The following is a 112,797-nucleotide window of genomic DNA, read 5'->3' as shown; positions in this document are numbered from 1 at the left end:
GGCTAGCGGTAGTTGGGACAACACTATCAAACTGTGGGAAGTTGCAACAGGAAGAAAAATTCGCACCCTGAGTGGTCATTCTAGTTACGTTAATTCCGTCGCCATCAGTAGTGATGGGCAAATCTTGGCTAGCGGTAGTTGGGACAACACTATCAAACTGTGGGAAGTTGCAACAGGAAGAGAAATTCGCACCCTGAGTGGTCATTCCAGTTATGTTAATTCCGTCGCCATCAGTAGTGATGGGCAAATCCTGGCTAGTGGTAGTCGTGACAACACTATCAAACTGTGGTCGGTGACAACAGGAAGCGAAATTCGCACCCTGAGTGGTCATTCCGGTTATGTTAAATCCGTTGCCATCAGTAGTGATGGGCAAATCCTGGCTAGTGGTAGTGGTGACAACACTATCAAACTGTGGGAAGTTGCAACAGGCAGAGAAATTTGCACGTTGAGTCTTTTTGACTCAGTTATTTCCGTCGCCTTTACCCCCGATGGAGATTGGCTGGCTGCTGCCGATTGTAGCGGAAATATCAAAATATGGCGACGCAGCTAGTTGTGCAATAACAGCGTCAAAATAGTAAATAGAATTTGCAAACAATCTGATGTTAAAAAAATGCTAGAAATAACTAAAAATTACGTTATGGCTGAAAATCAGCAACTTATTGCTGTACAAATTACTATAGCTGACTGTATGCAAGATAATTAATGATTTTGAATAAAGATGATGCTATCTATCAACAAATTATTCAGATTGCCAGAAATTACGGAATTTTTGATTGTATTCCTTGTGCCAGAGCCATGAAAGAATTTTTAGTATCACAAAGAGTTCATGGTAAGCACATTAAATTGGATACAGGCTCACAAGATCCAATCTACGGCAGAATCTATGATGATAGTATTGGAGAATTGATTGCTACCACTGGTCATCATGAAGGTATTCTCATTGAAATAGATGGTATTGAACTTGTCTTTGATAACATCCACTATCAAGGAATTACTAGATTGCGTTGGATGCAAAATCTCTATTCACCCATTTTAGATGTAGGGAAAGAATTTCAAATAACCGAAATTTACTTTTGAATCAAGCCATTCAGGGAGTTGAGTATGGATAATCTATACGATTTACTACAAAAGATCAAAAAAAGACCTGCAATGTATCTGGGCAAACATTCCATCTTCAATCTTCAGGCATTTTTGGATGGATACTATTTTGCTCGGCGCGAACTTGGTATACCTTTAACCGAACAAGAGAGCGAGTTTCAAAAGTTTTTACAATGGATAAGAGAAAAATTTCAGGTTGAAACTGGACAATTATGGGCAAGTATCATTCTCTTTAATTCTGCGGATGAACGAAGTGCAGTAGACAGATTTTTTAGCTTATTTGAAGAATTCATTAATCAGCAGCCAAATATTATAGATAATAAACAAGTGGAAAAGCTGCGTAAGCTAGGCAGCTAATACGTTGCTTCCTTCGCCTCTAGCCCCTATGGTTCGTTCTTGGCTTGCTGCTGGAGATAATAGCGGAAATATCAAAATTTGGCGTTAGCAGAGCGGTGCGCTAGCACTTCGCCGTTAATTGTAGAATAACAGCGTCAAAATATCATCTTGAAAGAAATGGTAGTTATAACCGTTTACACTTATTACTTTTAAACAGAAATATTCCTATGAAAATTAGCTATGATGCCGAAGTTGATACTCTCAGTATCACTTTCCGCGAAACCACTGTAACAACGCAACATTTAGCTGAAGGAATCGCCGCCGATTATGATGCAGAAGGACAATTAGCTGGTATCGAGATATTAGATGCTGTCAAACGATTTGGTGGACAAGAAACTCTCCGCCAAGTAATTATTGAAGGAATAGGTTTTTCAGTTACTAGTGAAAACATGACAAATGTTGAAAAAACAACAGCCTGACAATGAAAATTACTTACGATCCAAGGTACAACATAGCTAAGAGTCGCACATCGTAAAGATATTTATAGAATTTTTCCTTGATACAATATCTTTAGAGAAACACATATCATAAATTGTATCGCGCTGACTATGACAACTATAATTGCTAGACCTTCATCCTTGATTGGCAGTATCAGAATAGAAAAGCTGGATAAATTTCACCTGTTCAAATTTAATGATGAACTACAAGCACGGATGGAAGAACTGTTAGAACGTAAAAAAGCTGATTTACTAACTCCAGAAGAAGCGATTGAACTTGAAGAAATTGGAGAACTAGATAGAATTTTTACCCATATCAACGCGATGCTAGTAGCTCAACACAATGATTGATGATGCTACTAAAGAAATTGTCCGAAAACGCGCCAATTATTTGTGCGAGTATTGCCATTCTCCCGAACGCATTTCCACAACAAGATTTACAGTAGACCATTTGATACCAAAATCTATTGGTGGTTCTGATGAACTTAATAATTTAGCCTTGGCTTGTCGTCGTTGTAATGAACGTCGCTACAACTTTGTCGCAGGATATGATTCAGAGACTAAAGCAGTAGTACCTCTATTTAATCCTCGTCAACAAATTTGGTCAGAGCATTTTCTGTGGTCAGCAAATGGTAGGACAATTATTGGAGTTACTCCCACTGGTAGAGCAACCTGCAACCGACTTGATATTAACGATGAACGCTATCCAGAAGATGACTCCATTCAGAGTGCGCGGGGTTTTTGGTTTCAAGCCGGCTTACATCCTCCTCATGAAGATCCCCGAAAAAGGTAGTCGCTATGATTCTCTTTAACTGAAGCGTATTACTCTTGAACCTACTACCGTTTAATTCTAAACGCAAAAATTTTAACTTTAAACGAAAACATTCTCACTTCAAACCGAAATGTTCTCGTTTCAAACCAAAACGTTTTCACTGCAAACCGGAATGTTCTCGTTTCAACCCAAAACGTTCCCACTTCAAACCAAAACATTCTCACTTCAAACCGGAATGTTCTCGTTTGCAACGAAAAGGTTCTCACTTGAAACTAAAATATTAATGCTCTAAACTCGGAGTGTCTCACTTTAAACAAAAACACCCAAGCTCAGAGCAAAAAGTTTTATGTTTTTAGGTAGAAGCGTTGAGCTAACTTCTCGACTTATGAAGTTTGTGGTTGCACTTTTTTAGCTTTTCGGGCAAATCTGCGTCCTAAATCATCAACCATTGACTCTAAACCCGCGCCTTTACCACTGGCTTTAGCATAGTTATATATCATCAAACCCGCCGCATAAGCTTCGCTACCAACAGCCACAGAAGTATCATCCAGCAGTTCTTGCAGTTGCGTCAACGACAGCAAAATGGGATACAGGGCTTCAAATAATTCGATATCTTGGCGCATTTCATTCAAGTCAAAAGAACGAGGTAAGAAGTCAGGGTTTTGTGTGCCGATTTCCAACGCCTTACTCACAAACGCCCGACTCTTATCCCCCAGCTTGGGTAAAGCTTTACGCTCGTCGGTTGTCAAATCAATCAAGAACGGTAACTTTTCGCGGATAGTAGTAATAGCTTGCATCACGGCTTCTCTGTCTGCGGAGGAAAGTTTTGCACTGACTTTATTATCTGCCATTTTTCATACGCCCTTAATGGTACTAAATTTCAGTATTCCCCAAGTTATTTAGAAAGTAATAGTTATTTATAAGCAATTAAGAAAGTTTTTTATACCTTTAAATAAGTGATATCTCGCTAATTACCAACCTTGAGCAAGTTTCACCATTAGAGTCCAGTGGCATTTGACCAAGGAAGCCGAACATTTAGAGATAATAGTAGCAGAGGTAATCTCAAAATTTGGCGTTAGCGCTTCGCAGCTAATTGTGGAATAACATAATTACTTCTATAGGAATCCTATTTGATTGCGTGAAAAAACTCAGTACACATCTATTCGCTTCTGTTCCCTATTCCCTCTTAGAAGCTGTGAATTTAGCATAATAAGTACGGTAGAGCCATAAAAGTAATAGCCGAAAAATATCAAACCCAATTTTTCTTATGACTTCTTCTCCCCATTACATCCCTCAATCTGACCCGCCGCTTCCTCCTTGGGAAACTCTACCAACGATGTATGATTTACCAAGTGATAACCCAGAGGAACCAGGTTTGCCAGACGATTTTCACTTTTTACAGCCCTTACTTTTATACTTAACTTTTCAGCCCATTAACTGGAATCCCGAACTAGTTTACAGTGCGGCTGACCTTAATCTCTACTATGATTTACAGCATCCTTTGTGGTACAAGCGTCCAGATTGGTTTGGTGTAGTAGGTGTAGAAAAGTTATACAAAGGGCAAGACTTACGGTTAAGTTATGTAACTTGGCAAGAGCCAGCAAATCCCTTTGTGGTTGTTGAGTTATTATCTCCAGGTACGGAAGACGAAGATTTAGGCACAAGAAGAGAAAGTGCAGCAGATAAACCTCCTAGCAAATGGGAAGTTTATGAACGAATTTTGCGGATTCCCTACTATATTGTTTTTAGTCGCTACACTAATGAATTTCGGGCTTTTCAGTTAGTCGGTGGTCACTATGAACCGATGAGCTTGACTGAAGGGCGCTTACTAATGCCAGAGATAGATTTAAGTTTAGGCTTATGGCAAGGTTCATTTCGAGATATTGAAAGGTTGTGGTTAAGGTGGTTCACCTTGGCGGGAGAATTAATTCCCGCACCCACAGAGGAAGCTGCTGCTGCAACTCAACGAGCTATCATTGCAGAACAAGAAGCTACAGAAGCTAAACAAGAAGCTGCTCAAGCCAAACGAAAAGCGGAACAATTAGCAGAACGTTTGCGTCAGTTAGGCGTGAATCCTGATGAACTAGATGAATTATTGTAGCTTCAAGAGTCTTTTTTGATACGGAGGATAATTTTCTGCTTTTGAGGAATCACCTATACTGGAAACTTTGATAGTCGATGCCAAAGTAGCTATCAAATAACAAGACTGACTCTCATAAAGATTAATTTTTGAGAGCGATCGCATATTCAGCACTTGAAATACATATAATATTTACCTTGGAGAAGTCTATAGCAACTTCAGTTTTTTCTCAAAAACCATGATGTCACGCTATATCCTTACTGTTCCAAAACTCAGTCCTAATTGAGTTGCTAGGGATGAGATGTGGTTCAGCTACAACTCCAAAACGTGATAACCTGAACATTCGCAGATATTACCGCAGACACTGGTTATATCCCATCTGCTAAAATACGTAAGTACAAGTAGTATAATCAAGCTACCCATGTAAAAATCGTCTATTTGGTTACACAAGACCGTTAAAAGATTGTAGAAAAGTGTATTTCCTTGTGTTGATAGTGGTGCTAACCTCAATTTTAAGGATGTTATCAGCCCTTATCTGCTAGAGTTTCTGACTTTCAGCAAACTAGATAATTTATCAACAATAAAATCGCTAGGAGTGCGATGAGATGTCACAGTCCCCTATGACAAGACCAGAAATAGCTGCTGGAACTCTAATCGATAACCGCTATATTATCCAAAAACTTCTGGGACAGGGAGGATTGGGGCGAACTTACTTGGCGTATGACACTCGGCGGTTTAATGAAGCTTGTGTTCTCAAGGAGTTTGCACCCATTGGCACAGGGGAAAGTGGACTGGAACAATATCGCAACTTATTTAAAAGAGAAGCAAAAATCCTTCACCAATTGCAACATCCTCAAATTCCCAAGTTTTTAGCTTGCTTTGAAGGAGATGGTCGGTTATTCCTAGTACAAGAGTATGTTGACGGCAAAACATATTCTAGGCTGCTGGGAGAACTTCAACGTCAAGGAAGAAACTTTTCTGAAGACGAAGTTATCCAGTGGCTAAAAAATCTACTGCCTGTTTTGGAATATGTCCACCAGCACAACATTATCCATCGAGATATTTCTCCTGATAACATCATGTTACCTGATGGCAAGGATCTGCCAGTGCTGATTGATTTCGGTGTAGGGAAGCAAATTGCTGACATGAACGAGGGGAGAAATTCTAACCACCAAGTAACATTTGTTGGCAAAATGTCCCTTGTCGGCAAAGTGGGGTATGCACCCCGCGAACAGATTAGCTTAGGTTTATGCTCCGCTTCTAGTGACCTTTACGCCTTGGGGGTAACAGCTATTGTACTACTCACAGGTAGAGATCCATCTTTACTAATGGATCAGTACTCACTTGAATGGAACTGGCGTTATTATAGTTATGTTAGTGATGAGTTCGCTCAAGTACTTGATTGTATGTTGGCAGATAGACCCAACAAGCGATACCAAACAGCCAGAGAAGTTATTAAAGATTTAGAGCGGATTGGAGAACCAGAAGTGGCAATGTCTCCTCCAATCATGCTTGATGATTTGCCTGCTACGGTATTTAATCCTGAATTTCAGGCTATGTCGGCAATATCGCAGTCATACAACCAACCTGGAGAAACAATTTTTAGTTCACCTAGTTTACCTGCTAATGCCCAAAATGGGCGAATTGAACAACAACAACCTTCACTACAACCAGCATTTATTAAACATTGTCAGCAAGGGTTAGCTTACCACATTGGGCCAATGGCAAATCTGATTATAGAAGAAATATTAGATGAAAATCCTTATATTTCACCTGACCAATTTGTTGAACTCATAGCCAGTCAAATTCCTAACCTTAAAGCCGCTTTTGAATTCAAAAACAGCTTATCTTCATAGATATTTAGACTAATATTAATTTAGAAATAAGTTGGAATTGTTTAACTATTTCTAATAAGTTAATATTTGTGAAGAAATGTAAATTTAATTACAAAACTTAATTACGTTAGCATAGATACCTGGAGGGATCTTGCTACGCACAGTGTCTCCTGAAGAGCGTCATTACGAATTAAATTACTTTAATCCCCTGCGCCTCCCTGAGTGCGTTTGATTCTCTTCATTGCCATTTCTAAACTTAACTGCATCCGTTTAAAGGCTTTAGCTAAATTACCGATTTCATCATTAGACATCTGCTCGAATTCAACTTCCATGTGTCCCGTACTAACTTCTTCAGCTATGCGAGTCATGCGTTTGAGAGGCACAACAACCTGTCGATTCAAGAACAGGTTAACTAACAGGATAGTCACTATAAATATAGTTGATACAATTAAGATAATTAGTAAGGAAGACTGATTTGCTTTGCTAATTACATTCTTCGCCGGTACTGATATAATTTGAGCGCCAACAATTTCATTCAGTTTCCACCCAAATCCATTAGCTGCACCATAAAGAGTAATCATACTTTGGGGTGCAACTTCAGGTGTGCTATGACACTTCAGACAGCTTTCTTCAGAAACTCTTAAGGGACGAGCAATATAAAAGATATCTCCACTAGGAATTGAGCGAAATCCACTCACTTCTTTAAGGTCTGATTTATTTCTGAACCTTTCTACGATTTCCGTCTCAAAACCGTCAGCCTTATCTCGCAGATTTGTGGGATTGAGAGTTGCTTCTTTATAAAAGAAATCACGATATTCTGTTGTTTTCCGTAAAATCTCAAATACCTCCCGTGCTGAGTATCCAGGCACGGTTTGCGGCAAAAATTCAGTAGCCAATTTATCAACTAGCTCTGGATTCACTTGAGTACTGGTGTATTTCCGAACAGAACTCATTGTTTGAATGAGGATAAGACCAGTAGAGCTAATATCTTGTTTAGCATTCTCCCTGAGCAAAGAAGAAAGAGCAAATCCACTCAAGCTCAAACCGAATGTCAGAATTACCAGTAGCAGAATTGTAAACTTTTGTTTCAGATTGAGATTCTTTAGCATAATTACAAATTACCTACAAGTCAAATTATTATGAACAAATATGGCGAAAGTCATCGTTTAGTCTAGCATGAGCAATTAACTCTCATACTTTAATGTAAAGGCACAATTTCGCTAAAGCTATTAGGGTATACACAACTTTATACTATTAGTAATTATTGAGGTTAATGAAAATGTTCTCTAAATAAGTAAGTTCCAAAAAGCTATAACAGCGATTCAAATGGAATTCCCAAAAATTCGTGTTGGCTGTTTTGATACCGTGCCAAAATAAATATCAGCAATTGTCAAATATTACTAATGGTGTGGAATGCAGGAAAGTCTTTATTCGGTGGACGTTACATTATCGAAAGCCAATTAGGTGAAGGCGGAATTGGCATTACTTATCTTGCCAGAAATCAACGGAATCAACTGCGAGTGATTAAAACCCTTAAAGAAGAAATCCTGAACCACCCCGCCTGGATACTCCACCGAAACAAGTTACGGCAAGACTTCCGTGATGAAGCAGTTAGGCTGGCTGTGTGTCACCATCCCCATATAGTAGAAATAGAAACCATCTTCGATGAAGGTAATTTTCCCTGCATGGTGATGGAATACATCGAAGGCGAAGACTTAGGACAGTACCTAAGACGGGTTGGAGTGCTATCAGAAGCAGAAGCGCTGCTGTATATCAGACAAATTGGCGACGCTTTGACACTAATCCATTCTAAAGGATTGCTGCATCGGGATCTCAAACCACGCAACATTATGATCCGCATTGATAAATCAGAAGCAGTGCTGATAGACTTTGGCATCGCTAGAGAATTTATTCCTAATGTAATCCAAAGACATACAGTGTATCGCACCCCTGGTTTTGCTCCACCTGAGCAGTATGAATCAGAAGCGCCACGAGGAGAATACATTGATATCTACGCTTTAGCCGCTACCCTGTATAATTTGCTTACCGCAGTGATACCGACGAGTGCAGATGATAGACGACACAATATTAATTTAGAACCACCACAATATTTTAATCCCAACATTAGCAATAGGGTAAATCAAGCTATTATGTGCGGCATGGATTTGGAGTCAACCTATCGTCCCCAGTCTGTGCAGGAGTGGTTGGATTTATTGGGCCCTGAAAACGAGAAAAACATAGCACCAGCAACATCTACCTTAGTGATAACGCCTAGAGTAAAATTACCTCCACCTGTTGTATTAGATCAGCAAAACTGGCAATGTATACAGACCCTCAGAGGTCATTCTAATATGGTTCATGCGATCGCTATTAGTCCAGATGGGCAATTGATTGCTAGTGGCAGTAATGACCATACTATTAAACTTTGGCAACTAGGTACTGGCAAGCTAGTGCGTCAAATGGGTCGTTGGTCTTCTGGTCATTCTAATATGGTTAATTCCGTCGCCTTTAGCCCAATCTCAGCAAAGCTTTCTTATCAAGGAGAGTCAGGCAAATCTGCCGGAATCACAGATTTGAACGCGGGAATCTTGGCTAGCGGTAGTTGGGATAATACGATCAAATTATGGGATGTAAACACAGGAAAAGAAATTCGCACTCTCACTGGTCATACTAACTGGGTGAATTCTGTTGCCTTTAGTCCAGATGGCAAGTTTCTTGCTAGTGGCAGTGCTGACTGCACAATTAAACTATGGCAAGTAAGCACTGGTATAGAAATCCAAACTCTCACAGGTCATTCCGACTCAGTTTCGTCAATTGCTTATTCGCCGAGAACGGCTACAACGACAAACAGCCAGGATAGACAGCTTATAGCTAGTGGCAGTAATGACTACACCATCAAACTGTGGCAAATATACACGGGCAGAAACATCTACACACTTACAGGTCATACCTTCTTCATCAACTGCATCGCCTTCAGCCACGATGCAGAAATAATTGCTAGTGGCAGTGGTGACAACACAATTAAATTGTGGCATGTAAACACAGGCAGAGAAATTCGCACACTTACAGGGCATTCTGATTCAGTTTGGTCAGTTGCCTTTAGCCAGGATAGGCAATTTCTCGCTAGTGGCAGTTGGGACAATACTATCAAACTGTGGCATTTACACAGTGGTAGAGAAATCAGCACACTTACAGGGCATTCCAGCTATGTTCGATGTGTCGCCTTCAGTCCTGATGGACAAACCCTAGTGAGTGGTAGTGATGACGATACTATCAAGATTTGGCGACGGGGTAGTAAATAATTCGTAATTCGTAATTTTGAATTGACATCTCTGTGTGCTTGATGGGCTTAGTGACTTTTAAACCTACAGATAGAACTGCGATCGCCCCAAATTTGTGACAATAATGACGGCAACCGTGATTTTTGAGCAAATATTTATTTTTTATGGGCTTTGGAATTGGTGATATATTCTGGATTTTCCTGCTTCTGACTTCTTTACAACCCCTTTGGCAAAAACGTCAAATAGAATATCGCCGCTTGCGTGCTTTACAAGAATTCCAACAGGAACGCAAAAGTCGGGTAATTTTGTTGATTCACCGCCAAGAGTCTATTAGCTTTCTGGGAATTCCCATATCTCGCTACATTACTATCGAAGACTCAGAACAAATATTACGAGCTATTCGCCTCACACCCCCAGATGTGCCAATTGACTTAATTTTGCACACTCCTGGTGGTTTAGTTTTGGCAACAGAACAAATCGCCAGAGCATTAATTCGCCACCAGGCAAAAGTTACAGTTTTTGTCCCCCATTACGCTATGAGTGGCGGTACAATGCTTGCCCTAGCCTCTGATGAAATTATTATGGATGCTAACGCTGTCTTGGGGCCAGTTGATCCCCAATTGGGTAATTACCCCGCAGCAAGTATCCTAAAAGTAATTGAAGATAAACCTATCAGTGAGATTGATGACCAAACTTTAATTATGGCCGACCTCTCACGCAAAGCAATTCAGCAGGTACAAAGGTTTGTACGAACTTTACTTAAAGACAGTATACCCAAACAAAAAGTTCTGCCAGAAAATATCGAATCGATTATCGAAGCCTTGACAACCGGGCGCGTCACCCACGATTATCCCATAACTATTGAAGAAGCAACAGAAATGGGGCTGCCCGTAACTGTCGGACTGCCCCATTCTATTTATGGTCTCATGGATTTGTACCCACAGGCACAAGGAGGGCGACCCAGCGTACAGTACATTCCTATGCCTTATAATAACGGCCGTTCAATTCTACCTACACCCAAAGGCAGACCCTTAGAAGAACCAAATCAGATGATTTGAGGGGCTTTGGGGTAGGAGTTTTTGTGGCGACTAGGGTGTAGATGTTGGTGTAGCTGTCGGTGTTGCCGTTGGTGTTGCCGTTGGTGTTGCCGTTGGTGTTGCCGTTGGCGTTGGCGTAGCCATTGGCGTTGCCGTTGGAGTAGCTGTCGGTGTAGCTGTTGGTTTAGCCGTTGGTTTCGTTGTTGGTTTAGCTGTTGGTTTAGCCGTTGGTTTCGTTGTTGGCTGACTCAAGACTGTCTTTGCTTCTTCATTCAGCTTTTGGCGGAGTGCTAAATTAGCAATTCCAGTTTCTTGCAACTGATATTTCTTTTGATACTCCTTCACCACTTCTTCCGTGCGGGAACCGTAAAAATGATCGCGCGGTAGGGGAGGATTAGGCTTGACTACTGCATTCAAATTTGTGTGCAAAATTTGAACAATGTTAGCAGCAAAATTTTGGGTTTTTGGCCCAGCTATCCCATCAACTGGTTTTAGCTTATAACCTGTCTGAAATTCACGAATTGCCTTTTTGGTTTCCTCATCCGTCAAAGCACCATTTGTTACCTTGACGTTATAGCCTAGACCTCGCAATACAGCACGGAATTGCTGGGGCGTATAGCTTCGTTGAGAGGCTGCGAAACCTGTGTCTGCAATTACCACACTAGCACTTATCAGGCAAGTAACAGCAAAAGTCGCGCTTGATTTTCCAAAACCACACCACATATTTAAAACTCCTTTGGATTAAATCAGCAGGATTATAAATGTTAACAGTTGCATTTTAAGTTTGTTTAATAACTTTTTTCGCGATTTTTTAATGATTTTTGAATAACTTATGAATAATTTTTGCCAAAGTTAGCTCTATTCATAAAAACTAATTTACGTCATCCATCAAAAGACGTATCTTGTGTTAGCAGAGATGCAGAGGTTATCATTTGAAGCGAATACACGCTTTGAACACTAAATTTCGATATAGATAAATTTATGTGGATCGGTGTCAACCTAAGCCCCAGTGAAGGTCATAAAGACTCCGGCACGCTGACGCGCTAAACGAAGCTATGCCGTACCACTTCGTGGAAGCAAGCTAGCAAGAGCGTCTCTAAGAGTTGGCTTTACGCGGCTACACAAGCCAAGTCGCGAGGATCTGGCTTAAGAGAAAATTAACAAAGTGCTTAAGCCCTTTGTCTCTAAGCATTTTTTTAACCTTAAGTTGACATAAATACATATACATGAACTTATACTGAGGTCTACTGAACTGCAAATTGCTGTACTTGGTTGGAAAGAAACGAAAATTAATAGATGGAATATCTAATATTCCAAATATCCAAAAAATGTATAATATGCAACAAAAAAAGAAAGATATAAAATCTTCTAAGCAGAAGAATCTTTGGTTTGAAAGATTTATGGCAATTACTGCCACTGTAAATTTAGGTTTAGTTTTGTTTAATTTAAGTTACGTACCTTGGCGAGATTTCTACTTGCGGAAACTTCCCCAAGTTATTCAGATTTATGACCCAATAAAAGGTATTGAACCCCACCGAGACACAAAAAGTTATCTAGAAACAGTAGACGCATTAGAAGAACAAGTCAGCCAAACAGGATTAGAGTCTTCTGAGGTAAAAAGCAGACTAGAGCAAATAAAGCGTCTTAGCGACGAGATGATTGACAGTAACCCCTTTGCTGGAGTTAATAAGAGTGGGACTTTGGAAAAAATCAAAAAGCGGATGCGATCGCACATCGGTAACGAATCTGCAAAACAGTCCTTTGCCATTTTTTGGAGTCAGCCTTATTTATCACAAAATGGCTGGGTTAAAGAAATTAATTTTTTTAACGATCGCATTCGCCCTTTGATTGCCACTAATTACTACCGCCAAATCGGTGAAAATGGCGAATTTGTGGATAATTTTTGGATTATTGACTTACCCTTCGTGATTTTATTTGGCATAGAATTGCTGGGGCGTACCTTCTCAATCAAACGCCGACATCTTGGTTTAAGCTGGTTTGAAGCACTATTGTGGCGTTGGTACGACGTATTTTTACTCTTACCATTTTGGCGCTGGTTGCGAATCTTACCTGTATTAGTCCGCCTCGATCAAGCGCATTTATTGGCTCTCCACCCAGTCCGAAAGCAAATTCATCAAGGGATTGTCGCCAATTTTGCCGAAGAACTCACAGAAGTAGTAGTGGTAAGGGTAATTAACCAGGTTCAAGGTTCAATTCAGCGGGGTGAGTTAACGCGCTGGCTCTCACAACATGAAAATTTACGTCCCTACATAGATATTAATAATGTAAATGAAGTGGAAGCGATCGCAAGTCTTTTAGTAAAAACAATTGTTTACCAAGTTTTACCAGAAATTCAACCTGCGATCGTTGCCATTTTGCGCCACAACATCGAAACCGTCTTCCATCAAGTTCCCATTTACCGCAACCTCCAGAATCTCCCTGGCGTGGGACAAGCTCAAACCCAGTTAAGCGAACAACTGGCGACGCAAATCACAACTAATCTTTACAAAACTTTAGTTAGCGCCGTTGAAGACCCTGTTGGCGCAAAACTTACCAGTCAACTCGTAGAAAAGTTTAGCGAAGCCTTGGGATCTGAAATCAAAGAAAAACACGTACTTTCCGAAATTCAGAGTTTACTTTTTGACTTCTTAGAGGAAATCAAAATCAACTACGTCCAGCGTTTGTCCCAAGAAGACATAGACCAAATTATCGAGCAAACCAGGCAGCTACGCACACAAACATCAGTTCCAGCAGTCGTTGAGAAAAGCACCGTTCTCCCAGAAATACGGGAAGGGTAGAGAGAGTAGAAGAAGCCGGGGAGCAGGGGGCAGGGGGCAAGGGGGAGAATAAAAATTACCTATTTCCCCTCTGCTCCCAGCTAAGAGCCCCTCTGCCTCTTGTGTCCCATACCCAATGCCCTATACTCGACTATCCATTAAATGCGCTAAACTCGAATGAGGGCGAACCATCATTGATTCGTCACAAGGCTTCTTGGAAGATATACCTATCGCAGGAAGTGGGTCAGTGCCCACTTTTTTTATTGAATTCTCTCATGGCTCATCCTTTAGTTCCACAAATTATTGATTTGGCGACACCAGTAGCAGAAGAACTGGGATTGGAAGTGGTTGGCGTGATTTTTCACACTCACCAAAGTCCACCAGTGTTGCGGGTAGACATTCGCAATCCTCAGCAAGACACCGGATTGAATGATTGCGAGAGGATGAGCCGTGCTTTAGAAGCCTCCTTAGATGCTGCGGAAATCGTTCCAGATAAATACGTCTTGGAAGTGTCTAGTCCTGGTATTTCGCGGCAACTGGTAACAGACAGAGAGTTTATTTCCTTTAAAGGATTTCCTCTCATTATTTCCACAACGCCCCCTTACGACGGACAACAAGAGTGGATAGGTCAGTTGATTCGCCGGGATGAGACAACACTTTACTTAAACCAAAAAGGTCGTGTAGTCGAAATTCCCCGCTCCCTAATTACAAAGGTGCAGCTAGACGAGCGCCGATAAACGAGTGATTAAAGGCTAGGGACTAGGGACTAGGGACTAGGGACTAGGGATTGGAGGAGCAGAGGAGCAGGGAGCAGGGAGCAGGGAGCAAGGGAGAAGAGTTTTCCCCCTGCTCCCCGCCCCTCTGCCTCTTTTCCATGCCCCATGCCCCATGCCCCATGCCCAATGCCCAGTCCCTAGTTCCTAATTTTTAAAGGAGATTGCTTATGTCAATGGTTACTTTACCTGGATTAAAAGAATTAATTGAAAGTATAAGTCGTGAGCGGAATTTACCCCGTCTTGCAGTTCAATCAGCTATTAGAGAAGCACTACTCAAAGGCTACGAACGTTATCGTCGCGCCCAAAATTTAGAGCGCAAACAGTTTGATGAAGATTATTTTGAAAATTTTGAAGTAGAACTCGATATTGACGGAGAAGGATTTCGCGTTCTTTCCACCAAAACCATTGTCGAAGAAGTTAATAACACAGACCATCAGATATCCCTAGACGAAGTTCAACAAGTAGCTCCCGAAGCGCAGTTAGGGGACTCTGTTGTACTAGATGTGACTCCCGACCAAGGAGAATTTGGTCGGATGGCGGCAATGCAAACCAAGCAAGTATTGGCGCAAAAATTACGGGATCAACAGCGCCAGATGGTGCAAGAAGAGTTCCAAGATTTAGAAGGAACTGTTTTGCAAGCAAGAGTCCTGCGGTTTGAGCGGCAATCTGTGGTTTTGGCTGTTAGCAGTGGCTTTGGTCAGCCAGAAGTAGAAGCTGAATTACCGAAGCGGGAACAATTGCCCAACGATAATTATCGGGCAAATGCCACCTTCAAGGTATATCTGAAAAAAGTCTCTCAAGGTCAGCAACGAGGGCCACAGTTGCTTGTGTCTCGTGCCGATGCTGGTTTGGTGGTTTATCTGTTTGCCAACGAAGTCCCAGAAATCGAAGATGAAGTGGTACGGATTGTTGCCGTAGCAAGGGAGGCAAACCCCCCTTCCCGTTATGTCGGCCCCCGGACTAAAATAGCAGTAGACACCCTCGATCGCGATGTAGACCCAGTTGGTGCTTGTATCGGAGCCAGGGGATCGCGAATTCAAGTGGTAGTCAACGAATTACGCGGTGAAAAAATAGATGTAATTCGCTGGTCGCCAGACCCAGCAACATACATCGCTAATGCCTTAAGTCCAGCACGGGTGGATGAAGTGCGCCTCATGGACCCAGAATCTCGGCAAACTCACGTACTTGTGGCTGAAGATCAGCTTAGTTTGGCCATTGGCAAAGAAGGGCAAAACGTCCGTTTAGCAGCCCGCCTGACTGGTTGGAAAATAGACATCAAAGACAAAGCTAAATACGACTATGCCGGAGAGGATGAGAAATTTACCGCTGTCAGAGCAAAATATCAGTCAGAGGAAGACGATCTGGAATTCGAGGAAGAATTAGAAGATGAAAATCAGGACGAATTAGAAGAGGAAGATACTTTTGACAATAACGATGACGAGTAATTGATTAACCTTGTAAAGTTTTGATAATGTTGATTGTAGTCCGAGTCTCAAGGATTATTTCCTGAAAGACACCTTGGTATAAGTAAAAAATAGTAATAAACAACTTATTTTTACACCCAGAATGCTGGACTGAGATCGCAGAAAACTGATGAAACCAAATTATCGGCGCTGTATTAGTTGCCGGAAAGTAGGCTCAAAAGATGAGTTTTGGCGGATTGTCCGCGTCTTTCCATCGGGAAAGGTACAATTAGATCGGGGCATGGGGCGTTCTGCCTATATTTGTCCGCAAACGAGTTGCTTACAAGCGGCTCAAAAAAAAAATCGACTAGGCCGATCGCTACATGCATCAGTGCCAGAAACACTGTACCAAAGCTTGTTGCAACGTCTAGCCAGCAGCAATACCCAAAACCAAATTTAATTGGAACAACTTTGTGACATCATCACCAGAAGAATTGTGCCAAAGCCGAAATCGTGCTTTTATCACACCCTCTGTTGATCGTTAAGGTTAGTGCCAAAATAGTAAATGGGTGTAAAAGGCATTCGACTCTCCAATAATTAAGAGGGGCGAGGCAAGATTCCCAGAACAAGATGTAATCGATTGTGTTGTGGAAGATTCAGAATCAACAAAACAAGAAACTACAAAATGGCAACCTGGTAGCGCTCAGGCGCAGTTCGGCGTCAAGGATTCCTATAAAAATCTTTTATTTAAAAAATTTTTATGGGTGTCCCTCAACCATCATTCCTGGTGGGGATGCCATTGTTAAACCGAAACATCTCTCTTTCCTGATTGGAGGCACCGGCAAAAACTAAACGGCGGTCTAAAAACAGTAATCCAAGGATGGAGATGTCGCAAACCAGGCAACCATCCGCTAAAACTGTAAATTAAAGGGGAAGAGTGGATGACCAACGGCAAAGTTAGAATCTATGAATTATCAAAGGAATTGAATTTGGATAACAAAGAGCTACTAGCAATTTGCGACGAGCTCAGTATCGCGGTCAAAAGTCATAGCAGCACGATTTCAGAATCCGAGGCAGAAAACATCCGCACGGCTGCGGAAAAACTCGCAGCTACGAATGTGTCAGCCAAAAAGGAACTAGGTACAACCAGCCATAAGCCAAATTCACCACCAAACGGCGGACGTAACCGACCTGCTGCACCCCACAAACAGCAAATTTTGGAAATACGCAAACCCACAATATTGAGAAATACTACCTCCAACGCCCCAGAGGCGTCAGTTGCCAACAATACCCAAGCTGCCTTGTCTGAAGCTAATCCTCCCTCACCTCCACGGCCTTTTGCTACGCCAGTTTCACCCATGAAGCCGACGGTATCAACTCGACCTGTACCCCGGACTCAATCTGAGACTCAAGAGCAACCTCCTGTCACCGATTTGGAACAAACACCTAATCCAAATCAGCCATCGGAAAAAGTAGCATCGCAAAAACCGGAAAAAATAGTTCCACCCAGACCAAAATCGGAAAAACCGATCAAACCGCAATTAGTTGCTCCTCCAGCAAGACCGGCGGCAGAAGTTGCCCAAGCAGAAGTTGCCCAAGTACCAGAAGAGCCGGGATCTCAAGCAGATAAACCGATTCTCAAACGCGACCAACGGCTACGACCCGTTGAAGGTGATCGCGAGCAAATTAAGCCCAGAGTTGCTAAACTCCCAACTGACCAGTCTCCACAATCTGCGCCACAAAGACAGGCTCGACCCACCCCTGCACCCACTAGACCAGAGCAGAGAGGCAATAGACCATCTGCACCATCACAACTAGGAGAAGGGCAAAGACCCAGACCGGCGCGTCCTGGTGAATCTGTAGCAGCCGCAATGCCGATCGCTACTCCACCCAGACAAATGTCAGGATTAGCGGGCAAATCTCAAGGATTAGGTGATGAACCAGTCACGCCCGATCTTCTCGATTTGAAACGCCCAAGTCCACCTCGCCCGACCAAAGGCGGCAAGAAGTGGGTAGAAGAGGAAATCATCGACGAAGTTAAAGAGAAGGCTAAAGCTGGCGTTAAAGGCAAGCGGATCAAGCCGATACTGGATGATGAATTTGAAGAAGATTTGTTGGATGATGACGATATCGACTCACCAGCAACCGTCCAAGTCAGCCTTTCCATCGCTCGTCCTCCCAAACCAAAAGCAACTCGACCTGTACAGATGCCGGGTGTCAGCCTTGCTAGTGCCCCAACTGCTAGAGGAAGTAGAAAACCTGGTTCTAAGTCTGGTTCTAGCCGCGACCATCACAATAACCGTCGCCAACAAGAAGCCGATACAAAGCGCGATCGCCCTGAAAAGGTGGTAATCACGGGCCCGTTGACTGTGCAAGAACTGTCTGACGTTTTAGCCGTTGCCGATACAGAGATTGTAAAAATCCTGTTCCTCAAAGGCATGGCGGTGAGTATCACCCAAAATCTAGATATTCCCACAATTACCTTGGTAGGAAAAGAACTAGAAATAGAAGTTGAAACCGCCGAACGAGAAGCAGAAGCTCGGAAAATTACGGAAATGGTCGGTGCAGAAGACCAAGAATATCTCCACCGCCGTCCGCCTGTCGTGACAATTATGGGTCACGTAGACCACGGTAAAACAACCCTGCTCGACTCAATCCGCAAAACCAAAGTGGCTGCTGGCGAAGCTGGCGGTATCACTCAGCACATTGGTGCATACCATGTGGATATAGAACATGAGGGCAAACCACAGCAGATAGTCTTCCTGGATACTCCTGGTCACGAAGCCTTTACAGCGATGCGGGCCAGAGGAGCTAGGGTAACAGACATTGCCGTGTTAGTAGTGGCTGCTGATGATGGTGTCCGTCCTCAAACTATTGAAGCCATTAGCCACGCCCAAGCCGCCGGAGTGCCAATAGTCGTTGCCATCAACAAAATTGACAAAGAAGGGGCACAGCCAGAGCGGGTGAAACAAGAGTTAACCCAGTATGGTCTGACCGCAGAAGACTGGGGTGGTGAGACAATCATGGTTCCCGTGAGCGCCATCAGAGGTGAAAATCTAGATACGCTCTTAGAGATGATTCTCTTGGTAGCAGAAGTTGGAGAACTATCTGCCAACCCAGATCGGGCCGCCAAAGGAACTGTCATTGAAGCCCATCTGGATAAAGCTAAGGGAGCAGTTGCTACCCTGCTAATTCAGAATGGCACCCTGCATGTGGGAGATATCTTAGTAGCTGGCTCGGCCTTCGGTAAAGTCCGGGCGATGGTGGATGACAGAAGTAAGAGAGTAGACATTGCTTCTCCTTCCTTTGCTGTCGAGGTATTAGGTTTAAGTGATGTCCCCGCAGCAGGCGACGAATTCGAGGTCTTCCAGAACGAAAAAGAAGCCAGATCCCTCGCTAGCGATCGCGCCGACAGACAACGCCTATCCCGCCTGTTACAGGGACGTGTTACCCTGACAACCCTATCGGCTCAAGCACAAGAAGGCGAGTTGAAAGAACTCAACTTGATCTTGAAAGGAGACGTACAAGGTTCCGTAGAAGCCATTGTGGGAGCGCTCAAGCAAATTCCGCAAAACGAAGTCCAAATTCGGATGCTCTTGGCGACTGCTGGGGAAATCACCGAGACAGATATCGACTTAGCCGCTGCCAGTAACGCTGTAATCATTGGCTTCAACACTACCTTTGCCAGTGGCGCTAGACAAGCCGCCGATGAAGCGGGTGTAGATGTCCGGGAATACAACGTTATTTACAAACTCCTAGAAGATATTCAAGATGCCTTGGAAGGTCTTTTGGAACCAGAGTTGGTGGAAGAACCCTTGGGTCAAACCGAAGTCCGTGCCGTCTTCCCAGTCGGTCGCGGTGCTGTTGCCGGTTGCTACGTTCAATCTGGCAAGCTAATTCGCAACTGTAAAGTCAGAGTACGACGCGGCGGTAAGGTGATCTTTGAAGGCGTTCTTGATTCCCTAAAACGGATGAAAGAAGATGCCCGTGAAGTCAACGCCGGTTACGAATGTGGTGTCGGCATGGATAAATTCAATGATTGGGTTGAAGGTGACATCATCGAATCCTATCAGATGGTTACGAAACGCCGCACTCTCACCTTAACAAGATAGTGTTGAGGGTAAAATGGTTAGAAGTTAGGAGTAATAAATTAGGAGTTAGAAGTTAAAAGCTGCTAATTCCTAACTCCTAACTCTTAACTCATAACTTTTTATTATGAATTCATTTCGCTCTGAACCTATTTTGTGGATTCACGTCGCTGGATTAGCGACGTTACCTATTTTTTTAGTCCTCTGCTTGTTGTTTTTGTCTGTAGGCGAGCCTTTTTTGCCAGTCTGGATGGAGCTATTTTTAGTTGCTGCCATTGGCATTCTCCCCCTGCTATGGATGCAATTACGTCGCCCTTTTTATGTATTTGCTCTTTTAGGAATAGCCCTAAAGCCAGAAAATCTGACTGAACGGCAGCGAAAAATTCTCTGTTTAATTAATACAAAGTTAAATCGTATCCTGGCATTAGTGGCAGCAGTATTGTCGGTTTGGGTGCTGTGGCATCTTTACCAATTTGCCCCATTAGTAGCAAATTCAGCTAAATTTCTTCCACAATGGCGCAGCCTTGCACTAGTGCTGGCGGGGTTGGCCTTTTTAGGCAGTAATCTATTTTTACAAATACCTGTGAGTGTAATGCGAGTTTTAGTGACTAATGACACAGAATTCGCTGGCATAGAACCATTATCTTTAGAAAAGATTAAGCAAGATTTCACCATTTTAGGGGTGCGGGTTAATCAAATCGTGCCCCGATTATTGCAATCCTTGTTTAGGATTAATACAGATTCGTAGTAGCCCGTAAAGTATATTATTTCACTTTCAAGGGCTAGAGAGGAGATGAGGGAGATGTGGTTCGACTTCGCTCACCAACCGGGAGATGAGGAAGATGGGGAGCAGGGAGCAAGGGAAAAGAGTTTTCCCCCTGCCCTCTGCCCCTCTGCCTCTTTTTAATGCCCAATGCCCAGTTACCGTTGAAGTTAAAATAAAGGAATGAGAAACTATGGCTCAAATTCCAGCTTCTAGCGATCGCCAATTTTCTGCTCATACTGAAATTTGGTATAGCCTCAAATGTGCGATCTCCACTAGTTCCGGTTTTCAACGCTGGCAACTAGAACGTGATGCTCAATTACACGGAATTCGCCTGGAACAGCAGGTACAACGGTATTTAAGAGAAACTTTAGAAACCTTAGCTTACTAAACACTAAATAAACAATTCAAAATTCAGAATCAGTACAGCATCAACGTTTTATTGCCTTGTAATGATAGCTTACTTACGTCATGCTGTACTAACATCTCAATTAACCAGACAAGTTGTTCAAGCAACTTGTCTGGAATCTTTTTAAAGGCAATACAGTTTAGTTAAGGTTAAAACTCTTTGTTACAGCTATTTTCAGGGAATTTTACTCCCCAACGCTAGTAGGGAAGGGGCTGGGGGTTAGGTCTGTATTGTACTCAACTGAGAAGCGCTATAGTAGATTTTTCTAAATAACACAATATAACTAATGTATAAGTTCTGTGATGTATCTAGGGAATATAGCTGAATTGGTGCTAATCATCCAGTATAGTTTTGCATGGGTTTTGTAGCAGCTACAAGGCTGCTTCAACCTTGTTTGACATACCGTAATTCAGCACATCACAGACTCAAAAAATGAAATATCGGGGTTTTCACATTTCTATAGCGAAAAATTTTCGCCTTCTTTCTAGCAGTCATCTCAGATATACTTTACGCGCGGGAGCAGGAATAACAGCAATGCTAGCTGTTTACTGCGGTTCAATATTACTACCAGGTGCGGTTAATGCTGGTGCGACTCACCCAGAAGGTATCGCCCCAACTCTCACAGCGCAAGTTCCGACAACCGCCGCAGCAATTTACGTTAATCCCGCAACTGGTGCAGATAGTGCGGGTGCTGGTACAACCTCAACTGCACCGTATAAAAGCATCAGTTTCGCTCTCAGTCAAGCCCAAGCAGGTGCAGTTATTCAATTAGCACCTGGAAACTATAACCAGGAAAGTGGCGAAACCTTCCCCCTGTTGCTTAAACCAGGTGTGACACTACGGGGTGATGAGACTACTAAAGGTCAGGCGATATTGATTACAGGTGGAGGTTTCTACACTAGCCGTACCTTTGCCAGACAGGATATTACCATCCTGGCCGACCAAGATACCACGATCGCTGGTGTTACCGTCACTAACCCAAATAGCCGGGGTACAGGTGTGTGGGTGGAGTCAACTAATCCCAATATCAAAAACAGTACTTTTAGTAACAGTGTCAGAGAGGGTGTTTTTGTCACGGGTACAGGCAATCCTAAAATTGAAAGTAACATCTTTGTGCAAAACAAAGGTAATGGGATTTCAATTGCTAAAGCTGCTCAAGGAGAAATTCGGGGTAACTTATTTCAGGATACTGGTTTTGGTCTAGCGATCGGTGGTACTTCCACACCCCTAATTGTGGAAAACCAAATCATCGAAAACCAAGACGGCCTTTTTATCTCAGAGTCAGCGAAGCCCGTATTGCGTAAGAATGTCATTCAGAACAATAAGCGGGATGGTGTAGTAGCAACTGTCAACGCTCTACCCGACCTTGGCACCAACGAAAATGCTGGTGGTAATCTTATCCGCAATAACACTCGTTATGATGTGAACAACGCCACTAAAACCAGTAAAATTATCGCTGTTGGCAACGATATCGATCAGAAAAAGATTTTTGGCTCAGTAGATTTTGTTGCCGCAGCTGTTGATGTACCGACTGGAGGGCCTGTTGCCTTTAAAGATGTGCCAGCAAATTACTGGGCAAAAACCTACATCGAAGCTTTAGCTTCTCAAAATATTATTGCTGGCTTTCCTGATGGCAGCTTTAAACCCAATGAACCTGTAACCCGCGCTCAATTTGCCACTATTGTCACTAAAGCCCTAACCCCACCAAGCAAACGCGCAGCCATTAAGTTTAAAGATGTAGCAACAAATTTCTGGGCTTACGCTGCCATTCAATCTGCTTACCAGAGTCAATTTGTTTCTGGTTATCCCGATGGCACTTTTAAGCCACAGCAGCAAATTCCCAGAGTCCAAGCGTTAGTTGCTTTAGCTAATGGTTTGGGCTTAACTGCGAGTAATCAGAACGTCCTTTCTTTTTACACCGATGCTGCCCAGATTCCTAATTATGCGATCGCTCCTGTTGCGGCTGCAACTGCACGGCAACTAGTAATTAACTATCCCACAGCGAAGCAACTCAATCCTAATCGTGAAGCGACTAGAGCCGAAGTTGCTGCCTTTGTTTACCAGGCACTCGTCAATGCTGGACGTGCCCAACCAATTCCTTCATCCTATTTGGTAACAGCCCAGTAAATGCCTAGTACCCTATGCGTAATTCGTAATTCGTAATTCGTAATTCGTAATTCGTAATTACGTTTTTGCAAGGGTTTCAGACATTTCAAAGATGTGGTTTATTTCCGCTGTGCTTTACTAGTACAACACGGCGAAAATAAACATAACCTTCGGGTGACGCTCGCAGGCTCGCTAACGCTACGCTAACACCAGTCGCCTGCGGAGGAGCCACTGCGGTCTTGGGGAGCCACTGCGGTCTTGGGGGTTTCCCCCATGAGCAAGTGGCGTGGTTTCCCCCATGAGCGACTGGCGTTGGAAACCCTCCCGCAGCGCTGGTTCACCATTTCAAATGGCGCAAAAGCCTGGAATACAATTCTTTTGACTTTTGACTTCCACCATGCTTTACTAGTTAGCAAATTGGAAGCGCCAAGACTAACAAATTATTAGTCTGGCGCTTCCAATATTACGAGTTTTATTAATTTTTGGGTTTTTTAAACATAAAATTTGGGGTCTTTAAATATAGCCGACCGCATTTTAATGTTATTGGGTTTATGGTCACGGTCTTTATATTGGCTGACCCCGTTTCAATGATTTTTATTTTCTCAGAAATTTTTGCTTTTTGGGATTTCCTAATAATTTTTTTATTTTTTCTCTGTTGATATTTTAATTTTCATCAAAGCATTAATCAATTTGAAGAATATACAGCGCTTCCGGCTATTATGCAATATAGTTTTCTCCTTGCCCCTCTCCTATCATTGCTTTCAGCTTTTAGGATGTACCTCATAGCTGCCGGAAGTGCTGTAAAGATATGTAAAAGGAAAGAGCCAAATTTCTCACTTCAGGAATTAGGATTTTTACCCGATTGGGGGCGTTGTTGCCGACGCTGTTCCCAGCGCCAGAGGAAGACCATTAGGGCAACGATTCCCACTTGAAGAGCTAAACTAGGCAAAGCACTCTCAACATCTCGTCCGGCAAGCACTTGGAAAAAAAACACGAATGCGCCAATGGAGCCAGAAGCACCAAAAGCGATGTAAATAAATTGTCGTAAGCCGCGATAAGGAGCGGCTATTTCTGCTTTGAGGCTGGCATACTGTTCAGGGTTCAGGCGATTTTTGGGATTTTGATCTACCATGATTAAATTATGTTATACTCTTAGATTGTGTACGCCGATGTGGCTCAGTGGTAGAGCAGCTGATTCGTAATCAGCAGGCCGTGGGTTCAAATCCCATCATCGGCTTTGATAAAAGTATTCCTCAATACTAAAGTTTGACATAAATTAAGCGTTTTGCTGAACACTTGTAAAAACCATTAAAAACGCGCCTATATTGGTAGCGCATTATTTTTCATGGTTTTTACAGCTTATGAATGTCGAAATAAACTATCCGCCAAAGCTAAAAGCTATCAGTATCCATGCGCCCCATGCATACGCTATCTGCTTAGGCGTTAAGGAAGCCGAATATCGATCACAACCGACAACTCGTAGAGGATGGGTGCTAATACACGCTTCTCAGTCAAAACAAAGTGATGATTATTTTGCTGATTATGGCATCGACCCGACAACAGTCAAGCGCGGAGCAATAATTGGGGCGGTAAAAATCACCAGTTGTGTTGGTTCTCCAGAAAATTACGTTTACCGTCTGGCTAATCCTATAAAGTTTAGCCGTCCTATAGAAGGGGTGAAAGGAAAGCAAGCAATATTCTGGGGAGCCAAAACCGATGCAGAAAAAATAGCTTTTACTTTGGCATCTGAACAAATACGAGGGTATTTGCTTAATGACCAGGGTTAAGGCACTTTATGGCATATACGGAGGCTTTACCCAATATTTACTCAGTAATAAATATTTGCTAAAGGTAGTTATTTAGACATTTGAGGAGTGAAAAATAAGCTAGATCACAAAACGAGATTTTTTATGTTAAAAACTGTTGCCGTTGCATTGGCTTTGTTGATTCCTGTGTCCGCGTTAGCTGCCGAGCCTTACTCAGTCAATCTCACTGAAAATCAATATATACAGTACGAAATTGAGCTAAAGCAATTTTTCAGTACTCCAATATTGGCGAAAAATGCAGGAAAGTACTTGAGAGCTAGTAATGCTGAACGCAGGGCGGAAGGTCAAATGACGTGCAGCTTGCTTACTGCCTTCACGACAGAGAAATACCTAGTTACGCAATTTGAAATACATCGCACACAGTATGGCGATGACCCTCAAAAACTTGATGACGAAATTGCCTACACTCTTGGTGTTACAGCAGCTGCAATAGACACAATGTGTACGGAACACAGAGCAGAATTAATGGACTTTTTTGCAAATTTCAAACAAATCACCACTGCCGGGACAAGTAGCCAGAATCGTAAACCCTAGAGGGAGCTTTGGAAGGATGCACAAGCGTTGTAGGTAGAATTAGAAAAATAAATATGAATCCAACCACGCTTACAGCATTAAGAATTGCACATAGACGGATGCAATCCTTGATTGAAGAGTTGTACACGGCCGCTCAAATTGCATTGGACAACGATGACTTGCCAGATGCTAGCTTACTTCAAAGCATAGCCGATAAACTTTATCTAGAAGCGGAAAACCTGGATATTCTGATTTCTGAGCTGGAGGGTTAATGAAGACAAACGTTGAGTTAAAAGCTCGAATTAAAGAGCTTGGGAAGCAAGCAGCAGATTACAGTCGCCAAGCCGTTCAAGTCTTTGACACAGACCGAGAACAAAACAGAACCTTAATGCGACAAGCTTACGAGTCCAGCAAGCGCTGCCAAGTTTTGATTGGTGAGTTACTAAGGCGGCAAAGTCAAAGCTAAGAACAACCTTTCTTTACGTTTTCAAAAGCGTTGTGTTTGCAGGACAACGCTTTTATTTTGCCACAAAAAGTTAATTCACTACCCAAAGTAAGTAATCAACATCATTTTACTTGAGTCAAAGCCTCGAATTATCAATCAAACTCAGTTTCGCAAAAAGCTTTTAACAAATCAATACAATTAGCGATCGCTCCTAAATGAGCAATTTCATAACCGTGGGTATTTTGGGTAGGAAATGCCAAACAAGCAGCACGTCCAACATGGCCAAATTTCATCGCAATCGAAGCATCGCTACCAAACTGGCTCAGTATCGTTAGCTGCACTGGTATATCAAGTTGCTTGGCAGATTGGCGCAGTTGTCCATTTAACCCCTCATCATATATCCCATAAGCATCTTGAGATAAAAGTACAGGACTTTCCCCATCTTTCACAGGATATTCGTCAGCTAATGGACAAATTTCTAAAGCAATCAATGCATCTAAACGCTGATTTTGGGTGAAAAATAGCGCCCCAATTGCTCCCACTTCTTCTTTAGCTGATGCTACCAAATAAACATCAACTACTGGCTGTTTCAGGTTTTCAGCCAAAGCTAGCAAAATGGCAACAGAAGCTTTGTTATCTAAGGTGTAACCGGCAATATGATCCTTTAATCGAATTGGCCGCTTGCGATGTTTGCCGATTACCATTCTAGTTCCAGGTCGAATGCCAGCTGCTTCTAGTTCAGCAGATGTGAGCTTCGTTTCAATCCAGGCATTTTCCCACTTAACAGTAGTGTCTTCCTGCTGCACTTTTTGGGGCGATTCGTGGGAAACGTGGCGGGAACCAAAGCTGAGAATACCGCTAATGGTTTCGTTATCTCCGAGTAAATCTACAACGCCTTCGCCGTAAACCCACGGGAAAGAACCGCCGAGTTTACTAACTTTGACACGACCTTCATCACCAAGACTCTTGACAATTGCGCCAATTTCATCTTTGTGTGCAGTGATTGCGTAGACGCGAAGCGGCTTGTCGTTAGACATCGCACGGTCTGGACTTTTCCCTGGAATCTTGGCAATAATATTATCGGCGCGATCGCACCACACTTCTACACCCAGCGCTGCAAATCGTTGCATTAACAACTGGTTAATCTCAGTTTCTGCACCACTCGGAGAATGGTGCATAACTAATTCTTCAATAATTTCAAATAAGCGATCGTAATCCCACATCAATTAGTTTAGTTTTCAACTGTTGTATGAGACAATTGTGCATCAACAACGCGACCTGTTGATCCAAGCGCTAATCTTTTTTGTTGACGCTTTAGCACTCCTACCGCACCAAAAGCACCGAGCGCTAAAATCCCCAAATTTATCGCAGGTTCAGGAACAGACTTAGCCTCAATCGCCGCCAGTGCAGTGTCTGCTATCACCTTCTGAGCAGCTGTCGTTGGGTGGAAATCGTCCCAGACGAGAAACTTGTTATTCCCTGGGTTACATATATCTAGCCTAGAGAGACAAGACTCGGTTACATTCGTAAAACCCAATGCACTTGCCTGATTAAATAAAGAATAAGTATCAATAGGGATGATGTTGAGATTTGGGTTTTGGCTCAAAGCGCTTACAGTTGTTGCTAAACCTAAGTTAAACTCATTAGTAGATTTGCTAAGGGTTGCAGAGTCACGACCATCGATTTTAGCTGCCGGTAGTTTTCCCAAATCTGGCAAGTTAAACACCAAAATATTTTTTGCGCCGATTCCTACCAGAGTATTCAACGCCAAGGATATATTATTGATTGGCGTGGCCGAGTCTTTAGGGTCAAGAAAAAAGAAATCATTCGCGCCTCCCCACAATGTATAAAGTGCATTTGGGTCAGCAGTTTGATTATTTGCTTGCAGAGTTCCAGCAAAACCAAGAACTTGTTTGAGTACTCCCGGTAAATTTTGATTGGGAAGGACAGCGTTATCTAAACCAGAACTAGCACCACCGAAAGCAAAGTTTATTCCTTGGGTAGGAGGTGTGGAAGGAATAGTAGTTAATAAAGTGGGCTTTAATCCTAGCTGATCTCCAAGATAATCTACCCATATCGGCCCATCGGAAAAACGTCCATCAAAGTAAGGTGGGCTTTGAGGGAATGTTTTCCCGCTAGCATTGTATATATTACCTGTATCGGAAAGGCTATCGCCGAATACATAAAGCTGATCAAAACTTGCAGCCGAGGCTTGAGTCGGCAACATGAAAGAAAAGAGAACAAATCCTGCGGCTACAGCTTGTTTTTTCATATTTGTTTTACCTGTGGTATCTTTTAGTTTGTTTAAGGGACTTCCAAGTAATAAAATATCCCAATATTTCTTGTAGGATGGGCATCTTACCCGTCCTGTAAACTGGGCGCTCATGTTGCCCACCCCACAAGTAGTAATAATTTATTTGTTGGAAGTCCCTTACTTCAAAATTAAGTACGTGTATTGAGCTAATTTACGTTATTTTACTTAACTATGCCTCAAAAATTCATCAAACCCAGGTAAAAACGCTGAAAACACTTATATTTACATTTTCTTGATAAAAAATCAATGTATTACAAAGAAATCGCAAATTTTCCATACTAAAGCGTAGAAATCGCCCACTTCTATGCTCTCGAATTACGAATTACGAATTACGAATTACGAATTATATTAACTTCGCTTTAGCTTCAAAGCCTCAGTCGCTGACACACCTTCACTCTGACTGCCGAAATACCACAAAGTCATAGCAGCCTCAGCACGAGTTACTGGTTTTTTGGGTTGAAACAGAGTCGTATAGCCAAACACCCGCCGAATATTCGATTGCTCACCATTTTGGTAATCAGCCAGCACTGCTCTTAAAGCCTTGGGGTCAATTCGCGCTGCGTCTTGGAAACCCCAGGTTTGTTTAACCGCATCTAAGTTAGCAGACGGTAAAGCTTGACGAGTATCTAGAGGTAATTTCCACAGCAATAATTGTTCCCGCGTTAGGGGTGCATCAGGACGAAACAAAACGACTGTAGAATCTCCAGACAAAGAACTGGGAATTAACCCAGCTTCAGCTAATCCCTGAACTGCTGGAAAATCAGGGTCTTTTGCGGTAACATCACTAAAAACTGGTTGAGTGCTTTCTGATGCCAAGCGAATTTGTTTAGCTGGATTGCTGGCATACATAGCATTGTTAGCAGCAATTAGCCAACGAGCGTATTCCCGATGTGTAACAATTTTACTGGGTTCAAACTGGTTATTCGTGGTAGTAGAATTACTCTTAGTTGCCTTTGGTTCTATGGATAAAACACCTAATGTGGCTAAGTCTTGGATGTGTTGCCGCCATTCTTGCGGTACTTTATTCAGATCGTTGAATTCTTGAGATTCGGCTGTGGCTGTAGGAGTTGTTTGGTTATTAGCCGTACTTGGTGGCTGTGCTGCCAAGTTTGCAGGTGGTACTGGGCCAATGAACTGTGGATTGTTTGGTTGAGGAACGGCGTTAGTAGTTTCGTTAGAATTTGTAGTTGGGGTAGCTTGTGCCGTAGCAATACTATTCGGGATGTAATCAATTAGTAATTCAGTGGCGGCTTGGAGTTGATTGGGTGTAGTGTTAGTTACTGATTTAGGTTGAATGGAAACCTTCAACAGTAAATCGTTACGACGTGCCTCAAAAGTACCTCCCGCATCATCTGTTGGCTGTTGCAAAATCTGCCAGTTATTTGTTTTAAACTGGTTGCCATAAAAGCTAGCGATAAAGTTGCTAGGGTCAGAACTCAACCAACGAGTTGAGGTTTTATTTTCTGAACCGCTAGCAGGTGTAACTTCCTGTAGTTTGGCATTGGCATATAGTGGGATATCTTTGGGAAAATCAGCTGGTAACTGAACTGTTAAATCGTTTGGCTGTGCTTGTGGTTGCTTACTCTGAGATTCTCCAAAGACAACTGGATTGCTTTGCAGTTTCGGATCTGCCGCCAAAGATTCTTCAAGATTTTTGGCGACTGGACTGTTAGCACAGGCTGTTAAGGAAGTCAGTAGAACAGCCCAAATTAGAAATACAGCTGGACGTTTACAGGGAAGCACAGGAAATCACAAATGAGTTTCAATTCCTACCCTAGCGCAGACTGTTCATTAATTGGGCATTGGGGATTGGGCATTGGGAATTGGGCATGGAGAAGAGGCAGAGGGGCAGGGAGCAAGGGGAAAACTCTTCTCCCTTGCTCCCTGCCCCCTGCTCTATCATCTCCCGGTTGGTGAGCGAAGTCGAACCACATCTCCCTCATCCTCCCCTGCTCCCCCGCTTCTTCTGCTCCCTGCTTCTCAGTATCACCAAAAGACACTACCGACTCAGCGCGTGGTCTTGGTAAATGTCTCTATTGGTGAAGATGATAATATCTCTAAAAATGAGTAAACGGTAGCAAAAGCTACCGTATTGTCTTCGTTTTACAGCCATTAGGTTTTTATAATTCCCATGCTTATTTATAGAGTTCCCTAAAATTCTGGCAAACTAACATTTTTGGGAAAAAAACAGAAATAAACCTAAAATACTTGCTATACAAGAGTTTTATAATTTTGATGCTCTAAGCTCACAGTGATTAAGGACAGGTTAAGGGAGTTCGTAATGCACGAACTTAATGCGATCGCTAAACACTTCAAGTGATAAACTAGGAATAAAGCCCCCCTTAGCCTCACCCAAAGAGGGGAATTAATAAAGTTCGCTAACACTTGGCTTACAATCGATTCTAGAAATTATTCATCTGACGATGGTAAGCTGAATAAGGCAATCGCTGGAAAATGCCAGTGTTCAGCAATTCCAGGAACTTAGCGTAAATTCGTTATTCTTGGCGACTGGGGTCATAAGCAAAGCAGTCAAGTCTAACAGCAGTTTCCCTAATCTCTATAAATAGATTTTCTGGGGAAAGTGGTACTTGTGTTGTAGTCAAGAGTTTGTTGGCAGCCTCGAAAGCAGTAAGTGCTGACTCTAAAAGTGCGTAGTTTACCGCCGTAGGCATCGCCCCAATGTTATCCAAAAGGTTGTCTTAGGGCAACGTATCCCCTATTCTTTTGAGATAGGCAGGTCTTCTTTTAGGAAGGCTGGACACAGAAGTACGCTTCGTAAACTATAGGCAGTACATAGTTGTTAGCTATGGCTGTTTTCCTAATCCTAATAATGATTGGATTAGGTTGAGGCAAACAAGACACTTCATTGGATGCACTGGCGTTGAGAAAACCCTCTCTCTACAAACTTGGTCTGAACAGTTAACAGCTTCCTGATAGATTAGATACAATTAGCATCTGCGTTTAGTTGGGCGATCACTTGTTCAAAGCGAGTAGTCAAATTGACATGCTGCTCCACTAGCCGATTTGACATAGTATAAAACCTTTCACCTGCTAACTCTAGCGACAATTTTTGATTCAGGGCAAATTAAGGCTTATATTCAAGGGGCTTGGGTGTTTCTTGGAGATGAAGTTAGTCAAAAAGGGGTAAAAGGCTGAAAAAGATATATTTAGTGTCAAAAACGCAGAACTAAGAGCAGTATGAAAATCTAAAATAGATATTAAATTGAAGACAAAAACAACGACCATTGACAACCGTCAGTCCATTTTACTTTCTGTAAAGCGTCACCGGGTTGTTACCAGTGCTGAAACACGATTACATGCAAGTTTCCCAGGATCAGCCTATTTATTCTGAGGCTCCACTCCAGCTGTTACTTTTTGTCGATGGACGACCTAAGTCCCGCCAACAGGTGCAGCGAATACGTGCTTACTTAAAAGAATTGCAGGCTGAGTATACTTTTGAAGTTCAAACTATCGATGTTGGACAACAACCTTACTTAGCAGAACACTTTAAGTTGGTAGCAACGCCAGCTTTAATCAAAATCCATCCTGAACCACGACAGGTTCTAGCTGGGAGTAATATCATAGCGCAATTGAAAAACTGGTGGCCTCGCTGGCAAGTCGCTGTAGACGCTTACTTAAAATTACAGGAAGACTTGCAAGAACGCATGGACGACAATGGCCGGGCCACATTACCCAAATCCACTATCCATTCAGTTGCTGTTTCTGCTGAACTAATCAGACTCTCAGACGAAATTTTTCGCTTGAAACAGGAAAAAGATAACCTCCAAGAGCAGCTACAGTTTAAAGATCGGGTGATTGCTATGCTGGCGCACGATCTTCGCAATCCCCTAACTGCTGCCGCGATCGCAATGGAAACTCTCCAATCTAACTACAATCTAGAAACAGGGCAATTCCAGCGCCTCAAACCATCGATGACGGCACATTTATTAAAACAAGCCCGCAATCAAACTAAGATCATTGACCGAATGATTGCTGACCTTTTGCAGGTAGGTCGTGGAAAAGATACAGAGCTTCCTATCTTACCACAAAAAGTACAACTAGGTAAAGTCTTTTTAGATGTACTCGAAGAATTGTGCGATCGCTACACCGCCAAATCCCAAGAGGTAGAAACAGATATTCCTAGTGACTTACCTTATGTATATGCTGACCCAGAACGCATCCGGCAAGTACTAGTGAATCTGTTAGATAATGCCATCAAATATACCCCAGAAGGTGGCAAGATTAGCGTTGCCGGATTGCACCGCACTACCCAAAAAGTTCAGTTTAGTATTGGCGATACTGGACCTGGTATTCCTGTAGAGAATCGCGATCGCATCTTTGAAAACCACTTCCGCCTACAACGAGATGAAGGTAAAGAAGGTTACGGCATTGGTCTTTGTTTATGCCAACGGATTATCCTGGCACACTATGGCCAAATTTGGGTAGACCCCGCCCCCAATAACGGAGCATGGTTCCACTTCACGCTGCCAGTTTATCCTTCTTAGGCAATGACAAATCACAAATGACCAATGACAAATGACAAATGACAATTAAAAACTTGAGACAAAGCGATCGCGCCCCCCAGCCTTTGCTTGGTAGAGTGCTTTATCTGCCTGCACAATCAAATCTGAAGGTGAGGATTCCCAAGTAGGGACAACAGTTGCTATGCCCATACTTAGCGTCACATGCTGACTCACCGCAGACCCAGCGTGAACAATTTGCAAATCTTTGATTCCCGCTTGTATCGTTGCCGCCACGTGAACTGCACCAGATGCATGGGTGTATGGCATAATCACAGCAAATTCTTCGCCACCATAACGCGCTACTAAATCTTGATGTTTTTGCGCCTTCAGGTTTAAGACACCACCCACCTTTTGCAAACAGACATCTCCAGCAGGATGGCCATATTTATCGTTATAAAATTTAAAATAGTCGATATCACACAAAATCATTGACAAAGGAGATTCCTCTTGGGCGAGATTAATCCACTGAGTATTGAGATAATCATCAAAGCGACGACGATTAGCCAACTCAGTTAAGCCATCTACATTAGCAAGGTGCTGCAAAGCTTGGTTTGCTGCCTCTAATTGTTTGTATACTTGTCCTTGCTGTAGCAGTCGGCGCAACCGTTGGCGCAATACAGGCCAGTGAATTGGCTTAGTAACATAATCAGTCGCCCCGGCATCAAAAGCACGGTTTACGGATTCCTCATCGTCCAAGCATGTGATCATCAATATGGGAGTGCGCTCCCATATTTTGGAGATGACAGTATTGTTAAGAGTCGAGTCAGTATCAAAGGTTGCAAGGGCTGAGATTAAATTATTCCTGGCAATTTGCAGCAATTGCTTACAGCAGGCAAAGCCATCCATCACAGGCATTACAGCATCTAGCAAAACTATATCCGGTTTGATAGTCTCGTAAGCATCTAAACATTGCTTACCATCATTGACCTCAACCACTCGATAACCCTCTTGTTCCATAGCCTTACGCAACAACACTCGGATAGTCTTGTCATCATCAGCCACTAGAATCAGTGGTGGTTGTTTAGAAACAGAAAATGAGCTTATGCCTGACATGAGTTGCCTTCCACTTGCAGGATTATTCTGAAAAAGGCTGTGCAACTCAATCGCATAGGAGCGATCGCTCTTTTCATCAATGCCAGAATTTGCGGCAAAGGTGCATCTGGCTTCACAATCAACTGTTTTTTGACAATAGACTGCTCAATGTTCTTGAGCCAAGCAAGCGGTAGATAACTAAGTTGCATAGACAATCTATAATTGGAACGCTAAGGCAATTTTTACCTTTTTGTTCGGCTATGGTTATGGGAGGAAGTGTTGCTTTTATATTTCCCCATTGTTAAAGTCAAATTGCCATTTTTTTGAAAATTGCAAATACGCACCTTAATTAGTTAGTTTATAAACTTAGCGAAACAGGGCAAAGCAATTTTCAAAGTACGTTCACAAAATATAGCAACCTTAAATCATTCGTGAGAGATAAAATCGCTGAAAGGCTTTAAAACACGTATTTTTAATCTCCATATTTTCTCACGTTTAAATTTGGATTGCTATAGCTAATATTAAATACTAATATCACTTGACTTAAATGTCTTTAGTCTATTGAGCAGGGGGGATAAAAATTCAGTATAATTACATAAGATTAAGATTCAACTCGGTGCAAATTTTTATTATCGAATCACTCTGAGTTAACAAAGAAATTAAGTAAAAATTCTTATTTAACCCGATTAACTATATTTAGTTAAGTTAAAAATCTATTTTTTTATTCTAACAAAAAGTAATTTAGTAGTTAAGTTTATATGAATATAGATATACTAAATTAAGATTGATATCTTAAAAAACAACTAAATCCTCTGAGTACTGCACAGGTAGCAAACAAGATGGATAAAATCCAACTACGCTTGGGTTAGCGCCAAAAACCTTAAACTGAGTAGGTTGGGGAGCCACTGCGGTGGGCGGGTTTCCCGACTTGTTCGCGCAGCGTCTCCCCTTGGAAGATGCAAGTGGCGTTTGAGGAACGATCAAGCGTATTGAGATAAAACCGCCTTTTTTTGACTACAAAAAACCAAACCTATTTGCATTCACTAAATCTTTAAAATGCCAGACTCATTAATGTATCAGCAAGATAACTTTGTTGTTTTAGAAACAAATAAATCAGAGCAATTTCTGACACAATCAGAATTATTAGAAAAGCTCAAAATAACTCTCCAGCAAGTTATAATTACAGATTTACCGCCTGACTTGCAAAAGTTTGATACTGTGGAAGCTCAAGCACAATATTTACTCGACACTGGCTGCGAATTAGATATTGGCCCTGGGCAATATTTACAATGGTATGCAGTTCGTTTAAAAAAGTAACTTTTTGGTTGGTGGTTAAGAAAAAACGAGTTAATGATGTATGTAGCAATACAATTAACTTAAAGATCATCCGTGGGAATTTTAGGCGTGTAGAGACGCAAAGTTTCGCGTCTCTACTTGGTTGATACTATCCTCAGTGAAAGTGAAAATTTCAGTTAACTTGAGTACAAAGAGAGCTTCTTTGTCCAGAACTTAAGTTCTGGGAGAGATGTCGATTAGCGCGGCACATTGACTGTTACACAAATGTGGGTAACAATAACTTTTGTTTCTAACTATTGACTACTAACTAGTGCCTCTTTTGGAGTATTAATCAGCGCTAACTCAATTGTATTTTCAGATGGCTGTGTTATTTGAACATCCAATCCAGGCCCAAAATAATTAGTCATTTTTTCCTGCTTTTTTTGCCATACATCAATTGGTATTAGCGGTGAATCAAATTCTAAAATTAGGGCATAGTTCCCATTAACTTCTATTTCTCGTAACCCTGTAACTGTTGGCCGTTCTTGGTCTGTGGGACTCAAACCCAGAAAAGAAAGTGTTGTATCTAAATGAGCATCTTGACCGTAACAATATCGGGTGATATCTTTGCGAATTTTATTTTGAGTATCAGTTGCTTGCTGTTCCCGCAGTATCAATGCTGACGGTGATGTAGTTTGAGTAAAGGGTACTGGCTTAAGTTCATTAGCTTTCAGCGCCAGTCCTCCCAACAATAGAGGAATACCGTAAAAAAATCCGACAAGATTGAGTGTGGCATTATTACCAGCATAGGCGACGAAGCCCATAATGGTTAATATGCCGCCGATAGTTAAACCGAGTGTTCCCAAAGAGATTTGGCGTAGCATGAGCTTAAATTAGTATAAATTCTTAATACCTCAGTTTTATTATCATCGGCTATGAGTAACAAATTAGGGAAGAACATCATCCCTAGACAGTAGTAATTCAACCAACTCAAAATTGCCAGATTAAGACTCACACAAAGAGAAGTCAAGAGCTATCTAGCTTACTTAGTTTAAAAATTTCATATCAGAGACGCTACACGTAGCCTGCTTTTGAGTACGGGTACGGGAGACATGAGGAGTTTCTAGAAAGAAAAGTTAGTGTAGTGGACTACTAAGAGCATAGTGCCCCAAAATGTTGGATTTTGAGTTAACTTAAAATTTAAAGGTAGTTAAAAAATGGAAAAAAATAATGGATATACAGACTATAAAAGAACGAATTGTTGCAGTTAAAAGTAAACGCGAGTACCTATTAAGCCTGCTAGAGCAACCAAACCTGGGAACATTGAGAGTTGACGTAAATCAGGCTTTGGAAGAACTAGATGAATTAATTGATGAATTTAGACGCACCATTCCGGTAGAATAGAAAATACCAAAATTGCGTCGGTTAAATTGTCAACTTCAGGCAATACCGACGCTCCGCATTACTATAATTTCCTCAAATCCCAAGAATTGAACTAAGCCTGAGTTCGCAAAGTAAGATAGTTGTATCTATTTATCCTGCAACTGAACCATCTCCTGCACGCTGACCTAACCGCCTAACTAAAGCAATCAGTTCGCTTGTCGGTACATCTTTCTTGCAAACGTCATCAAAGCTAGACATTGCCTTAGCTCCTTGAAAATTTACATCTTCTACTGAGGAATAAGCAAGGATCTGGGTGTTCGGAGATATAGCTTTAATTTGGCTAGACGCACTCCAGCCATCCATGACTGGCATTTGTAAATCTAGAACAATTACATCAGGATGACAACGTTTAACCATTTCTATAGCTTCTTCACCATTACTGGCTAAACCTACTACTTGAATATTCTCCTGACAGGAAAAAACCAATTGCAAGGTTAGACGAGTCAGTTCATGGTCATCAACTACTAGAACACGCAAGGTAGAAAGCTCACAAGATAACATTAACATTGAGGGGAAAGACAAATTTATTCAGAATAACCTCTCCAGTCTATGGGAACAAGTGCCAGCACTGACTCTATCCAATGGTTGATTGAAGAGGGAGCATCCCAATTTGGAAAAAATAAAGAATCTGGAGAATTGAACCATCTTTCCAGAAACAGCTCATTTGTGCTGTTTGAAGATCCAGTCCCGGATGCCTTCGATCGCGTAGGCGATCCGCCAGGTGTTGATGTGGTTGCTCCCGCCATCATCCTTCTGTCCGGTGAGCACCACCGTTCCTTTCTTTAGTGCCACGTAATTGATGGAGTTGCCCTCGGTTTCCATCTTCTTGACGGCTGTGGCGAATTCCGCGGCAGTGGATCGGCCATTCCAGACGGCGCGGCTAACCTTGGCCCCTTCCTTCTCCAGGGCAGTGGCGATCGCGTTCTGTCCGGGGTATGCCTTTAAGTCACCCTGCGAGACAACGATCCACAGCTTGTCCTTGGCCAGTGGCTTCACCTTCGTCGGCTCCCACTGTCCGGCTACGATGAACGACGCTGCGAACAGGTCGGGGTACTTGATGTCCATAGCGATCGACATCATGGCACCACCCGACTGACCGGTCGTGTACAACCTGTTCTTGTCAATGCTGTACTGGCTGACAAGCCAGTTGACCAGGTTTACAGTGGTGTCCAGGTAGTCGGACGCTTCGGAGTTATCGTTGACGACCTGTGTGGAGTATTGGGGTGCCAGCACAAAGGATTCGTGCTTGGCCTGATCCGACGGACTCGCCCAAACTACCGCTCCCAGTCCCTGAACCAGAGTTGTGGTCGTTACTGTGCTGGTCGCACCTGCATCATGCATGAACAAGACCAGGGGGTAAGACTTGCTCTTGTCATAGTTCTTGGGAATGAACAGGTTGTACTTTAGGATCTCCCCAGTCTTTGGGTCTTTGTACTCGAACTGCTTGAAGTCATCGACGATCAGATTCGCCACCTTGCTGGTAGCGATCGCCTTGGTGCTTGCGGCGTAAGTGTCGCCGTCTGTCGTTGCGACAGTTCCCGTCTGGGTAACAGAAGTCTTCGCTTCCCTCCTAGTGACTGTCCGCCCACTTGCTGCATACAGTGCAGCACCCTGGTCATCGGGTGAGAGTTCGACGATGGCGTACTTCCCGTTCGTGCCCTTGTCTGCCGTTATCGCCGCAGTATTGGCGTAGACCTTGGTGATAGTTAGTCCGTCAACTTTGAAGGTTGACATCGAGAGCTTGGAATTGTCAATGTCTTGGTCGAATTCCACAGCTACGGCAGTGAGCCTCTGTCCGTCCCCAAACACCTGAGCGATCGCAGTGGCGCTCTTAACGTGGCCTTCTTTTTGGGTTGTTTCGCCGCCTCCGCAGGCCGCCATCGACGTAAACAGCACCGTTGCTCCCAGGGTCATTGTCAAGAATACTCGCCGGGAATGCATTCCTCTTTCTCCTTTGCCTATTTTGCACAACGTGACCGCCGATGAAGCTGAATTTTGTTTGATCGCTTGTGTGAACCTATGACAACCAACTTAGGGACTTCCAAGAAATAAATTATTCAATCTTGTGGGGTGGGCATCCTGCCCGCCCTGAATATGGGACGGGTGTTAGCGTAGCGGCACGTAGTGCGGACACCCATCCCACAAGAAAATTTGGGATGTTTTTTTATTTGGAAGTCCCTTATTTGGAAGTCCCTTAGATAACTTTTAAAAGTTATCTAAGTTTAGCTAGTTGTCAAAGTCAAAGTAACTTATTTATTTAATCAATCAAGTTTGAGGTTACGCCAGTTGAGCGTAATGCCATATTCATCAGAATTTTTTGTGAATTAGCTTCTGGAGAATCATCATAAGGACGGCGTTGAATGTAAGTGCCATCGGCTTGTAATTCCCAAGCTTGGCGATTATCCGCGAGCATAATTCCCATAATTTCTTGTAAATCCTTGGCAATATCAGGGTCTTTTACTGGGGTAATTACTTCGACTCGGCGATCTAGGTTGCGGCGCATCCAGTCGGCACTGCCGATAAAGATTTCCTCCTGTGTATTGTTATGAAAATAATAAATGCGAGAGTGTTCTAAAAAGCGACCGACGATGCTGATGATGCGAATATTTTCACTAATATCTTTGAGTCCTGGACGCAAACAGCAAACGCCCCTGATAATTAAGTCGATTTGCACTCCGGCGCGGGAAGCTTCATATAAAGCGGCGATAATTTCTGGATCGACTAGGGAATTCATTTTGGCAACAATGCGTCCAGAAAATCCATTTTGAACATTTTCAATTTCGCGGTGAATTAGTGCCAAAAAGCGATCGCGCATATTCACAGGTGCAACCAGCAATTCTCGATAAGATTTTTGCAGGGAGTATCCTGTCAAGAAATTAAATAAATCTGTGATGTCAGCACCTAATTCTTCACGGCAACTAAACAATCCCAAATCTGTATACAGCCGTGCTGTTTTGGGGTTATAATTACCAGTGCCAATATGTACGTAGCGGCGGATTCGATCTTTTTCGCGCCGTACCACCATAACGGTTTTACTGTGGGTTTTCAGCCCTACTAAACCATAGACTACATGAACTCCAACTCTTTCTAGTCGTTTTGCCCAGTAAATATTATTTTCCTCATCAAATCGCGCCTTTAATTCCACCAGTACAGATACCTGCTTATCATTTTCGGCCGCAGCAATTAGGGCATTGACGATAGGCGAGTCACCAGAAGTCCGGTAAAGTGTCATTTTGATGGCTAACACATTCGGATCGTAGGCGGCATGGGTAATAAAGCGCACTACTGTTTCCGAAAAAGATTGATAGGGATGGTGTACTAGTAAATCCTTTTCCCGAATCACAGCAAAAAAATCTTTTCCTTCGTCCGTCTCCACTGCATCTGGATCTAAACTCGGTTCCCTCAGCCTTTGCAGACGTAATGGTACAACAGACTGACGTGGTGGATCTTTGAGTTCTGGTAGTGGCAAGGCCATAAAAGACATCAAATCCCGCAGTCCCAAAAGACCGTCTACTTCGTAGAGATCGCTCTCTGTTAATTCCAAATCGTGCAATAATCGCGATCGCACTATTTCAGGAGTCTGGGATTGAATTTCTAGCCGGACTGGACTTCCACCTAGCCGCCGTTTTCGCAATTCCTGTTCGATTGCTAACAACAAATCATCTGCTTCATCTTCTTCTAATACCAAATCGGCATCACGGGTAATGCGGAACGGATGATATTCTTGAATATTCATCCCTGGAAATAGAGATTCTAAGTTATGAGCGATCGCTTGTTCTAAAGGTACACCAGTCCAGTGGGCAGGTTTTTCGCTATTTTGATCTCCCAACTCCGGCGGAATCGGTAAAAATCGTGGCAGAACACTAGGGACTTTAACTCTGGCAAAGAATTCTTCTTCGGTGTCTGGGTTTTTGACCACAACAGCCAGATTCAGACTGAGATTAGAAATAAAAGGAAAAGGATGACTCGGATCGACAGCCAAAGGAGTCAAAACTGGAAATACTTGTTCCTCAAAATAGCTATTTAAATGAGTCCGTTGTTTTTGATTCAAATCTATGTAATCCAGAATATGGATGCCATGATTTACTAATAATGGACGAAGTATTTCCTCAAAATGTTGATGCTCTTTCTTGACATGAGGAATCAGGGTAGACCTAATATCATCTAGCTGTTGTTGTGGTGTCCGACCATCGGGAGTTAATAGGCTGACTTTCGCCTCTACTTGTTGCTTTAAACCAGCAACCCGCACCATGAAAAACTCATCCAAATTAGAGTTGAAGATTGCTAAAAACTTGAGGCGTTCAAGAAGAGGCGTGCGATCGTCACAGGCTTCATGTAACACCCTGCCATTAAATTCTAACCAGCTTAACTCTCGGTTAAGATAATATTGTGGATCGTTTAAATTGATGGGAGTAGCGCTTTTTTTAGATTTTGCCATAATGACCTAAAGGCAGGCAGATATAGCCCATTTAACTGGGGGACAATAAACATAGTAAGTTAAATGGTGCTTGAGCAGAACGCTGAGGCAATTTTTGGATATGCTGATTCTCTACCTCGCTACTGGTAAAGGACAGACATCATACTTAAATTAAAAATCTATTTGTTATTTAAATAACTTTAGTCAAAGACTCAAAAATCAACTTGTGTGGGCATGAAAGCCAACATTACTAAGAAGTTTTTGGGTGTTTTGCAGCATATCTTCCAGAGAATCACCTTATCCACCCAACCTATAACTAGATTTTATAGCCTTTCCAGCTTTGTGGAATATGGTATTGGCGTACAGTTATGCCCCATAAGAAAAGATTGCATCCATACAATAACTGCGGTAAGCCTGGGGATTCAAATCTTTGCCCACAGCATATTACCCATAAATATGCACTTAAGATTTAGCAAAGATATGATATAGGCATTTATGAAAATTTCTGACGAATTATGAAGCGGTGCTTACAGAGAATTATGGTATGAAAGCAGTCTAAAGCCTTACCTCTAGTGCTTTCTGAATTTTGTTTTCCAAAATCAAAAATTTGGTAATCATTGTCACAACTTTAATACAAGTATTAAGTAGACATAAGCCTTGCTATAACTCATGTTTAATAGGCTTTGGCTCCTGTTATTGAGATCCACGCTAACCATTTCATCTATTAGTTTTTTTAATTTATGACCTCTGGAATTTTGAAAAAATTCAGTATTATTGCTGAGAGATTTCTGGTAGGCAATGGTTATATTGAAAACGCAAAGATAAACAACACGAGGAGTTTGTTAATTATGAAAATTTCTGCAATTCTCAAAGGAAGCATCTGCTTGTTAGGTTTGGTTGGCGTTGGTAATATCCTGGCTGCGCCAGCAAGTGCAGGTCAAGCAACAGCCCGTGGTGCTGTAACTCTTGTTAGAGCTTCAGGCGCTTCTGTCAGTGTCAGTGGTGAATTAGCTTTGCCTCAAAATGGTTACTACGACCAGGATCTAGTCATTACACCTACCTATGGCGGCACATCAACGGCAGACAATGAAACTATCGTCGATTTAACTGTAAGTGCAGGCACACCCAACATTACTTTACTCACTGCTAGCAGCAATCCTTTCGTTACTTCAGCAGCAGCAGCCTTAGACGCAGCTGTAACAGCTGCTGACATTGGCGCACAAGCAGCGATCATCCGGGCTGGTGCTGGTGCTAATGGCTTAGGCGGTTTAGAGTAGATTAAATTTTTGCCTCGTAAGTACTTACAAAATTTTTAGCAACTGACAGAACAGTTGAATAAATCAATAGCTCATAGGGAGGAGAAATAGCAATGCTATATCTGTTCCCTATATTTATATTTGTATATTATGATATGGCGCTTCTTTGTAGCTCAGATTCCCGACTTCTTAGAGAAGTCGGGAATCTTGTTGTACGGGTATTTGAACCTCACAGTTCCTCACTACCTTATGTTACAGACTCCGATACAAAGATTAAATTTTTCCTTTATGCCTTGTTCCCAGCCTCTGACTAGGAATATGGAATGAAAACGTTAATGAATTATCATACAACTCCTCATCATCCCTTTACATAGGTTTAGTGATATCAATATAAACCCTGAGACTCCCAGAAAATAATGAATCGAGCGCTTGCGTAACAATACCAGCCCTCAAAATGTTCATTGTTAACAAAACGCTCATATCAGGGATTCTATATTTTTATCTGACCAGAGTAATAAAAAAGATCAAGAATGATTCCGCCTCTACTTTTGCTAGTTGAGGTTCATTTTGCATTTCCAAGCAAAATCTGGAAACAAGCTAAGGCGAAGAACATGAGGAGTTTATAAAACATGAATAGCTTATCCCAAAAATTACCTATAAGTCTTCGGGGAAGTATCTGTCTATTAGGTTTAATAAGTGTAGGAAACTTTTTAGCCGCACCAGCAAATGCACAACAAGCTACTGCTCGTGGTGCTGTTACTGTTATTAGACCTTCTGGTACTTTTCTCAGTGTCAGTGGTGAGGTAACTTTACCTTCTGGCTCTTACTTTAATGGAGGTGTAACAATTTCTCCTACCTATGGAGGTATAGCAGGCGGAAATGACGAAACCATAACTAGTCTGACAATAACCCCAGGAGTAGTTCAAACTACTACACTGTCTAACCCAAACCCATTTATTGATACAACAGCGAATTTATTAAATAATAGTACTTCTGTTGAAGATTTAACAACTATAATCCAAGCAGGTGCTGGTAACAATGGCTTAGGTGCTTTAGATTAGACAGAATTGGCAAATTAAAAATCTTAGATCCCCGACTTCTCAAAGAAGTCGGGGATCTTTAGCAATGCTATCAAAATCGATAACCACCTTGAAGCTTTAGGTCAAATCCATTCTCACCTGTACCAATTTGAGTTTCTATAAACACACTATTGTCGGGGAAATTGTGCCTCATAATGACTCCATAATTAAAGCCAGAAACTCGGCTGCTAAGACCTAAATTATTAATACTATAATTTTTTAGATAAACACCAGCAGAAATATTTTTACTAACTCTGTGTAAACCCTGAAATTCAAAGAAAACCTCTTTGCCCATCTCTAAATTTGTCTTGATATTCAAACCATGACTAGTACTAAATTCTCCATTTAAAAGACCTAAAAATTCTCCATTGCTATTATTTTCAATAAAAGCGATGCCAGGAGCTAAAGAAAAACCGAAATTTCTTTCTTGATGCTGATATAAATAACTTAAATAAGTAGAAAAAGGATTATTTCTATTAGAGGCACTATTCCAATCAACTCTCAAGTATGGTACATGAGTGTTAATAGCTACAGGTTTTTTGGCTGAATTTAACCGTATATCAGTTTTAATATAGTTGAGAAGTATATTAGTATAGAAACCTAATGTTGGTTCTTCCGTCCCTAAATTATTATTAGAAACGCCTGGTGCTGAATTAGCATCTATATTAAACCACGTTCCTACATTAGCACTATAGTTAAAATTTCCAGAAGAACCGGCTGATAGCAATTCAACTGTCGGCAAGGAGAGATAACCGTTAAAATTATTAAAACTAACACCTATTTTATCAACTCTAGTGAGTTCCATATAATCGAATGCTAAATCGGCTGCTCTTACCTGGAGCGGTACTAGCGTTGAATCTGCTGAATTAAATTTTTGTACAAATCTTTGCCCTTGGGGGTTTGTCAAAATGACTTCTACAGCAGAGGATTCGTTGATAGGATCAATGGAAGTACCATTTAAAGGAATTGGAATACCAATGTAGGTTAGAGGGCCAAATTTTTCATTAGAGAGTCTGAGATCAGAAAAAAATGTATCCCCTTCATCTAAAATAGAAATATTTCTTTCAAGAAACTGAACTGCTCGTTTGTGGTTTCCTATTCTTATTTGCAAGATACTAGAGTTCTTAGGAGTGACTTGACTGGGAAATGTGTAAGTTCCAGATACCTGCTCTAAGCCACTAGATGCATTTGCATAAGATAAAGTGCGATTCAGCCTGTTATTAATTTGTCTTCTTTGTTCAGCCGTAGCAGGTGTATTTAAAGGAACAAAACCTTCCCCATTCTTTAACTTTTGCCTAGCTTCTTCTAGACTTTGTTGAATATTATCGATTTTAATGGCTTCAAAAACTCCACCTAATAGCAAACCTAATGTAGAATTTACTGATTGAATAGCATCAATACTAGTATCGCTAAATTTAGCTGTTAGGGATAATCCTGGAGCAGAAAAAATATTAGAATAAGTAGCTTTAATTGCAACTGGATCATATTGAATCAAACTCCGATTATGAGGATGGCTAACATATAGTCTGTGCCAATCGGAACTTTCTTGACTTTGAGATAGTGTCTCAAATACAGGATCTCTTCTTCCTAAAGATAGCCACTGTAAAGAGTTAAGATAATGAAAGTCTTTTTCGGATTGAGAAAGAAAAGGATTGACTGCTACATTTAACAAATCAAAGTTATCAAATTTTCCAAGTTGAGCAACTTTAATACCTGGAAAGGAAGAGACAGGAGCAGTAAAACCAAAACCTTCTCCCGTCAAGATATTTCCCCAAGAAATGCCAGCAGCTTCTAGGGCACTATTAGGAATGATTTCGCCTATCTGGAGTCTGACATTTCCATCATCTAGTAAAGGTTGTATATTTGTCGTGGGAAAGCCTTGTAGAATTTTGGGAGCATTGGTAGCATCTAAAGCTTGAAATAAAGCTTGCCCACCATCAATACTCAAAGTAGAACCACTACCAAGAACTGGAATAGGATTTTTTAGGACTGTGACATTAGGATTGTTTGAGTCAATTCCACTATTAATAATAACTCTGCCAGCAGGTATCCCTTCAGGATTTACCAATTGTCCGGCTATTGAGGTTACAGAAAAATTACTAGTATCAACTTCTCCAGATAACTCCCGAAAATCTGTCGGTATAGCGAACAGAGTTTGCAATCCCCAAAATGCCTGTTGTGAGGTAACATTTTGAGTAATATAAGTATTAGTTTGTCTTCCTTGAGAGAGGATGCCAACTTGGGAGCCTTTAGTTTCAACGACTATTCTATTGTTATCTAGAACCCAGTAAAACTGGTCAGCTTTAGGAAATTTAGCATAAGTAAACTTATTAATAATCTGATTTTCTCCAGAAAATCTTACACTTATATCCGTATCTATATAATTTTCATTTTCATTTGGCTTAAATAATTCTGTGGAAAAAGTAAGGTTATCTGTAGGGTTAACAATCCAAGGATATTTATTGGCACTAAATGTCAGGGCATCAAGAATTATTTCTTTTTGCTTGGCTTGCTGTTGCTTTTTTGAACGACGTAGCTTTTCTATTAGTATTTGTTGTGTTGGTATATTCGTATTCGGTTTAGTTGTATTAGGTTTAGTTTGTTCTTCACCTTCATCCTGGGGCTTGGGAGGTTCTACTTTATACTCTTCAATTGGGATAACATCAGCTATAGTGAATTCGGATAACTGTTTGGTTTTCTGTAAGTCAGAGTTAGTTTCTTTTAAAAGGGCTTTGCTTTGAAGATTATCTACTTTATCTGAGTTTAGCAAACTCTTAGGACTAAGATTTACATTATTTTCCGCGATTAACTCAATTGGTTTTAATTTTGATAATTGTTCGTTTTTACGTAAGTTAGAGTTAGCATTTTTTAAAGTTTGTATTAATAGGGCTTCATTTTGTGAACTCTTATTAGTAATATCTTTCTTGTTTTCTGCATTCAAAGTAATATTGTTACGACCGTCAAGCTCTAATGCGATCGCAGAAAATTGAACTAGGATAACTTTGAACAGAATTGTTGAAGATAAAAAGCACGTTACAATTAATTGTAGATTCTTTTTGAATCTCATTAGTGAGATTTTTACTATTTCGTGATTCGAGATTTTACAGGTTTCCACAATAGAAGTATGCCATTTAATAGATTCAAAAATCAATACCACAATCAATTCAAACTATTGAATATATGGCTATTTGTTTGAACTGCCAAAATAAATTTTTAAGGATCAAATATTAGCCATGATTTTTCTTTCAAAGTTTGATTTTTCTACTTGATTTAATTAGACACATTCAACAATCCATTCGGTTAATTGGACATGGATAAATACGCTTGCGTTAAGTATTTTTGTTCTTGATTTTAAGTAGGTAGAGACTTTGCATTGCAGCCTCTCTACAAAGGATTTCGAGCTTAACTCAAGAGTATTGCGATATAGATAACCAAAGAAAACCGATTTTTTATCCAGGCTGTAAAGAATAAAACAGGATTAAGCAGATTTACTGCAACAAGAGTGTAATTCTTGAGTCAAAATTAAACCTCAGCAAAACCACTAGAGCTAAAAAAGTGAGCTAATGTTTAGCCGTATAAATACGTAATTTGTAAATATTAAATCAAATAAGTGGGTAAAATATGTTTCAGGCTACTCGCCGCCGTCTTGCAATTTGGTACACTGCTGTGACTGCTGTATTACTACTAATGTTTGCTAGTGGTGTTTATTTATATGTCCGCAGTACGCTGATTGAGAGGATTGATGATACCCTTAACCATGTGGTGGAAATAGTCGAGCGTTGTCTCACAACAAGTCCCTGTGCATCTACGCTCATATTTGAGCCAATTAATACCGATGCAGATAAATTTCGCATTAATTTAGAAGCCAGTTTTCGTGAAAATACTGACAGTGTAGAAGATGACCACATCGACCTAGAATGGTTTAGCCCGAATGGTAAATTACTTTGGTCAACGCTATCCGAACCCCTAAATATTCCCATTCATGCCAACCGCACTGGCGAAACTGTGCGCGTAGTCAAGAGAGAGAATGAAAATTCAAAATTAAAGACGCGATTAATCGCGTCTCTACCGTCACCACTATTATTGCGACAAGTGACACAACGGGTAGAAGTGGGGCGGCAAGTAGTAGGATATCTGCGTGTTAGTCATCCCTGGTTTGAAGTCACTAAACCCAGTCGTGAGTTAATTCTTGATTTGGCGCTAGGTATTGGTTTGATGGTGGTTTCTGTAGGTGCAAGTGGCTGGTTTCTTTCGGGTAAAGCGATGGAACCTGTAGGGGAGTCTTATCAACGCCTCAAACAATTTACTGCTGATGCTTCCCACGAACTTAGAAGTCCGATTACTTTGATTCAAACAAATGTGCAAGTTGCCCTTGCTGACTTGGATTTAGCAGATACAGAAGCAACTACTTCTATGCAGTATCGGCAACAGTTAAAGGTGGTGGAACGCTTAACGCAGCGTTTGGGTAAATTAGTCAATGACTTACTGTTCTTAGCACGACAGGATAGTGGGATTAGCAAAGATATCTTTTCACCTTGTCCGCTAGATGCCTTGCTGATGGAAGTGGTTGAAGAACAACAATTGTTAGTTCCTAAAAAAGAAGTTACTCTTTCTCTAGACTTAGTTGACCCTCCTACTTCTGAAACTAACCCTGAATTACTGGAAAATTGGTTTACCCTTGTGGGTAATTGGGATCAACTGGTGCGGCTGTTCACAAATTTAATTGCTAATGCCTTGCATTACACTCCAGCTGGTGGACGGGTAAAAGTGGAATTGGCGCGGATAGAGGGAATAAATCGAGTTTCTGGACTACGTTACACCAGTGCCCAGTTGCAAGTTAAGGTGAGTGATACCGGAGTTGGAATTCCAGCAGAGGCACTACCACGCTTGTTTGACCGCTTTTATCGGGTAGATCCGGCACGGACTCATACAACTGGGAATACAGCTACAGCCAGCGCTACTGGTTCAGGATTGGGATTAGCGATCGCTCAAGCTATTGTCGAACATCACCAGGGTCATATTCAAGTTGAAAGTACTCAAGGCATTGGCACTACGTTTACTATCACTTTACCAATAACCCTTGAGTCTTAATTTAATAAGAAGCTTTATCAGTAATAATTTAGCTTTTTCAGCCTTGGGAATGAAATAGTTATGTCTAATTTGAGATTATTATCCAGTCTCTAGTTAGATACAAAAAATGGATGCCATTGGTAATATCTGTTTTATGCACTGACAAGTTAAACCTAATTAAATCTGCTGTTTTAAGTTCTTAAAAGAAGATAATTTGATGTTTTCTCAGGAGTCAAAAATGAATATTAAGTCTCAAAATTTTCGCAAGTCTGCTGAGTTATTTGGCGCTATCTGTGGGGGATTACTAATTAGTCTGCCAGTAATCCCTCACGCATTAGCACAAGAATCTACTCCCAAGCTTAATCCAAGTCCCAGTATTTTTAGCGAACCACCCTATAACCGCTCCCAAACTACCGTACCGCCAGGGCCAGGTGCTAGACCACTACGCCCAGTTCCCCCAGATGAAGGGCAAGTTTCTCCAGTTCCGCCAAAGCCAGGTGCTAGACCACCACGCCCAGTTCCCCCAGTTGAGGGACAAGTTTCTCCAGTTCCGCCAGGGCCAGGAGCTAGACCACCACGCCCAGTTTCCCCATCTAATAGTCAATCTCCCACACCACCAGAGCCAGGTGCTACACCACCACGCCCAGTCCCTAAAGATCAAAGTCAACAGCCCTCACCAGGAGCGGCTTCCACCGATCAACCACAACTACTACCACCACGGCAAACCCCCAGCGCAACGATCGCACTGACTAATGGTACTGTTAATATCAAATTGATAAATGACACTGCGGCTAATGTAACTTTCCAAGTGATTGGCGATACGGCACCGCGATCGCTACAAGGAAAGTCAAATGTAATATTGCAAGGTCTAAAAGCACCAGTAACGGTGACATTTGAACGAATTGATGGTGGACAGTTGATAGTGACTCCACAAGCTTCTTCAGAGCCAGGAAATTTGGAAGTTAGATTTAACGAAGCCACCAATGCAGCACAGGGCAGAAGTGCTATGAGAATTGAACGTAACGGTTCAGTATTCTTGAATTAATTAACTTAGAGCCAGGGCGAAAGTCATTGGCGGCTACACAAACAAGAGCTACACCAACCTGAGCTAAGAGAAAATCAAGCTTTTATAACCCACGCAGGTGGGTTTTGCCTGTGTAGACGCGGTTTCTAATCGCCCTTTTAACTCCTACTTTCGCTGAAGCATTTTAGTTAGCTGATCCAGCAATTGCACTTCTTGCTTGCTATCTTCCAATGTCCGCGCCAGTATAATCGCCCTTTCGTAAAAATTACGGGCAGTTAAGTAATTACCTTGTTGCTTGTATAACTGAGCGTAAGACTCAAAAGATTTTAATTCTTCTCGCAAATTTTGCAATTCTTTAGCGAGTGCTAAACGTTGCTCTAGTAAATCAAAGGCTCTCTCGTAGCGTCCGACAGCTGTGTGAGCTTTCACTAAACCGTCAATTGCCCGTAATTCATTGGTGCGATCGCGGTTAGTTTTAGCTGTCCGCATCGCTTCACCATAAGTAGCAATGGTATCTTGATAATTTCCCGATGCTAAGTAGGCATCACCCAAATTATTCAGGGTATTTGCTTCACCGATGGCATCGCCAGTCTGACGGCGGAAAATTAAAGCATTTTCATACAATTTAATCGCCTTGTTGTAATCTCCCAACCTAGCAGTTACCAAACCCAAATTGCTCAAAGATAGTCCTTCCCCTTCAATATTTTTGACACCATGAGCAATTGCGAGTGCATCTTCAACTGTTTTACCAGCAGCAGCAGATTCTCCTTGTTGCAGGAAAAATGTACCGATATTATTTAGCACAAAAATCTCAGCTTGGAAGTCTTTTGTATCACGAGCGATCGCTAATCCGCGTCGTAAAGCATCTTCCGCCTCTTTTGCACTATCAAGCTGGATGTAAGCCTTTGCAAGCAAATTGTAAGTCAGACCTTGTGCTTTTAGGTCGCCAATTGAGTGATATAGTTCTAGTGCCTGCAAGCAAGATGCAATTGTTTTATCGGCATATCCTGAAGCGTATTGTTGTTCGCCGATCCGTAGTAAGCTGTCTGCTTCATCTCTTGATTGTCGCCCAACAGAACTATTTAAAGGACGGTGGAGTTGTTGCGTAATATCAACCGCACCCGCAGCTACGGGACTCAGCAAAAAAGTAAACAGTAAAAAGCTGTGTAAAAGGGGACGAGAAATCACACCTACGCAAACTAATTGCCTTGGAAATACAAGCCGTTGTTTCATAAAAATTACCCGTAAAGTTGCGGGTTTAAGTAGAAGGTCTAAGAAAAAGTTTTAAGTTTATAAATTGAAGACAAACAATATACGCATTTACACTTAAGTTAGGATTGAGCTAAATCTTCTCCAAAGTAGATGGTGCGGATATCTGTGGGTAATTTGTCCTCTAGCATACGATAGCCTTCCTGGAGAAAATTGGCTACAACGTTTGGAGCGATCGCTTCTCCTTCGGCTTGCAGATAGGCAGCAATTCTTGTTTCGCTCCAGTGGAAAGTTTGAGCCATTAACACGATTAATCGTAAAACAGGTGGTAGTTGGTCTAATGCTTGTTGTACATAACACCATAGCGGTGGCGAAGTCGCTTGCAGAGAATAATGAATTGCTTCTGTGGGTGGTAGTTTAATTTCGTTAATACAGAAAGCTGTCATATTAATTAACCAATTTTGCATCGTTAAAGCTGGCTCACCTGATTCAGAGGTAGTTAAATTTAGTCCACCGAGTTCGTAATAGATATGCCGCCAGGTGAGGGCAAACAGATAATCTGCCTGCACAGGCGATCGCGCCGAATGCCGAATTAAGGTATACACTATGGGGCTATAGCGACAAAAAATCACCGTAAAATACTTTCCAGCATCTGGATAGCGCTGAAACAAAGTCAGTAGTTCATGGTCACTGTGATGAAACAGCGACTTTACCAGAGGATGATTAGCTTCAGGAAAATGAGGAATTTGCACAAGTCTTTGAGTTGATAGTTGTTAAAATAATTTTGGGAATTGCACTCCCGTAGTTAATCGCATAATATCTTGGTGTTGCCCAGTTTGTAGCCGAGACTCAGACAACTTGAGTTATTGATAAACTAGAAACAAGGACTTAATTTTAGTCTTAATCGACAATTATAAAATCGACTCCCCCATAGAATCCTTATTTGTTCATGGTTATAGCAGTTAGTGTGATGTCGTTCCTCCTCAGTCCCCTTACTTTAGGCTCCTTTCTCCCTTCCTTGCCCTTGGATAGCCTGTTTTCCACCCAAGGCATTATGGTAATGCTGCTAGCAGCTTACGCTGGTGCGATGTGGATGTTCCTCACCAGTGCCCCAAAAGTACACACTGTAATGGTGTCAGATTTGGAGATTGCCCGACAGTTGTATGAAGGGCTGCTAGATTTGCCAGCAGCTGAGGTGCCCTTGCACTATTACTACAACTACGAACAAACTATAGGCGCAACTGGGATTGATCCGCTATACATGTCTACAGGGCCGAGTTTGTCAAGCAAAATGATGAATAATGCTACTGAAGGGCTGTGGTATCAATTGAAGAAAAACACCCAGCTACACGTTATTACTGGTGCGAGTTTAGGTAGCAAAAATCAACAACGCCACGTTTGTTTTGACCACGACTGCTTGGAAATGATTTTAATGCGAGTCGAAACACGCGGTTTGAAATTCAAGATTCGTAACCAGAAGCCACTTAACTTTTTGGTGAAAGACTATGAAGGGCGAGTGATTGAGGTGGCTGAGGTAGCGAATTAGTTATTAGATTTTAGATGATTTTAGATTGTGTGGTGCGTAGCTTGCCGCCGTAGGCATCGGCACCACACAATCTTTTTTTAATTGGCTAGGCATAAATAAATTAAAGTTTGTAGTAAGGACTTTAGTCCTGATAAACCTTGCTATGAGCGATGAATCGCTCACTTATAGGGCAATACGGTTCAGTTAAGCATTTCTTTCTTCTCTCGGTGTCCTCTGCGCCTCTGTGGTTCGTTAAAAAAATTGACTTTGACAAAGGATTTTAGCCTTAACTGAACCGTATTAACTTATAGGGTTTTGCTAAATAGAAACTTATGACCCTTGAAAAGATGTACGCATCTCACCTGTATGAAACAGATTTCTATACTTGGACTCAAGAGCAGGTTAGCTTGCTCAAAACTCAACAGTGGAATCAATTAGATACAGTCAACCTAATTGAAGAAATTGAAACTTTGGGCAGAAGAGAACGACAAGAATTGAGAAATCGTCTAGGAGTGTTGCTAGGACACTTACTAAAATGGCAATTTCAACCTGAAAAACGTAGTAATAGCTGGTTGAGTACAATTCGAGAGCAACGTGTTCAAATTAAGCTGCTCCTGCAAGATAGCCCTAGTTTGAAACCCTATCTTGATGAAGTTTTCCTGACTATTTATGAATTAGGTTTAGCTTTAGCAATTCGAGAAACTGAGTTAGGTGAGCAAGTTTTTCCAGAAATCTGTCCTTATACTTTAGGCGAAACTCTAAATCCTGAATTCTTACCAAATCTGAATCAGGTTGATTGAGTAGGGTCAGTCATTTACCCTACTCATAATCTCAAAACTGCGCTCCCACTATTTCAGATCAACTGTTCAAATTTAAATTTCCCTTTAATAAACTTGTTAAAGTATTGACCTTTAGACGGTGCATTATCTAAGTCTTCCTTGACACTAGGAGGTACTTTGAAATACTCGTAAACACTTCCACTATCAAATTCAATAGTCAGTGTTTGAGTTGTTGGCTCATAGCTAAATTGCTTAATAACGCTGCCTTCGGGTTTGAGTAGCGGGAAGGCGATCGCATCCCGAATACTGGCACAATCAGTTAATAACATTACTAAGCGATCAATCCCAATGCCTAAACCACCTGTAGGCGGCATACCGTATTCCAGGGCTGTCAAAAAGTCTTCATCTACACCTTGGGCTTCTAAGTCACCAGCAGCTTTCCTTTCAGCTTGGGCTTCTAGGCGTTCTCTTTGATCGATGGGATCTGTTAATTCTGAGAAGCTATTTCCAGTTTCTCGCCCGACGATAAATAATTCAAATCTTTCCACCAAACCAGGCACAGAGCGATGAGGTTTTGCTAAAGGCGAAATTTCTACAGGGTAATCAATTACAAAGGTAGGTTGAATTAAATTAGCTTCTACCTTTTCTTCAAAGGCTAAAGTTAGTAACTTACCAATTGATTGGGCTTCATCTACACCAGGAATACCAGCATTTTTACTTGCTGTTTTTGCTTCTTCCAATGTTTGGAAAGAATTGAAATCCAAGCCCGTAAATTCTTTAACTAAATCGTGCATTGTCACTCGCCGCCAAGGTGGTGTTAAATCTATAGGTTCCCCTTGGTAGGTGATTTGCAGCGTGCCGAGTACATCTTGGGCGACAGTGGTAATAATCCCCTCAGTCAGCGCCATCATATCGTTGTAGTCGGCGTAGGCTTGGTAAAGTTCAATTGTCGTAAATTCGGGATTGTGTCGAGTTGAAATTCCTTCATTGCGGAAAACCCGCCCCAATTCAAACACCTTTTCAAAACCACCGACAATCAACCGTTTGAGATGGAGTTCTGTAGCAATTCGCAGATACAACTCCATTTCTAAAGTGTTGTGGTAAGTGATAAATGGACGCGCATCTGCACCCCCAGTCTCACTTTGCAAAACTGGCGTTTCAATTTCGAGAAAATCCCGTTCTTCTAAATAACGGCGAATACCGGCAGTAATTTGAGCGCGACGGCGGAAAGTTTGCCGCACTTCTGGGTTAACAATCAAGTCAACGTAGCGCTGACGGTAGCGCTTGGCAACATCCGTTAATCCATGCCACTTGTCGGGTAGGGGCAATAGGGATTTAGTGAGGATAGTATATTGTTTAACGTAGACAGATAACTCGCCCTTTTCAGTCCGTTTAATAGTACCTTTAACTCCCAGGATGTCGCCTGCATCTGTGAGTTGTTTTAAGTGATTGAAGGCATCAGCATCAATATCTGCCATGCTTTCTTGGATGCGATTTTTATCCAAATAAAGCTGAATTGTGCCAGTTTCATCTTGCAAAGTGAAGAAAGCTAGTTTCCCGAAAACGCGACGCGCCATAATGCGTCCAGCGATCGCAACTTCTAAATCAACTTCTTCACCACTGGCTAAATCGGCAAACTGTTCTTGCAACTGCGCTGCATGATGGGTAGATTCCCAACGATAGGCGTAGGGATTAGTCCCTAGCTGCTTGAGTTGTTCTACTTTCTCCAGCCTGGCGGCCCGGATATCTTCTTCCGACATGGTAACGAACTAAATAGGGCAAGATTAATTATAGATGCTGCAAAAGTTGAGAGGAAGAGATATTTGTCCTAAAGAGCGCGTGCGACTTATCTGGGGAAGCTTTTGAGTCTTTGCGTAACGTCAAGTGACAACTTCACTAGTTTTGTGTTAATCAAAGAAAGTGAAGAACGGCTACAACTTTCACTCGAAGGCTCTGGCGATGGTTTGTGGGACTGGAAAATTCTTACTGACGAGGTTTATTTGAGCGATCGCCGAGTCCCCAGATTTTAACTCAGCATTAGCGCAAGTTTTTTTACAACAGCGTGGGGAGATGCAGTGGGTTTCACGGATTACCAAAGCCCTAGCAGAAAATCGTTTTTGCTTGTATTCCCAAACTATAGTAGCGATCGCTCCTATGGCAAGAGAGGAGACTCATTATGAAATCTTGCTACGCCTGACAGACGAAGAGGGAAATTTAGTTGCACCGATGGCATTTATTCCGGCAGCTGAACGCTACAACCTCATGCCGACAATTGATCGCTGGGTGATCGAGACGCTGTTTAAGTCTTGGCCATTAGCAGAACACGATGGCAAGACTATTTATGCGATCAACCTTTCGGGTACTAGTATCAACGACGATCAGTTTATTAGCTTTTTGCGTGAGCAATTTGTATTGTATCAAGTTCCACCACAGTCAATTTGCTTTGAAATTACCGAAACCGTAGCGATCGCAAACTTAACAAAAGCCAGTCAGTTCATTAGCGAACTTCAACCTACGGCTGTCATTTTTCCTTAGATGATTTTGGTAGTGGTATGTCCTCTTTCGCCTATCTTAAAACCCTCCCAGTAGACTATTTGAAAATCGACGGCGGATTTATTAAAAACATTATCGAAAATTCTGTAGATGATGCAATGGTAGAAGCCATTGCCCACATCGGGCGTGTTATGGGGGTAAAAACCATTGCTGAGTTTGTCGAAAATGACGCTATCCTCCAACGAATCAAAACCTTGGGAGTCGATTATGCTCAAGGCTATGGGGTGGCTAAACCACGTCCTTTAGTATTTGCTTAAAGGTTGTTTGAAAAGTCCTCTTCTCGGTAACAAAACGTTCTATATCCCCCTAAATCCACGCCACTTGCTTCACTACAGCGCTTCGCGCATCCTGCGGCGGGGGAGACCCCAAGTGGAGCGACTGGCGTGGGTTAGGGGGGATCTAAAAGTGCCTAAAGTCACCGCGAAACACTTTTCAAACATCCTCTTAAAGCCAATGGGGAATAGGAACAATTACGAATTACGAATTACGAACTTGTACTGAGCGTAGCCGAAGTATTACGAATTAGCTGACTGTACCAGCGCGAAAAATTTGCTCTGCTGTCAAATTCAACTCTGGAAAAATTGATGACTCAATGCGGTCATCTCCTCGAAATTTACTAACGCGATACTCACCTTCTTCTAAACAGCAAATTAAAATAGTAGGTTGTTTGGGTTTCCCAATAAATTCCCTACCGCCCAATGCACCATAATCAACAATCCAGTATTCAAGAATTCCCATTTCTTCATAATCAGCGTATTTTTTCAAATAATCATCACGCCAATTAGTACTAACCACCTCAATTACTAAAGGAATTGATGCTGCTTGACTAACAGTTGATTCTTTTTTCCACCGAGGTTCATTAACTAAATTAGGCTGATTTAGGATCAGGACATCTGGAGAATAAGCAGATTCGTTCTCAACTGGTTTGACGAATACTGTTTTGGGGATGAAATAACGAAGATTTAAGCGACTATATTCTAAAGTGATTTGTGTGGCTAAAAATCCAATCACTTCTTCATGGTCGCCTGTAGGTGGTGGCATCTCAATTATTACTCCATCATATAGTTCGTAACGTTGTCCTGTGTTATCTGGATATTTAGCAACGAATTCATCGAATGTAACTACTTTGCGTAAGACTTGAGTCATGGTTTGATTCCTCAATTGTGCTATATAGCAATCCTAGATGAATTGTGAAAATTCGCGGTGTCCAGATCCCCGACTTCTTTAAGAAGTCGGGGATCTAATTTTTCACGAATGATTTAGGACTGCTATAGCAACTTTACCTATATTTAATTCATCAATATTAATACTGATTGAATAGTATACTTTAATTCAATCAAAATTGCGAAATTGTAATATTGGGCAGCTAATCTTTAGCTAAAAGACTAGAATTTGGGTAGTAGCTTCCTCAATTTATATGTATAACATTAGGAGGCCTACTTCAAGCTATTTTTTAACGGGAGGTCAGGTAATGGCGATCGCCACGATTAATCCCGCCACTGGGGAGACTTTTAAAACCTTTGAGCCACTCAACGATGCAGAAATTGCCGCTAAACTCGATTTAGCTAATCAGACTTTTGAACAGTATCGCCAGACTAGTTTTTTGACGCGATCGCAATGGCTGCAAAAGGCTGCTGATATTTTAGAGCAAGACAAAGCAGAATTTGCGAAGTTAATGACTCTAGAAATGGGTAAACCATTGAAAGCTGCGATCGCAGAAGTCGAAAAATGCGCCGTTGTCTGTCGCTACTATGCCGAACACGCCCCTAGTTTTTTGGCTGATGTCAGTGTAAAAACTGATGCCAGTCAGAGTTTTGTACGTTATCAACCAATGGGTGCAATTCTCGCGGTGATGCCGTGGAATTTCCCCTTTTGGCAAGTTTTTCGTTTTGCTGCACCAGCACTAATGGCGGGAAATGTCGGCTTACTCAAACACGCTTCCAACGTGCCGCAGTGCGCCTTGGCAATTGAAGATATTATCCGCCGCGCAGGTTTTCCTAAAGGTGTATTTCAAACTCTATTAATAGGCGCTGCCAAAGTCGCCGATTTAATGGCTGATGACCGCGTAAAAGCTGCCACCTTGACAGGAAGCGAACCAGCCGGCATATCCCTCGCCGTCGCCGCCGGCAAACAAATTAAAAAAACCGTTTTGGAATTAGGAGGAAGCGACCCGTTTATTGTGTTAGAAAGTGCTGACTTAGAGACAGCAGTTGTCACAGCTACTACAGCGCGGATGTTAAATAACGGGCAATCATGTATTGCAGCGAAACGTTTTATTGTCGCAGAAGCGATCGCAGATAAATTTGAAAAATTGCTTGTAGAAAAATTCGAGGCGCTAAAAGTAGGCGATCCTATGCAACCGGATACCGATTTAGGCCCATTGGCAACACCTGGTATTCTCCAAGATTTAGATCGACAAGTGCAAGCTGCTACAAAAAGTGGTGGAAAAGTCCTCACCGGCGGACACCCATTATCAGATTGTCCAGGGAACTTTTATCCGCCAACGATTATCATAGATATCCCGCCGGAAGCAGCAATTGCCAAAGAAGAATTCTTTGGGCCAGTAGCCTTGTTATTCCGGGTTCCTGATATCGATGCTGCCATTAAACTCGCTAATGACAGCCCCTTTGGATTAGGTGCAAGCGCTTGGACAAGCAATGACCAAGAATGCGATCGCTTAGTTGAAGAAATCGAAGCAGGTGCCGTGTTTATCAACAGTATGGTCAAATCAGATCCTCGGTTGCCCTTTGGTGGCATCAAGCGTTCTGGATATGGCAGAGAATTGAGTATCCAAGGTATACATGAGTTTGTCAATGTGAAAACCGTGTGGGTGAAGTGATTAGTCATTGGTCATTAGTCATTGGTCATTGGTCATTAGCCAAAAAAATGACAAATGACTAATGACGAAGGACAAAGGACAAATGACAAATGACTAAATAAATAGTTAGGAAATAAAATGAATACAGCAGAATTATTGGTGCAATGCCTAGAAAATGAAGGAGTGCAATATATTTTTGGACTCCCTGGTGAAGAAAATCTACATGTTTTGGAAGCGTTAAAACATTCTTCTATTAAATTTATCACGACTCGTCATGAACAGGGTGCTGCATTCATGGCGGATGTCTACGGACGCTTAACCGGAAAAGCTGGGGTGTGTCTTTCTACTCTGGGCCCTGGGGCAACAAATTTGATGACTGGGGTAGCAGACGCTAACCTCGATGGTGCGCCCTTAGTGGCAATTACCGGTCAAGTGGGAACAGATAGAATGCACATCGAATCTCATCAATATTTAGATTTGGTGGCAATGTTTGCACCTGTTACCAAGTGGAATAAACAGATTGTGCGACCGAGTATTACACCAGAAGTAGTGCGGAAAGCATTTAAGCGATCGCAATCTGAAAAACCCGGTGCAGTTCACATCGATTTACCAGAAAATATCGCTGCTATGCCTGTAGAAGGCAAACCTTTGCGTAAGGATAATAGCGAAAAAACTTATGCATCTTTTGCTAGTATTCGGGCAGCAGCAGCCGCAATTTGCCAAGCAGTTAACCCATTAATCTTAGTCGGAAATGGGGCAATTCGCGCTCATGCCAGTGATGCCGTCACGCAATTTGCCACCTTGCTGAATATCCCTGTTGCCAATACCTTTATGGGTAAAGGAGTGATTCCCTACACACATCAATTGGCTTTGTGGTCAGTGGGATTACAGCAAAGAGACTTCATTACCTGTGGTTTTGATAATACAGATTTAGTAATTGCGATCGGCTATGATTTGATTGAGTTTTCACCAAAAAAATGGAATCGGAATGGTGAAATTCCTATTGTGCATATTGGGGTAAGTCCGGCAGAGATTGATAGTAGTTATATTCCTAACGCGGAAGTTGTAGGAGATATTTCAGATTCTCTCTATGAAATTTTAAAATTAGCAGACCGACAAGGAAAACCCGATCCTTTTGCTATCAGCTTAAGATCAGATATTCGGGCTGATTATGAACAGTATGCCCATGATGACGGATTTCCTATTAAGCCGCAAAAATTAATTTATGACTTACGGCAAGTGATGGGCCCAGATGATATTGTCATCTCTGATGTTGGCGCACATAAGATGTGGATGGCCCGTCATTATCATTGCCATAGCCCCAATACTTGCATAATTTCCAACGGTTTCGCGGCTATGGGTATTGCCATTCCTGGCGCTTTAGCAGCAAAACTCGTTCATCCCAACCGCAAAGTCGTTGCTGTAACAGGCGATGGCGGCTTTATGATGAATTCTCAGGAATTAGAAACAGCCTTGCGTGTCGGTACGCCTTTTGTCACCATAATTTTCAATGATGGTGGCTATGGGTTAATTGAGTGGAAGCAAGAAAATCAATTTGGCAAAGGAAACTCAGCCTTTGTGCATTTTAGCAATCCTGATTTCGTCAAATTTGCTGAAAGCATGGGTTTAAAAGGCTACCGGGTTGAATCGGCTTTAGATTTGATTCCCACTCTCAAAGAAGCCCTCGCTCAAGATGTACCCGCCGTGATAGATTGTCCCGTAGATTATCGGGAGAATCACCGCTTTAGTCAAAAAGCCGGCGAGTTGAGTTGTACAGTGTAAAAAGTTACAACTTAGAAGTTAAAAGTTATAACTGATGAGTTAGGAGTTATCGAACAGAATTCAGGAGTCAGGAGCCAGAATTCAGGAAAGGTATTCTGACCGAAAAAGCGGTGCTTCGCAGCGTCTCGTAGAGATTGTCTTGATTCTGATTCCTGAATTCTGTTAGCGGATAGCTAGGGTTTAGCCCCTTCTGAATTCTTCTTCAATTATTCCTAACTCCTTTTTTAGACGAAACTAGGTTTTCAAAGATGATTTCAAGCTTCAGAAATATCAGTGCTGTATGTGGCGTATTTGTATTAGTCAGCGTTAGCAGCTTTCACAATTCAGCTATAGCCACTATAAACAACCAGTCCCAACTCATAGCACAAAGCCAGGGTAAAATCCAGCCACACTCAGTTTTTAAATCTATTTTGCCTAAATTAAAGCAAAAGACTCAGATTCGGATTCTGTTGCCGAAATTTATTCCTGAATCAGATGGGGAAAATCGAATTTACGCGATTATAGAAGCTGCTACACAAAAAAACTACGAGATTTTACTCGGTTTCAGTCCTGATTGTAGTGGTGGAACTGCTTGTCGTCTGGGTGTGATTTCTGCTGAAGGAGTAACCCGCAAAACCCCCCGCCTCACTGGTAAAGCTGTATCCTTAGCTAAGGGTATTACTGGCTATTTTGTGGATTTTGCTTGTGGTGCTAATTGCTCAGATGCTACCTTGACTTGGAGACAACAGGGTGTGCAATATGTTGTTGGGTTGAAAGCTGGCGATCGCACTTCGTTGATAAAAATGGCTAATTCTGCGATTAATCCCTAGCTAACATTAGAGTTTGATTCTACTTCCCAACGAAACAGCCGTGGCAATTGAGACACATCTATAACGTAGTTAACAATCCATAATACCAATTCAAAAATCAATAAATATCTTACCCACAGTAACTCACTTTTAGAATCCAAAAGTGTCAAACCCTCATATAACTGCCAGAAGCGGTAAGGCAAGTATATATAAGGAACCATCACCCACACAACATTTTGCAACTGCCTGAGTGTTACTATCTCAGAGATAATTTGCAACCCTAATATAATAAAATACCAACCAAGCACAGTTAACACACTGCGATCGCCCCACCATACACCCCACAATAGCATAACTACTAATGGCAGCAATCCTCCTAGCAGTTGCACTGAGCCAAACCAGATTTTATACCAACCGGGAAATGGCAGAGGTAGAGTATAGGGCTTTGTGTGTTTCCACCCCCAATTCACAACCACAATAAAAAGTGTGGCAATGAGGAAAAAGAGGAGATTTTCTACTAACAGATAGAGGTTAATGTTTAAGGAAGTCACGTTGCTGCCCTCCGAATTCAAAATTAACATTTACCATAAATCACGAAAAATATTTTAACTTTTATTTGCTCTATTTTCTTGTATTACATGAATAATCGATGGCACTAAAGAAACAACTATAATTAATCCAATAATTGGTAACAAATACTTATCTACTTGTTCAGGTGGCAGAGATTTTCCTAAGAAAAATCCTAACAGGGTAATGCCAAATGTCCAAAGAAAGCCACCGATTAAGTTGTAAGACATAAATGTTCGGTAATGCATCGCACCAAGTCCAGCCACAATCGGTGCAAAAGTGCGAATAATCGGTGTAAACCTCGCCAAAACTAGCGTTTTTTTGCCATGTTTATGATAAAAATCCTGGGTTTTTACCAAGTGTTTTTTATGAAACAACCATGAATCTTCTTTCTGAAATAATTTTCTGCCAAATTTGTGTCCTGTAGCGTAGCCAACATTATCACCAAGGACTGCACAAACAAAAGCACCAAAAATCAGAACCCAAATGTTAAACCCTGATTTCGGAAGAGATGCGAGAAATCCAGCAGTGAATAGCAAACTATCTCCTGGCAGAAAAAAACCAATTAGCAAGCCAGATTCAGCAAAGATAATTGCCCATACCCCAAAGTAACCAATTTTTGTAATTAGGTCTGGTAAATTTAAATGCATAGAATTTTTTAGTTTTCAACAATAGATCCACAACATCTTAACGTTTAGCAATTTTCCTGAATAAAAAGTAATATTAAATTTACATAAATTTATTGTGTAATCTTGGAAAATTTAGTGACAGATGGCACATTTTGGGCTAGAGGTGCAAGATGCAAAGATATTTGAAAGTACTAAGACTATTTTGGGGTGCTGCGATCGCATCTGAGTTAGAATATCGTGTTAATTTTTTCATCGCTACCCTCACCAGCTTGGGAAATCTTGTCGGCAGCCTCTTTGGGCTATTCTTGTTTTACCGCACTGGCTATACTTTTAGTGGCTGGTCATGGGAAGCAGCTTTAGTAGTTCTAGGAATTTTTACCTTACTACAAGGATTTTCTGCGACTTTTCTAGCCTCGAACTTGAATCGCATTGTCCGTCATGTTCAAGAAGGCACTTTGGACTTTATCTTATTAAAACCTATCCGCAGTCAGTTTTGGCTTTCCACTCATACCCTTTCCCCTTGGGGACTGCCCGATCTAATTTTTGGTAGTATTATCATTGGCTATGCAGGTCAACGCCTTGGTGTAGGGATAAACGGCTATCTACTTGGTGTGCTGCCGTTATTGTTCAGCTTCGTGATTTTATACAGCCTGTGGTTTATGCTGGGAGCAATGAGTATTTGGTTTGTCAAAATATACAACGTTACCGAAGTGTTGCGTGGTTTATTGGAAGCTGGACGATATCCCATAGCTGCATATCCCACTGCTTACCGCTTTTTCTTCACCTTTGTGATGCCAGTGGCTTTTTTAACTACAGTACCAGCCCAAGCGCTGTTGGGCCGGAGTGAAATTAGCTGGTTTATAGGTGCGGCAATATTAGCAGTAGTGCTGTTTTTTGTTTCTACTTGGTTTTGGCGGTTTGCGTTGCGGTTTTATACTAGTGCTTCGAGTTAGAGAGATATAGCAATCCTATCTGATTTGTGAAAAAGAATTTTTTATAACGAACCGCAGAGGCGCAGAGAACGCAGAGAGAATAAAGAGAGGTTTTCACGAATGATTTAGGATTGGTATATGAATTTTATGGTATATCAAATAAATATACATTTGCCTAATGGAGTTTTAGAACGCTTGCAAAATGTCAAAGATTTTGTAGGTGAAAATGTTAACTATCTAAGTAATTCAGCACAACAAGTTGGGGAGTCTTTGAAGGCAACGGCTACTACAACAACTGATAGAGCAATTGATACAGTTACGACAAGTTTAGAGGAAACTTGGCAAACTGCTGATAAATTTAAAAGTACAACTTCGGGAGCAGTTAAAGATGTAATGGCATCTTCTGTAAGTGATTGGCTGACACAACACACGGTATTTTTTAGGTTAGTTCAAATACTAGGTTGGGCAACTAATCACCCAATTATTAGTATAGTGATTTTCCTGTTTGCGATCGCTCTTATTTGGAGCATCATCAAAGCAATTGTCCGTTTGATTGAAACGGCTAGTTGGTCAATACTCAAAGTTCCGTTAAAATTGTTTCAGGCTTTGATTAAAGTTAGCTTTTTATCTTTAACTAAAGTTGGCAGTTTTGCTGTTCAACGAATGACTGCTACTGAAAAAACTAATAACCTGCCAGCTTTGTTACCCGAAAGTTTTCAACCAAATAAAAAACAGCGATTAGCAGAAATTTCTAGTCGCTTGGAAGCAATTCAAAAGGAACAGCATGAGCTTTTACAAGAAGCCGCAGACTTGATTGCTTCTGACACAATTGATATAGAAATCTCCCAAATTAAACAGCTAAGAAGCGTTGAATCACATCTTGGCTGAGTTCGGCTGTGGAACCAGAGGCGACAATACCGCCTTTTTGCATGGCGTAATAATAATCAGCCTGACGGACAAAGTGTAAATGTTGCTCTACCAATAAAACCGAAATGCCTGTGGTTTCGACAATGCGACGGACTGCGGCTTCAATTTCGAGGATGATGGAGGGTTGAATACCTTCAGTGGGTTCATCTAAGACGAGTAATTGAGGTTCTCCCATTAAAGCACGGGCGATCGCTAATTGTTGCTGCTGTCCCCCACTCAAATCACCACCCATCCGCGAAAGCATGGTTTTTAACACCGGGAATAAGCTAAAAACTTCCTCTGGAATTTCTGCTTTTTTTACTGGTTTCCTTCTAGCTTCCAACCCCAACAGCAGATTTTCTTTGACTGTCAACCGGGGGATAATTTCTCGCCCTTGGGGAACATAACCAATTCCCAACTTTGCTCTTTGGTCGGGAGATTTAGAGTTAATTAATTCTTCAGCTAAGTTAATAGTACCACTACGGGGTTTGAGTAAACCCATAATTGTTTTGAGTAAAGTAGATTTACCTACACCATTGCGTCCAATCAGGCATATCATTTGCCCAGATGGTACGCTTAAATCTACATTGCGGAGAATATGGCTTTCGCCGTAGTAAACGTTAAGGTTAGAAATTTTTAGCATTAGTTCATGCAAAGACGCAGAGGGAGAGATTAAGCATTAAGCGAATTACGGTAAAAATTAATCGCTATTAAATGCTGAATTAGACTGAATTAGGTTATCAATTTTTTCTTTTTCTTTCGGATTTAAGGACATTTTAGCTTTGTTTATGTACCCTTTCTGAACGCTGCCTGCTAAAAAATTAGTAACCTCCCGGACTAAAAAACGCTTTACTTCCCCTCTATCTAGCACCTGTTTAGCCAAGTCTACCAATCTAAAAGCAGAAAGTTCTATAAGGTCAAGATGGCAATTATTAACTGTTTCATCAGGGGTTTCACCTTTTGTCTGCTCACTTTTAATCCCAATATCTTTGAGAATTGTTTCTTGAAATAGAACATAGTCAAAATTTGCAATTTTGTCGCAATTTGCTGCGAGGGCTGCTACTACACGCTCTAAATTTGAGCAATCATCCTCAACACGATAAACAGATAATTTATTTCCTGTTGTAGCTAAGTCACCTAAAGGATCAGATTGAAACTCTCCCGGTAATAACCAAGCAATAGTTTCAGTTTTATACCATTTATTTTTACGCACCTTTCTCAGTATAAATGACACTAACTCTCCCTTTTAAGTTGTGCTAATACTTGTTTCATATCTTCCCGAAGTTCCATAATTTTTTCTTGTTCTATAGCTCGCTCAAGATAAGTAATAGCATGAGGATCATTTAAATATGACAACCCCAAAATAGCTCCATCTCGCACTCTCGAAGATGGGCAGTTAAGACTTCGTTCTAAGAGCCATAACCGAAACTTATAAGACTCAGGGTGATTAATTTCACCTAGCCAGCGTAAAGCTTCAGATGCAACTTCAGGACTAATTTTTTCGTAGACAATAAAACAAGTTATGGCTTCTATCGCATCATTTCCATACTTTTGGACACAAGAAATCAAGCCTCTTGAAAAATTACTTTCAAAACCGTCTTCAAAATACTCTTCTTTGCCAGTTATGAATAAAGTCTCAAGTTCTGAATAGATAATTTCTGAGCAACGATTATTTAATTCATGCTGAGTTGAATTTTCTGAAGACTTTAGATGGATAAGCGTATTTTGCTCTATTTTAGGATCTTTAGTCGCTCCTGTCGCTTTTTGACTAAAAGTAAACTGTTTTACTTTACTGGTTAAATTTACAGCAGATTTTGTTGAAGAAATCACTATATTTGGTGACTTTATCCTATCTGAATAAGTAGCTATTGTTATATCTGTTGAATTATCGTAAACCGTCAAAGTGTTAGTACCGTAATTCATAAAATATCTCCTTGTATAGCAATTTCTTTTGCATATTCAACCAATTGAGCAAAGATTTCTGGTAACTTATCTTTAGACAGTTCAGCAGAGAAATCTGTAGTAGTGTTGATATCTAACTCTAGACGAATAGCAACATTGGATGGAGTTGAGGAGTAAGTATAACTCCCCGCATTTGTAAATTGAAATGTAGTGAAAGTCATTACACTCCAAGAAGAAAGACGATTAATCTTTAAATCAGGGATATCATCAACATTTCTAGGGCGATTGATTCGGTAATTAAAATCTTGTGCATTTTTAAGGTCAAGTTTATTCAATGGAAAATAGGCAGGGAGATACTGGTATGCTTGTTCTACATCCTCAAAAGGAAGTAATAGGTTGGCAGCAAAAGCTATTCTTTGCAGATTGGGGCTTACATTGAGCCAGCGATTCATCAATTCTGCAAAAGAGTTTACTGATTCTGAAAACGATCCAACAGATGGGAACTCAAAACTATTTGGAGCGACCTCTACAGTCAGTAACCAATCAACTCGGGAAGGCTGAACAGCAAGAATTAGTCTCCCTTGTGTATTCCCGTCTCCAAATGAACCTTCATCCTGCTGTACTCCTGTTCTTGGCTGAGAACTTCTAATTTCTGGAGGAGAGCCGCAAATCTCTTCCCACCAGTTTTGTTGGGTAATCGGAGATCCTGGACTAAGGAACACTGTCATCCTTAGACTTTCGGTTTTCCATTTTGTAAGGTCAAAACGATCAGCAATGTTTGCTTCAGACATATAGACATTAAACACTCAAGGCTTTAGCATTCACAAGCGCCTACACTTTCCTATAGTCACTACCTCTAATGTACCTTGCTGCAAACGCTAGGTAAACAAGCTAATTGAATATTTACTAAGCAAACAGGAATCTCAAACAAAATTTTTACAAGCAGAAAGTAGAATAGATTACACGTGGAACGTATTTAACTGTACCTGGGAAAGATATACCACACTCTCCTGGCGATACCGACCCAGGACACAAATATGTTAGTACTCATTCTCATCATCACTTAATTCCAGTGTTAGCAGTTGGCTCATAGGATAAACGATTTCAATTAAAGCTTAGGGCAATTGTAGCTTTTCTCCACTAATATTCTGAAACGGTTCGGCTCATTATAATATTCAGTGGTAGTCTATGTAGGGTAAGAAGGCAAAGCAAATGACCCAAACGACGAAAACTCAAAAACTGCTGACTTTTGAGGAGTATCTTACCTATGACGATGGTACAGACACGCGCTATGAGTTTGTGGATGGAGAACTAGTCGAGATGCCACCAGAAAGTCAGGAAAATAGCAATCTGGCAAGATTTCTATTCGTTGAACTACTAAAACATTTCCCCTTTTATTTAGTTGCTCACAAGGATACAGAAATTGAGGTGGCGGGGCGAAGAGCGAGATGTCGTTTACCTGACTTAATGGTTCACACAGAAGAATCTTATGCTGCTCTTATCGGTACTACTCGTGCCACTCTCACCCGTGATATGCCACCGCCTGCGCTAGTGATTGAAATTGTCTCTCCGGGAACAGCAAACCGCGTTCGTGATTATCGCTACAAGCGGACGGAGTATGCTGCTAGAGAAATATTGGAGTATTGGATTGTTGACTCACAAATGCAACAAATTACAATTTGCCAGTGGGTGGAGGGACAGTATGAGGATAAGGTATTGACAGGTGCGGCTTGCATGGAATCAGTGGTAATTACTGATTGGGCGCTAACAGTAGAGCAGGTGTTTAATAGTGCAAATCGACCAAAATCAGCAGGTGAATAAAAAGTACAATTGAGTTTTTCATTCTTCCTGTTTCCCCAAATACACTTCAATCACGCGAGAGTCATTTTGGACTTCTTCAAAATTCCCTTCGCACAGCACGGAACCTTCATGTAGCACCGTTACTTTCTTGGCAATTTGACGTACAAATTCCATATCATGTTCAATTACTAAAATTGAATGACTTTGTGCTAGTGCTAAAAGTAGTTCACCGATATTGTACGTTTCTTCATCTGTTAACCCCGCAACTGGTTCATCAACCAGTAATAAGTCAGGGGATTGTGCTACTAACATGCCAATTTCTAAACGTTGCTTTTCTCCGTGAGAAAGTAAAGCTGCTCTAATATCTGCTTTCGGCGTTAAACCGATGGTTTCTAATAATCCTTTAATATTATTCTTTTCAACAGCATTAGAACGTTCAAACAAAGTAGAAAAGACATTTTTCTTTTTGTTACTGGTAATTTCTAGATTTTCACGGGGCGTTAAATTTAAGTAAATTCGGGGTGTTTGGAACTTGCGCCCAATTCCTAATCGGGCAATTTTATGTTCAGGTAAAGAACGCAGGTTTTTTCCTTTAAATAAAACTCGCCCAACTGTTGGTTGCACTTTCCCGGTAATCACATCTAGAAATGTTGTCTTTCCCGCACCATTGGGGCCAATTACCACTCGTAATTCACCCATATCCATACTAAAATTTAGCTGATTTAGAGCCTTAAATCCGTCAAAACTAACAGTTACGTTTTCAGTTTCCAATATTTTCGCGTTCATGTTGCACTTCGGGGTCTTCTTCCAATGTGGGATATGTAGAAATTTCTTGACGGCGGTGGAAAAGAGAAATATTCTGACTACGCAACCATCCCACTATGCCATCGGGAAGCACTGTGACGACTATCAAAAATAGTGCGCCTTGGAAAAATAGCCAGATTTCTGCAAATTGTTCACTTAAAAAAGTGCGGGCATAATTTACTAACAAAGTTCCGACAATCGCCCCAATTAAAGTAGCGCGTCCCCCTACTGCTACCCAAATCACCATTTCAATGGAAAAAGCAATATCCATTGCTCTCGGTGATACAGAACCACTTTGAATGGTGTAAAATGCTCCTGCTATGCCTGCGATCGCACCTGAAACTGCAAACACCAGCACCTTAAAGTCTGTAGGGTCATAGCCAGAAAATCTTACCCGACTTTCATCATCCCGAATCGCTATCAACAATCTCCCAAAGCGTCCAGTTGTCAACCAGCGACAAATCCCGTATGTGGCTGCGAGAAACACTATCGTCAGCATGTAAAAAACAAACTGCGTTTTGGCATCACTAACCGTTGCCCCAAACAAAGTTGTAAAATCTATCAGTCCATTTGTACCATTGAAAAATTGTTGTTGACCGTTAAAGAAGTTGAAAAATACAATAGTTCCCGCTTGAGTCAAAATAGAAAAATAAACACCCTTGAGGCGATTACGGAAAACCAAATATCCCAACAATCCCGCCAATAACCCTGGAATCATTACCACAAAAGCTATTGTCAAAGGAAACGAATAAAAAGGTTGCCAAAACGCGGGAAGTTCCGTAACCCCATAAAGCCCCATAAAATCAGGCAATTCTCCAGTCGGGACTTGGAGTTTTAGGTACATTGCGATCGCATATCCACCCAAACCAAAGAAAATACCATGTCCCAAACTCAATAAACCAGTATACCCCCAAATCAAATCAATACCCAAAGCCGCGATCGCCAGCGACAAGAATCGCCCCAACAAATTCAGACGAAACTCCGACAGCACCAGTGGCATAATAATAATGAGGAAGAGTGCGATCGCAACCACCACCCCCACCTCAATTAATAATCCTCCTCCCCTCTTCCTCATTCTCTGCGTCCTTGGCGTCTTGGCGGTTCGTTTAAACATCAACAGTACGTCCCTTCTGCGGAAAAATCCCCCCAGGCTTCCACTGTAAAAATACAATAATCAGCGCAAACACCATCACCTTAGCCATACTCGTCGTCGCAAAAAAACTAAACAAATCAGCCAAAGGCTTAACAGGACTCAACACCAAAGCCAAAGTTCCAGAACCAATTAAAAAATTAGCCGTACCAATCCCCAAAGCAGCCACAATCGTCCCGGCTAAATTGCCCACACCCCCAACAACAACCACCATAAAAGTATCAATAATATAGTTTTGTCCCGTATTTGGCCCTACAGAACCGAGTAAACTAATCGCACATCCAGCCACACCAGCTAAACCAGAACCCAATGCAAAAGTAATCGCATCAACCTTTTGAGTTGGGATACCCAAACAAGCACTCATACTCCGGTTTTGCGTCACAGCCCGAATTCTCAAACCCCAGCTAGAACGTTGTAAAAATAAATAAATTCCCGTCACACAGATTATTGTTAAAGCAATAATAAATAACCTAGCAAAGGGCAATTGCACACCACCCAAAGATATCCCCGCTTGTAACCAAGTAGGTGCTGTTACATCCACATTTTGAGCGCCAAACCAAGGTTGAGTCACTGCTAACTGATAAGTTTGACTCAATAAATTGCCCGTTGCGATTGTCACCCCCAGCGATAATAAAAATATCACCGTCACAATCCAGTTACGAACTCTTCCCAAATCAGTGCGGGAATTTAAAATCCATAAACCTCCAAAAAATAACAGAGAAAATATGGCAATGCCAATTATCAATACCCAATTCACACTGCGAACAAATTGCTGAAAAATCAAACTTACTCCCCAAGTTGCCAAGAGAGTTTCTAATGGTCGTCCATAGAGATAACGAATCACGCCTTTTTCTAGAATTAATCCCACAGCAGCCGTGAAAAGAAACGCGATAATCAAAGCCAAAAATATATATATTTCAAACCATACTCCACCCAATTGCTTACAGACATTTTGCACAACATAAGTTGTATAAGCCCCAAACATCATCAACTCACCATGTGCCATATTGATGACACCCATCAATCCAAATATAATCGCCAGTCCCAATGCAGCAATTAATAATACAGCACCAATACTAATGCCATTAAATACAGCTTCTAAAAAACCTGTTAACACTTTTTCCCCTAAATATCAGCGTTATTTATAATAATCTTATGGTGTGTTAGGCGCAAATTTCGAGATTATGATATGAGCAAATAACACACCCTTATCTAAGATGGTGCGTTAGGCTAAAGCCATAACACACCCTACTATTTCTGAGAGTTCGTAATCGGTAATTAATTACGAATTACGAATTACGAATTATTTAGGTTTTCTTGTACTTCCCACCCTTAGCTGGGTCAGTCCAATCACAAGCAAATCCTTTAGTCTCTTTTACAAATTGATTCCAAGGAACTGGTTCAACTGGTGCAGGAGTAGCATAGACAATATCAAACAAACCATCTTGCCTAACTTGACCAATCCGCACAATTTTGGAGATGTGATGATTGGCATCCATTGTCACTTTACCTTCAGGCGCATCTAGAGTTTGACCATAAGCCGCAGCACTCACTTTAGCTATGTCTGTAGTCCCAGCTTTTTCTACTGCTTGCTTCCACAAATAAACTGCGATATATGCTGCTTCCATTGGGTCATTTGTTACCCGATTTTCACCATATTCTTTTTTGAAAGCGGCAACAAACTTTTTGTTAGCAGGTGTGTCTACTGTTTGGAAATAGTTCCAAGCAGCGTAATGACCTTTGAGATACTCTACACCAATTGCTTTGACTTCTTCTTCAGCAATACTTACAGACATAGAGGGATATTTATCTGGTGTTAATCCAGCCCCTTTTAATTGTTTAAAGAACGCAACATTACTATCACCATTCAGGGTGTTATAAATCACGCCACCATTGGGCAAATTTTGTTTTATTTTCGTAATGATAGGTGTAACCTCTGTATTGCCAAGAGGTAAATAATCTTCACCAACTGTTTTTCCGCCTAAAGCTTCTAATTGGGCTTTGATAATTGTGTTAGCAGTGCGGGGAAAAACGTAGTCAGAGCCAACTAAGAAGAATTCTTTGCCCTTATTTTTTAACAGCCAATCAACAGATGGTTCGATTTGTTGATTTGGTGCAGCACCAGTGTAGAAAATATTTTTAGAACACTCTTGCCCTTCATACTGCACAGGATACCAGAGCATGTGATTTTTGCTCTCGAATACTGGCTTGACATTCTTACGGCTAGCAGAAGTCCAACAACCAAAAACTACAGCAACTTTATCTTGATCGATTAACTTAGTTGCCTTTTCTCTAAAAGTATCCCAGTTAGAAGCACCATCTTCGGTAATTGCTTCAATTTGTTTACCTAAGACACCACCAGCAGCGTTAATTTCTTTGATTGCTAATTTTTCAGCATCGACAACGCTTTTTTCACTAATAGACATCGTACCACTCAGAGAGTGCAATATACCTACTTTGATGGTGTCACCAGCAGTAGCCGCCGCAGGTGAAGCAGTAGGAGGCGCGGCTGGACTTTCTGTAGCAATTGGGGAATTATTTGCACAAGCTTTGATAAAAAAGCTGCTTCCGAAAGTTAGAGAACCGTAGATCAAAAACTTACGTCTGTTAAATTGTCTTCTCATATCTTTATGAATTTTCCTCTTGATGAATCAACTAACTTAAGTCGGTCGGCGCAATTAAAGCTAACTGGTGAGGGCTGTCATTTGTCCTTTGTCATTGGTCATTAGTAAGGGCTTTAAGTCTGTTTACGTTTCGTAACATACTTGGCTTTTTTGCGCCAACTAACTTAATAGAAAGCTGACAATATCAAACTTTAAAGTGTGATGATAGTGCGATAGTTTACTAGTAAAAAGTTATCTCGGATACCAAACGTCTGATTTTTGTTACAAAAAAATAACTTTGTAATATTAATATTTGTAATGCCCAATGCCCAATGACAAAATTGGCGTTGCTGAATTCAGGTATGAAAATGATTTTGCGTGATTTCAAAACCTTTGTAGAGACGTTGGAATGCAACGTCTCTACACCAAGATTCATCTATCTAATCAGCAACGCCACAAAATTACATCCCAGAACCAATGTGGATGCGATCTTCAACTTCCGCAAATTTTTCTTGTGCCTGCTGTTCAGTAGTCAATAGTGAAACGACAATCGCCACAATAAAGGCTAGGGGAATAGTAATTAATCCCGGATTTTTCAGTGGGAAAGGTGCAGAAGCGTGCTTGAGAATTGTCACCTGAATAGTAGGTGATAAATAAATCAGCAGTAACGACGAGAATGTACCGACTAACATACTCGCAACTGCGCCGCTAGTAGTGAAGCGTCGCCAAAGCATTGATAGTAGTAACGCTGGAAAGTTGGCACTAGCTGCGATCGCAAATGCTAAACCTACCATATAAGCGACGTTTTGTCCTTTAAACAAGATACCCAGAAATATCGCCACTAACCCCAAAATCATTGTCGCACCACGAGCCACCTTCAGTTGTTCTGACTCGTCAGCATGACCAGAACGCACCACGTTCACCCACAAATCATGAGACAGTGCAGCCGCTCCAGAAAGTGTCAAACCCGCTACAACCGCCAAAATCGTTGCAAAGGAAACAGCAGAAATAAAGCCTAAGAAAGCATCACCACCGAGAAATTCTGCCAACATCGGTGCAGCCATGTTACCACCAGTCCCAATTTGCTTGATAGCATCTTGCCCTACTAGCACCATCGCTCCAAAGCCCAGGATGAAGGTAAGGAGATAAAAAACGCCAATAATAGCCGTAGCGTAAGTAACAGAGAGCCGTGCTGCTTTAGCGTCCGGTACTGTGTAGAAACGCATCAGGATGTGGGGTAATCCAGCAGTGCCAAACATCAACGACATCCCCAAGGAGATGGCATCAAAGGGATCGGAAACTTGTTTACCTGGAGCTAATACACCTGTATATTTATCTGCGGCGGCAGCGAAAAGAGCAAGTGGGTTAAAACCAAATCGTGCCAATACCAAGATAGCTAGCAAGATGGTTCCACCGAGCAACAGAACTGCTTTAATAATTTGTACCCAAGTGGTGGCAATCATCCCGCCAAAAATCACATAGGACATCATCACACAACCGACGATGACCACGGCTAACTCATAATCAAAGCCAAACAGTAGTTTAATTAGCTCCCCAGCCCCTACCATCTGGGCAATTAAGTAAAAGCTAATCACTGCCAGCGTTCCCATCGCAGATGCGATGCGTACAGGTTTTTGCTGTAAGCGATAAGCCACTACATCGGCAAAAGTGTATTTGCCTAAGTTACGTAGTGGTTCCGCAATCAAAAACATCACAATTGGCCAGCCCACCAGGAAGCCAATAGAATAAATTAAGCCGTCAAAGCCGTTGAGTGCCACCAGTCCAGCGATACCTAAAAAGCTAGCTGCACTCATAAAGTCTCCTGCTAGGGCTAGCCCATTTTGGAAACCACTGATTTTGCCGCCGGCTGTATAGAAGTGGGCAGTATTTTTGGTAAGCTTTGCTGCCCAATAGGTAATACCTAGAGAACTTACAACAAACAGAAAAAAGAAAGCGATCGCCAACGGGTTAAACTTACCAAGACTGGTAATATCCGCCGCTAGTGGCAGATCCAACCACACACTATTCATGCTTTTTTGGTTTAGTATTTTGGATTTTGAACTAGAAATTGCTAATAGCTATTGGGCATTGGGCATTGGGCATTGGTCATTAGACATTGGTCAATAATCAATAGTTCATCTTCCCCTCCTTCCCCTTCTCCCTGACCCCTGCCCCCTGCTCCCCCATTCCCCATTCCCAATTTTCACTTGCGTGTCAGCCTGGCGATTTGATCGTCGTAACTGCTATTTGCCCAACGCACGTAGATAAAAATTAATACCCATGCTGAGACAATTACCAGCGCCCCTAGTAAAATTCCCAGGCTCAGACCAGGAACTACTAATGACCCCAATAGAGGCTTATTAAATGCGATTAGCAAGATAAAGCCAAAGTAAATAAACATCATGGCTCCACTGAGAATCAGGGATACGCGCCAACGTTCAGCTGCGAGAGCCTGGAGAGCCTTTGTGCGATCGTTCATTGTCTTCCTTTAGGTTGAGAAGATTAGGTCAGATTGTCTCATTGAAGTTGATATATGCGTAATTTTCTTAAAGATTATTAGTAAATCTATTGCTATTTCAGGTAATAAAATTAACTTTGCAAAGTGATGTGCCAAAATCACAAGGCAATAGCGGCTCTGTTTTGAGCCAGAGACACATAAAACTATGAGATCCAGTTAGACATAAATAAAGCTGAATCTATCTGTAATTTGTAAATCTACCTGATTTAAGTAACTTATTATACCATCTATTTTTAGCTTCGAGTTAATATCAGGTTTTTATATACTAAAAATTAAAATAAATACGTACTTGCTACCAGGTTTTCAAATTCTTGAAGTGTTATGAGATGTTTTTTTAAGCTATCAAATCAACTGAGATTAATAAAAGTAGTAAATTTTGATTTATAGAATATACAAAAAATTACCGTAGCAACTTAAGTAATTTTTTTATTAAAATTTATACCAGCTAGCTCTTTTTACGCAGATGGGCATCACCAAAATTTAGTAAATTATGTTTATCCAAACACTCATCATTGATGAGATTATTGATTATTGGCAGCTTTGCTTCTGTGGGTATTGCAGGTTATTCTTCTTTTGTAGAGCGCTATTTTCAAATCATTAATAAAGATTTAAAACTCATTTACTACAGTATTTTTGTGTTAATATCTTTACAGATTATAGCCAGTGCTATTGTAATGATGCCTTCATCTGCAAGTCCAATTTCTTCTGAAATACGTCCGAACTCTAGCTGTATTTTGGGAAACCCATAATTATAATTGCTATAGCAATCTTAAATAAAAGTGCATAGTCATTGGAGATCCCCCTTAGTCCCCCTTTTTAAGGGTGAAAATAAGGCGTTCTTAGCTCCCCTTTTTAAGGGGGGTTGGGGGGATCGAATCTTAACCGAGTAGTATTGAATTACTATACCAATCCTGAATCAAACGCGCAGAAACAAAATCTCCGACTTCTTAGAGAAGTCGGGGATTTTCGGGTTAAAATTCTCACAAATCAAATAACATTGGTATATGCAATCTAATTGTCTATCCCGACAGAAATAAGTTTGCTGTAATATTCAGTCTTGGCATAGATGCTGATAATACTATCACCAACTGCAAAAAAAGTGCCTTCTTGCTCATTTTTAGAAAATTGCAAATTTGGATATTTAGCAGCAGCTTCTTCAGCAATCATGGGTTTTGCTTCTATTTGATCTGGCAATAGTCCAGTACAACCAATGTAAAATACCAAAGGAGATATCTTATCTTGGTAGATATTTTCTACATATTTCTCTAGCTTGGTATTCGCTGCTGTCAAAGCTGCAACCATTTCTTCTTTGCTGATTTGCTTACCAGTTTGTTTATCCTGAAATAACTTCGCCAAAATATCAGCACCAACTTTCTTCAGAATACCTCCAACTATGCCATTTTGCTCAAGCCCAAGAAAATCATCGAAAATTGGTTTCATAAATTCGTCAACTTTCGTAATCTTGGTGCGTGATGACAGTAACCTGTGCCTAATAGCGAGATTTTCATTAAATGCCATCTCAAAACTCGGCTTAATGATAATTTCTCCAGTTTCTTTATCATAAAGACGATACATTTTATTCAAAAACTTGTTAGCAGAAGGTAACTTACTCAGGTTCAGAATATCTTGACTGCCGATGTCGATTTTATAGCTCAATCTGGAATCAAGAGTACCATTAACTAAAGCTTCGTGGATATCGGCATATTCATTAGTTGTAGGGAAATTGATGTAAGTATTTTTGGAGAGATAATGCTTTTTAAACTCATCTAACTGTGGTGCTATAAATATATCTGACTCCTTTTTCAAGTAAGCAGAAATAATACTAGTAAGTACTTTAATTTCTGCGAGTTGATTGAATAGTCCATCAATACTACTGTAAGGGATATTAGAAGTAACAAGCGGCAAGTTATCTAGCTGGATAGTATATTCAGCATGGAAGTCAAAATCTTCTGCATCTAACACACCCTTTTCTTTGAGCCAATCAAAAATTTTTTTACTACTAATTTTGACTTGTAAAGACTTTATATTGATTTTACCGTCACTTACAATCGTGTAATTATTAAAGCTATTGAGGTCATTTACCAGCAAACCTGCTACCTCAAGAGTGGGGATTTTATCTTCAGATTTGGTAAGTTTTACTTTACGCTTGATAAGCACATTGATAGTAGCAGTATTGCGGTTAAATTGAAACTCGCCCATACCAACATACTCAGCATTATCTATATATTCTGTTTGCAACCAAGGTTGTAAGAGTTCCCCTTTTTCGTCTCTCACACCTCTAACCCTCTTGATACCTGTTCTTTGATAATTTTCTTGCAGGTGCTTGATATTAATGATGATATTGTTGCGATATTCTGCAAAAAATTGGATGAGTTCTGGCAGAGAAATTTGATTATTTTTCATATTGTCACCCTCCATATAAAAGTCAATAAGTCAATACGCTTGGGTTAGCGCCAAAAACCTTAAACTGCGTAGGTTGGGTTGAGGAACAAAACCCAACATTTTCATAGCTTTGTTGGGTTGCGCTTTGCTTCACCCAACCTACAAATCTTTTTAACCGAGCAGTACTAACTACTATGGGGGTTCAGTTATTACAAACTTTGGGCATTTCCTGCCAGACTTAGGGTTACATACTCACCGGATATTCATCCTTTTGTATAGTACTATTGTACCATACAAATACCAATTTGTGTAGGCGAGCTAATCGTAGATATCGCCGTGGAATGAGGTGTTATGGCGTTAATGGCTGAATAGCGCCAGAATATGTGCTTTTACGCTCCGGGTTTGAAATAATCGAAGAGGCGATCGCCTGAATCTGCGCGAATCAATGCTACAACTACATCTGGTAAGGCAGCTAAACTGGGGTAAACTAAATAACGCGGTTCCCAACTGGGGCGGAATTTGTCTTTGTAGGCGTGTAGTCCTTTGAAGTTGTAGAAACGATTCAAATGCCCGTAAAGATAGTGCAAGACTCTCTCTAAGCGGCGTGATTCTGGGTTGTCTCCAACTCCCGCAAGGGCAGAAAGACCAAAATTAAAGCTGTCGTAACCACACTCTTTAAAATGCTGAAGGAGAGAAATAAATAGAAAGTCCATCGTCCCATTCTCAAGGGATGAGCGATGTCGCATCATGTCAATAGTTGCTTCGTTGAGTTGGTACTCGCGGAGAACGTTGGCAAAGGCGCTGATATTACCTTCGGGAGTATGCACCACAGCAATCTCGCACTCTCGCAGATAAGCTTCATCAAACCAACCCAAAGAAAAGTGTTTTTCTGAACCTTGTACCATCTTTAGCCATTCATCACTCACAGGTTTGAGGAGGTGCAACAAAGCATCAGTAATGGGTGGTTGGTAAAACTCGATTTGGTATCCTAGTTTAGTTAAACGATTGATTGATGGTCTAAAGTTTTTACCAGCTTTACCTTGTAATGTAAAACTTTTCAGATCAACGATCGCTTCTTCTCCAATCTTGAGTACCTTAAATCCCAATGATTTGTAAAGCTCAACATCATCGGGCAAAGTTTGGTAAAAGCCTGGATACCAGTCATTGCGCTGGCAAAACTGCCCAAAAGCAACAATTGTCTCTTGGCGATCTTCGATGGGGCCTATGGGATCTCCTAATGCGATCGCACCCCTTCCTTTGGGAACATAAGCTATTACACTGTTACCAGTAGGACTAAAATAATAACTCTTGTCATTTAAGAGTGCGATCGCTGCTAAAGAAGAACGTCCATATTGCTCGACAATTTCTTTAGCTCTTTGTCGCTCCTTTGACGTTGCTAGATTACGCCAAAACACAGGTTGCAATAACATTACTATTGCATACGTAATAGTAACTGCGGCAATAATATAGATAGAATTAGCAAAAAAATCTCCAAATCGGCTCTTTGGTTGCAGTCCCCAATTATCCTCGGTGAAGAACATCGCTAAAGTCTGAAGTAAAGCTTCACGCCAATTAAAATTTTCTGAAAATTTGCCGTCTAATAAGTAAAATCCAATAGTTCCGTATGCCAGGGTAAATAGTAAAGCGCCTATCAGCACTCTAACTCCCCGTGCGATTGAAGGACGATCTGATTGTGCCGTGAAAAAATGGCGCATTAAGATTAATTGCACCAGTAAAACTCCAGAGAGGAGACTTTCTTCATAGTCTAATCCCTTGAGCAAATGGCTAAAAATGGAAATTACTAGTAAAGCAATGGTTAGTAACCAGGCTATTCTTTTTCTGCGTAATAAGTTAGTAGCGAGTGCAAGTAAAATAAACCCAGTCAGCGCTGCAAATATATGACCTGTGGCACGAATTTCAAATGGCAAAAATTCCTTTAACCAGTGATTCCGCCCATACAAGTTAGGTGTCACTGCTGATAACAAATTCACTACTCCCACTAAACCAGTAAGGAAAGCTGCACTCCAAAGTCCAATCTGAGTTTTTAAATTATTAGTCATTTGTTATTAGTTATTAGTCATTTGTCATTTGTCATTTGTCATTAGTTTTCTGACTTTTCACGGGATCTGGAAAACCTCTCTCTAAATCTCTCTCCTAAAAGGAGAGAGACTTTGAATTTTCCCCCTTCCCGCGTCGGGAAGGGGGTTAGGGTTTTTCGTAGTCTTTTCCACATGACGTGAAAAGTAAGATTAGTTTTGGTGGTAAAACTCCTAACTCTTAACTCCTAACTCCTAACTTTTTAAATTGTTCCCCTACATACGAGAGCGAATCTTTAAGGTGTTTGTGGAAGTAGTTCCAGCCTACATTAGCACCAGACAAACCATGACCTCCTGGAAACGCATAAAATACGTGAGTAATGCCCAATTTATTTAAGGTTTCGCTGAAGGCTTTGGTAGAAGCCAATAAATTAGTATCGTTCAAACCCGCATCTAAGTAAATATGCAATCGCTTTCTATCTTGAGGCGATAGCTGTTGCACGATTTGTTGGGGACTATTTTGTGAACCACTATTATCGGTAAAGTAACCGCTATGGCTAAACAGAATGTGGAAGTTGTTAAGATAGCGTAACCCGATATTAAATGCGCCCCATCCCCCAGAAGACAGACCTCCCAGTGCCCAAAATTGGGGTTCTTCTAAAGTGCGATAGCGTGACTTGACAACTTGCACTAATTCTGAACCAATCAAAGTCCCTATTTTGCCATTCGGCCCATCAAAGTAATCAGGATCGTAGAAAGGACTGGAACCACGATTATCATTACCATCAGGTGTAATTACAATTGATGGCGGTAATTTTCCATTTTGATAAAGTTGATGAAGTACATCTAAGACTGCATACTTATTAGCATAAGCACGAGCATCATCATGACCACCGTGCAATAAAAATATCACCGGGTAGCGCTTTTGCTGATTTTTATCATAATCAGGAGGCAAAATCACCCCATAGTTGCGGACTGCACCCATCGCTTGGGAGTTGAAGGTTGCTAATTGAAACTTTAACCCAGTCTTTGCCGCTTTTTGGGGTGGGTCTAGTTGCGGCGCACCTAAGATAAATACATAATAATAACCAGCAGTAGTTAGGAGTGCGATCGCTGCTACCAAACTAATTAACAGTTTAGAAATCTTCATATTGCTCTAGTGTTTAAAAAATCACCTCCATTAGAATTTACTATAGTGAATCTGCTTAAGAATGGCAGCAGAGTTTTCCACATTGATATTTAAATATCAACGGCTTTACAAAATAGTATTGTTTCTACTGGCGACGCTAATTATTTTTATTATTAACACCTAAATTACGAGCCATACTTGCCATTTCAGCAGATTTAAATTGTTCGCCCACAAATGTCAAAGAATCGGTTAAATGTTCCCGCCAATATTGCCAAGTGTGACTGCCAGGAAATTGACGAAACAAATTATAAATTTTTAGGTTATTTAGTACTTTAGAAAAACTTTTAGCTTCATCGATTTCTTCAATATCTGCTTTGCCTGAATCTAGGTAAATTCGCAATCTTTGTTTAGCTGATGTGGGAATGCTTTTGATATAAATTATCGGGCTATTTGTTGGGCCGCTTTTATCTTGAAAATAACCACTATGACTAAATAAAATTGAGAAATGATTCAAATTGTGTAACCCTACATTCATTGCACCCCAAGCACCAGAAGATAAACCACCTATTGCCCAAAAATCTGGATTAGTTAGTGTCCGATAACGGTTTTGCACGACTTTTACTAACTCATCACCTACGGCTGTGGAGACTTTACCGTTAGGGCCATCAATATATTCGGGATCTCGGTAGGGACTAGAGCCACGTTTGTCATTGCCATCTGGTGTGATAATGATGCTAGGTGGCAGCTTACCTATAGTATAAAGTTGTTCCACTGTCTTGAGAGCTTGTCCCTTATTTTGAATAAACCAATCACTGGGATTACCATGTCCGCCGTGGAGGAGAAAGATTACAGGATATCTTTGTTTTGGGTTTTGTTCATAGCCAGGGGGTAAAGAAACGCCGTAAGTGCGATTTGCACCCATTAATTGACTATTGTAGGTTGCAATTTTGTAGGTTAGGTGAGTAACTGAGTCGCTAGTATTAGACTTAGTTGGAAGAACAGAAGGCGTTGTTTGTAAATCCTGCTGTTGAGGTGGTTTTGCTACGACATTTTGGGATAAATTACAGCTAACTAGGGTTAATACTGAAACTAACAAGATAATTTTTGATTGTTTGTAGTTCATCTTTGAAGGACATTGGACAGTCTGTGCTGGCAACCATTAAGTTTACGCAAGTAATTTGTCAATGTTGTGTCAACAGGATGTAAAGTTTGCGACTTGTTGTAAGTTAAAAGTCAAGAGTTAGGATAAGTTTCTTCACGATGCTTAAAAAACTACAACTTAATTTCAGCACACTGTTTGGCTTCTCGCTGCTGGTGCTTTCTGTGTGGGCGATCGCTAACGAACTGCATGAGTATAATTATCGTGACATCCTCAACTCTCTAGCTGCTATCCCCAAAAGCCGCTTAAGCTGGGCAATTTGGCTAACAGTTTTGGGTTATCTAGTGATGATTGGGTACGATATTTTGGGTTTTAGTTACATTAATCGTTCCCTAAACTGGAACAAGATTGCTTTAACCAGCTTTATTAGCTCTGCGTTTAGTAACACCATCGGTTTCGCCTTACTGACTGGTAGTGCTATCCGTTATCGATTTTATGCTAGTTGGGGAGTGTCAGCAGTTGCGATCGCTCAAGTAATTGCTTTCGCCAATTTTACTTTTTGGTTGGGGATGTTTGCTGTTGCAGGTTGCTTATTCCTCATCAACCCCCTCAAAATTCCCACTCAACTACATTTACCTTTTGCTACTGTGCGTCCCATCGGCGTGATTTTTCTGCTATTAGTGGCTGGTTATTTGTTAGGAAGTATTTTTATTAAACAACCGTTAATAATTCGTGGGCAAGAATTTCGATTTCCTTCTTTTAAGATATCTCTTATTCAGATAGCAATTTCTGGTATTGATTGGATTTTGGCAGCAGCAATTCTTTATGCTGTGCTTCCCAGTAATATATCTTTGTCCTATCTGGACTTTCTGGGTATCTACTTGCTAGCGATGTTTGCAGGTGTTGTTAGTAACGTCCCCGGTGGTTTGGGAGTATTTGAAACTATAATTTTACTGATTCTCTCATCCAAAGTTTCGGCGGCAGCAATTTTGGGGTCAATGTTAGCTTATCGGGGAGTCTATTATTTCTTACCTTTGTTAGTAGCATCTGGTTTACTAGGAATTTATGAAATTAGATTTAGAACCCGTAATTTAAAAAATGTCAATAAACTGTAAAATTCAGTTTCAGTATGAATACTAATAATTAGATCCCCGACTTCTTGAAGAAGTCTGGGATCTGAGCCTTTCAACTAAGTAAAATTTATAAAAACTACTAATTTTAAACGCGATATCTTCATAAATAGCGGCGAAAATTCATAATTTTCGCTGAGGCGATCACTAATTTTATTCTATAACAATAGTAACAGTTATTGGAAATTTTTTAATTAGATTTCCATAAATCCTAATCAACATTCCGTTTTACTGTTTGAGGATAGAATCATGAAAAATAAAGTATTGTTTGGTGCTATATTCATGACAACTTGGGTAGGAACATTGATTCCTAGTGCTTTTGCTGCCTCACCCTGTTCTGTAGGACAAAAGGCTGAAGTTCTTTGGAAGGAAACATGGTATCCAGCAACGGTACTTAAGGTTAATAATGATAATTGCTATATTACTTATGAAGGTTATGATAGTTCCTGGAATGAATGGGTTAGCACTGAACGCTTTAGGGCATCATTTGAAGTTGGAGATTCAGTGAGAATTTTGTGGAAGGGGAAATGGTATAAAGGGCAGGTTTTAGAAGTTAGTAACGATCTTTATAAAATTACTTATGATGGCTATGATAGCTCTTGGGATGAGTGGGTTGAACCTGCGCGAGTAAGCAGATAGAGAATATTTAACTTTTATAAGTTTAAAGGGACGATTTCACTTGTTGGAGTCGTCCCTTTAATTTAAAAGGGCGGTTAGAAACCGCAGCTACACAGGCAAAACCCACCTCCGTGGGTTTCAAACCCTCAATTTTTCCTTAGTCCGCGGAGGCGGACTTTGTTTGTGTAGCCGCGAATTCCATTCGCCTTGGCTCTGTTAAACTGAGAACCATAAGTAAAATCTCGTATACTTTGGCAAACTTATGGAGCCAGTATCACTGACAGCAGCTGCGTAGGCGTAGCCCGCACTTCGACTTCGCTCAGTGACCGTCGTAGATATCGCAACCTTGGTAATCACCAAAGCCTTTGAAAAAACTGGGGAAATCATCAGCGAAAAGGCTTGGAACGAAGGCGAAAAGTTGTTAGTTCTGCTGAAACGCAAGGAACCTAGCACGGCGAAGGTTATCGAACAGGCTAAAACACAATCTTTAGATTATGGTCAAGCTTATCTCATTGGGCAGCAAGTAGAGGAAGCGGCGAAGAAAGACCCGGAAATTGCTCAAGCTGTAGAAGCTGTAGCCAATGAAGCACAACCTCAACTGACGAACACTATTATTGAAAATTGGCAGGGGATAAATATTAAAGGTGGAGTTAACGCCAAAACCTTAAACTCTGTAGGTTAGGTTGAGGAACGAAACCCAACATTTCCAGGGCTTTGTTGGGTTGCGCTTTGCTTAACCCAACTTACAATTTTTCTTAACTAATACTGAAATATTATGCAGTCACCGCCTCACGTCGGTTGTACTCAGAAGCATCTCCTTTGATGGCTTCACTTTGTTTACCATCAATGCCAACTGGGAGGTCGCCGACAATTGTGACTCGTTGAACGTGGCGAGGCTGGTCGCCGTAATCTGCGATCGCATAATGTTGAGTAGCTCGGTTATCCCAAAAGGCTACATCACCAACTTGCCAACGCCAACGAACTGTATTCTCAGGACGTGTGATGTATGCCTGCAACAGCCGCAGAATATCATCTGATTCAGTTGTTGATAAGCCACGGAACTGGCGCACAAATCCGCCGATGAATAGTCCCCGCTCTCCAGATTCTGGATGGATGCGTACAACTGGGTGTAGAGTTTCGTATACAGTCGAGGTGAAGACAGCCCGATAAGCCTTGGCATCTTCAGGTAGGTCAAATGCAGTAGCATAGTCGTATTTGTTGCTATGTACTGCCCAAAGTTGGTCTGCAAGATTACGTAGATGGATAGGTAAGTCTTGGTATGCAGTCACGGAGTTTGCCCAGATTGTATCGCCACCAGTCGGGGGAATGTCAAGCGCTCGTAAGATAGAGCCGAGAGGAGGACGGTCTACAAATGTCACATCGGTATGCCAGCTATTGGCGCGGGAAGTAGTGCGGCCATAGTTCAGGTCTAAGACTTCTGGATTTTCTGGCAACGATGGTACAGTGGGGTGGGCTGTAGTAACTTCACCAAAACGACGAGCGAAGGCAACCTGTCCATCAGCATCGAGTTGTTGCTGACCACGGAAAAAGATGACTTTGTATTTGACTAGAGTCTTACGAATATCGCTGATGATTTCATCGCTGAGGTTAGAACTCAGATTAACACCAATAATTTCAGCACCGATACGTCCTGCAACTGGTTTGATATCAAAGTATTGGGAACCCATGTTTTTATCTCCAATAAGTTTATGTTTTGACAAATTGTAGAGACGCGATTCATCGCGTCTGATTCATCGCGTCTCTACTGTTAAACACCAGGGGTAGATCCGCCATCAACGATAATCTCTGTTCCTGTAATCGATGCAGCAAGATCAGACACCAAAAATAGCGCCAGCGCGGCAATTTCTTCTGGCTGGGCGATTCTTTTTAAAGGAATACTTTGGATGTTTTGTGCCTTCACTTGCTCAACAGTGATGCCTTGCGCTTGGGCGTTTTGCCGCGCTAAAGTCTCGGCACGCTCAGTAGCTGTCGCACCAGGGGAGATAGCATTAATGCGAATCTTGTACTCGGCTAACTCTTTAGAAATGCCCTTTGTGAAGTTGAGTAGAGCCGCATTGCTTGTACCACCAGCTAGGAAGTTAGGGCGAGGTGTACGTCCTGCACCGCCAACTATATTAACAATTCGTCCATCACCGCGACTTTTTTGATGGGGAACGACGGCTCTAACTAAGCGGATGTAGCCCAATAATTTTAAGTTCCAAGCATCCAAGAATAAATCATCAGTGGATTCAAGGAAAGATCCAGCACGGGCTGATCCGGCATTGTTAATCAAAATATCAATCTGATTAAATTGGGACAATGTTGTCGAGACAACTTTCTCAATATCCTCTGCTTTAGTCAGATCGGCGCTGATAGCAATAACTTTAGCGCCAGGAGTTGGTAGGGACTGGATGGCAGCTACTGCATTTTCTAGTCTTTCTTGATTGCGGGCTGCGATCGCAACATTGATACCTTCACTATAAAGGGCTTTGGCAGTAGCTAATCCAATTCCCGCACTTCCTCCTGTAACAATCGCTGTTTTACCTGATAGTTTTAGTTCTAAGCTCATACAAATTTACCCTCACAAATGTAAGTATTTATTTGCGAACCAATAATATTGCCGATTGAGATCCTGTATTGTGGATATCCAAGATGACTTGCCTTTCCTCAGATGTACAACCCAGAAGTATCTTGATTTCTGTATCCCGCTTTTCCAAATCAACACTACAAATCACGGCAGTTACTGTTTGATTAGACAAGCTACCTATCCAAACATCAATATCATTTCCATCTCCAGATTGAGTATCTTGCAAGTATCCATAATCCAGTGGATAAACAAAAGATGGATAACGTGGATGTGATGTCCCTTTTTGGCGATCTATCTTAATATGACTAGAAGCTACAAGCCGATCTAGTTTTAACCAGAAATCAGCATAATTCGTAATTATCACCCCACTGATAAATCTGCGTGATTACAACAAGAAACAAAATTAATCTTTCTGCATAAATGAGTGCATGAAAAAAGAATTAATTACGAATTACGAACTTGTACTGAGCGTAGCCGAAGTATTACGAATTACGAATTATTCTGAAATGTGCAACACAGCCTTACCAGGAAAACGCCTGTCGAGTAGTTGTTGGGCTACGTCAGCTATTTGTGTCCAAGAAGCTTCTAAATCAATGTGAGGATGCAATTGGCCGGCTTCTACTAGACTCAAAAGCCGTTTTAAACCGACTGCGGCTGATTCAAATCTCAATTCATCGAACAGGCGTAAACCATACAGGCTCACACTACCTGTCTCGAAAAATTGGGCAGCGTTGAATGTCACTTCTGCTCCCCCAGATACTCCATACAGCACAGTTTTTCCATCTTGCGCCAGTAAGCCAAGGGCTACCCCCAAAGTCTTACCACCCACTGACTCTATAATTAGATGATAGGGGCCATACTCACTAGCAGGTGAGAGGTCTTCGCCAATCACCACCGATTGCGCCCCTGCTTCTCTAACCAAAGTTTCATAGCCGGCTTGACGAATATATGCCACGACTTGCGCCCCTGACAGTTGCGCCAATTGGATAGCGAAGTAACCAACGCCTCCTGATGCGCCTGTAACCAGAACTGGACGACCTAACAGTGAACCACCTTTTAGCACTGCATGGTACGCAGTTAAACCCGCTACAGGTAGGGTGGCAGCTTGAGCAAAAGATACCGATAGCGGCAGTTCTGCTAAGGCGTTAGTAGGAACAGATACAAGTTCCGCCCAAGCACCGGCGCGGCGTAAGCCAACTACACGCGCTCCTTGGGGAGGCCCAGACCCATCAGCCGCAGGGATTTCCACTACACCTGCCAAGTCCCAACCAGGCTGCCAACCAGCTTCAGCAGTGGTTGAACGTTTTATTTCTCCCCGATTCAGAGAAATCGCCGCTACCCTGACTAGAGCTTCATCTGGGGCAGGCTTTGGTGCATTCACTTCACTAAGTGCCAAACGCCCCGGCACATTGGGGTCAACAATCACAGCACGTATTTTGCTCATAAGGTTGCCCTGGCTTAGAGATTAATTTCTAGTTCGTTGATTCGCAATGTACTACCTGCAATAGATAAACTCGATAGATTAGTTATTTCTTCTTAATTTCAAATCCCTGTAACTAGGTTAACGGAATTCCATAAACTACGGTAACACAATAGGTTTACAGTATTTTCTGGAACGTAAAGAAAAAACTATCACAGACAGCTAGAATAATCAAGCACCTTGCAAAAAGATTTGTTGCATCAATGATTACATCTATTACTGTGTTGTAAGCTAGTCGCTATTAACACCTCCACCTCCTACCTGGCTGTATGACTAGCCGTCCAAGTGTCTCTAGATTTTGCTAGGCAGTATGGGGAAATTCAAAATTCAAAACTTTTATATCTTTAATCTGATGAAACTCAAGCGTTATTTCTGGATAACTGTTTTAACCATCATTGCATTATTATTTGCTATTTTGCCAGCGAGAACTCAGCAATATCCGTCATTAAATACCCTGTTTCAAATATCGACATTTAGCGCTCTTAAAGTGGGAATTTTTGACGGCGATACTAATTTTAAGCAGTTGAGAAAACACGGTAATTTTGGTCTGGGGACAGTAAATTCTCTAGATGGAGAAATGGTTGGATTAAATGGCAAATTTTACCAGATAAAAGCTGATGGAGTTGCCTCTGTTATTCCTGATTCGATGAGAAGTCCTTTTGCTACAGTCACCTTTTTTAAACCAGAAACATTAATTAATCTAGAAGGGCAGATGAATTATGAACAATTGCAGCAATCTTTAGATTGGCGCTTACCAACTAAAAATTATCCTTATGCTATTCGTATCCAAGGTAATTTTCCTTATCTAAAATTTAGAATTCCTCCTAAACAAACTCCGCCATATCGTTCTTTGAATGAGGCGATAAAAGAACAATCAATTTTTGAATTAAGAAACATCAATGGCACTTTAGTCGGTTTTCGGATACCCGAATATATGCAAGAAATAAATCTTAATGGCTATCACTTTCATTTCATCACTGCAAATCGGACAACTGGAGGGCATATTTTAGATGGACAATTCCAAAATGCTAAAATAGAAATTGCTCCTCTATCAAACGTTGAGATAAATTTGCTCAAGACTGCTGAATTTGTCCAAGCTAATTTGGGAGATGGTAAACCTGCTGAAGTCAACAGAGTTGAACGTAAGTAAATATTTTTGAATTAAAGCTATGTCACTACCAGAAACTATTGCAAAACAAACGGATGCCCGCCCTCCTGTGGCGATTGGGCATGAATTAGAGTCAGAATTAGGCGTAGGTGCTTAATTAGTAGCGATCGCACCAAATTACCGCTCTAAGAGGTTGTTTGAAAAGTATTTTTCGTAACACCAAAGCCTCGGAAACCTAACCCCCCTAGCCCCCCTTCCCTACGAGGGAATGGGGGTTTCAAAGCCTCTCTCCGCTTCGGGGAGAGGAATGGAAGCGGGGTTTCTAGTATACTTTACGACTTTTCAAACATCCTCTAAGTCTGCTCTGTAAAAGTACACCAGGTTTGCACAACATGACCCTTCAACTGTTGTCCTAACCAAGGTGTATTTTGTGAAAGTGTATAAAGACTTTTTCGTTCGACTTTCCAGATTTGCTGGGGGTCAAATAAAGTAAGTTCTGCTGGTTGATGAGGTAAAATAGCACTGACTTTTTGCCCCAAACACTCGGCTGGACGGGTACTCAATGCCCGCCATAATTCTAAAGCTGTAAATTCCTCAGTTTCAACGAGATATTGCCACAGCAAGGGTAATGCTAACTCTAAACCAATTGCTCCTGGAGGCGCTTCAGCAAAGGCTTGGACTTTTTCTTCGTAGCTGTAGGGTGTGTGATCGATCGCGATCGCATCTATCACCCCTGCACGTACACCTGCACGTAACGCCACTACATCACTAGGATTACCTAAAGGCGGGTCTAAATGCAAGCTAGTGTGATAACTCTTAACTGCTTTTGTATCCAGTAAAAGGTGCATCCAGGTGGTACTGGCGGTGATGGGTAAACCAGCAGCCTTGGCTGAAGCGATTAATTCCACGCTGCGAGATGTGGAGACGCGCATGATATGGACTGGTGTACCGATGGCTGCGACTAATTCAAGCATAGCTGCGATCGCAGTAGTTTCTGCGCTGGCGGGTATGGGTGGTAAACCGAAACGGAGAGCATCTGCCCCTTCTCTCATTACACCATTTGCTGTTAACTGGCGATCGCTAGGCCAAAATGCGACTGGTTTACCCAACGGCTGGAGATACTCTAACACTCGCCGCACCAGCGCCAAATTTTCAAAGGGCTTACCATCGCTAAAACCAACAACTCCAGCAGATGCCAAATCTGCCAATTCCGTCATTTGCTTCCCAGCAACATCCAAGGTAATAGCACCCCAGATATGAAGCAAGGGGAGAGGAGAGGCAGGGGGAGCCAAATTAATTTTCTCCTTCTCCCTCATCTCCCTCATCCCTCCCCCTCTCCTCTGCTGCAACTGTGCCACAAGTGCAGGGTTATCAATAGCTGGGGATGTATCGGGTAAGATGCTAACTCTGGTAAAGCCGCCAGCAGCAGCAGCTTGTAAAAGAGACAACAGGGTTTCCCGTTCTTCAAATCCTGGTTCACCGGAGTGGCTATACAAATCCACTAACCCAGGCCCGATAACTAATCCCTGACAATCTCTAATTTGAGTATCGGCATGAATATCAGCAATGTGTGAAGCCACTTCTTTGATATAACCATCAGCAATCAGCACATCAAAGATTTCGTCAATTTCAGAAACTGGATCAATTACCCGTACTTTTTGCAGCAGTTCAGTCATAAAACTTTTTAGTTAGGAGAGACGCAATTAATCGCGTCTTTACAGGAGTTAGGAGAGACGCGATTAATAGCGTCTTTACAGGAGTTATAAGTTATGAGTTATTTGTTCCTCGCTCATCACTTCTAACTTTATTCATCACTCATAATTTTCACTCCTAACTTTATTTCTAACTCCTCACTCTGCCAATTTTAGATTTTAGATTTTAGATTTACCCTTCAATCTAAAATCCAAAATTCCAAATCCAAAATTGAATGGCTCCTAACTTTTTTACAATGCTCCTGCTGCTGTTTTATCTAATACGCCTCCACCAAAGTGAGTGGTGATATTCATAGCTTGCAATACTGGTAAACCATCTATTCCAGAAGGGTAGTCGATAACGCTGACTGCGCCATTACCCTGGCGGAAATTCCAGAAATTTTCTAGCGATAAACCCAGAATGTGACAAAGTAGAGTTTTATTTGTAGCGTCATGAGCTACTACTAATACAGTTTTGAATTGATTAGTTAATGCTGCTTCCACAATTGATTGCCAAGCTGCAACACTGCGTTCCCACACTTCTTGCAAATTTTCCCCTTCAGGCATTTGTACTTGTGCGGGTACTAAGCGCCAGCGTTGCAACTCTCCGGGAAACTCTTGTTCTATTTCTGTTTCTAATTTTCCTTCCCAGAGTCCGTGGCTGATTTCTCTTAAACCATCTTGCAAGTCTAACTTTACATTAGGATGCTGTTTTAAGATAATTTCTGCTGTTTCTTTAGGGCGTAGCATTGTGCTACTGCAAGCAAAATCAATCGCTACCTCTTGGAGAAATTCACCTGCTTTTTGCGACTGTTGTCTACCGTTGTCATTGAGGGGAACATCAATTTGTCCTTGAAACCTGGTTTGGCGATTCCAGTCGGTTTCACCGTGACGCACTAGCAACAACCGGACTCCTTGATGATCTGGTCGCAATGAGGGTAAAGTCTCTCCAGTGTGTTGCGTCTGATTTAAAGATTCTAGCTGGACTGGTTCGCCCAATCCCCCAGCAAAATTAAGTACGCTGATGCCACAGTTAGATTGCTGGATTGAATGGTAGCGACTTGCAGGGATTCCTAAAGCTGTGCTAATTAGGGCGCGATTAATGCCGTTATGTCCCACTATCAGAATAGTTTCGCCTTGATGGTGAGACAAAGTTTCTTGCCAAAACTGCCGCGCTTGTTCGTATAAAGCAAGAACAGGAAAATGTTCTCTTGTCCCTTGTACGTCATTTAGCAGCATCCGCAGTTCGTCGGGGCGTTGATGCCAAGTGCGATAGTCTTCGGCAAACTTTTGCTTAACTTCAGCAGTTAGCAGTGCTTCCCATAAAGGAAGGTCGATTTCTAGTAGCAAATCAGAAACTTGAATTACAGCAGATTGTTTAGAATGAGTAGCTAACTCATTCTGAATAATATCTGCTGTGTGTTTCGCTCGTTGCAGGGGACTGCTATAAATAGCATTAAATAAAATATTGCTGAGGGCTTTGCCAACAATACTTGCATCGTTACGACCTTTCTCGGTTAATGTTGACGCATCAGTGCGTCCCTGAATACGCCGCTCGGTGTTATAACCGCTTTGACCGTGGCGCACAATGATGACACGAGTCATCTCAAAGCCCTCCTGTATCTAGACGATTAATTTTACTGCAAAATGATTGCAGAATTACCGACTCAGGAAGGCGGATTTAGTTAAAAGGGCGGTTAGGAATCGCAACTACACAGGCAAAACCCACCTGCGTAGGTTTCAAACCCTCAATTATTTCCTGAACGTAGTGGCATGGCAAGGCTAAAATGTTGCATTAAATTTTCTTGTGGTGTAGGCATCTTGCCTGCACCGGACGGGCAAGATGCCCATCCCACAAGAGTTTGCTAATGCACTATTTTAGCCTTGTTGCGCCAGTAGGCTAACGCATCTTGGATTGTTGACGGTGCGGCGCTTGGCGACAACACACCATACATTAAAGCTTATAGCTTTTCCTAATCAAATGAGGTACTTCATAGCCCCCTATCGAAGAGCGGGGAGGGGGTTGGGGGTGGGGTTTTTGTACCTCACTCAACTGGGAACCGCTATAATTACGAATTACGAATTACGAATTACGAATTATTTATACCTAATTATTCTCTCCCCAAATCTAACTGTACTTGCAATCCATCATTGTCACTGCCAGACTGAGCGGGTGTTAAGAAAACAGAAGTATCTGGCAATGATAATGATTCGTTAAAGCGGATTTTGACTGGAGTTTTGTCTCTTCTATTATTGTTAGAGATGCTTGCTGGATTAGTTCGCTCAAAAAACCTTCCAAAGTCATCTTTGGCTGTTCTATTATCAATTCCAAGCAGGGAATCACCAGTTAATCTGTATTGTCCTGGATTTGAGCTTGATGCTGGTGACTGTGCGTACACCTGGCTTCCTAAGCTTGCAAAGGCTGCGGTAATTCCCAAGAAAGCAATAATTTTGGCGTTCATTTATTTTATCTAAATTATTTTTAATATTGCTTGTCTTTATTTTCTGGGCAAATTATTTTAATTAACTCTATCGTTAGGTTCTATTACAATAATTATATTGGGTATATACTCAATCCTATTCGGTTAAGGCAAGAGACGCGATGAATCGCCGTCTCTACAATAATCGGTCTTTCGTCTTGACGGCGATTTATCGCGTCTTTGCGATCTAAAATTTTCATCAAAAAACCTTAACCGAACTGTATTGCGTATATACTTAGCTCGCCAATAATTTTTGTTCGGGAGTGGGAACGAGTGCTGGAATATGCGAGTAGTTGAAGTGCGATGTCTACGACGGTCACTGAGCGAAGTCGAAGTGCGGGCTGCGCCTACGCAATTTCTTTCAAGCAGCTATCCTTCACTAATTAACTGTAACAAGGCTTCTGTTGATATCTTGCCACTCATATCAGCACCTTCTAATAGGCTGTCTGCCAAATCTCGCTTCTGGTGATGCAATTGCACAATTTTTTCTTCAATAGTATCCTTTGCTACCAAGCGATAAATTGTCACCGGGCGTTGTTGCCCAATCCGATGGGCGCGGTCTGAAGCTTGGTCTTCCACTGCGGGATTCCACCAAGGGTCTGTATGAATCACATAATCAGCCGCAGTCAGATTGAGTCCTGTACCCCCCGCTTTGAGACTAATGAGAAAGACATCTCCTGAACCAGCTTGAAAGGCATCTACTCGTTTTTTGCGCTCTGCCACTGAAGTACTGCCATCTAGATATTGATAATTAATACCTTGCTGTTCAAGATAATCGCGGATGATGTGCAAATGGTCAACAAACTGACTAAACACTAACGCTTTATGACGATTTTCCAGCAGTTCGCCCAGCACCTCACCAAAAAGTTGCAACTTGGAACTGGGTAATTCCGTATCAGGCATCACCAAACTAGGATTACAGCAAGCGCGACGCAGTTTCATAATCTCAGCCAAAACTTGCAAATGTTTCTTTCCTGCTTCTGCATCGCTTTCGGTGAGTTTAGATATGGCCTGACGGCGCAACGCTTCATAGAATGCCTTTTCTTCCCGACTTAACTCTACATGAAGAAGAATTTCAGTACGAGACGGCAACTCTTCTAGTACCTGATTTTTTGTCCGCCGCAACAGAAATGGTTGAATAAGTTTTTTGAGTTTATTACGTGCAAGTTTATCCTGATATTTTTCAATGGGGGTAGCAAAGCGTTGATTGAAGCTTTCAAAAGAACCCAATAACCCAGGATTAATAAAGCGGAACAAATTCCACAACTCACCCAGGTGATTCTCAATGGGAGTCCCAGTAGTCAGCAACTTAAAATTAGATTTTAGGTTCATGGCTGCCTGAGAACGTTTAGTGGTCATATTTTTAATCGCCTGGGCTTCATCCAGGACAATAGTTTGCCACTGTACACCAGAAAGCATTTGCGCTACTTCTTCCTGCTGTAATAAACCATAACTGCATACCAACATATCCAAAGGTTGTAACCCATCCAATAATTTTTGGCGGTTAGCACCAGAAAATTGAATAATATTGAGAGTTGGGGCAAACTTCTGCGCTTCACTCACCCAATTCATGCACACGGAAGTGGGGGCAATAATTAGGGTTGGCCCTTCATGGGCATTTCTGAGAATGACCGCCAATGCTTGCACGGTCTTACCCAATCCCATTTGGTCTGCTAAACAAGCGCCCACACCCCAATGTGCTAGCCGCGCCAGCCAACAAAAACCTTCCATCTGGTAGTCACGTAGTTCTGCTTGAAGCGTAGATGGCAGTTCCGGCTGGAGGTTCTGCACCTCCTTAAGACGCTGGATATGTGTTTTCCAGTGTTTATCTGCTTTTACCTTACCTACCTCATCAACAAAATCCTCTAACCCTAATGTTGCCAAGGGGTGAAAACGAATACCTTTACTATGTTTTTCCGAAAACATCCGCAATTCGTCGAGGCGTTTCCGAAAAGCTTGAGTTAAAGCCAAAAATTGACCATCACCAAGGGGGATAAAACGGCTGGGGGTTTTCTCTAATAGTTCTAGTAGTTGCTGCATATCTAGCACTAGGTCGTTATTCAATTTCAACTCCCCTGTTGCTGCAAACCAGTCTTGCTGACGTTGAATTGATAAATTAAAGTCTTTCAAGTCGGCATTGTGGCTAATACGCAGTTTTTCTCCTTGTGGCCATTCTATGACTACGTTATTTCCCAGTGCTTGCAGTTCTAGCAGCAGTTCTAAACAGTTTTCTGGATCAACTATAGTCCATTCACCATCTTGTTCTTCAGTTTGAGTCAAAGTGGCGCAAGCTGCTACAGCGTCTTTGGCCAGTTGCTTCTCTTCAGACAGATTTCGTCTGGTTTGGAGACGTTTACCGGCAATCTCAGCAATTACAGTTTCACCACCTGTACCAGGACGGTAGTAGGGGCCACCTTGGGCAAAGGGGCGCGACAAAAGGCTGATTTTCAAGCCGGCATTGGCAGGTAAAAGGTGAATATGGGGTAGAGTCTGGGCGGGTACTTCTTCTGCACCTTCTGAACCGCCACCGATGTCAGAATGGACGGTGACGATGCCAGAGACGGCATTAATGGCTGCCAAAACTTGTTTTTCGGCGATCGCTGGTACATTTAATTTATTATCTTTACCAATAATCTCCGCAATGCGTCTGTGTTCGGCAGTAATTTCAATGATTTTGATGCGGGTTGGGGTTTCTTTGATATGCAGAATATTCTGTGATTCTGGTAACTTGGGAGAAAATTCCAAGGTGAGACGGCCAAGTTTTTCTTTTTTAACCAGTAGTTCCGGTTCCCCCTTGACGATTTCTACACGGATATTTGGTGTATCTTCCCAAAAAACCAACGGGTGGCCAATTAAAGCAGAGATGGCTTTTTCACCGAAGGTATAATCAACTTTGCCATAATAGCCATCACTATATGCCTCAATACAACTACATACCCGCATATCTTGGGGGGTGATGTAATCAAACTCAGATAATGCACTGTTCAGACGCTTGAGGGCTATAGGGCGACCTTTACTCCACTCCCCTTTGGCATTAACTTTTTGTTCTCGCGGTTGTAAGACACATTTGCTGGGATAGAAGGTAATGAACCATGTTAAACGCAGTTCAGATTCTGGTTTTCCTGGTGTTTGTGGTTCTTTTTGGAGATTTGCCAGGGCATTGAGGCACATTTCCCAAGCTTCTTGGGGTCGAATTAAGTCTACGATGGTTTGGATATCGCTATCTTCTCGCAGTGCCTCTGCAAGTTGTTTATAGTTACTACTAGGTTTGAGTCTGGATAGGAGTTCTGCACTTTCCATTGCCAACCAGTGATAACCGGATGTGAGCGATCGCCGATACAATGGTTCTAATAAATCAGGTAAGCGTTTTTTAGCACTCTCAGCGTCCATCCAGTAAAGGCATAGTGAACAAAACAATGTTTGTAAGCTATTTTCTTCTTCCACAGAAGAAATATGACCGCTAACTACAAATTGTTTTTGGCTAATATCACCAAGGTGTACTTGCAGCACCATTTTCAGTCTGCCATAAGTGAACCTGAGCCAGTGATCTGATTGACGGTACATCAAACTGGTGTACTCTTCTGCTTCTCGGAGGCGTTGCACTGAACCATCTTTTAACAGTGCGAGGATAAAAAATAAGCCCCCAATTGTATTGAAATACATTTGGCGTTTGCTTGTAGCCTTTTTTATGGCTTTTAGGGCATCTGTATAACATTTTATGGCTTGTTCATTATCACCCCGCAGAAAACTTAACCAACCCCAAAAGATAGCGGCGTTATGTTTATATTCATTTGATATCCGCTCCAGACTTTCTTGTGCTTCTTGGGTACAACCTTGTAAGAGCAGTTGTTCTGTCAAAATCAGATGTAGATAATCTGAGCAATGTTTTCCACGTGTAGAACATTCTTCTTCCAACAGCGTCAACGCATCTTCAGAAGCAGATAATTTTAAGGCTGAATTGAAGAGGATACTTGATATGCCACTTTCATATAATCCTTGTGGTAGGGTGTTAAACCAATCTGCATCAAATGGATTATTGCATATCTGCTCAAAGATATTTTGTATTGATATTTTTTCTTCGCTATCACTGTACTTCTGATAATCTTCAATTTGCTGATTAATAAAACTAGGATCTTGGCGATAAATACCAATGCGGATTTCTCTGATACACTGGCGTAAGTTGTAGAAGATCCGAGAGTCTCTGTTCCAGTGAGTACGTATTGGTAGCTTCTCCTCTACTGCTGTGACGAGGATTTCAAACTGTCCGGTTTGTACAGCATGACGAGTAGCAATTTCTGTGAGTAACGGATGACATTCAGCACCTTGCCTACTTTCCTGCACTAACAAGCCTGCTTTTAACAATTTATCAATTTGGGAACTGAGGGTTTTAGTAACCCAAGGTTTATTGTTTTCATCTAAAGCGTCAATTTTACTAAGACAACTTACTAATGAATTTTTGTCTATCGGTGCATAAATTACCGAAAATAACTGAATAATTTTTTGTATGGAAGGATGTAACTTAAAGTATTTATCAGCAAGTTGTGTTTGCAGTTTTGTGGTATCAGTTGCCAAATTAATCATAGTATTTATTTAGTTGTTTAAATAATTCCATTAATTTCCGTTTCCGTCCATGACCCGCTTCTAGTTGAAGATATGCGTACAGCTGAGGTAATTCCACCTGCATCAAATCGACATAGCACCCAAGTATTTTATTTTTAGCTTACGCTTAAATTGCCTTTATTTTCTCTTGTGTTTGCATTCCACTTAAATCCCAAGCTGTCCTAGTGGTCTGTCCCATTAATTATGATAGGTGAGGGTGAGCAGATCCTCAACTTCTTAAAGAAGTCGGGGATCTTACAGCCCAGTAAAATTAATGACAAGCGATCGCAAAAGCTCGACAGGCAACAGTGAAAGGTAATTTGCAATAGTCGTCATTTAGCCGATGTTCCATCGGCTGTTACTAAACAAATTTAGCTTGAAGCAGAAGAAGCCCCACACCTGTACTGTACTCAGTCAGTGTGGGATGAATTATGGGCAATGAGGAAGTGACCAACAAACGATATTTAACGTAGTTCAATTAGAAACGTTGGTCGCTGACGAATTGCCAATCTTTATTGTTGGCTCTCCCAAGGTGTCAATTAATTCTTCAATGTATATCTTGAAACCTGTAGTTCAACTCTAATGAATAAGGATTTGCCCTCATCCCCCAACCTATCCCCCATATCTGGGAGAAGGGGTTAGGGGTTAGGTCTATTTGCATACCCGTACCTCACCAGATTAAAAATGACGTTATATCAAGCCTACTTAGTGTTTTAATTTTAGAGACAACTAACTGTTTATATATATGCGATTCAATAAACTTTTCATCGCATCTTCTCTATTAACTACTGCTCTTTTTATACCTAATGCTGCCATTGCTCAAAATCGCGGTACTCCGGGTAAATTTGATTTTTATGTACTGACACTCTCTTGGTCGCCAGATTATTGTGCAGCAAATGGTAGTCGCGATCCGCAGCAGTGCGGTTCTGGAAGGAAACTTGGTTTTGTACTACATGGTTTGTGGCCACAGTACCAAACTGGTTATCCAGCTAATTGTTCCACGCAAAAACTACCGTCGGAAGTAAAGCGGCGGTTTCCCAATTTGTATCCTAGTAATAAACTTTACGATCATGAATGGGAAAAACATGGTACTTGTTCGGGGAAAACACCTGCGGAATACTTGACATTGAGTAAAAAGTTAAAAGATGCGATCGCTCTTCCCACAGCTTATAATCGTCCTGATAAACCCTTGCGTACCACAATTGCGAACTTTAAAAATTCATTTGTGAGTGCAAATAATAAAATAACTGCTGATGGCATAGCACCTTTTTGTTCTGGTTCGGGAAGATTTTTGCAAGAAGTCTTCTTTTGTTATTCCAAAAACGGTGAACCTGGTATTTGTAGCGCCGAGATTTTGAAGCGATCGCAAAAAAGTTGTGGTCAACCAGATTTTTTAGTCAGAAACGTTAGATAAAAATGGGGAATTGGGCATGGAGAAGAAGCACGGGAGCAGTGGGCAAGGGAGAGAATACAAAATTACATCTTTCTCCTCTGCACCCTTCCCCCTGCCCCTCTGCCTCTTCCTCACTCCCTCATCCTCCCCCATTCCCCACTCCCTAAGCTATCGTCACATCTGGCGACAAATAAACATCCTGAATGGTATGAAACAGTTTTACGCCTTCCTCAAAGGGACGTTGGAAGGTCTTTCGCCCAGAAATTAATCCTGAACCACCAGCGCGTTTGTTAATTACAGCAGTGCGAATTGCTTCTGCAAAGTCATTTTTCCCAGTCGCGCCACCAGAATTAATTAACCCCACGCGCCCAGAGTAGCAATTTAGTACTTGATAACGAGTTAAATCAATTGGGTGATCGGTTGTCAATTCTGTATAAACGCGCTCATCTGTTTTGCCGTAACTCTTACCACTGGCTTTAGCAACTGCACCATAACCATTGTTATTTTCGGGTAACTTTTGTTTGATGATATCAGCTTCAATTGTCACACCTAAATGATTTGCCTGTCCGGTGAGGTCAGCAGCAAGGTGGTAATCTTTATCTTGTTTAAAAGCGTTGTTCCGCAGATAGCACCAGAGAATTGTTACCATTCCTAATTCATGGGCGCGTTTAAAAGCTTTACTGATTTCTTGGATTTGTCTGGTAGATTGGTCTGAACCAAAGTAGATTGTCGCACCTACGGCGGCTGCCCCTAAATTCCAAGCTTGTTCCACATCAGCAAACAATACCTGGTCAAATTGATTTGGGAAAGTCAGCAATTCGTTGTGATTGATTTTGGTAATAAAAGGTATTTTGTGAGCATACTTGCGCGAAACTATACCTAATGTCCCCAAAGTTGTAGCAACAGCATTGCAACCTGCGGCGATCGCTAGCTTGACAATATTTTCTGGGTCAAAGTAAATTGGATTGGGTGCAAAAGATGCACCAGCAGAATGTTCAATCCCTTGGTCTACTGGTAAAATGGAGAGATAACCTGTGTTTGCCAGACGACCAGTAGAATAAAGTAGCTGGAGATTACGCAATACTTGAGGATTGCGATCGCTGTTAATCCAGATTCTATCTACAAAGTCTGGCCCCGGCAAATGTAGTAAATCCTGAGAAACCTTTGCTTTGTAGGTAAGCAGGTCTTCAGCCTCTTTACCTAGCAATGACTCGATAGAATTAGCCTCTATGAGCGTTGTAGTCATAGTGTTTTCCTCAAAAATCGAGCAAATGACCTTGCCTTTAAGATAGCATTTTTAATACTCGTAACCTGGTTCTACTTGCATTAACTAGATATATATTCATTTTGAGAGAAAAGTCTTAAATCATTCTTTAAAAATTGATAAAATCAATGATTATCTGAGATGTAAACCTCATCTAAGTTGAGAACCGTAGTTTTCGCCCTCACCCTAAATCCCTCTCCCAGATCTGGGAGAGGGACTTTGAAATTCTAGCTCCCCGAATCCCATATTTGGGGGATAGGTTGGGGGATGAGGGCAAATCCTTATTCATTAGAGTTGAACTACAGGTTTCAAGATAGACGTGGTTTAACCATGATTTAAGCAAATAAAAAATCATGCTTTTTGAGGATTTTTGTGAATTGCAGACTGATAATTTGATATATTTCAATTCTGATACTCATCATCTAACAACAAAAAGGTCGGGAAGTAATCTCCGCAGATTCCCATTGTTGTCATAATCGTTAAAAGAACAAATACAAGTCTATGAGTAAGTTTCAAATCGATATCGACTTCAGCAATATAGATTTAGCTTCCCTTGAGACAGAAGAGGATTTTCAAAGAGAGGCAAAAATATTACTACCAAAGGTACTGGTAAAACTAGGTGAAACCGTGGGCGAGAAAACTTGGGAAGAATTACAGCAAAAGTTGCAAGCATCTGGAGGTAAACTCAAATCTTCTCCAACCGAGAAACGTAAGTTTATGCAAGAAACAGGAAGAACTTATCAACGAAATGCTAGTAACAGAGAAAAACAAGAACTAGAAGAATATATAGTAGAGCAATTACGCCAGCATAAACTGTAAATACAGCAGTTTTATAAGAAGAATTCAGAACTCAGGAGTCAGAATGGGCTAAACCTTAGCTATCCGCTAACAGCATGAATTCTGTACGAGTGGGTGATGAATATTGGTTAAAACCGTACTTCGTCCCGCTACGCTAACGCCCGAAGTTAAGCGAAAGTAAAATAAATATTTTTCGTAATCAAAACTCTATCCCGCAAGTGGCGTAGAGTATTCTGAATTCTGACTCCTGTTTTATTTTGCATGAAGTATAAAGCTACGGGTTTTGAGGCAGTTCTGGCTGGAGGTAAAAACTTTGTATATCTGAAGCCTTTAATACCCATTTTGAGGATCAAATTACGTATTAAAGAGCGCCTGGAGTCAGCTAGACTAAAGAAGAAATTGCTTAATAAGTTTTAATAATTCTGTTATGAGTACTGATTCACCTGTTACTTCCCCCGATAAGTCTGAATCTCCATTAGGAAAGCGTTTGAGAAACTTCTTAATTGTAATGGTAGCGATCGCTCTTAGCGTTGCCCTCGTCTTAGGATTGCGAACTGAAACAACCTCGGCAACCCTAGCCAAATTAAGCGATTCGTCCACACCACTAGAAGTAGCCGTCAGCAACGGCAAACCATCTCTAGTAGAGTTTTATGCTGATTGGTGTACCGTCTGCCAGAAAATGGCACCAGATATCACTCAACTAGAAACAGAGTATGCTGACAAGATGAATTTTGTCATGCTGAATGTAGATAATACCAAATGGCTACCAGAAATGCTGAAATATCGGATAGATGGGATTCCCCATTTTGTATTTTTGAGTCAGCAAGGGGAAACAATCGCTCAAGCGGTAGGCGACCAACCCCGCACAATTATGGCTAGCAACTTAGAAGCTTTGGTTACTGGTTCGTCTCTTCCTTATGCTCAAGCTAGCGGCAAAGTTTCCAAATTTTCAGCCCCAGTCGCACCAACAGCTAGTCAAGATGACCCCCGCAGTCATGGCAGCCAAGTGGTAAATTAGCAAAAACAACCAACCACTGAAGTAGCAGGTATAACAACAAAGTTTGCTCAATTCATCGTTGGTACTAAAGGCGTTGGTGCTGCCAAACACTACGTAGCTCTTTCCGGCACCTGGTGCGCCAATAATTAGGTCGTCGATGCCATCATGGTTGATGTCTCCAGCATTGCTGACTGAGTTGCCTGATGAGTCACTGGCACTGCCGTTGATGGCAAAGCCGTTTTTGCCGTTGAGACTAGAGAGGTTGAATAATGGATCAGCCATGATTTTCTCGTATGTTTGTTGTTAGCAATGGACTAGATGTAAAATTTTTAAACGAATAACATTAGCATTGGTTAAAAGTTAGGTTAAGCCAATTAATTTTAAATATTTCGTTTTTTATAATAATATTGCCGATGCTTAGACATCATTGCTCAAAAAAGATGGCTAGGCGATCGCACTTTGATATATAAACAGCGATACACAGCTTATTTTTATTAAGATTATTCACCAACCGAAATCAGTGGATTTTTCTCTAATGAAAAAAATTATAAAAGAACACTAATCCCTACTCTTGTTGATGAATAGATTGCCGCTTGAGACGCTTATGAGCGTACATTAATTCGTCAGACCTGGCAATTAGTTGTTCTAGTGACATATTACTTTCTGGTGAGTAACGCTCTATTCCCATACTCATCGAAAGTTGATAACTACGGTTTTGCTGTTGATTAAAGTTGGTAATATTTACTTGCAGACACGATTTGATGCTATCAGCGTCTTTAAAATAGCTGGAGATGAAAACGATGAACTCATCTCCACCCAAGCGAGCAACAATATCCGATTTCCGAAAACTTTGCTTGAGTAATCGACCAGCATCAACAATCAAGGCATCTCCCATATCATGACCAAGGGTGTCGTTAACCTGTTTTAGCCCATCTAAATCAATGAAGATCACCCAGCACAACAATCTCATGCGGTGAGCAATTTTCAACTGTTGTTCAGCCATCACGAAGAAGCCACGTCGGTTATGCAAACCTGTTAGATCGTCGGTCAGCGATAACTGCCTTCCTTCCATCTCTGATTGTTTACGGTTGCGAACTTCCTGAATGAGTTCCATCTGAGCGATGGCTTGTCGAGTTAGGCGGCGCAGTGCATCCAACTGCTGGTAACTTAGCTGACGAGGAACGGTGTCCATAACACACAACGTCCCTATTGGAAAACCATTAGGCGTAACTAGTGGCGCACCACCGTAAAAACGAATTTTAGAATTACCTTTGACTAGAGGATTGTTAGCAAAGCGATCGTCCTTGATGGCGTTGGGAATCACTAATATATCCTCTGGTTGCAGAATAGCATGGGAGCAAAAAGCCGACTCTCTGGGTGTTTCTCTAGCTTTTAGTCCAATGTTAGATTTAAACCATTGGCGATCGCCATCCACTAAGCTAATTAAAGCAATTGGAGTCTTACAAATATAGGCAGCAAGAGCAGTTAGGTCATCAAATGCTTGTTCAGGTAGAGTATCCAGAATATTGTAGTCTGCTAATGCTTTGAGCCTTTCTGCTTCATTTTTAGGTAGAGGAGCAACTGGCGTTTTCACAGATGAGCGTCCGATCCTTAGCCAGAAAAGTCTGGTATGGAAATTTTGCAACAACCGCAGGGTTAACTCTCCAGCATCAAGGCTGCATGATATAAACATCTCTGCAACGAAAATCAACATTCGGTTGAATATACAGAAATATTGTATTGCATGATGTTCTTCATGCCTTTGGTTTGCTCTGTTGTTCATATCACCCTAACTTTCACTGTGCAAATCCCCTGAGCATCTATATGCTTACAAGGTCTTGTACCCAAAGCCAGGTTGAAAATTATCAATGTAAACTTAAAATTATCAAAACTTAGTATACTGTCAAAACTAGATATTTTTGATACCGCTAATTTGTGTGGATGCAGGGAAATTTCGAGGGTTAGATTCCAACCTTCGGAACTTCTCCTTCCCGAGACTGACGGCAAAAATAAAAATGTGCGTAGGCGTAGCCCATCGGAGATATCGCTTAATTTTGCAGTCCAGTCAAGATCATCTCTGCGTAAACAACTATCCTGCTTCGTTGGCTTTAATATTATTTTCGGTAACTTGGCTTTATAGAATTAGTTTGGTAAAAAGCAGCGATTGATACGGTTTTAGTAATCGGTTTCAGCTTTGATTCTTGATAGGAAAGTAATTTATGCTGTAGAAAACTTATCAACAAATTTTGCCAGATGGGTAAATTTTACTCAAACTAAAATTGTTAATTTTACTCAGATAAAAATGCACACAACATTAGCAATGCTGCGTCCTCTTGACCGTGCCAAGATGAAATTAAGATTTTTAGCACAATAATAATGGAGAGAGTAATGATTACCGAAGAAGACTTAGCCCAACAATTTACTCTTATTATGAAACAATCTCACCCAACAGCATGGAAATTACTCCGCCACTGCTATATAAAAGTGCTAAATTCTAGCTTAAAAGGAGCGTATATCGCTCATGCCAAATATATTAAGATTTACTGTCCTGACACACTGATTGCTGCTATAGTAGCAGAAAAAAATTTACTGATAGAAGTGGCAGAATATCTCGGTCTAGTTGAAGTTGTTTGCTTGAATGCTACAAATCTGTTGCACGACCCCAAATCACAGATTAAGAAGGCTTATCCTCAATTGTGGTTAGATTTGATGTGGATTGTTACGCAAAAGCCAGAATTATAAAACCTAGAATTAGTCTTTATACGACTCTAAAATCCCACTGCGAATCATTAATTGTGGCCAAAACAACACAAAAAATCCCATCCACATCACTATAGGGATAGAGACGAGAATGGTTAGCCAGATAGTTTTAAATAGTAACCAGCTACCACTAATCAGTGTTATACCTGTGAGAACTATAGACCAGGGCTGACACCACCAAGGTTTGTAGTTCCAAGGACTTATAGGCTTTTGTTCAGACATTGGTTTTATTTAATAAAACTCCGAATTTACCTTTAACCATTTTTACGTTTCCTAATCATACAAGATACATCATAGTGCCCTCTCGAAGAGCGGGGAGGGGGTTGGGGGTGGGGGAGCATCCCAATGCAAGCTTAAATCTTTTCCCTCACCCCCAGCCCCTCTCCCAAAGATGGGAGAGGGGAGACATAACTCTAGTTCCCCTTCTCCCAAACATGGGAGAAGGGGTTAGGGGATGAGGGCTATCAAGATTTTTGCACATTTGGGATGCTCCCGGGGGTGGGGTTCTTGTACCTCACTCAAGTGAGAACTGCTATAAGCTGTAGAAGTCGGGAGCATCCACTTTTGGAAGAAACACCGGGCGATTGGAAATCGCGGCTACACAAACGAAGTCCGCCTTTCCTTCGGAACGCTACGCGAACGCGGACTCTCTGAAACCCGCGAAGGCGGGTTTGGTTTGTATAGCCCCAGACTTCTAGTCTGAGAGCAATCCGCCAAAAGTGGATGCTTCCTAGAAGTCTTTTACTCTAAGCCGTTTTTTTAATTACGAATTATTCGTTAAGCATTTCCAACAACTGCGCTTCACTTAACTGTGTAATTCCCAAAGAGAGCGCTTTTTCTAGTTTAGAACCTGCATCTTCTCCTACCACCAAATAATCTGTTTTTTTACTCACAGAATCAGTCACTTTTCCACCAGCTTTTTGAATCAAAGCCTTTGCCTCATCTCGCTTTAAGGTTGGCAATGTCCCTGTAACTACAAAAGTTTTACCTGCGAATTTTTGATTACCATCATCAACTGTTTTTGTTTCTTCTGGGGCAGTTAATTGCAATCCTTCTGCTTGCAAGCGTTCTATCAATCTTTGGTTGGCATCAATCCTAAACCACTGATACACAGATTGGGCAATTTCAGCACCAATACCGTAAATTCCTTCAATATCTGATTGCTTTGCTGTCGCTAATTGGTCTACGGTGAAATATTTCTGAGTCAACAATTGGGCATTAACACTGCCAACGTGACGGATGCCTAAACCATACAATACTCTTGACCAAGGTTGATTTTTTGATTGAGCGATCGCATCTACTAATTTCTCTGCTGATTTTTGCCCCATCCTTTCTAATACACACAATCTCTCTGCTGTCAACTCATATAAATCGGCAACGGAATGCACTAAAACTTTATCAACGAGTTGATGCACCAGCTTTTCGCCTAAACCTTTAATATCCAAGGCATCACGACTCACCCAATGTTCAATGGAACCTTTGAGAATCGCTGCACAGGAAGCATTGACGCACCGAGTTACTGCCTCACCTGATTCTCGCACCACTGCTTGATCGCAGATAGGGCAATGGGTGGGCATAACGAAGGGTTCAGTGTCAGCAGGACGGAGTTCTTTGAGTACCCTCACCACTTCTGGAATAATTTCTCCAGCTTTGCGGACAATAACAGTATCGCCAATGCGGATGTCTAATTGAGAAATGCGATCGCTATTGTGTAAAGTCGCGCGGGAAACGGTTGTCCCCGCCAATTGCACAGGGCGCATTTCTGCTAACGGCGTTAACGCCCCGGTTCGTCCGACATTTACAGCAATATTTTCCACACGAGTGGGCGCTTCTTCGGCGGGGTACTTTAACGCTACTGCCCAGCGAGGGAATTTTTGGGTAAACCCTAGCTGTTCCTGAAGTTTAAAAGAATTCAGCTTTACTACCACCCCATCAGTCATGTAGGGTAAATTCAGGCGTTCCGTATCCCAATATTCATAATATTTTGCCACTTCTGCGATCGAGGCACAAAGTTTGTGGTTGGGGTTTACTTGAAAACCCATCTTTTCTAACAACTCCAACGCTTCCCATTGGGTATTGGCAATACTGGTGTCATCTCTACCAGGAATGTGCAGAGTATAGCCAAAGAAAGCTAACCGCCGTTTAGCGACAATGCGCGAGTCTAATTGTCTGAGTGTACCAGCTGCGGCATTCCGGGGATTGGCGAATAATTGCTCACCTGCTTTTTGCCTTTCCTCGTTGATTTGTTTAAATACTTGCAACGGCAAAAATGCCTCGCCTCGCACTTCCACCCTTTCGAGAATTTCTAACCCTTCAAAATTCAAACGCAAGGGAATTGAGCGAATTGTCCGCACATTTTGGGTGATATCTTCACCCATCACTCCATCACCCCTAGTTGTACCTCTAACTAGAATGCCATCTTGGTAGGTAAGAGCCAAAGCAGAACCATCAATTTTCAATTCAGTGACATATTCCACTGAATCTATTTTCGGTACTTGTCGCCGCCAGCGCTGATCCCACCCTTGCAACTCATTAATATTAAATGCATTTTCCAGACTGTACAGGGGGATATTATGCCGCACCGAACTAAACTGCGTTGCTGGTTTCTCACCCACGCGCTGAGTCGGACTATCGGGTGCTGTCAACTCTGGATATTGAATTTCTAGTTGTTGCAATTCTCGATATAGATGGTCATAGACTGCATCCTCCATAATTGGAGCATCTAAGACGTAATAAGCATAGCTGGCTTGTTGCAATAACTGGCGCAGTTCTTCTGTACGTTTTACTTCAGGCTTAATCTGGGTCATTAGACTTATTACAAAATACCTAGTGAACAGAATGGACTGCTTATCGTAGCCCATTCCGACTTCCGACTTCCAACTTCTTTACACTACTCTCTGCACAAACCACCCTAAGACACTCAATCCCAGCAACAAAGGTGTTAACCAATCACCCCAACGCACATATAAAGTCTGTGTCTGTCGCCGATAAATTGTTTCAGCATGAGTTTCGTAAGTATTATATCCAGACATCCACAAGGTTCTCCCGTGAGGATCTACAAAGGCTGAATATCCGGTATTAGTTGCCCGTGCTGACCATCGATCAGTTTCAATTGCCCGCATTATATCCTGTGCATGGTGCTGAAATGGCATCGATGCAGTGTAATGGGCATCGTTAGAAGAACTGAGGATAAATTGCCCACCCGCCGCAGCTTGACGGCGGAATTGTTCAGGAAAAGCAGATTCGTAACATATACTAGCGATCGCCCGACCAAAAGGAGTGTCAAATATTTGATTTGCTGAACCAGGAACTTGGTGTGCCTCCAAAGGTGACAAGCGTTGAACAAGTCCGCCTAAAATTCCTTCAAAGGGAATATATTCTCCCAAAGGTACGAGTTTGGACTTATCATAGCGGCTGACAATTTCACCTTTACTGTTGAAAGTAAATAAGCTAATTGTATAACTGTCTCCTCGTTCGCCAAAAGCCCCAATCCAAGCAACCACACCTTTTTCCTTCACTGCTGCGACTAAGGCAGTTCCCAACAAGTTACGCTGGAAAATGGGTAAGGCTCCTTCTGGGGTGAGGACTGCATCTACACCTTGATTTGCTAGAGTTAGATACCCACTAGTGTAATTTTCTTGGGCGCGACGAAACCCTTCGGAACTTCGTAAAAGTCGGTTCGGGATATTACCCTGAACAATCCCCACTTTCAAAGCTGCTTCTGTGGGTTGGGCTATGGGACGGCTATATAAGATAAAACCAATGAAGTGTAAGGTAATTAATAATCCTGTGGCGATTACGAAGTATTTATTAACTAACCGCAGAGGCGCAGAAGACACTAAGGAAATTCTCTCTGCGCTCTCTGCGTCTTGGCGGTTCGTCCATCCTTCTGCAATTAAACCATTAACAGCAGCGATCGCTGCTGTCACAGTATTAGGCCCAGAGAGTTGACCAAGATGTACAATTACGAGATTATGCGGACTTTGAGTGTAAGCGAGTGAACTCCACCACAAAGGCCCCGCACTCCACAGACTTTCTAAACCGCACCATACGGCTATACCAATAAGTACACGTAACCACGGTTTCTGTCCGCCCAGGCAAACCATTACAGCCGCCCAAATAGCAACGAATACCCCTCCCAAGAGGCTGATAAATCCCCAACAAAAAAGCGTGATTGCCAAACTCGGCAACCAGGGAACGCCCAACCAAGTCATTGGGTGAATTCCCGTAATCCAGGATAGGGCGACACCGTGATAACCAATACCCCAGAGGAGGCCATTTTGGATTTTGGATTTTGGATTTTGGATTGAGCTAGAAGTAACAACTAAAACCCACAGTGGGGCTAGAGCAATCCAAGCTAGGAACCATGCACCGACAGGGGCGACGGTTAGCCCCATTAAAACGCCGCTAGCTAAGGCAATTAGGTAAGGGAGCAAGGCGTTTAACCTCTCCCCCTGCCTCCCCTGCTCCCCCTGCTTTTTATTCTGCTTCTTCTGCATCGGCAGCATCAGGTGGAACTATTGCAACTCCGGTAATGGCATCATCTTCGTCTAAACGCTGCACTCTGACTCCAGTTGCCGATCGCGATTGGATAGAAATTGCATTTACTGCTTGACGGATGATAATACCGCGATTTGTCACCATCATGATTTCATCATCATCATTGTTGACAATGCGTAGGGTTGCCAACTTGTCTTTGGTTTTGCGGTTTTTGAACTTAGTTGCCATTAAACCCTGACCAGCACGATTTTGTAGTCGGAACTGGGCAACGGGTACGCGCTTACCATATCCTCCCATTGTAATTACCAACACCCAAGGGCCAACAATGCCACTGCTAGGCACTTCTGTGGACTCTTCAGTAGTTTCGGTAATTTCGATATCTTCTGTTTCGATTGCTTCGATTGTTTCGATATCTTCTGTTTCGGCTATTTCGGCTTCTGTAACATCCAAAGTTTCAAGAATTGCTGCGGGCAGAATATCCATACCCACCAGTTCATCTTTATTTTTGAGTTTCATGGCTTTCACCCCACGAGTCGCCCTACTTAAAGGACGCAGTTGTTCGTGGTTGCACCGGAAGTTAATCGCCATCCCGTTACGAGAACCAATGATTACACTGTCCTCGACTCTAGCACGTCGCACCCAGCGCAGTTGGTCGCCTTCTTCTAGGGAAATAGCAATCAAACCATTGGCGCGAATATGACTAAAGGCTGCTAATTCGGTTTTCTTGATATTCCCGCCCTTGGTGAGCATGACCAGATATTCTTCGCTGCTAAACTCGTCAACGGGTACAATTGAGGTGATTTTTTCCTCTTTGGGAATGGGTAACATTTGGACAATTGGTGTCCCGCGACTGGTACGCGAACTCGCTGGAATTTGATAAGCTCTCAGGCAATAAACAACACCACGCTCGCTAAAGAATAAAATACTGTCGTGATCGCAGCAAGTCAAAAAATGCTCAATGGTATCATCATCTTTCACCTTGGCTGCGGCTTTACCTCTGGTAGCACGGCTTTGGGCTTCAAAGGTGTTAACTGGCATCCGTTTGATGTAGCCTTGCTCTGTCACCAAAATTATTGCTTTTTCATTGGCAATTAGATCGCGATCGTCTAATTCCCCTTCCCCTGGTAAAATCACCGTGCGGCGGGGTGTGGCGAAGCTAGTTTTCAACTGTCCGACTTCGGTTTCGATGATTTCTAGCACTCTCTCCCGGCGGGCCAAAATATCTTGCAAGTCGGTAATTTTCGCTTGTAATTCGTCGTGTTCCAAACGGATTTTGTCTGCTTCTAAGGCAGTCAACCGCCGCAATTGCATCTGCAAAATCGCATCTGCTTGCACTTCCGAAAGTCCGTAAGTTGTGATTAACTCGCCTTTGGCTGTGGGCGCATCGGGCGCATGGCGAATCAAGACAATAATTGGATCTAACTGGGATAGGGCAATTAATAACCCTTGCAGGAGATGATCGCGTTCTTCGGCTTTCCGCAGTTCGTAACGGGTGCGTCTGGCTATGGATTCGATGCGGAAATCTAAGAAGACGCTTAAGAACTGCTTGAGGGTGAGTACTTGGGGTTCGCTATTCACCAACGCCAGCATATTCGCCCCAAAGTTAGCTTGCAGTGGGGTTTGTTTGTAGAGGTTGTTGAGAACGACGCGGGGATAAGCATCACGCTTGAGTTCGATGACAACTCGCATCCCGTCGCGATCGCTCTCGTCTCGGATATCTGCGATGCCCTCTAGCCGCTTTTCGTTCACCATTTCGGCGATTTTTTCAATGAGCGCCGCTTTATTGGTTTGATAGGGCAATTCGGTGATGATAATTGCTTCTCTATCTGGCCGTCCCCGTTGTTCAACGGTTTCAATGTTAGCGACACCACGCATGGTAATGGAACCACGCCCGGTGGTGTAAGCTTCTCTAATGGCAGATGTCCCCAAAATTTGCGCCCCAGTCGGAAAGTCTGGGCCGTGGACATACTGCATTAATTCAATGTCGGTGATTTCGGGATTGTGGATTACAGCCACCAAAGCATCAATTAATTCGCCCAAATTGTGCGGCGGAATGTTGGTTGCCATGCCCACGGCAATCCCAGAGGAACCGTTGAGCAACAATTGGGGAATCCGTGCCGGTAAGACTGTCGGTTCTTGCTGGGAACCGTCGAAGTTATCGGCAAAGTCTACGGTTTCTAATTCAATGTCGTGCAGTAACCCAGCGCTAGTTAAAGCTTGTAAGCGACATTCTGTGTACCGCATTGCGGCTGGCGGATCGTTGTCTACCGAACCAAAGTTACCATGTCCGTTAACTAGGGGCGATCGCATGGAAAAATCCTGTGCCATCCGCACCAAGGCATCATATACTGCCGTGTCGCCGTGGGGGTGATATTTACCCAACACTTCCCCCACCACACGGGCACATTTCTTAAACGGGCGATCGTGGAGCAGACCTAGCTCGTGCATTGCGTAGAGAATGCGACGATGCACAGGTTTTAGACCATCCCTGGCATCTGGCAACGCCCGACCCACTATCACGCTCATGGCGTATTCCAGATAAGACTGCGACATTTCGGTTCGCAAGTCTATCGGGATAATCCTCTCCTGTGAGGTTGTCATAACCTAAAAATCTCCAAAAATCGTAGATTTTAGCTTTTTTACTCAGCAAAGCGCAAAATTATTCTAAATTGCTCTTGAATAATTGCCATAATTTGGTACAATTCTAGCATAATTTTGCCTTTTTTTGCCTGGGCAGCTAATCCAAAATATCTAGCCAAAAAAGATATAATAACTTACATTTGGGAAGCTTTTAGCTATTTAACAAGAGCAGTGAAATAAAAGGTTGCTCAGTGCAAATTCATCTAACTTGAAACATGACAGAGTAAATTTAAGAAAACAATCTAAAATTGGCTTTATAAGGTCTTACTTTGATAACCGTTATTTACTAGATTTTTTGCTTAATCAGGTTTGATAAATGAAAGCGTAGCTGATAATTTCTACTTAGAGAAATAGCAGATTTGGAGAAAGCCTTCCAAGACGCAATTAAAGGAAGAGTCGTAGCAATTAGTATTTAGAATCAACAAAATATTTTGACGTAAAGGAGAGGAAATTTTGTCAGCAGTCCGAGTCCGCCAGCATGTTAATCCACTTGGTAAAAAGTATCAAACACCAGCAAGTCCTCTTGACTGGGAAAAAATTTATGCAAAGCCAAATCAACCACTACATTTAGATATTGGCTGCGCTAAAGGACAGTTTTTGGTGAATATGGCCAAAATAGAACCCAATTGGAATTATCTCGGTTTAGAAATTCGAGAACCTCTAGTGGTAGAAGCGAATAAATTACGTTCTGAGTTAGGTTTCACAAACCTGCACTACTTATTTTGCAATGTGAATAACTCATTGGACTCACTTTTATCTTCCCTCCCTCCAGAAAGTTTACAGCGCGTCACAATTCAATTCCCCGATCCTTGGTTTAAAACCCGCCATGCTAAACGCCGTGTAGTGCAACCAGAATTAGTGGCTGAATTAGCCAGTTATCTTGCAGTTGGTGGAGTTGTGTTTCTGCAATCAGATATGGAATTTATCGCAGTGGAAATGCGCGATCGCTTTGCCGCTAACCCAGCTTATCAGAAAGTCGGTGCAGGAGAATGGTTAGCCCAAAATCCGCTACCAGTCCCCACAGAACGGGAAATAGGTACGCAAAAAAAGGGTGAACCTGTTTATCGGGCTTTGTTTGTCAGACGAGAAGTTGTGAATGAAGCGACTTGATAAGCAATTCCTTTGGGGAAACTTTGCTGCATTCCTTAAATGTATAGAATTTAACCTTTATCATGCTTTTCATTTGCCATTAATCTAACTTCTTCGACCATTTGACGGCAAAAAGCTTCTAAATCTATGCAAATTAGTTCATACCCCGGTCTGCCAGAAGACGCTATTAATCCCGTCTGTTATTATTCTTCCAATGCCCCATGCCTAACGCTCTTTTATTACTCCGAAAAAATAAAATATTCGTAGGTTGGGTTGA

100 protein-coding genes, 1 tRNA gene and 1 pseudogene are annotated in these 112,797 nt (G+C 41.7%); 51 read left to right on the top strand and 51 right to left on the bottom strand.

What is annotated here, in order from left to right:
* The 6 genes from HWQ36_RS30635 to HWQ36_RS30610 form a co-directional block, all read left to right on the top strand.
* A partial coding sequence (locus HWQ36_RS30635; protein ID WP_292709853.1) for a WD40 repeat domain-containing protein occupies positions 1-550 on the top strand: 550 nt, incomplete at its 5' end.
* Positions 551-708: 158 nt separating this feature from the next.
* Positions 709-1,077: a papain fold toxin domain-containing protein gene (locus HWQ36_RS30630; RefSeq protein WP_292709851.1), complete on the top strand. Its 369-nt coding sequence runs from the start codon at positions 709-711 to the stop codon at positions 1,075-1,077.
* A 24-nt stretch (positions 1,078-1,101) separates the two neighbouring features.
* Positions 1,102-1,455 (top strand): hypothetical protein, encoded by a 354-nt coding sequence (locus tag HWQ36_RS30625; RefSeq protein ID WP_292709849.1) that lies wholly within the window; start codon positions 1,102-1,104, stop codon positions 1,453-1,455.
* Positions 1,456-1,661: 206 nt separating this feature from the next.
* Positions 1,662-1,913, top strand: a complete 252-nt coding sequence (locus HWQ36_RS30620; protein WP_292709847.1) for a DUF2283 domain-containing protein — start codon at positions 1,662-1,664, stop codon at positions 1,911-1,913.
* Between the two features lie 129 nt (positions 1,914-2,042).
* On the top strand, positions 2,043-2,282 hold the full coding sequence (locus HWQ36_RS30615; RefSeq protein ID WP_292709845.1) for a hypothetical protein: 240 nt from the start codon (positions 2,043-2,045) through the stop codon (positions 2,280-2,282).
* A complete protein-coding gene (locus HWQ36_RS30610) occupies positions 2,275-2,724 on the top strand; it encodes an HNH endonuclease signature motif containing protein (protein WP_292709843.1) in 450 nt (149 codons plus the stop codon). Before HWQ36_RS30615 ends, HWQ36_RS30610 begins: the two co-directional genes overlap by 8 nt.
* A 362-nt stretch (positions 2,725-3,086) precedes the next feature.
* Here the strand turns inward: HWQ36_RS30610 and HWQ36_RS30605 are convergent, their stop codons facing one another.
* Positions 3,087-3,554: a hypothetical protein gene (locus tag HWQ36_RS30605; RefSeq protein ID WP_292709842.1), complete on the bottom strand. Its 468-nt coding sequence runs from the start codon at positions 3,552-3,554 to the stop codon at positions 3,087-3,089.
* Positions 3,555-3,970: 416 nt separating this feature from the next.
* Here HWQ36_RS30605 and HWQ36_RS30600 point away from each other — a divergent pair, with 416 nt between their 5' ends.
* Positions 3,971-4,804 (top strand): Uma2 family endonuclease, encoded by an 834-nt coding sequence (locus HWQ36_RS30600; protein ID WP_292709840.1) that lies wholly within the window; start codon positions 3,971-3,973, stop codon positions 4,802-4,804.
* Between the two features lie 584 nt (positions 4,805-5,388).
* On the top strand, positions 5,389-6,639 hold the full coding sequence (locus HWQ36_RS30595; RefSeq protein WP_292709838.1) for a serine/threonine-protein kinase: 1,251 nt from the start codon (positions 5,389-5,391) through the stop codon (positions 6,637-6,639).
* A 179-nt stretch (positions 6,640-6,818) separates the two neighbouring features.
* Here HWQ36_RS30595 and HWQ36_RS30590 read toward each other — a convergent pair whose 3' ends face one another.
* Positions 6,819-7,727: a DUF3365 domain-containing protein gene (locus tag HWQ36_RS30590; protein ID WP_292709836.1), complete on the bottom strand. Its 909-nt coding sequence runs from the start codon at positions 7,725-7,727 to the stop codon at positions 6,819-6,821.
* A gap of 294 nt (positions 7,728-8,021) precedes the next feature.
* Between HWQ36_RS30590 and HWQ36_RS30585 the strand changes: the two genes are divergently transcribed.
* Both HWQ36_RS30585 and HWQ36_RS30580 read left to right on the top strand, forming a co-directional pair.
* Positions 8,022-9,920, top strand: a complete 1,899-nt coding sequence (locus HWQ36_RS30585) for a serine/threonine-protein kinase (protein ID WP_292709834.1) — start codon at positions 8,022-8,024, stop codon at positions 9,918-9,920.
* A gap of 143 nt (positions 9,921-10,063) precedes the next feature.
* On the top strand, positions 10,064-10,957 hold the full coding sequence (locus HWQ36_RS30580; protein WP_292709832.1) for a hypothetical protein: 894 nt from the start codon (positions 10,064-10,066) through the stop codon (positions 10,955-10,957).
* Between the two features lie 30 nt (positions 10,958-10,987).
* Here the strand turns inward: HWQ36_RS30580 and HWQ36_RS30575 are convergent, their stop codons facing one another.
* Complete coding sequence (locus HWQ36_RS30575; RefSeq protein ID WP_292709830.1) at positions 10,988-11,659, bottom strand: peptidoglycan-binding protein; 672 nt, start codon at positions 11,657-11,659, stop codon at positions 10,988-10,990.
* 605 nt (positions 11,660-12,264) lie between these two features.
* Here HWQ36_RS30575 and HWQ36_RS30570 point away from each other — a divergent pair.
* The 9 genes from HWQ36_RS30570 to HWQ36_RS30530 all read left to right on the top strand — a co-directional run bounded on the left by HWQ36_RS30570 (position 12,265) and on the right by HWQ36_RS30530 (position 23,705).
* Positions 12,265-13,734 (top strand): hypothetical protein, encoded by a 1,470-nt coding sequence (locus HWQ36_RS30570; protein WP_292709828.1) that lies wholly within the window; start codon positions 12,265-12,267, stop codon positions 13,732-13,734.
* 254 nt (positions 13,735-13,988) lie between these two features.
* Entirely contained in the window at positions 13,989-14,450 is a 462-nt protein-coding gene (rimP, locus tag HWQ36_RS30565; RefSeq protein ID WP_292709826.1) for a ribosome maturation factor RimP, read from the top strand.
* A gap of 206 nt (positions 14,451-14,656) precedes the next feature.
* Complete coding sequence (gene nusA / locus HWQ36_RS30560) at positions 14,657-15,934, top strand: transcription termination factor NusA (RefSeq protein WP_292709824.1); 1,278 nt, start codon at positions 14,657-14,659, stop codon at positions 15,932-15,934.
* A gap of 148 nt (positions 15,935-16,082) precedes the next feature.
* The gene (locus tag HWQ36_RS30555; protein ID WP_292709822.1) at positions 16,083-16,352 is read left to right on the top strand and encodes a YlxR family protein; all 270 of its coding nucleotides are present in this window, start codon (positions 16,083-16,085) and stop codon (positions 16,350-16,352) included.
* A 481-nt stretch (positions 16,353-16,833) separates the two neighbouring features.
* Entirely contained in the window at positions 16,834-20,004 is a 3,171-nt protein-coding gene (gene infB, locus HWQ36_RS30550) for a translation initiation factor IF-2 (RefSeq protein WP_292709820.1), read from the top strand.
* 103 nt (positions 20,005-20,107) lie between these two features.
* Positions 20,108-20,728, top strand: coding sequence for a low-complexity tail membrane protein (locus HWQ36_RS30545; RefSeq protein WP_292709818.1), 621 nt, complete (start codon positions 20,108-20,110; stop codon positions 20,726-20,728).
* Between the two features lie 208 nt (positions 20,729-20,936).
* The gene (locus HWQ36_RS30540) at positions 20,937-21,134 is read left to right on the top strand and encodes a hypothetical protein (protein ID WP_292709816.1); all 198 of its coding nucleotides are present in this window, start codon (positions 20,937-20,939) and stop codon (positions 21,132-21,134) included.
* A 450-nt stretch (positions 21,135-21,584) separates the two neighbouring features.
* Complete coding sequence (locus tag HWQ36_RS30535) at positions 21,585-23,279, top strand: DUF1565 domain-containing protein (RefSeq protein WP_292709814.1); 1,695 nt, start codon at positions 21,585-21,587, stop codon at positions 23,277-23,279.
* 252 nt (positions 23,280-23,531) lie between these two features.
* Positions 23,532-23,705: a hypothetical protein gene (locus tag HWQ36_RS30530; RefSeq protein ID WP_292709812.1), complete on the top strand. Its 174-nt coding sequence runs from the start codon at positions 23,532-23,534 to the stop codon at positions 23,703-23,705.
* A 391-nt stretch (positions 23,706-24,096) separates the two neighbouring features.
* Here the strand turns inward: HWQ36_RS30530 and HWQ36_RS30525 are convergent, their stop codons facing one another.
* A complete protein-coding gene (locus HWQ36_RS30525) occupies positions 24,097-24,390 on the bottom strand; it encodes a DUF3493 domain-containing protein (RefSeq protein WP_292709810.1) in 294 nt (97 codons plus the stop codon).
* A gap of 33 nt (positions 24,391-24,423) precedes the next feature.
* Here HWQ36_RS30525 and HWQ36_RS30520 point away from each other — a divergent pair.
* The 5 genes from HWQ36_RS30520 to HWQ36_RS30500 all read left to right on the top strand — a co-directional run bounded on the left by HWQ36_RS30520 (position 24,424) and on the right by HWQ36_RS30500 (position 26,063).
* Positions 24,424-24,495, top strand: a tRNA-Thr gene (locus HWQ36_RS30520).
* Positions 24,496-24,619: 124 nt separating this feature from the next.
* A complete protein-coding gene (locus tag HWQ36_RS30515) occupies positions 24,620-25,045 on the top strand; it encodes a hypothetical protein (RefSeq protein WP_292709808.1) in 426 nt (141 codons plus the stop codon).
* Between the two features lie 123 nt (positions 25,046-25,168).
* Positions 25,169-25,618, top strand: coding sequence for a hypothetical protein (locus HWQ36_RS30510; RefSeq protein WP_292709806.1), 450 nt, complete (start codon positions 25,169-25,171; stop codon positions 25,616-25,618).
* Positions 25,619-25,671: 53 nt separating this feature from the next.
* The gene (locus HWQ36_RS30505; RefSeq protein ID WP_292709804.1) at positions 25,672-25,869 is read left to right on the top strand and encodes a hypothetical protein; all 198 of its coding nucleotides are present in this window, start codon (positions 25,672-25,674) and stop codon (positions 25,867-25,869) included.
* Positions 25,869-26,063 carry a hypothetical protein gene (locus tag HWQ36_RS30500; protein WP_162396881.1) on the top strand — a complete coding sequence of 65 codons (195 nt, stop codon included), beginning with the start codon at positions 25,869-25,871 and terminating at the stop codon, positions 26,061-26,063. The genes HWQ36_RS30505 and HWQ36_RS30500 overlap by 1 nt, the downstream gene beginning before the upstream one ends.
* Before the next feature lie 131 nt (positions 26,064-26,194).
* Here the strand turns inward: HWQ36_RS30500 and HWQ36_RS30495 are convergent, their stop codons facing one another.
* The 4 genes from HWQ36_RS30495 to HWQ36_RS30480 all read right to left on the bottom strand — a co-directional run bounded on the left by HWQ36_RS30495 (position 26,195) and on the right by HWQ36_RS30480 (position 31,028).
* Positions 26,195-27,265: a M42 family peptidase gene (locus HWQ36_RS30495; RefSeq protein WP_292709800.1), complete on the bottom strand. Its 1,071-nt coding sequence runs from the start codon at positions 27,263-27,265 to the stop codon at positions 26,195-26,197.
* Positions 27,266-27,273: 8 nt separating this feature from the next.
* Positions 27,274-28,314, bottom strand: a complete 1,041-nt coding sequence (locus HWQ36_RS30490; RefSeq protein ID WP_292709798.1) for an SGNH/GDSL hydrolase family protein — start codon at positions 28,312-28,314, stop codon at positions 27,274-27,276.
* A gap of 390 nt (positions 28,315-28,704) precedes the next feature.
* Positions 28,705-30,099: an S-layer homology domain-containing protein gene (locus HWQ36_RS30485; protein ID WP_292709796.1), complete on the bottom strand. Its 1,395-nt coding sequence runs from the start codon at positions 30,097-30,099 to the stop codon at positions 28,705-28,707.
* A gap of 752 nt (positions 30,100-30,851) precedes the next feature.
* Positions 30,852-31,028, bottom strand: a complete 177-nt coding sequence (locus HWQ36_RS30480) for a hypothetical protein (RefSeq protein WP_292709794.1) — start codon at positions 31,026-31,028, stop codon at positions 30,852-30,854.
* A 627-nt stretch (positions 31,029-31,655) separates the two neighbouring features.
* Here HWQ36_RS30480 and HWQ36_RS30475 point away from each other — a divergent pair.
* Positions 31,656-32,861, top strand: coding sequence for a histidine kinase (locus tag HWQ36_RS30475; RefSeq protein WP_292709792.1), 1,206 nt, complete (start codon positions 31,656-31,658; stop codon positions 32,859-32,861).
* A 45-nt stretch (positions 32,862-32,906) separates the two neighbouring features.
* On the opposite strand, the gene HWQ36_RS30470 is transcribed toward HWQ36_RS30475, so the two are convergent.
* Complete coding sequence (locus HWQ36_RS30470; protein WP_292709790.1) at positions 32,907-33,932, bottom strand: PleD family two-component system response regulator; 1,026 nt, start codon at positions 33,930-33,932, stop codon at positions 32,907-32,909.
* On the bottom strand, positions 33,920-34,120 hold the full coding sequence (locus tag HWQ36_RS30465) for a hypothetical protein (RefSeq protein WP_292709788.1): 201 nt from the start codon (positions 34,118-34,120) through the stop codon (positions 33,920-33,922). Before HWQ36_RS30465 ends, HWQ36_RS30470 begins: the two co-directional genes overlap by 13 nt.
* 847 nt (positions 34,121-34,967) lie before the next feature.
* Between HWQ36_RS30465 and HWQ36_RS30460 the strand changes: the two genes are divergently transcribed.
* The gene (locus HWQ36_RS30460; protein ID WP_292709786.1) at positions 34,968-35,228 is read left to right on the top strand and encodes a chlororespiratory reduction protein 7; all 261 of its coding nucleotides are present in this window, start codon (positions 34,968-34,970) and stop codon (positions 35,226-35,228) included.
* Between the two features lie 272 nt (positions 35,229-35,500).
* Here HWQ36_RS30460 and HWQ36_RS30455 read toward each other — a convergent pair whose 3' ends face one another.
* The gene (locus HWQ36_RS30455; protein ID WP_292709784.1) at positions 35,501-36,070 is read right to left on the bottom strand and encodes a DUF2854 domain-containing protein; all 570 of its coding nucleotides are present in this window, start codon (positions 36,068-36,070) and stop codon (positions 35,501-35,503) included.
* A gap of 346 nt (positions 36,071-36,416) precedes the next feature.
* Between HWQ36_RS30455 and HWQ36_RS30450 the strand changes: the two genes are divergently transcribed.
* Positions 36,417-36,590, top strand: coding sequence for a hypothetical protein (locus HWQ36_RS30450; RefSeq protein WP_292709782.1), 174 nt, complete (start codon positions 36,417-36,419; stop codon positions 36,588-36,590).
* Between the two features lie 129 nt (positions 36,591-36,719).
* On the opposite strand, the gene HWQ36_RS30445 is transcribed toward HWQ36_RS30450, so the two are convergent.
* From HWQ36_RS30445 to ppk1, 3 genes are all read right to left on the bottom strand, one after another.
* Complete coding sequence (locus tag HWQ36_RS30445; protein ID WP_292709780.1) at positions 36,720-37,136, bottom strand: response regulator transcription factor; 417 nt, start codon at positions 37,134-37,136, stop codon at positions 36,720-36,722.
* Positions 37,137-37,289: 153 nt separating this feature from the next.
* Entirely contained in the window at positions 37,290-38,570 is a 1,281-nt protein-coding gene (locus tag HWQ36_RS30440) for a PHB depolymerase family esterase (protein WP_292709778.1), read from the bottom strand.
* A gap of 316 nt (positions 38,571-38,886) precedes the next feature.
* Positions 38,887-41,067, bottom strand: coding sequence for a polyphosphate kinase 1 (gene ppk1 / locus HWQ36_RS30435; protein WP_292709776.1), 2,181 nt, complete (start codon positions 41,065-41,067; stop codon positions 38,887-38,889).
* Positions 41,068-41,894: 827 nt separating this feature from the next.
* Between ppk1 and HWQ36_RS30430 the strand changes: the two genes are divergently transcribed.
* Together HWQ36_RS30430 and HWQ36_RS30425 are read left to right on the top strand one after the other, a co-directional pair.
* The gene (locus HWQ36_RS30430) at positions 41,895-42,323 is read left to right on the top strand and encodes a hypothetical protein (RefSeq protein ID WP_292709774.1); all 429 of its coding nucleotides are present in this window, start codon (positions 41,895-41,897) and stop codon (positions 42,321-42,323) included.
* A 608-nt stretch (positions 42,324-42,931) separates the two neighbouring features.
* Positions 42,932-43,363 (top strand): hypothetical protein, encoded by a 432-nt coding sequence (locus tag HWQ36_RS30425; RefSeq protein ID WP_292709772.1) that lies wholly within the window; start codon positions 42,932-42,934, stop codon positions 43,361-43,363.
* A gap of 70 nt (positions 43,364-43,433) precedes the next feature.
* On the opposite strand, the gene HWQ36_RS30420 is transcribed toward HWQ36_RS30425, so the two are convergent.
* Positions 43,434-46,448, bottom strand: a complete 3,015-nt coding sequence (locus HWQ36_RS30420) for a hypothetical protein (RefSeq protein WP_292709770.1) — start codon at positions 46,446-46,448, stop codon at positions 43,434-43,436.
* A gap of 554 nt (positions 46,449-47,002) precedes the next feature.
* Here HWQ36_RS30420 and HWQ36_RS30415 point away from each other — a divergent pair.
* Together HWQ36_RS30415 and HWQ36_RS30410 are read left to right on the top strand one after the other, a co-directional pair.
* Entirely contained in the window at positions 47,003-48,472 is a 1,470-nt protein-coding gene (locus HWQ36_RS30415) for a HAMP domain-containing sensor histidine kinase (RefSeq protein WP_292709768.1), read from the top strand.
* A 217-nt stretch (positions 48,473-48,689) separates the two neighbouring features.
* The gene (locus tag HWQ36_RS30410) at positions 48,690-49,496 is read left to right on the top strand and encodes a hypothetical protein (protein ID WP_292709766.1); all 807 of its coding nucleotides are present in this window, start codon (positions 48,690-48,692) and stop codon (positions 49,494-49,496) included.
* 144 nt (positions 49,497-49,640) lie between these two features.
* On the opposite strand, the gene HWQ36_RS30405 is transcribed toward HWQ36_RS30410, so the two are convergent.
* Entirely contained in the window at positions 49,641-50,708 is a 1,068-nt protein-coding gene (locus HWQ36_RS30405) for a tetratricopeptide repeat protein (RefSeq protein ID WP_292709764.1), read from the bottom strand.
* Between the two features lie 98 nt (positions 50,709-50,806).
* Positions 50,807-51,436, bottom strand: a complete 630-nt coding sequence (locus HWQ36_RS30400) for a sigma-70 family RNA polymerase sigma factor (protein WP_292709762.1) — start codon at positions 51,434-51,436, stop codon at positions 50,807-50,809.
* A 197-nt stretch (positions 51,437-51,633) separates the two neighbouring features.
* On the opposite strand from HWQ36_RS30400, the gene HWQ36_RS30395 reads away from it, so the two are divergent.
* Positions 51,634-52,230: a hypothetical protein gene (locus tag HWQ36_RS30395; protein ID WP_012411481.1), complete on the top strand. Its 597-nt coding sequence runs from the start codon at positions 51,634-51,636 to the stop codon at positions 52,228-52,230.
* Between the two features lie 326 nt (positions 52,231-52,556).
* A complete protein-coding gene (locus tag HWQ36_RS30390) occupies positions 52,557-53,009 on the top strand; it encodes a DUF29 domain-containing protein (protein ID WP_292709854.1) in 453 nt (150 codons plus the stop codon).
* A gap of 53 nt (positions 53,010-53,062) precedes the next feature.
* Here the strand turns inward: HWQ36_RS30390 and lysS are convergent, their stop codons facing one another.
* Positions 53,063-54,748 (bottom strand): lysine--tRNA ligase, encoded by a 1,686-nt coding sequence (gene lysS, locus HWQ36_RS30385; protein WP_292709760.1) that lies wholly within the window; start codon positions 54,746-54,748, stop codon positions 53,063-53,065.
* Between the two features lie 144 nt (positions 54,749-54,892).
* Between lysS and HWQ36_RS30380 the strand changes: the two genes are divergently transcribed.
* Together HWQ36_RS30380 and HWQ36_RS30375 are read left to right on the top strand one after the other, a co-directional pair.
* The gene (locus tag HWQ36_RS30380; RefSeq protein ID WP_292709758.1) at positions 54,893-55,018 is read left to right on the top strand and encodes a hypothetical protein; all 126 of its coding nucleotides are present in this window, start codon (positions 54,893-54,895) and stop codon (positions 55,016-55,018) included.
* Positions 55,019-55,058: 40 nt separating this feature from the next.
* Positions 55,059-55,798 (top strand): annotated as a pseudogene (locus HWQ36_RS30375) (EAL domain-containing protein).
* 265 nt (positions 55,799-56,063) lie between these two features.
* Here the strand turns inward: HWQ36_RS30375 and HWQ36_RS30370 are convergent.
* Complete coding sequence (locus HWQ36_RS30370; protein WP_292709756.1) at positions 56,064-56,687, bottom strand: Uma2 family endonuclease; 624 nt, start codon at positions 56,685-56,687, stop codon at positions 56,064-56,066.
* A gap of 325 nt (positions 56,688-57,012) precedes the next feature.
* Here HWQ36_RS30370 and HWQ36_RS30365 point away from each other — a divergent pair, with 325 nt between their 5' ends.
* The 3 genes from HWQ36_RS30365 to HWQ36_RS30355 all read left to right on the top strand — a co-directional run bounded on the left by HWQ36_RS30365 (position 57,013) and on the right by HWQ36_RS30355 (position 60,950).
* A complete protein-coding gene (locus HWQ36_RS30365; RefSeq protein ID WP_292709754.1) occupies positions 57,013-58,380 on the top strand; it encodes an NAD-dependent succinate-semialdehyde dehydrogenase in 1,368 nt (455 codons plus the stop codon).
* A 117-nt stretch (positions 58,381-58,497) separates the two neighbouring features.
* On the top strand, positions 58,498-60,141 hold the full coding sequence (locus HWQ36_RS30360) for an acetolactate synthase large subunit (RefSeq protein ID WP_292709752.1): 1,644 nt from the start codon (positions 58,498-58,500) through the stop codon (positions 60,139-60,141).
* Between the two features lie 248 nt (positions 60,142-60,389).
* Complete coding sequence (locus tag HWQ36_RS30355) at positions 60,390-60,950, top strand: hypothetical protein (RefSeq protein WP_292709750.1); 561 nt, start codon at positions 60,390-60,392, stop codon at positions 60,948-60,950.
* On the opposite strand, the gene HWQ36_RS30350 is transcribed toward HWQ36_RS30355, so the two are convergent.
* Both HWQ36_RS30350 and HWQ36_RS30345 read right to left on the bottom strand, forming a co-directional pair.
* Positions 60,947-61,480 (bottom strand): hypothetical protein, encoded by a 534-nt coding sequence (locus tag HWQ36_RS30350; RefSeq protein ID WP_292709748.1) that lies wholly within the window; start codon positions 61,478-61,480, stop codon positions 60,947-60,949. The genes HWQ36_RS30355 and HWQ36_RS30350 overlap by 4 nt on opposite strands.
* 54 nt (positions 61,481-61,534) lie before the next feature.
* Positions 61,535-62,146, bottom strand: a complete 612-nt coding sequence (locus tag HWQ36_RS30345; RefSeq protein ID WP_292709746.1) for a VTT domain-containing protein — start codon at positions 62,144-62,146, stop codon at positions 61,535-61,537.
* Positions 62,147-62,295: 149 nt separating this feature from the next.
* On the opposite strand from HWQ36_RS30345, the gene HWQ36_RS30340 reads away from it, so the two are divergent.
* Both HWQ36_RS30340 and HWQ36_RS30335 read left to right on the top strand, forming a co-directional pair.
* Positions 62,296-63,078, top strand: coding sequence for an ABC transporter permease (locus HWQ36_RS30340; RefSeq protein ID WP_292709744.1), 783 nt, complete (start codon positions 62,296-62,298; stop codon positions 63,076-63,078).
* Between the two features lie 126 nt (positions 63,079-63,204).
* A complete protein-coding gene (locus HWQ36_RS30335; protein WP_292709742.1) occupies positions 63,205-63,945 on the top strand; it encodes a hypothetical protein in 741 nt (246 codons plus the stop codon).
* On the opposite strand, the gene urtE is transcribed toward HWQ36_RS30335, so the two are convergent.
* The 4 genes from urtE to HWQ36_RS30315 are packed head-to-tail and all read right to left on the bottom strand — an operon-like array spanning position 63,908 to position 66,656.
* The gene (urtE, locus tag HWQ36_RS30330; protein ID WP_292709740.1) at positions 63,908-64,606 is read right to left on the bottom strand and encodes an urea ABC transporter ATP-binding subunit UrtE; all 699 of its coding nucleotides are present in this window, start codon (positions 64,604-64,606) and stop codon (positions 63,908-63,910) included. The genes HWQ36_RS30335 and urtE overlap by 38 nt on opposite strands.
* A gap of 57 nt (positions 64,607-64,663) precedes the next feature.
* The gene (locus tag HWQ36_RS30325) at positions 64,664-65,176 is read right to left on the bottom strand and encodes a hypothetical protein (RefSeq protein WP_292709738.1); all 513 of its coding nucleotides are present in this window, start codon (positions 65,174-65,176) and stop codon (positions 64,664-64,666) included.
* 20 nt (positions 65,177-65,196) lie between these two features.
* Positions 65,197-65,886, bottom strand: coding sequence for a HEAT repeat domain-containing protein (locus HWQ36_RS30320; RefSeq protein ID WP_292709736.1), 690 nt, complete (start codon positions 65,884-65,886; stop codon positions 65,197-65,199).
* A complete protein-coding gene (locus HWQ36_RS30315) occupies positions 65,883-66,656 on the bottom strand; it encodes a hypothetical protein (RefSeq protein WP_292709734.1) in 774 nt (257 codons plus the stop codon). The genes HWQ36_RS30320 and HWQ36_RS30315 overlap by 4 nt, the downstream gene beginning before the upstream one ends.
* 421 nt (positions 66,657-67,077) lie before the next feature.
* Here HWQ36_RS30315 and HWQ36_RS30310 point away from each other — a divergent pair, with 421 nt between their 5' ends.
* Positions 67,078-67,686 carry a Uma2 family endonuclease gene (locus HWQ36_RS30310; RefSeq protein WP_292709732.1) on the top strand — a complete coding sequence of 203 codons (609 nt, stop codon included), beginning with the start codon at positions 67,078-67,080 and terminating at the stop codon, positions 67,684-67,686.
* Between the two features lie 18 nt (positions 67,687-67,704).
* Here the strand turns inward: HWQ36_RS30310 and urtD are convergent, their stop codons facing one another.
* The 6 genes from urtD to HWQ36_RS30280 form a co-directional block, all read right to left on the bottom strand.
* Positions 67,705-68,451, bottom strand: coding sequence for an urea ABC transporter ATP-binding protein UrtD (gene urtD, locus HWQ36_RS30305; protein ID WP_292709730.1), 747 nt, complete (start codon positions 68,449-68,451; stop codon positions 67,705-67,707).
* Positions 68,426-69,544, bottom strand: coding sequence for an urea ABC transporter permease subunit UrtC (gene urtC / locus HWQ36_RS30300; RefSeq protein ID WP_292709728.1), 1,119 nt, complete (start codon positions 69,542-69,544; stop codon positions 68,426-68,428). The genes urtD and urtC overlap by 26 nt, the downstream gene beginning before the upstream one ends.
* Positions 69,545-69,575: 31 nt before the next feature.
* Complete coding sequence (gene urtB, locus HWQ36_RS30295; protein ID WP_292709726.1) at positions 69,576-70,736, bottom strand: urea ABC transporter permease subunit UrtB; 1,161 nt, start codon at positions 70,734-70,736, stop codon at positions 69,576-69,578.
* 190 nt (positions 70,737-70,926) lie between these two features.
* Positions 70,927-72,243: an urea ABC transporter substrate-binding protein gene (gene urtA, locus HWQ36_RS30290; protein ID WP_292709724.1), complete on the bottom strand. Its 1,317-nt coding sequence runs from the start codon at positions 72,241-72,243 to the stop codon at positions 70,927-70,929.
* A gap of 440 nt (positions 72,244-72,683) precedes the next feature.
* The gene (locus HWQ36_RS30285; protein ID WP_292709722.1) at positions 72,684-74,252 is read right to left on the bottom strand and encodes a sodium/solute symporter; all 1,569 of its coding nucleotides are present in this window, start codon (positions 74,250-74,252) and stop codon (positions 72,684-72,686) included.
* A 173-nt stretch (positions 74,253-74,425) separates the two neighbouring features.
* Positions 74,426-74,701 carry a DUF485 domain-containing protein gene (locus HWQ36_RS30280; RefSeq protein WP_096536625.1) on the bottom strand — a complete coding sequence of 92 codons (276 nt, stop codon included), beginning with the start codon at positions 74,699-74,701 and terminating at the stop codon, positions 74,426-74,428.
* A gap of 554 nt (positions 74,702-75,255) precedes the next feature.
* Here HWQ36_RS30280 and HWQ36_RS30275 point away from each other — a divergent pair.
* Entirely contained in the window at positions 75,256-75,489 is a 234-nt protein-coding gene (locus HWQ36_RS30275) for a hypothetical protein (protein ID WP_292709716.1), read from the top strand.
* Between the two features lie 262 nt (positions 75,490-75,751).
* Here HWQ36_RS30275 and HWQ36_RS30270 read toward each other — a convergent pair whose 3' ends face one another.
* The 4 genes from HWQ36_RS30270 to HWQ36_RS30255 all read right to left on the bottom strand — a co-directional run bounded on the left by HWQ36_RS30270 (position 75,752) and on the right by HWQ36_RS30255 (position 81,410).
* Entirely contained in the window at positions 75,752-77,143 is a 1,392-nt protein-coding gene (locus tag HWQ36_RS30270; protein WP_292709714.1) for a hypothetical protein, read from the bottom strand.
* 368 nt (positions 77,144-77,511) lie between these two features.
* Positions 77,512-79,182: a phosphatidylglycerol lysyltransferase domain-containing protein gene (locus HWQ36_RS30265; protein WP_292709712.1), complete on the bottom strand. Its 1,671-nt coding sequence runs from the start codon at positions 79,180-79,182 to the stop codon at positions 77,512-77,514.
* Between the two features lie 217 nt (positions 79,183-79,399).
* Entirely contained in the window at positions 79,400-80,308 is a 909-nt protein-coding gene (locus HWQ36_RS30260) for an alpha/beta hydrolase-fold protein (RefSeq protein WP_292709710.1), read from the bottom strand.
* Between the two features lie 136 nt (positions 80,309-80,444).
* Positions 80,445-81,410 carry an alpha/beta hydrolase-fold protein gene (locus tag HWQ36_RS30255; RefSeq protein WP_292709708.1) on the bottom strand — a complete coding sequence of 322 codons (966 nt, stop codon included), beginning with the start codon at positions 81,408-81,410 and terminating at the stop codon, positions 80,445-80,447.
* Between the two features lie 137 nt (positions 81,411-81,547).
* On the opposite strand from HWQ36_RS30255, the gene HWQ36_RS30250 reads away from it, so the two are divergent.
* From HWQ36_RS30250 to HWQ36_RS30240, 3 genes are all read left to right on the top strand, one after another.
* A complete protein-coding gene (locus HWQ36_RS30250; RefSeq protein ID WP_292709706.1) occupies positions 81,548-82,501 on the top strand; it encodes a lysylphosphatidylglycerol synthase domain-containing protein in 954 nt (317 codons plus the stop codon).
* Between the two features lie 264 nt (positions 82,502-82,765).
* Positions 82,766-83,155: an agenet domain-containing protein gene (locus HWQ36_RS30245; RefSeq protein ID WP_292709704.1), complete on the top strand. Its 390-nt coding sequence runs from the start codon at positions 82,766-82,768 to the stop codon at positions 83,153-83,155.
* Positions 83,156-83,456: 301 nt separating this feature from the next.
* Positions 83,457-83,816, top strand: coding sequence for a hypothetical protein (locus tag HWQ36_RS30240; protein ID WP_292709702.1), 360 nt, complete (start codon positions 83,457-83,459; stop codon positions 83,814-83,816).
* A gap of 91 nt (positions 83,817-83,907) precedes the next feature.
* Here the strand turns inward: HWQ36_RS30240 and HWQ36_RS30235 are convergent, their stop codons facing one another.
* The 4 genes from HWQ36_RS30235 to HWQ36_RS30220 all read right to left on the bottom strand — a co-directional run bounded on the left by HWQ36_RS30235 (position 83,908) and on the right by HWQ36_RS30220 (position 87,165).
* Complete coding sequence (locus tag HWQ36_RS30235; protein ID WP_292709700.1) at positions 83,908-84,822, bottom strand: TauD/TfdA family dioxygenase; 915 nt, start codon at positions 84,820-84,822, stop codon at positions 83,908-83,910.
* Positions 84,823-84,902: 80 nt separating this feature from the next.
* A complete protein-coding gene (locus HWQ36_RS30230; protein WP_292709698.1) occupies positions 84,903-85,703 on the bottom strand; it encodes an SDR family oxidoreductase in 801 nt (266 codons plus the stop codon).
* 28 nt (positions 85,704-85,731) lie between these two features.
* Positions 85,732-86,085, bottom strand: coding sequence for an inorganic diphosphatase (locus tag HWQ36_RS30225; RefSeq protein WP_292709696.1), 354 nt, complete (start codon positions 86,083-86,085; stop codon positions 85,732-85,734).
* A 132-nt stretch (positions 86,086-86,217) separates the two neighbouring features.
* Positions 86,218-87,165 (bottom strand): zinc-binding dehydrogenase, encoded by a 948-nt coding sequence (locus HWQ36_RS30220; protein ID WP_292709695.1) that lies wholly within the window; start codon positions 87,163-87,165, stop codon positions 86,218-86,220.
* Positions 87,166-87,553: 388 nt separating this feature from the next.
* On the opposite strand from HWQ36_RS30220, the gene budA reads away from it, so the two are divergent.
* Positions 87,554-88,351 carry an acetolactate decarboxylase gene (budA, locus tag HWQ36_RS30215; protein ID WP_292709694.1) on the top strand — a complete coding sequence of 266 codons (798 nt, stop codon included), beginning with the start codon at positions 87,554-87,556 and terminating at the stop codon, positions 88,349-88,351.
* A 311-nt stretch (positions 88,352-88,662) separates the two neighbouring features.
* Here the strand turns inward: budA and HWQ36_RS30210 are convergent, their stop codons facing one another.
* The 5 genes from HWQ36_RS30210 to HWQ36_RS30190 all read right to left on the bottom strand — a co-directional run bounded on the left by HWQ36_RS30210 (position 88,663) and on the right by HWQ36_RS30190 (position 97,061).
* Positions 88,663-89,985: a dihydroorotase gene (locus HWQ36_RS30210; protein ID WP_292709692.1), complete on the bottom strand. Its 1,323-nt coding sequence runs from the start codon at positions 89,983-89,985 to the stop codon at positions 88,663-88,665.
* Between the two features lie 267 nt (positions 89,986-90,252).
* A complete protein-coding gene (locus tag HWQ36_RS30205; protein ID WP_292709691.1) occupies positions 90,253-91,605 on the bottom strand; it encodes a histidine phosphatase family protein in 1,353 nt (450 codons plus the stop codon).
* Positions 91,606-92,111: 506 nt separating this feature from the next.
* Positions 92,112-92,462, bottom strand: a complete 351-nt coding sequence (locus tag HWQ36_RS30200; protein WP_292709690.1) for a hypothetical protein — start codon at positions 92,460-92,462, stop codon at positions 92,112-92,114.
* A 92-nt stretch (positions 92,463-92,554) separates the two neighbouring features.
* Positions 92,555-92,680 carry a hypothetical protein gene (locus HWQ36_RS30195; protein WP_292709689.1) on the bottom strand — a complete coding sequence of 42 codons (126 nt, stop codon included), beginning with the start codon at positions 92,678-92,680 and terminating at the stop codon, positions 92,555-92,557.
* Between the two features lie 169 nt (positions 92,681-92,849).
* Positions 92,850-97,061 carry a DEAD/DEAH box helicase gene (locus HWQ36_RS30190; protein ID WP_292709688.1) on the bottom strand — a complete coding sequence of 1,404 codons (4,212 nt, stop codon included), beginning with the start codon at positions 97,059-97,061 and terminating at the stop codon, positions 92,850-92,852.
* A 763-nt stretch (positions 97,062-97,824) separates the two neighbouring features.
* Here HWQ36_RS30190 and HWQ36_RS30185 point away from each other — a divergent pair.
* Positions 97,825-98,493 (top strand): ribonuclease, encoded by a 669-nt coding sequence (locus HWQ36_RS30185; RefSeq protein WP_292709686.1) that lies wholly within the window; start codon positions 97,825-97,827, stop codon positions 98,491-98,493.
* Positions 98,494-98,635: 142 nt separating this feature from the next.
* Here the strand turns inward: HWQ36_RS30185 and HWQ36_RS30180 are convergent, their stop codons facing one another.
* On the bottom strand, positions 98,636-99,718 hold the full coding sequence (locus HWQ36_RS30180) for a class I fructose-bisphosphate aldolase (RefSeq protein WP_292709684.1): 1,083 nt from the start codon (positions 99,716-99,718) through the stop codon (positions 98,636-98,638).
* Between the two features lie 519 nt (positions 99,719-100,237).
* On the opposite strand from HWQ36_RS30180, the gene HWQ36_RS30175 reads away from it, so the two are divergent.
* Positions 100,238-100,555, top strand: coding sequence for a hypothetical protein (locus HWQ36_RS30175; protein WP_292709681.1), 318 nt, complete (start codon positions 100,238-100,240; stop codon positions 100,553-100,555).
* Between the two features lie 406 nt (positions 100,556-100,961).
* Positions 100,962-101,552: a thioredoxin family protein gene (locus tag HWQ36_RS30170; RefSeq protein WP_292709679.1), complete on the top strand. Its 591-nt coding sequence runs from the start codon at positions 100,962-100,964 to the stop codon at positions 101,550-101,552.
* Here HWQ36_RS30170 and HWQ36_RS30165 read toward each other — a convergent pair.
* Both HWQ36_RS30165 and HWQ36_RS30160 read right to left on the bottom strand, forming a co-directional pair.
* Positions 101,484-101,813, bottom strand: coding sequence for an integrin alpha (locus HWQ36_RS30165; RefSeq protein ID WP_292709677.1), 330 nt, complete (start codon positions 101,811-101,813; stop codon positions 101,484-101,486). The genes HWQ36_RS30170 and HWQ36_RS30165 overlap by 69 nt on opposite strands.
* 283 nt (positions 101,814-102,096) lie before the next feature.
* Positions 102,097-103,314, bottom strand: a complete 1,218-nt coding sequence (locus HWQ36_RS30160) for a sensor domain-containing diguanylate cyclase (protein WP_292709675.1) — start codon at positions 103,312-103,314, stop codon at positions 102,097-102,099.
* A gap of 605 nt (positions 103,315-103,919) precedes the next feature.
* Here HWQ36_RS30160 and HWQ36_RS30155 point away from each other — a divergent pair.
* A complete protein-coding gene (locus HWQ36_RS30155; RefSeq protein ID WP_292709673.1) occupies positions 103,920-104,273 on the top strand; it encodes a hypothetical protein in 354 nt (117 codons plus the stop codon).
* Between the two features lie 9 nt (positions 104,274-104,282).
* On the opposite strand, the gene HWQ36_RS30150 is transcribed toward HWQ36_RS30155, so the two are convergent.
* The 4 genes from HWQ36_RS30150 to gyrA form a co-directional block, all read right to left on the bottom strand.
* On the bottom strand, positions 104,283-104,513 hold the full coding sequence (locus tag HWQ36_RS30150) for a DUF6737 family protein (RefSeq protein WP_292709672.1): 231 nt from the start codon (positions 104,511-104,513) through the stop codon (positions 104,283-104,285).
* A gap of 548 nt (positions 104,514-105,061) precedes the next feature.
* Positions 105,062-107,098, bottom strand: a complete 2,037-nt coding sequence (gene ligA, locus HWQ36_RS30145) for an NAD-dependent DNA ligase LigA (RefSeq protein ID WP_292709671.1) — start codon at positions 107,096-107,098, stop codon at positions 105,062-105,064.
* Positions 107,099-107,176: 78 nt separating this feature from the next.
* Entirely contained in the window at positions 107,177-108,790 is a 1,614-nt protein-coding gene (lnt, locus tag HWQ36_RS30140; RefSeq protein WP_292709670.1) for an apolipoprotein N-acyltransferase, read from the bottom strand.
* Positions 108,771-111,392 (bottom strand): DNA topoisomerase (ATP-hydrolyzing) subunit A, encoded by a 2,622-nt coding sequence (gene gyrA / locus HWQ36_RS30135; RefSeq protein WP_292709669.1) that lies wholly within the window; start codon positions 111,390-111,392, stop codon positions 108,771-108,773. The genes lnt and gyrA overlap by 20 nt, the downstream gene beginning before the upstream one ends.
* Before the next feature lie 492 nt (positions 111,393-111,884).
* On the opposite strand from gyrA, the gene trmB reads away from it, so the two are divergent.
* Positions 111,885-112,541 carry a tRNA (guanosine(46)-N7)-methyltransferase TrmB gene (gene trmB / locus HWQ36_RS30130; protein WP_292709668.1) on the top strand — a complete coding sequence of 219 codons (657 nt, stop codon included), beginning with the start codon at positions 111,885-111,887 and terminating at the stop codon, positions 112,539-112,541.
* Positions 112,542-112,797: the final 256 nt, after the last annotated feature.

It is taken from the genome of Nostoc sp. NMS2, assembly GCF_017115105.1.
Classification (GTDB): Bacteria; Cyanobacteriota; Cyanobacteriia; order Cyanobacteriales; family Nostocaceae; genus Nostoc.
This window is presented reverse-complemented; position numbering and strand designations above follow the sequence as displayed.

Excerpts from the sequence above, each read along its gene's own strand:
- HWQ36_RS30535 (WP_292709814.1), top strand. The coding sequence starts at position 21,585 with ATGAAATATCGGGGTTTTCACATTTCTATAGCGAAAAATTTTCGCCTT.
- HWQ36_RS30625 (WP_292709849.1), top strand. The coding sequence starts at position 1,102 with ATGGATAATCTATACGATTTACTACAAAAGATCAAAAAAAGACCTGCA.
- HWQ36_RS30445 (WP_292709780.1), bottom strand. The coding sequence starts at position 37,136 with ATGTTAATGTTATCTTGTGAGCTTTCTACCTTGCGTGTTCTAGTAGTT.
- HWQ36_RS30540 (WP_292709816.1), top strand. The coding sequence starts at position 20,937 with ATGGCTCAAATTCCAGCTTCTAGCGATCGCCAATTTTCTGCTCATACT.
- HWQ36_RS30180 (WP_292709684.1), bottom strand. The coding sequence starts at position 99,718 with ATGACTACAACGCTCATAGAGGCTAATTCTATCGAGTCATTGCTAGGT.
- HWQ36_RS30620 (WP_292709847.1), top strand. The coding sequence starts at position 1,662 with ATGAAAATTAGCTATGATGCCGAAGTTGATACTCTCAGTATCACTTTC.
- HWQ36_RS30150 (WP_292709672.1), bottom strand. The coding sequence starts at position 104,513 with ATGTCTGAACAAAAGCCTATAAGTCCTTGGAACTACAAACCTTGGTGG.
- HWQ36_RS30510 (WP_292709806.1), top strand. The coding sequence starts at position 25,169 with ATGTTAAAAACTGTTGCCGTTGCATTGGCTTTGTTGATTCCTGTGTCC.
- gyrA (WP_292709669.1), bottom strand. The coding sequence starts at position 111,392 with ATGACAACCTCACAGGAGAGGATTATCCCGATAGACTTGCGAACCGAA.
- lysS (WP_292709760.1), bottom strand. The coding sequence starts at position 54,748 with ATGTCGGAAGAAGATATCCGGGCCGCCAGGCTGGAGAAAGTAGAACAA.
- HWQ36_RS30580 (WP_292709832.1), top strand. The coding sequence starts at position 10,064 with ATGGGCTTTGGAATTGGTGATATATTCTGGATTTTCCTGCTTCTGACT.
- HWQ36_RS30500 (WP_162396881.1), top strand. The coding sequence starts at position 25,869 with ATGAAGACAAACGTTGAGTTAAAAGCTCGAATTAAAGAGCTTGGGAAG.
- HWQ36_RS30425 (WP_292709772.1), top strand. The coding sequence starts at position 42,932 with ATGAATAGCTTATCCCAAAAATTACCTATAAGTCTTCGGGGAAGTATC.
- urtE (WP_292709740.1), bottom strand. The coding sequence starts at position 64,606 with ATGCTAAAAATTTCTAACCTTAACGTTTACTACGGCGAAAGCCATATT.
- ligA (WP_292709671.1), bottom strand. The coding sequence starts at position 107,098 with ATGACCCAGATTAAGCCTGAAGTAAAACGTACAGAAGAACTGCGCCAG.
- HWQ36_RS30255 (WP_292709708.1), bottom strand. The coding sequence starts at position 81,410 with ATGAACTACAAACAATCAAAAATTATCTTGTTAGTTTCAGTATTAACC.
- HWQ36_RS30310 (WP_292709732.1), top strand. The coding sequence starts at position 67,078 with ATGACCCAAACGACGAAAACTCAAAAACTGCTGACTTTTGAGGAGTAT.
- HWQ36_RS30545 (WP_292709818.1), top strand. The coding sequence starts at position 20,108 with ATGAATTCATTTCGCTCTGAACCTATTTTGTGGATTCACGTCGCTGGA.
- HWQ36_RS30590 (WP_292709836.1), bottom strand. The coding sequence starts at position 7,727 with ATGCTAAAGAATCTCAATCTGAAACAAAAGTTTACAATTCTGCTACTG.
- HWQ36_RS30235 (WP_292709700.1), bottom strand. The coding sequence starts at position 84,822 with ATGGGTTCCCAATACTTTGATATCAAACCAGTTGCAGGACGTATCGGT.
- HWQ36_RS30155 (WP_292709673.1), top strand. The coding sequence starts at position 103,920 with ATGATTACCGAAGAAGACTTAGCCCAACAATTTACTCTTATTATGAAA.
- HWQ36_RS30555 (WP_292709822.1), top strand. The coding sequence starts at position 16,083 with ATGAAACCAAATTATCGGCGCTGTATTAGTTGCCGGAAAGTAGGCTCA.
- HWQ36_RS30495 (WP_292709800.1), bottom strand. The coding sequence starts at position 27,265 with ATGTGGGATTACGATCGCTTATTTGAAATTATTGAAGAATTAGTTATG.
- HWQ36_RS30170 (WP_292709679.1), top strand. The coding sequence starts at position 100,962 with ATGAGTACTGATTCACCTGTTACTTCCCCCGATAAGTCTGAATCTCCA.
- HWQ36_RS30220 (WP_292709695.1), bottom strand. The coding sequence starts at position 87,165 with ATGAGCAAAATACGTGCTGTGATTGTTGACCCCAATGTGCCGGGGCGT.
- urtA (WP_292709724.1), bottom strand. The coding sequence starts at position 72,243 with ATGAGAAGACAATTTAACAGACGTAAGTTTTTGATCTACGGTTCTCTA.
- HWQ36_RS30260 (WP_292709710.1), bottom strand. The coding sequence starts at position 80,308 with ATGAAGATTTCTAAACTGTTAATTAGTTTGGTAGCAGCGATCGCACTC.
- HWQ36_RS30610 (WP_292709843.1), top strand. The coding sequence starts at position 2,275 with ATGATTGATGATGCTACTAAAGAAATTGTCCGAAAACGCGCCAATTAT.
- infB (WP_292709820.1), top strand. The coding sequence starts at position 16,834 with ATGACCAACGGCAAAGTTAGAATCTATGAATTATCAAAGGAATTGAAT.
- nusA (WP_292709824.1), top strand. The coding sequence starts at position 14,657 with ATGTCAATGGTTACTTTACCTGGATTAAAAGAATTAATTGAAAGTATA.
- urtD (WP_292709730.1), bottom strand. The coding sequence starts at position 68,451 with ATGAACGCGAAAATATTGGAAACTGAAAACGTAACTGTTAGTTTTGAC.
- HWQ36_RS30605 (WP_292709842.1), bottom strand. The coding sequence starts at position 3,554 with ATGGCAGATAATAAAGTCAGTGCAAAACTTTCCTCCGCAGACAGAGAA.
- HWQ36_RS30360 (WP_292709752.1), top strand. The coding sequence starts at position 58,498 with ATGAATACAGCAGAATTATTGGTGCAATGCCTAGAAAATGAAGGAGTG.
- HWQ36_RS30460 (WP_292709786.1), top strand. The coding sequence starts at position 34,968 with ATGCCAGACTCATTAATGTATCAGCAAGATAACTTTGTTGTTTTAGAA.
- HWQ36_RS30455 (WP_292709784.1), bottom strand. The coding sequence starts at position 36,070 with ATGCTACGCCAAATCTCTTTGGGAACACTCGGTTTAACTATCGGCGGC.
- HWQ36_RS30280 (WP_096536625.1), bottom strand. The coding sequence starts at position 74,701 with ATGAACGATCGCACAAAGGCTCTCCAGGCTCTCGCAGCTGAACGTTGG.
- HWQ36_RS30195 (WP_292709689.1), bottom strand. The coding sequence starts at position 92,680 with ATGAAAATTTTAGATCGCAAAGACGCGATAAATCGCCGTCAAGACGAA.
- HWQ36_RS30200 (WP_292709690.1), bottom strand. The coding sequence starts at position 92,462 with ATGAACGCCAAAATTATTGCTTTCTTGGGAATTACCGCAGCCTTTGCA.
- HWQ36_RS30420 (WP_292709770.1), bottom strand. The coding sequence starts at position 46,448 with ATGAGATTCAAAAAGAATCTACAATTAATTGTAACGTGCTTTTTATCT.
- HWQ36_RS30470 (WP_292709790.1), bottom strand. The coding sequence starts at position 33,932 with ATGTCAGGCATAAGCTCATTTTCTGTTTCTAAACAACCACCACTGATT.
- HWQ36_RS30355 (WP_292709750.1), top strand. The coding sequence starts at position 60,390 with ATGATTTCAAGCTTCAGAAATATCAGTGCTGTATGTGGCGTATTTGTA.
- HWQ36_RS30175 (WP_292709681.1), top strand. The coding sequence starts at position 100,238 with ATGAGTAAGTTTCAAATCGATATCGACTTCAGCAATATAGATTTAGCT.
- HWQ36_RS30210 (WP_292709692.1), bottom strand. The coding sequence starts at position 89,985 with ATGACTGAACTGCTGCAAAAAGTACGGGTAATTGATCCAGTTTCTGAA.
- ppk1 (WP_292709776.1), bottom strand. The coding sequence starts at position 41,067 with ATGGCAAAATCTAAAAAAAGCGCTACTCCCATCAATTTAAACGATCCA.
- HWQ36_RS30265 (WP_292709712.1), bottom strand. The coding sequence starts at position 79,182 with ATGACTAATAATTTAAAAACTCAGATTGGACTTTGGAGTGCAGCTTTC.
- HWQ36_RS30285 (WP_292709722.1), bottom strand. The coding sequence starts at position 74,252 with ATGAATAGTGTGTGGTTGGATCTGCCACTAGCGGCGGATATTACCAGT.
- HWQ36_RS30340 (WP_292709744.1), top strand. The coding sequence starts at position 62,296 with ATGCAAAGATATTTGAAAGTACTAAGACTATTTTGGGGTGCTGCGATC.
- HWQ36_RS30370 (WP_292709756.1), bottom strand. The coding sequence starts at position 56,687 with ATGACTCAAGTCTTACGCAAAGTAGTTACATTCGATGAATTCGTTGCT.
- HWQ36_RS30190 (WP_292709688.1), bottom strand. The coding sequence starts at position 97,061 with ATGATTAATTTGGCAACTGATACCACAAAACTGCAAACACAACTTGCT.
- HWQ36_RS30245 (WP_292709704.1), top strand. The coding sequence starts at position 82,766 with ATGAAAAATAAAGTATTGTTTGGTGCTATATTCATGACAACTTGGGTA.
- HWQ36_RS30315 (WP_292709734.1), bottom strand. The coding sequence starts at position 66,656 with ATGTCTGAAGCAAACATTGCTGATCGTTTTGACCTTACAAAATGGAAA.
- HWQ36_RS30345 (WP_292709746.1), bottom strand. The coding sequence starts at position 62,146 with ATGCATTTAAATTTACCAGACCTAATTACAAAAATTGGTTACTTTGGG.
- HWQ36_RS30465 (WP_292709788.1), bottom strand. The coding sequence starts at position 34,120 with ATGCAACTTAGTTATCTACCGCTTGCTTGGCTCAAGAACATTGAGCAG.
- HWQ36_RS30230 (WP_292709698.1), bottom strand. The coding sequence starts at position 85,703 with ATGAGCTTAGAACTAAAACTATCAGGTAAAACAGCGATTGTTACAGGA.
- HWQ36_RS30490 (WP_292709798.1), bottom strand. The coding sequence starts at position 28,314 with ATGAAAAAACAAGCTGTAGCCGCAGGATTTGTTCTCTTTTCTTTCATG.
- HWQ36_RS30165 (WP_292709677.1), bottom strand. The coding sequence starts at position 101,813 with ATGGCTGATCCATTATTCAACCTCTCTAGTCTCAACGGCAAAAACGGC.
- budA (WP_292709694.1), top strand. The coding sequence starts at position 87,554 with ATGAAACTCAAGCGTTATTTCTGGATAACTGTTTTAACCATCATTGCA.
- lnt (WP_292709670.1), bottom strand. The coding sequence starts at position 108,790 with ATGCAGAAGAAGCAGAATAAAAAGCAGGGGGAGCAGGGGAGGCAGGGG.
- HWQ36_RS30450 (WP_292709782.1), top strand. The coding sequence starts at position 36,417 with ATGGATATACAGACTATAAAAGAACGAATTGTTGCAGTTAAAAGTAAA.
- HWQ36_RS30575 (WP_292709830.1), bottom strand. The coding sequence starts at position 11,659 with ATGTGGTGTGGTTTTGGAAAATCAAGCGCGACTTTTGCTGTTACTTGC.
- HWQ36_RS30160 (WP_292709675.1), bottom strand. The coding sequence starts at position 103,314 with ATGAACAACAGAGCAAACCAAAGGCATGAAGAACATCATGCAATACAA.
- rimP (WP_292709826.1), top strand. The coding sequence starts at position 13,989 with ATGGCTCATCCTTTAGTTCCACAAATTATTGATTTGGCGACACCAGTA.
- HWQ36_RS30600 (WP_292709840.1), top strand. The coding sequence starts at position 3,971 with ATGACTTCTTCTCCCCATTACATCCCTCAATCTGACCCGCCGCTTCCT.
- HWQ36_RS30205 (WP_292709691.1), bottom strand. The coding sequence starts at position 91,605 with ATGACTCGTGTCATCATTGTGCGCCACGGTCAAAGCGGTTATAACACC.
- HWQ36_RS30515 (WP_292709808.1), top strand. The coding sequence starts at position 24,620 with ATGAATGTCGAAATAAACTATCCGCCAAAGCTAAAAGCTATCAGTATC.
- HWQ36_RS30530 (WP_292709812.1), top strand. The coding sequence starts at position 23,532 with ATGAGCAAGTGGCGTGGTTTCCCCCATGAGCGACTGGCGTTGGAAACC.
- HWQ36_RS30480 (WP_292709794.1), bottom strand. The coding sequence starts at position 31,028 with ATGCCTACGGCGGTAAACTACGCACTTTTAGAGTCAGCACTTACTGCT.
- HWQ36_RS30185 (WP_292709686.1), top strand. The coding sequence starts at position 97,825 with ATGCGATTCAATAAACTTTTCATCGCATCTTCTCTATTAACTACTGCT.
- HWQ36_RS30440 (WP_292709778.1), bottom strand. The coding sequence starts at position 38,570 with ATGCATTCCCGGCGAGTATTCTTGACAATGACCCTGGGAGCAACGGTG.
- HWQ36_RS30505 (WP_292709804.1), top strand. The coding sequence starts at position 25,672 with ATGAATCCAACCACGCTTACAGCATTAAGAATTGCACATAGACGGATG.
- HWQ36_RS30395 (WP_012411481.1), top strand. The coding sequence starts at position 51,634 with ATGGTTATAGCAGTTAGTGTGATGTCGTTCCTCCTCAGTCCCCTTACT.
- HWQ36_RS30405 (WP_292709764.1), bottom strand. The coding sequence starts at position 50,708 with ATGAAACAACGGCTTGTATTTCCAAGGCAATTAGTTTGCGTAGGTGTG.
- HWQ36_RS30365 (WP_292709754.1), top strand. The coding sequence starts at position 57,013 with ATGGCGATCGCCACGATTAATCCCGCCACTGGGGAGACTTTTAAAACC.
- HWQ36_RS30415 (WP_292709768.1), top strand. The coding sequence starts at position 47,003 with ATGTTTCAGGCTACTCGCCGCCGTCTTGCAATTTGGTACACTGCTGTG.
- HWQ36_RS30275 (WP_292709716.1), top strand. The coding sequence starts at position 75,256 with ATGAGATTATTGATTATTGGCAGCTTTGCTTCTGTGGGTATTGCAGGT.
- HWQ36_RS30525 (WP_292709810.1), bottom strand. The coding sequence starts at position 24,390 with ATGGTAGATCAAAATCCCAAAAATCGCCTGAACCCTGAACAGTATGCC.
- HWQ36_RS30615 (WP_292709845.1), top strand. The coding sequence starts at position 2,043 with ATGACAACTATAATTGCTAGACCTTCATCCTTGATTGGCAGTATCAGA.
- HWQ36_RS30320 (WP_292709736.1), bottom strand. The coding sequence starts at position 65,886 with ATGAATTACGGTACTAACACTTTGACGGTTTACGATAATTCAACAGAT.
- HWQ36_RS30595 (WP_292709838.1), top strand. The coding sequence starts at position 5,389 with ATGTCACAGTCCCCTATGACAAGACCAGAAATAGCTGCTGGAACTCTA.
- HWQ36_RS30270 (WP_292709714.1), bottom strand. The coding sequence starts at position 77,143 with ATGAAAAATAATCAAATTTCTCTGCCAGAACTCATCCAATTTTTTGCA.
- HWQ36_RS30570 (WP_292709828.1), top strand. The coding sequence starts at position 12,265 with ATGTATAATATGCAACAAAAAAAGAAAGATATAAAATCTTCTAAGCAG.
- HWQ36_RS30585 (WP_292709834.1), top strand. The coding sequence starts at position 8,022 with ATGGTGTGGAATGCAGGAAAGTCTTTATTCGGTGGACGTTACATTATC.
- HWQ36_RS30410 (WP_292709766.1), top strand. The coding sequence starts at position 48,690 with ATGAATATTAAGTCTCAAAATTTTCGCAAGTCTGCTGAGTTATTTGGC.
- urtC (WP_292709728.1), bottom strand. The coding sequence starts at position 69,544 with ATGAGGAAGAGGGGAGGAGGATTATTAATTGAGGTGGGGGTGGTGGTT.
- HWQ36_RS30250 (WP_292709706.1), top strand. The coding sequence starts at position 81,548 with ATGCTTAAAAAACTACAACTTAATTTCAGCACACTGTTTGGCTTCTCG.
- HWQ36_RS30390 (WP_292709854.1), top strand. The coding sequence starts at position 52,557 with ATGTACGCATCTCACCTGTATGAAACAGATTTCTATACTTGGACTCAA.
- HWQ36_RS30335 (WP_292709742.1), top strand. The coding sequence starts at position 63,205 with ATGGTATATCAAATAAATATACATTTGCCTAATGGAGTTTTAGAACGC.
- HWQ36_RS30430 (WP_292709774.1), top strand. The coding sequence starts at position 41,895 with ATGAAAATTTCTGCAATTCTCAAAGGAAGCATCTGCTTGTTAGGTTTG.